Origin of the sequence: Sphingomonas sp. LT1P40 (assembly GCF_036663835.1) — a bacterium.
Lineage (GTDB): Bacteria > Pseudomonadota > Alphaproteobacteria > Sphingomonadales > Sphingomonadaceae > Sphingomonas.
On sequence record NZ_JAXOJT010000001.1, the window covers coordinates 1,417,253 to 1,529,665 of the forward strand.

116 protein-coding genes and 3 tRNA genes (2 of these 119 only partly in view) are annotated in these 112,413 nt (G+C 64.6%); 43 read left to right on the forward strand and 76 right to left on the reverse strand.

Annotation, left to right across the window (positions count from 1 at the left end; translation table 11 throughout):
- From U1702_RS06980 to U1702_RS07000, 5 genes are all read right to left on the reverse strand, one after another.
- On the reverse strand, positions 1–440 hold the 5' portion of the coding sequence (locus U1702_RS06980; RefSeq protein WP_332723280.1) for an RluA family pseudouridine synthase. Its footprint begins 250 nt before the window's first position; 440 of the gene's 690 nt are visible here — the first part of the coding sequence; its start codon is at positions 438–440; its stop codon lies beyond the left edge, outside the window.
- Between the two features lie 38 nt (positions 441–478).
- Entirely contained in the window at positions 479–1,132 is a 654-nt protein-coding gene (locus U1702_RS06985) for a mannan-binding protein (protein WP_332723282.1), read from the reverse strand.
- A gap of 65 nt (positions 1,133–1,197) precedes the next feature.
- The gene (locus U1702_RS06990) at positions 1,198–2,001 is read right to left on the reverse strand and encodes a dioxygenase family protein (protein WP_332723284.1); all 804 of its coding nucleotides are present in this window, start codon (positions 1,999–2,001) and stop codon (positions 1,198–1,200) included.
- Positions 2,002–2,014: 13 nt separating this feature from the next.
- Positions 2,015–2,617: an NAD(P)H:quinone oxidoreductase gene (wrbA, locus tag U1702_RS06995; protein WP_332723286.1), complete on the reverse strand. Its 603-nt coding sequence runs from the start codon at positions 2,615–2,617 to the stop codon at positions 2,015–2,017.
- Positions 2,618–2,696: 79 nt separating this feature from the next.
- Positions 2,697–3,395: a pirin family protein gene (locus tag U1702_RS07000; protein ID WP_332723288.1), complete on the reverse strand. Its 699-nt coding sequence runs from the start codon at positions 3,393–3,395 to the stop codon at positions 2,697–2,699.
- Between the two features lie 86 nt (positions 3,396–3,481).
- On the opposite strand from U1702_RS07000, the gene U1702_RS07005 reads away from it, so the two are divergent.
- The gene (locus U1702_RS07005; RefSeq protein WP_332723290.1) at positions 3,482–4,411 is read left to right on the forward strand and encodes a LysR family transcriptional regulator; all 930 of its coding nucleotides are present in this window, start codon (positions 3,482–3,484) and stop codon (positions 4,409–4,411) included.
- A 55-nt stretch (positions 4,412–4,466) separates the two neighbouring features.
- Here U1702_RS07005 and U1702_RS07010 read toward each other — a convergent pair whose 3' ends face one another.
- Positions 4,467–7,502, reverse strand: coding sequence for a TonB-dependent receptor domain-containing protein (locus U1702_RS07010; protein WP_332723292.1), 3,036 nt, complete (start codon positions 7,500–7,502; stop codon positions 4,467–4,469).
- Positions 7,503–7,832: 330 nt separating this feature from the next.
- Between U1702_RS07010 and ctrA the strand changes: the two genes are divergently transcribed.
- Positions 7,833–8,540 (forward strand): response regulator transcription factor CtrA, encoded by a 708-nt coding sequence (gene ctrA / locus U1702_RS07015; RefSeq protein WP_332723294.1) that lies wholly within the window; start codon positions 7,833–7,835, stop codon positions 8,538–8,540.
- A gap of 86 nt (positions 8,541–8,626) precedes the next feature.
- Here ctrA and U1702_RS07020 read toward each other — a convergent pair whose 3' ends face one another.
- Both U1702_RS07020 and U1702_RS07025 read right to left on the reverse strand, forming a co-directional pair.
- Positions 8,627–9,031 carry a type II toxin-antitoxin system HicB family antitoxin gene (locus U1702_RS07020; RefSeq protein WP_332723296.1) on the reverse strand — a complete coding sequence of 135 codons (405 nt, stop codon included), beginning with the start codon at positions 9,029–9,031 and terminating at the stop codon, positions 8,627–8,629.
- 11 nt (positions 9,032–9,042) lie between these two features.
- Positions 9,043–9,225, reverse strand: a complete 183-nt coding sequence (locus tag U1702_RS07025) for a type II toxin-antitoxin system HicA family toxin (protein ID WP_332723298.1) — start codon at positions 9,223–9,225, stop codon at positions 9,043–9,045.
- A 255-nt stretch (positions 9,226–9,480) separates the two neighbouring features.
- Here U1702_RS07025 and U1702_RS07030 point away from each other — a divergent pair, with 255 nt between their 5' ends.
- The gene (locus U1702_RS07030; RefSeq protein ID WP_332723299.1) at positions 9,481–10,263 is read left to right on the forward strand and encodes a hypothetical protein; all 783 of its coding nucleotides are present in this window, start codon (positions 9,481–9,483) and stop codon (positions 10,261–10,263) included.
- 350 nt (positions 10,264–10,613) lie between these two features.
- On the opposite strand, the gene U1702_RS07035 is transcribed toward U1702_RS07030, so the two are convergent.
- Positions 10,614–12,293: an amidohydrolase gene (locus tag U1702_RS07035; RefSeq protein ID WP_332723301.1), complete on the reverse strand. Its 1,680-nt coding sequence runs from the start codon at positions 12,291–12,293 to the stop codon at positions 10,614–10,616.
- A gap of 96 nt (positions 12,294–12,389) precedes the next feature.
- On the opposite strand from U1702_RS07035, the gene U1702_RS07040 reads away from it, so the two are divergent.
- Positions 12,390–13,634: a threonine ammonia-lyase gene (locus tag U1702_RS07040; protein ID WP_332723303.1), complete on the forward strand. Its 1,245-nt coding sequence runs from the start codon at positions 12,390–12,392 to the stop codon at positions 13,632–13,634.
- Between the two features lie 250 nt (positions 13,635–13,884).
- A complete protein-coding gene (locus U1702_RS07045) occupies positions 13,885–14,658 on the forward strand; it encodes an arginyltransferase (RefSeq protein WP_332723305.1) in 774 nt (257 codons plus the stop codon).
- Between the two features lie 4 nt (positions 14,659–14,662).
- Here U1702_RS07045 and U1702_RS07050 read toward each other — a convergent pair whose 3' ends face one another.
- The 5 genes from U1702_RS07050 to U1702_RS07070 form a co-directional block, all read right to left on the reverse strand.
- Positions 14,663–15,478: a transglutaminase family protein gene (locus tag U1702_RS07050; RefSeq protein ID WP_332723307.1), complete on the reverse strand. Its 816-nt coding sequence runs from the start codon at positions 15,476–15,478 to the stop codon at positions 14,663–14,665.
- Positions 15,475–16,410 carry an alpha-E domain-containing protein gene (locus tag U1702_RS07055; protein ID WP_332724625.1) on the reverse strand — a complete coding sequence of 312 codons (936 nt, stop codon included), beginning with the start codon at positions 16,408–16,410 and terminating at the stop codon, positions 15,475–15,477. The genes U1702_RS07050 and U1702_RS07055 overlap by 4 nt, the downstream gene beginning before the upstream one ends.
- Before the next feature lie 5 nt (positions 16,411–16,415).
- A complete protein-coding gene (locus tag U1702_RS07060; protein WP_332723309.1) occupies positions 16,416–17,906 on the reverse strand; it encodes a circularly permuted type 2 ATP-grasp protein in 1,491 nt (496 codons plus the stop codon).
- A gap of 156 nt (positions 17,907–18,062) precedes the next feature.
- Positions 18,063–18,671 carry a redoxin domain-containing protein gene (locus U1702_RS07065; RefSeq protein ID WP_332723311.1) on the reverse strand — a complete coding sequence of 203 codons (609 nt, stop codon included), beginning with the start codon at positions 18,669–18,671 and terminating at the stop codon, positions 18,063–18,065.
- Between the two features lie 11 nt (positions 18,672–18,682).
- Positions 18,683–20,716, reverse strand: a complete 2,034-nt coding sequence (locus U1702_RS07070; protein ID WP_332723313.1) for a protein-disulfide reductase DsbD family protein — start codon at positions 20,714–20,716, stop codon at positions 18,683–18,685.
- A 69-nt stretch (positions 20,717–20,785) separates the two neighbouring features.
- Here U1702_RS07070 and U1702_RS07075 point away from each other — a divergent pair, with 69 nt between their 5' ends.
- The gene (locus tag U1702_RS07075; RefSeq protein WP_332723315.1) at positions 20,786–22,417 is read left to right on the forward strand and encodes an alkaline phosphatase family protein; all 1,632 of its coding nucleotides are present in this window, start codon (positions 20,786–20,788) and stop codon (positions 22,415–22,417) included.
- A 108-nt stretch (positions 22,418–22,525) separates the two neighbouring features.
- On the opposite strand, the gene mmsB is transcribed toward U1702_RS07075, so the two are convergent.
- The 4 genes from mmsB to U1702_RS07095 form a co-directional block, all read right to left on the reverse strand.
- Positions 22,526–23,410, reverse strand: coding sequence for a 3-hydroxyisobutyrate dehydrogenase (gene mmsB, locus U1702_RS07080; RefSeq protein ID WP_332723317.1), 885 nt, complete (start codon positions 23,408–23,410; stop codon positions 22,526–22,528).
- Positions 23,411–23,525: 115 nt separating this feature from the next.
- Positions 23,526–24,302: an enoyl-CoA hydratase gene (locus U1702_RS07085; protein WP_332723319.1), complete on the reverse strand. Its 777-nt coding sequence runs from the start codon at positions 24,300–24,302 to the stop codon at positions 23,526–23,528.
- Between the two features lie 107 nt (positions 24,303–24,409).
- Entirely contained in the window at positions 24,410–25,465 is a 1,056-nt protein-coding gene (locus U1702_RS07090; RefSeq protein ID WP_332723321.1) for an enoyl-CoA hydratase/isomerase family protein, read from the reverse strand.
- Positions 25,462–26,607 carry an acyl-CoA dehydrogenase family protein gene (locus U1702_RS07095; protein ID WP_332723323.1) on the reverse strand — a complete coding sequence of 382 codons (1,146 nt, stop codon included), beginning with the start codon at positions 26,605–26,607 and terminating at the stop codon, positions 25,462–25,464. Before U1702_RS07095 ends, U1702_RS07090 begins: the two co-directional genes overlap by 4 nt.
- A 203-nt stretch (positions 26,608–26,810) precedes the next feature.
- Between U1702_RS07095 and U1702_RS07100 the strand changes: the two genes are divergently transcribed.
- Entirely contained in the window at positions 26,811–27,482 is a 672-nt protein-coding gene (locus tag U1702_RS07100) for a hypothetical protein (RefSeq protein WP_332723325.1), read from the forward strand.
- Positions 27,483–27,532: 50 nt separating this feature from the next.
- Here the strand turns inward: U1702_RS07100 and U1702_RS07105 are convergent, their stop codons facing one another.
- The 3 genes from U1702_RS07105 to U1702_RS07115 form a co-directional block, all read right to left on the reverse strand.
- The gene (locus U1702_RS07105; protein ID WP_332723326.1) at positions 27,533–28,459 is read right to left on the reverse strand and encodes a polysaccharide deacetylase family protein; all 927 of its coding nucleotides are present in this window, start codon (positions 28,457–28,459) and stop codon (positions 27,533–27,535) included.
- Positions 28,456–29,418, reverse strand: a complete 963-nt coding sequence (locus tag U1702_RS07110) for a polysaccharide deacetylase family protein (protein ID WP_332723327.1) — start codon at positions 29,416–29,418, stop codon at positions 28,456–28,458. The genes U1702_RS07105 and U1702_RS07110 overlap by 4 nt, the downstream gene beginning before the upstream one ends.
- Before the next feature lie 73 nt (positions 29,419–29,491).
- Positions 29,492–30,991 (reverse strand): CoA-acylating methylmalonate-semialdehyde dehydrogenase, encoded by a 1,500-nt coding sequence (locus tag U1702_RS07115; protein ID WP_332724627.1) that lies wholly within the window; start codon positions 30,989–30,991, stop codon positions 29,492–29,494.
- 103 nt (positions 30,992–31,094) lie between these two features.
- On the opposite strand from U1702_RS07115, the gene U1702_RS07120 reads away from it, so the two are divergent.
- Entirely contained in the window at positions 31,095–31,973 is an 879-nt protein-coding gene (locus U1702_RS07120; protein WP_332723328.1) for a LysR family transcriptional regulator, read from the forward strand.
- On the opposite strand, the gene U1702_RS07125 is transcribed toward U1702_RS07120, so the two are convergent.
- The 4 genes from U1702_RS07125 to U1702_RS07140 are packed head-to-tail and all read right to left on the reverse strand — an operon-like array spanning position 31,962 to position 35,738.
- Positions 31,962–33,206, reverse strand: a complete 1,245-nt coding sequence (locus U1702_RS07125; RefSeq protein WP_332723329.1) for an adenosylmethionine--8-amino-7-oxononanoate transaminase — start codon at positions 33,204–33,206, stop codon at positions 31,962–31,964. The two genes, U1702_RS07120 and U1702_RS07125, sit on opposite strands and share 12 nt — an antisense overlap.
- Positions 33,203–33,799, reverse strand: a complete 597-nt coding sequence (gene bioD, locus U1702_RS07130) for a dethiobiotin synthase (RefSeq protein ID WP_332723330.1) — start codon at positions 33,797–33,799, stop codon at positions 33,203–33,205. Before bioD ends, U1702_RS07125 begins: the two co-directional genes overlap by 4 nt.
- Complete coding sequence (locus tag U1702_RS07135; RefSeq protein WP_443026807.1) at positions 33,796–34,905, reverse strand: 8-amino-7-oxononanoate synthase; 1,110 nt, start codon at positions 34,903–34,905, stop codon at positions 33,796–33,798. Before U1702_RS07135 ends, bioD begins: the two co-directional genes overlap by 4 nt.
- Positions 34,902–35,738: an HpcH/HpaI aldolase/citrate lyase family protein gene (locus U1702_RS07140; RefSeq protein ID WP_332723331.1), complete on the reverse strand. Its 837-nt coding sequence runs from the start codon at positions 35,736–35,738 to the stop codon at positions 34,902–34,904. The genes U1702_RS07135 and U1702_RS07140 overlap by 4 nt, the downstream gene beginning before the upstream one ends.
- Before the next feature lie 102 nt (positions 35,739–35,840).
- On the opposite strand from U1702_RS07140, the gene U1702_RS07145 reads away from it, so the two are divergent.
- Positions 35,841–35,914, forward strand: a tRNA-Gly gene (locus U1702_RS07145).
- Between the two features lie 9 nt (positions 35,915–35,923).
- Here U1702_RS07145 and U1702_RS07150 read toward each other — a convergent pair.
- From U1702_RS07150 to glmU, 12 genes are all read right to left on the reverse strand, one after another.
- Positions 35,924–36,529 carry an ATP-binding cassette domain-containing protein gene (locus U1702_RS07150; RefSeq protein ID WP_332723332.1) on the reverse strand — a complete coding sequence of 202 codons (606 nt, stop codon included), beginning with the start codon at positions 36,527–36,529 and terminating at the stop codon, positions 35,924–35,926.
- Complete coding sequence (gene modB, locus U1702_RS07155; RefSeq protein WP_332723333.1) at positions 36,519–37,208, reverse strand: molybdate ABC transporter permease subunit; 690 nt, start codon at positions 37,206–37,208, stop codon at positions 36,519–36,521. Before modB ends, U1702_RS07150 begins: the two co-directional genes overlap by 11 nt.
- Positions 37,208–37,981, reverse strand: coding sequence for a molybdate ABC transporter substrate-binding protein (gene modA, locus U1702_RS07160; protein ID WP_443026808.1), 774 nt, complete (start codon positions 37,979–37,981; stop codon positions 37,208–37,210). Before modA ends, modB begins: the two co-directional genes overlap by 1 nt.
- Complete coding sequence (locus U1702_RS07165; RefSeq protein ID WP_332723334.1) at positions 37,978–39,786, reverse strand: hypothetical protein; 1,809 nt, start codon at positions 39,784–39,786, stop codon at positions 37,978–37,980. Before U1702_RS07165 ends, modA begins: the two co-directional genes overlap by 4 nt.
- Positions 39,783–40,565 carry a PP2C family serine/threonine-protein phosphatase gene (locus tag U1702_RS07170; RefSeq protein ID WP_332723335.1) on the reverse strand — a complete coding sequence of 261 codons (783 nt, stop codon included), beginning with the start codon at positions 40,563–40,565 and terminating at the stop codon, positions 39,783–39,785. Before U1702_RS07170 ends, U1702_RS07165 begins: the two co-directional genes overlap by 4 nt.
- Positions 40,566–40,572: 7 nt before the next feature.
- Positions 40,573–41,250: a vWA domain-containing protein gene (locus U1702_RS07175; RefSeq protein WP_332723336.1), complete on the reverse strand. Its 678-nt coding sequence runs from the start codon at positions 41,248–41,250 to the stop codon at positions 40,573–40,575.
- A 76-nt stretch (positions 41,251–41,326) separates the two neighbouring features.
- Complete coding sequence (locus U1702_RS07180) at positions 41,327–41,758, reverse strand: hypothetical protein (protein WP_332723337.1); 432 nt, start codon at positions 41,756–41,758, stop codon at positions 41,327–41,329.
- A gap of 28 nt (positions 41,759–41,786) precedes the next feature.
- On the reverse strand, positions 41,787–43,610 hold the full coding sequence (glmS, locus tag U1702_RS07185) for a glutamine--fructose-6-phosphate transaminase (isomerizing) (RefSeq protein ID WP_332723338.1): 1,824 nt from the start codon (positions 43,608–43,610) through the stop codon (positions 41,787–41,789).
- 10 nt (positions 43,611–43,620) lie between these two features.
- The gene (locus U1702_RS07190) at positions 43,621–43,995 is read right to left on the reverse strand and encodes a type II toxin-antitoxin system VapC family toxin (RefSeq protein ID WP_332723339.1); all 375 of its coding nucleotides are present in this window, start codon (positions 43,993–43,995) and stop codon (positions 43,621–43,623) included.
- On the reverse strand, positions 43,992–44,366 hold the full coding sequence (locus U1702_RS07195) for a ribbon-helix-helix protein, CopG family (protein ID WP_332723340.1): 375 nt from the start codon (positions 44,364–44,366) through the stop codon (positions 43,992–43,994). Before U1702_RS07195 ends, U1702_RS07190 begins: the two co-directional genes overlap by 4 nt.
- 20 nt (positions 44,367–44,386) lie before the next feature.
- The gene (locus U1702_RS07200; protein WP_332723341.1) at positions 44,387–44,710 is read right to left on the reverse strand and encodes a hypothetical protein; all 324 of its coding nucleotides are present in this window, start codon (positions 44,708–44,710) and stop codon (positions 44,387–44,389) included.
- Positions 44,707–46,062, reverse strand: a complete 1,356-nt coding sequence (gene glmU / locus U1702_RS07205) for a bifunctional UDP-N-acetylglucosamine diphosphorylase/glucosamine-1-phosphate N-acetyltransferase GlmU (RefSeq protein WP_332723342.1) — start codon at positions 46,060–46,062, stop codon at positions 44,707–44,709. Before glmU ends, U1702_RS07200 begins: the two co-directional genes overlap by 4 nt.
- Positions 46,063–46,135: 73 nt before the next feature.
- Here glmU and U1702_RS07210 point away from each other — a divergent pair, with 73 nt between their 5' ends.
- Complete coding sequence (locus tag U1702_RS07210; RefSeq protein ID WP_332723343.1) at positions 46,136–46,849, forward strand: HAD-IA family hydrolase; 714 nt, start codon at positions 46,136–46,138, stop codon at positions 46,847–46,849.
- On the opposite strand, the gene U1702_RS07215 is transcribed toward U1702_RS07210, so the two are convergent.
- From U1702_RS07215 to U1702_RS07230, 4 genes are read right to left on the reverse strand one after another with little or no spacing between them, the layout of a single operon-like run.
- Complete coding sequence (locus U1702_RS07215; RefSeq protein ID WP_332723344.1) at positions 46,794–47,795, reverse strand: nucleotidyltransferase domain-containing protein; 1,002 nt, start codon at positions 47,793–47,795, stop codon at positions 46,794–46,796. The two genes, U1702_RS07210 and U1702_RS07215, sit on opposite strands and share 56 nt — an antisense overlap.
- Complete coding sequence (locus U1702_RS07220) at positions 47,792–48,655, reverse strand: HprK-related kinase A (RefSeq protein WP_332723345.1); 864 nt, start codon at positions 48,653–48,655, stop codon at positions 47,792–47,794. Before U1702_RS07220 ends, U1702_RS07215 begins: the two co-directional genes overlap by 4 nt.
- Positions 48,655–48,921, reverse strand: coding sequence for an HPr-rel-A system PqqD family peptide chaperone (locus U1702_RS07225; RefSeq protein ID WP_332723346.1), 267 nt, complete (start codon positions 48,919–48,921; stop codon positions 48,655–48,657). The genes U1702_RS07220 and U1702_RS07225 overlap by 1 nt, the downstream gene beginning before the upstream one ends.
- Before the next feature lie 5 nt (positions 48,922–48,926).
- Positions 48,927–49,316 carry a hypothetical protein gene (locus U1702_RS07230; protein WP_332723347.1) on the reverse strand — a complete coding sequence of 130 codons (390 nt, stop codon included), beginning with the start codon at positions 49,314–49,316 and terminating at the stop codon, positions 48,927–48,929.
- Positions 49,317–49,413: 97 nt separating this feature from the next.
- On the opposite strand from U1702_RS07230, the gene U1702_RS07235 reads away from it, so the two are divergent.
- The 7 genes from U1702_RS07235 to phoB all read left to right on the forward strand — a co-directional run bounded on the left by U1702_RS07235 (position 49,414) and on the right by phoB (position 56,600).
- Complete coding sequence (locus tag U1702_RS07235; RefSeq protein ID WP_332723348.1) at positions 49,414–50,625, forward strand: sensor histidine kinase; 1,212 nt, start codon at positions 49,414–49,416, stop codon at positions 50,623–50,625.
- Between the two features lie 83 nt (positions 50,626–50,708).
- Positions 50,709–51,737, forward strand: coding sequence for a substrate-binding domain-containing protein (locus U1702_RS07240; RefSeq protein ID WP_332723349.1), 1,029 nt, complete (start codon positions 50,709–50,711; stop codon positions 51,735–51,737).
- A 16-nt stretch (positions 51,738–51,753) separates the two neighbouring features.
- Positions 51,754–53,127 (forward strand): phosphate ABC transporter permease subunit PstC, encoded by a 1,374-nt coding sequence (gene pstC, locus U1702_RS07245; protein WP_332723350.1) that lies wholly within the window; start codon positions 51,754–51,756, stop codon positions 53,125–53,127.
- A complete protein-coding gene (gene pstA / locus U1702_RS07250) occupies positions 53,120–54,373 on the forward strand; it encodes a phosphate ABC transporter permease PstA (RefSeq protein ID WP_332723351.1) in 1,254 nt (417 codons plus the stop codon). Before pstC ends, pstA begins: the two co-directional genes overlap by 8 nt.
- Before the next feature lie 74 nt (positions 54,374–54,447).
- Positions 54,448–55,194, forward strand: a complete 747-nt coding sequence (pstB, locus tag U1702_RS07255; RefSeq protein WP_332724633.1) for a phosphate ABC transporter ATP-binding protein PstB — start codon at positions 54,448–54,450, stop codon at positions 55,192–55,194.
- A gap of 13 nt (positions 55,195–55,207) precedes the next feature.
- On the forward strand, positions 55,208–55,906 hold the full coding sequence (gene phoU, locus U1702_RS07260; protein WP_332723352.1) for a phosphate signaling complex protein PhoU: 699 nt from the start codon (positions 55,208–55,210) through the stop codon (positions 55,904–55,906).
- 1 nt (position 55,907) lies between these two features.
- Positions 55,908–56,600 carry a phosphate regulon transcriptional regulator PhoB gene (gene phoB / locus U1702_RS07265; protein WP_332723353.1) on the forward strand — a complete coding sequence of 231 codons (693 nt, stop codon included), beginning with the start codon at positions 55,908–55,910 and terminating at the stop codon, positions 56,598–56,600.
- 211 nt (positions 56,601–56,811) lie between these two features.
- Here phoB and U1702_RS07270 read toward each other — a convergent pair whose 3' ends face one another.
- Positions 56,812–56,949 (reverse strand): hypothetical protein, encoded by a 138-nt coding sequence (locus U1702_RS07270; RefSeq protein ID WP_332723354.1) that lies wholly within the window; start codon positions 56,947–56,949, stop codon positions 56,812–56,814.
- Positions 56,950–57,601: 652 nt separating this feature from the next.
- On the opposite strand from U1702_RS07270, the gene U1702_RS07275 reads away from it, so the two are divergent.
- Positions 57,602–58,498: an SDR family NAD(P)-dependent oxidoreductase gene (locus U1702_RS07275; RefSeq protein ID WP_332723355.1), complete on the forward strand. Its 897-nt coding sequence runs from the start codon at positions 57,602–57,604 to the stop codon at positions 58,496–58,498.
- Between the two features lie 59 nt (positions 58,499–58,557).
- A complete protein-coding gene (locus U1702_RS07280; RefSeq protein ID WP_332723356.1) occupies positions 58,558–59,622 on the forward strand; it encodes a hypothetical protein in 1,065 nt (354 codons plus the stop codon).
- Here U1702_RS07280 and U1702_RS07285 read toward each other — a convergent pair.
- Positions 59,613–60,020 carry a DoxX family protein gene (locus tag U1702_RS07285; protein ID WP_332723357.1) on the reverse strand — a complete coding sequence of 136 codons (408 nt, stop codon included), beginning with the start codon at positions 60,018–60,020 and terminating at the stop codon, positions 59,613–59,615. The genes U1702_RS07280 and U1702_RS07285 overlap by 10 nt on opposite strands.
- A gap of 196 nt (positions 60,021–60,216) precedes the next feature.
- Between U1702_RS07285 and U1702_RS07290 the strand changes: the two genes are divergently transcribed.
- The 7 genes from U1702_RS07290 (at position 60,217) to U1702_RS07320 (ending at position 66,728) form a co-directional block, all read left to right on the forward strand.
- Positions 60,217–61,095, forward strand: a complete 879-nt coding sequence (locus U1702_RS07290; protein ID WP_332723358.1) for a hypothetical protein — start codon at positions 60,217–60,219, stop codon at positions 61,093–61,095.
- A gap of 79 nt (positions 61,096–61,174) precedes the next feature.
- On the forward strand, positions 61,175–61,666 hold the full coding sequence (locus U1702_RS07295; protein ID WP_332723359.1) for a pyridoxamine 5'-phosphate oxidase family protein: 492 nt from the start codon (positions 61,175–61,177) through the stop codon (positions 61,664–61,666).
- Between the two features lie 10 nt (positions 61,667–61,676).
- The gene (locus U1702_RS07300) at positions 61,677–62,579 is read left to right on the forward strand and encodes an alpha/beta fold hydrolase (protein WP_332723360.1); all 903 of its coding nucleotides are present in this window, start codon (positions 61,677–61,679) and stop codon (positions 62,577–62,579) included.
- 39 nt (positions 62,580–62,618) lie between these two features.
- The gene (locus U1702_RS07305) at positions 62,619–63,944 is read left to right on the forward strand and encodes an MFS transporter (protein ID WP_332723361.1); all 1,326 of its coding nucleotides are present in this window, start codon (positions 62,619–62,621) and stop codon (positions 63,942–63,944) included.
- Positions 63,941–64,861 (forward strand): cysteine synthase A, encoded by a 921-nt coding sequence (cysK, locus tag U1702_RS07310; protein ID WP_332723362.1) that lies wholly within the window; start codon positions 63,941–63,943, stop codon positions 64,859–64,861. Before U1702_RS07305 ends, cysK begins: the two co-directional genes overlap by 4 nt.
- Before the next feature lie 22 nt (positions 64,862–64,883).
- Positions 64,884–65,258 (forward strand): hypothetical protein, encoded by a 375-nt coding sequence (locus U1702_RS07315; RefSeq protein ID WP_332723363.1) that lies wholly within the window; start codon positions 64,884–64,886, stop codon positions 65,256–65,258.
- A 126-nt stretch (positions 65,259–65,384) separates the two neighbouring features.
- Entirely contained in the window at positions 65,385–66,728 is a 1,344-nt protein-coding gene (locus U1702_RS07320) for a cell wall hydrolase (RefSeq protein WP_332723364.1), read from the forward strand.
- Here the strand turns inward: U1702_RS07320 and U1702_RS07325 are convergent.
- The 11 genes from U1702_RS07325 to katG form a co-directional block, all read right to left on the reverse strand.
- Positions 66,725–68,179: a PH domain-containing protein gene (locus tag U1702_RS07325; protein ID WP_332723365.1), complete on the reverse strand. Its 1,455-nt coding sequence runs from the start codon at positions 68,177–68,179 to the stop codon at positions 66,725–66,727. The two genes, U1702_RS07320 and U1702_RS07325, sit on opposite strands and share 4 nt — an antisense overlap.
- Positions 68,176–68,661 carry a PH domain-containing protein gene (locus U1702_RS07330; protein WP_332723366.1) on the reverse strand — a complete coding sequence of 162 codons (486 nt, stop codon included), beginning with the start codon at positions 68,659–68,661 and terminating at the stop codon, positions 68,176–68,178. The genes U1702_RS07325 and U1702_RS07330 overlap by 4 nt, the downstream gene beginning before the upstream one ends.
- A 7-nt stretch (positions 68,662–68,668) precedes the next feature.
- Positions 68,669–69,133 carry a hypothetical protein gene (locus tag U1702_RS07335; protein WP_332723367.1) on the reverse strand — a complete coding sequence of 155 codons (465 nt, stop codon included), beginning with the start codon at positions 69,131–69,133 and terminating at the stop codon, positions 68,669–68,671.
- A gap of 101 nt (positions 69,134–69,234) precedes the next feature.
- The gene (locus tag U1702_RS07340; protein ID WP_332723368.1) at positions 69,235–69,549 is read right to left on the reverse strand and encodes a hypothetical protein; all 315 of its coding nucleotides are present in this window, start codon (positions 69,547–69,549) and stop codon (positions 69,235–69,237) included.
- A 28-nt stretch (positions 69,550–69,577) separates the two neighbouring features.
- Positions 69,578–71,299, reverse strand: a complete 1,722-nt coding sequence (locus tag U1702_RS07345) for a DUF262 domain-containing protein (protein WP_332723369.1) — start codon at positions 71,297–71,299, stop codon at positions 69,578–69,580.
- 108 nt (positions 71,300–71,407) lie between these two features.
- Positions 71,408–73,210, reverse strand: a complete 1,803-nt coding sequence (locus U1702_RS07350) for an acyl-CoA dehydrogenase C-terminal domain-containing protein (RefSeq protein ID WP_332723370.1) — start codon at positions 73,208–73,210, stop codon at positions 71,408–71,410.
- A gap of 10 nt (positions 73,211–73,220) precedes the next feature.
- Positions 73,221–73,649 carry a MerR family transcriptional regulator gene (locus U1702_RS07355; RefSeq protein WP_332723371.1) on the reverse strand — a complete coding sequence of 143 codons (429 nt, stop codon included), beginning with the start codon at positions 73,647–73,649 and terminating at the stop codon, positions 73,221–73,223.
- A gap of 31 nt (positions 73,650–73,680) precedes the next feature.
- Entirely contained in the window at positions 73,681–74,178 is a 498-nt protein-coding gene (locus U1702_RS07360) for a hypothetical protein (protein ID WP_332723372.1), read from the reverse strand.
- A gap of 143 nt (positions 74,179–74,321) precedes the next feature.
- On the reverse strand, positions 74,322–74,681 hold the full coding sequence (gene hisI, locus U1702_RS07365; protein ID WP_332723373.1) for a phosphoribosyl-AMP cyclohydrolase: 360 nt from the start codon (positions 74,679–74,681) through the stop codon (positions 74,322–74,324).
- Positions 74,682–74,749: 68 nt separating this feature from the next.
- Positions 74,750–76,336 (reverse strand): FAD-dependent oxidoreductase, encoded by a 1,587-nt coding sequence (locus U1702_RS07370; RefSeq protein WP_332723374.1) that lies wholly within the window; start codon positions 76,334–76,336, stop codon positions 74,750–74,752.
- 321 nt (positions 76,337–76,657) lie between these two features.
- The gene (katG, locus tag U1702_RS07375) at positions 76,658–78,841 is read right to left on the reverse strand and encodes a catalase/peroxidase HPI (RefSeq protein ID WP_332723375.1); all 2,184 of its coding nucleotides are present in this window, start codon (positions 78,839–78,841) and stop codon (positions 76,658–76,660) included.
- A gap of 218 nt (positions 78,842–79,059) precedes the next feature.
- Between katG and purF the strand changes: the two genes are divergently transcribed.
- Positions 79,060–80,511, forward strand: a complete 1,452-nt coding sequence (gene purF, locus U1702_RS07380) for an amidophosphoribosyltransferase (protein WP_332723376.1) — start codon at positions 79,060–79,062, stop codon at positions 80,509–80,511.
- Positions 80,512–80,516: 5 nt separating this feature from the next.
- Entirely contained in the window at positions 80,517–81,227 is a 711-nt protein-coding gene (locus U1702_RS07385; protein WP_332723377.1) for an SDR family NAD(P)-dependent oxidoreductase, read from the forward strand.
- Between the two features lie 408 nt (positions 81,228–81,635).
- Here the strand turns inward: U1702_RS07385 and U1702_RS07390 are convergent, their stop codons facing one another.
- The 4 genes from U1702_RS07390 to U1702_RS07405 are packed head-to-tail and all read right to left on the reverse strand — an operon-like array spanning position 81,636 to position 85,419.
- Positions 81,636–82,526: an alpha/beta fold hydrolase gene (locus U1702_RS07390; protein WP_332723378.1), complete on the reverse strand. Its 891-nt coding sequence runs from the start codon at positions 82,524–82,526 to the stop codon at positions 81,636–81,638.
- Between the two features lie 27 nt (positions 82,527–82,553).
- A complete protein-coding gene (locus U1702_RS07395; RefSeq protein WP_332723379.1) occupies positions 82,554–82,985 on the reverse strand; it encodes a hypothetical protein in 432 nt (143 codons plus the stop codon).
- The gene (locus U1702_RS07400) at positions 82,982–83,440 is read right to left on the reverse strand and encodes a YybH family protein (protein WP_332723380.1); all 459 of its coding nucleotides are present in this window, start codon (positions 83,438–83,440) and stop codon (positions 82,982–82,984) included. The genes U1702_RS07395 and U1702_RS07400 overlap by 4 nt, the downstream gene beginning before the upstream one ends.
- Positions 83,437–85,419, reverse strand: coding sequence for a putative bifunctional diguanylate cyclase/phosphodiesterase (locus U1702_RS07405; protein WP_332723381.1), 1,983 nt, complete (start codon positions 85,417–85,419; stop codon positions 83,437–83,439). The genes U1702_RS07400 and U1702_RS07405 overlap by 4 nt, the downstream gene beginning before the upstream one ends.
- Before the next feature lie 60 nt (positions 85,420–85,479).
- Here U1702_RS07405 and moaA point away from each other — a divergent pair, with 60 nt between their 5' ends.
- The 5 genes from moaA (at position 85,480) to U1702_RS07430 (ending at position 90,041) form a co-directional block, all read left to right on the forward strand.
- The gene (gene moaA, locus U1702_RS07410; protein WP_332723382.1) at positions 85,480–86,478 is read left to right on the forward strand and encodes a GTP 3',8-cyclase MoaA; all 999 of its coding nucleotides are present in this window, start codon (positions 85,480–85,482) and stop codon (positions 86,476–86,478) included.
- A complete protein-coding gene (locus U1702_RS07415) occupies positions 86,475–87,248 on the forward strand; it encodes an NAD kinase (protein ID WP_332723383.1) in 774 nt (257 codons plus the stop codon). The genes moaA and U1702_RS07415 overlap by 4 nt, the downstream gene beginning before the upstream one ends.
- Positions 87,249–87,329: 81 nt before the next feature.
- Positions 87,330–87,404: transfer RNA gene (locus tag U1702_RS07420), tRNA-Asn, on the forward strand.
- Between the two features lie 28 nt (positions 87,405–87,432).
- Positions 87,433–89,355: an asparagine synthetase B family protein gene (locus U1702_RS07425; RefSeq protein ID WP_332723384.1), complete on the forward strand. Its 1,923-nt coding sequence runs from the start codon at positions 87,433–87,435 to the stop codon at positions 89,353–89,355.
- A 101-nt stretch (positions 89,356–89,456) separates the two neighbouring features.
- Positions 89,457–90,041 carry a CC0125/CC1285 family lipoprotein gene (locus U1702_RS07430; RefSeq protein WP_332723385.1) on the forward strand — a complete coding sequence of 195 codons (585 nt, stop codon included), beginning with the start codon at positions 89,457–89,459 and terminating at the stop codon, positions 90,039–90,041.
- 165 nt (positions 90,042–90,206) lie between these two features.
- Here the strand turns inward: U1702_RS07430 and secA are convergent, their stop codons facing one another.
- The 6 genes from secA to folE all read right to left on the reverse strand — a co-directional run bounded on the left by secA (position 90,207) and on the right by folE (position 95,694).
- Complete coding sequence (gene secA / locus U1702_RS07435) at positions 90,207–92,942, reverse strand: preprotein translocase subunit SecA (protein ID WP_332723386.1); 2,736 nt, start codon at positions 92,940–92,942, stop codon at positions 90,207–90,209.
- Between the two features lie 105 nt (positions 92,943–93,047).
- Entirely contained in the window at positions 93,048–93,314 is a 267-nt protein-coding gene (locus tag U1702_RS07440) for a hypothetical protein (protein ID WP_332723387.1), read from the reverse strand.
- Positions 93,315–93,423: 109 nt separating this feature from the next.
- Entirely contained in the window at positions 93,424–93,957 is a 534-nt protein-coding gene (locus U1702_RS07445; protein ID WP_332723388.1) for an energy transducer TonB, read from the reverse strand.
- On the reverse strand, positions 93,958–94,317 hold the full coding sequence (locus U1702_RS07450; protein ID WP_332723389.1) for a dihydroneopterin aldolase: 360 nt from the start codon (positions 94,315–94,317) through the stop codon (positions 93,958–93,960).
- A complete protein-coding gene (locus U1702_RS07455; RefSeq protein WP_332723390.1) occupies positions 94,310–95,059 on the reverse strand; it encodes an SDR family oxidoreductase in 750 nt (249 codons plus the stop codon). Before U1702_RS07455 ends, U1702_RS07450 begins: the two co-directional genes overlap by 8 nt.
- A complete protein-coding gene (gene folE, locus U1702_RS07460; protein ID WP_332723391.1) occupies positions 95,059–95,694 on the reverse strand; it encodes a GTP cyclohydrolase I FolE in 636 nt (211 codons plus the stop codon). The genes U1702_RS07455 and folE overlap by 1 nt, the downstream gene beginning before the upstream one ends.
- Before the next feature lie 224 nt (positions 95,695–95,918).
- On the opposite strand from folE, the gene U1702_RS07465 reads away from it, so the two are divergent.
- The 4 genes from U1702_RS07465 (at position 95,919) to U1702_RS07480 (ending at position 100,214) form a co-directional block, all read left to right on the forward strand.
- Positions 95,919–98,459: a TonB-dependent receptor gene (locus U1702_RS07465; RefSeq protein ID WP_332723392.1), complete on the forward strand. Its 2,541-nt coding sequence runs from the start codon at positions 95,919–95,921 to the stop codon at positions 98,457–98,459.
- Between the two features lie 92 nt (positions 98,460–98,551).
- A complete protein-coding gene (locus tag U1702_RS07470; protein WP_332723393.1) occupies positions 98,552–98,758 on the forward strand; it encodes a hypervirulence associated TUDOR domain-containing protein in 207 nt (68 codons plus the stop codon).
- A gap of 39 nt (positions 98,759–98,797) precedes the next feature.
- Positions 98,798–99,067 carry an SWIB/MDM2 domain-containing protein gene (locus U1702_RS07475; RefSeq protein WP_332723394.1) on the forward strand — a complete coding sequence of 90 codons (270 nt, stop codon included), beginning with the start codon at positions 98,798–98,800 and terminating at the stop codon, positions 99,065–99,067.
- Between the two features lie 130 nt (positions 99,068–99,197).
- A complete protein-coding gene (locus U1702_RS07480; protein ID WP_332723395.1) occupies positions 99,198–100,214 on the forward strand; it encodes a sensor histidine kinase in 1,017 nt (338 codons plus the stop codon).
- Between the two features lie 21 nt (positions 100,215–100,235).
- Here the strand turns inward: U1702_RS07480 and U1702_RS07485 are convergent.
- The 5 genes from U1702_RS07485 to U1702_RS07505 all read right to left on the reverse strand — a co-directional run bounded on the left by U1702_RS07485 (position 100,236) and on the right by U1702_RS07505 (position 102,864).
- Positions 100,236–100,312: transfer RNA gene (locus tag U1702_RS07485), tRNA-Arg, on the reverse strand.
- A 200-nt stretch (positions 100,313–100,512) separates the two neighbouring features.
- Entirely contained in the window at positions 100,513–100,950 is a 438-nt protein-coding gene (locus tag U1702_RS07490) for a DUF1178 family protein (protein WP_332723396.1), read from the reverse strand.
- Positions 100,947–101,771, reverse strand: a complete 825-nt coding sequence (locus U1702_RS07495) for a carbon-nitrogen hydrolase family protein (protein WP_332723397.1) — start codon at positions 101,769–101,771, stop codon at positions 100,947–100,949. Before U1702_RS07495 ends, U1702_RS07490 begins: the two co-directional genes overlap by 4 nt.
- The gene (gene grxC / locus U1702_RS07500; protein ID WP_332723398.1) at positions 101,768–102,025 is read right to left on the reverse strand and encodes a glutaredoxin 3; all 258 of its coding nucleotides are present in this window, start codon (positions 102,023–102,025) and stop codon (positions 101,768–101,770) included. The genes U1702_RS07495 and grxC overlap by 4 nt, the downstream gene beginning before the upstream one ends.
- Positions 102,026–102,060: 35 nt before the next feature.
- Entirely contained in the window at positions 102,061–102,864 is an 804-nt protein-coding gene (locus tag U1702_RS07505) for a ComF family protein (protein WP_332723399.1), read from the reverse strand.
- Here U1702_RS07505 and U1702_RS07510 point away from each other — a divergent pair.
- A complete protein-coding gene (locus U1702_RS07510) occupies positions 102,824–103,660 on the forward strand; it encodes a methyltransferase domain-containing protein (RefSeq protein WP_332723400.1) in 837 nt (278 codons plus the stop codon). The genes U1702_RS07505 and U1702_RS07510 overlap by 41 nt on opposite strands.
- On the opposite strand, the gene U1702_RS07515 is transcribed toward U1702_RS07510, so the two are convergent.
- Complete coding sequence (locus U1702_RS07515) at positions 103,657–104,079, reverse strand: (deoxy)nucleoside triphosphate pyrophosphohydrolase (protein WP_332723401.1); 423 nt, start codon at positions 104,077–104,079, stop codon at positions 103,657–103,659. The genes U1702_RS07510 and U1702_RS07515 overlap by 4 nt on opposite strands.
- 61 nt (positions 104,080–104,140) lie before the next feature.
- Here U1702_RS07515 and U1702_RS07520 point away from each other — a divergent pair, with 61 nt between their 5' ends.
- From U1702_RS07520 to U1702_RS07530, 3 genes are all read left to right on the forward strand, one after another.
- Positions 104,141–104,323, forward strand: coding sequence for a Flp family type IVb pilin (locus U1702_RS07520; RefSeq protein ID WP_332723402.1), 183 nt, complete (start codon positions 104,141–104,143; stop codon positions 104,321–104,323).
- Positions 104,324–104,451: 128 nt separating this feature from the next.
- Complete coding sequence (locus U1702_RS07525) at positions 104,452–104,619, forward strand: Flp family type IVb pilin (RefSeq protein ID WP_066665303.1); 168 nt, start codon at positions 104,452–104,454, stop codon at positions 104,617–104,619.
- A 79-nt stretch (positions 104,620–104,698) separates the two neighbouring features.
- A complete protein-coding gene (locus tag U1702_RS07530) occupies positions 104,699–104,869 on the forward strand; it encodes a Flp family type IVb pilin (RefSeq protein WP_332723403.1) in 171 nt (56 codons plus the stop codon).
- Between the two features lie 43 nt (positions 104,870–104,912).
- On the opposite strand, the gene U1702_RS07535 is transcribed toward U1702_RS07530, so the two are convergent.
- From U1702_RS07535 to U1702_RS07550, 4 genes are read right to left on the reverse strand one after another with little or no spacing between them, the layout of a single operon-like run.
- A complete protein-coding gene (locus U1702_RS07535; RefSeq protein WP_332723404.1) occupies positions 104,913–105,860 on the reverse strand; it encodes an acetyl-CoA carboxylase carboxyltransferase subunit alpha in 948 nt (315 codons plus the stop codon).
- Between the two features lie 9 nt (positions 105,861–105,869).
- Entirely contained in the window at positions 105,870–106,823 is a 954-nt protein-coding gene (locus tag U1702_RS07540) for a tyrosine recombinase (protein ID WP_332723405.1), read from the reverse strand.
- Positions 106,820–108,616 (reverse strand): hypothetical protein, encoded by a 1,797-nt coding sequence (locus U1702_RS07545; RefSeq protein WP_332723406.1) that lies wholly within the window; start codon positions 108,614–108,616, stop codon positions 106,820–106,822. The genes U1702_RS07540 and U1702_RS07545 overlap by 4 nt, the downstream gene beginning before the upstream one ends.
- Positions 108,597–108,734 (reverse strand): hypothetical protein, encoded by a 138-nt coding sequence (locus U1702_RS07550; protein ID WP_332723407.1) that lies wholly within the window; start codon positions 108,732–108,734, stop codon positions 108,597–108,599. The genes U1702_RS07545 and U1702_RS07550 overlap by 20 nt, the downstream gene beginning before the upstream one ends.
- 80 nt (positions 108,735–108,814) lie before the next feature.
- Between U1702_RS07550 and U1702_RS07555 the strand changes: the two genes are divergently transcribed.
- Together U1702_RS07555 and aroB are read left to right on the forward strand one after the other, a co-directional pair.
- A complete protein-coding gene (locus U1702_RS07555) occupies positions 108,815–109,366 on the forward strand; it encodes a shikimate kinase (RefSeq protein ID WP_332723408.1) in 552 nt (183 codons plus the stop codon).
- On the forward strand, positions 109,363–110,463 hold the full coding sequence (aroB, locus tag U1702_RS07560; protein WP_332723409.1) for a 3-dehydroquinate synthase: 1,101 nt from the start codon (positions 109,363–109,365) through the stop codon (positions 110,461–110,463). The genes U1702_RS07555 and aroB overlap by 4 nt, the downstream gene beginning before the upstream one ends.
- 85 nt (positions 110,464–110,548) lie before the next feature.
- Here aroB and dnaA read toward each other — a convergent pair whose 3' ends face one another.
- Both dnaA and rpsT read right to left on the reverse strand, forming a co-directional pair.
- The gene (dnaA, locus tag U1702_RS07565; protein WP_332723410.1) at positions 110,549–111,892 is read right to left on the reverse strand and encodes a chromosomal replication initiator protein DnaA; all 1,344 of its coding nucleotides are present in this window, start codon (positions 111,890–111,892) and stop codon (positions 110,549–110,551) included.
- A gap of 411 nt (positions 111,893–112,303) precedes the next feature.
- A protein-coding gene (rpsT, locus tag U1702_RS07570) for a 30S ribosomal protein S20 (RefSeq protein ID WP_332723411.1) crosses the window boundary here: on the reverse strand, positions 112,304–112,413 show its 3' portion. The gene runs 154 nt beyond the window's last position; 110 of the gene's 264 nt are visible here — the last part of the coding sequence; its start codon lies off the right edge, out of view; its stop codon occupies positions 112,304–112,306.

Genomic DNA, 112,413 nt, shown 5'->3' on the forward strand with positions numbered 1-112,413 from the left:
AACGCCCGCCCCTCATGCGTCGCCATCACCCGCCAGCGTGTGCGTGACGCCTTGCCGCCCGCCTTGTCCGCGCCCTCGCCCGTCATCCGCCAGCCATCCTCGACGCTCGATATCTTGATGAGCGGCATGTCGATCAGGCCCGACTCTTCTGCCGGAATCCCGTCGATCACGGCGACGTAACGCTTGGTCACGCTGCCATTCTCGAACGCCTGCTGGAACCGTGCATGTGCCTTGGGATGCCGCGCCAGCAACAGGCAGCCGCTCGTATCGCGGTCAAGCCGATGCACCGCCGTCGGGATCCGCTGAAACCCGAAGGTCAGCCCCATGATGTGGTTTTCGAGGCTGAGCGAGCCGTCACGCGGACGATCGACCGGCAAACCCTGTGGCTTGTCGATGACGATCGCCTCACCGTCGATAAAAAGTACCTGATCCTGAATCATCGCCGCGCCCTATCACCGCGGGCGCAACGATAACAGTGTCACCTTCCCAGGCGGATCTGGCAGAACGACGTGCGCCCCTGCACCAATGTCGCCCATTGGCCGTTCCAGCTGCCCCCGGCGCGGTAGGCCAGCGCGGGACATTTCTGCTCGGCGTCGCGCTGGTTCCAGATCGGACCGGCCAGGATGTCGAACGTCTCGCCACGCGGGCCACCGCCACCGGGACCCCGCCCGCCGCGATCGCTGCGGTCGTCATCGCGGTCGTACCGGTCGTCGTCGCGGCGGGGCGGATCGAGGCGGCGCGGCGCGGTCCAGGGATCCGCGCTGCGGCTGGCATTGGTCATCGGGTACAGGTCACGGCGCGGGCGGTTGCCCTCGACGATCAGGATCATCTTGCGGAACACGTCGATCTGGATCTCGACCGGCCGCCCATCGCTGCTCAGATACACCGACCATTGATCGCGCCGGTTCTCACGAAAGGTAAAGGCGACCCGCCCGCGTGCGTCCAGTTCGACCCAGCGGCCATTGCCCTGCATGACAAAGCGGCCCTGCGCATAGCCGGCGGAACGGATATTCTCGCCCGTCGTGCCGGGTTCGATCTCCTGCGCGGCGGCGGGGACGGCTACGACGACACCCCCAACTGCGGTCAAATGCGCCAATGCGAGTGCGGCAAGCCGCGCGTGTGTCCGTACCATGCCTCGACTCCCCCAGATGACGGGCGGAGGGTAAATCAGCATCACCCGCACCCCAAGCGGAATCGTCACGTCACCGAAACGGCGTTACCCGGATCGGAGAAGGCATAGGCATCCATTGCCAGCACGCCATAGGTGAAGCTGTGGTGCAGCCGTTCGGCGCGCGCACCGCCCGCGCCCATCGCGGCGAACAGCGGCAGGATATGGTCCATCGTCGGGTGGTTCTGCCGCCCGTGCGGCGCACGTTCCACGGAATGCAGCACGGCATCGATGTCGCCCGCGTCAAAGCGCTCCTTGACCCAATCGGCAAAAGCGGCCGCCCAGTCGGCGATTTCGGCATCATGGTCCCGCCCTTCACCGAAGATCGCACGCAGATTATGCGTCAGGCTGCCCGACCCGACGATCAGCACGTTGCGCTCGCGCAAGGGCGCCAGCGCCTGTCCCACGCGATAATGCCATTCGGGCGGATGCGCCGAACTGATGGACAGCTGCACTACCGGCACATCCGCGTCCGGCCAGCCGAGCATCAGCGGCACCCACGCACCGTGATCCAGCCCGCGCTTGGGGTCCAGAAACACCGCGAAACCCGCCGCGTCGATCAGCGCCGCGACCTCGCTCGCCAGCGCCGGATCGCCCTTCGCCGGATACTCCAGGTCGAACAAGGCCTGTGGAAACCCGCCAAAATCATGGATCGTCGCCGGATTGTCCACCGACGTCACCACCGCCTCGGCCATGTCGTGATGTGCGGAAATAACGACGATCGCATCAGGCCGCTGAACCAGCGAACCCAGCCCGGACAGGAAATCCCGCGCCGGACCGGGCTCGATCATAATCATCGGCGAGCCATGCGATACGAATAGCGAAGGTTGCACGGCTCACGTCTCCTTATGCGATCAGTTTCGCCGCGACTTCGGCGATCCGGCGGCCCTGATAGCGCGCACCGGCCAGATCGACTTCGCTCGGCTGACGGCTGCCATCGCCGCCCGCAATCGTGGTCGCGCCATAGGGCGCACCGCCGCGAACCTCGTCCACGCCCATCTGGTCGGCATGGCCATAATCCAGCCCGACAATGGTCAGCCCGAAATGCAGCAAATTGGTGATGACACTGAACAGCGTCGTCTCGTTGCCGCCATGCTGGGTCGCGCTCGACGTGAACGCCCCGCCGACCTTGCCGTGCAGCGCGCCCTGATACCACACGCCACCAGCGGTATCCCAGAACGACGCCATCTGGCTCGACATGCGACCGAAACGCGTCGGCGTGCCGACGATGATCGCGTCATAATCCTTGAGCACGTCCGGCCCCGAAATCACCGGATGCGCGGTGTCGGTCTTGAAATGCGACGCCTCGACCACGGCCTGTGGCGCGGTTTCCGGCACGCGCAAAATATCGACCTCGGCACCCGCACCGCGGGCACCCTCGGCAACGGCCTCAGCCATCTGCTGGATATGGCCGTAAGACGAATAATAAAGAACCAGAACCTTCGCCATTGCATGTCTCCTCGTTCGCAAAAAATAGGTTGGAGCGGCCCGCCTTCAGGGAGGGGGAAGCGGACCGCTCCGGGGGGGGTCAGTCGGCGTCGACCAGCACGATCTCCGCATCCTCGATCGCGGTAATCGTCACGGTCTGACCACCGGTCAGCGCCGCACCGTCACGCGCGTCGAAGGGCTTCCCGTCGATCTCGATTCTGCCGACGGCGGGGACGAGATAGGCGTAACGCCCCTCCCCCACGCTGTGCGTCAGGCTCTCGCCCGCTTTCAGCGTCGCGCCCAGCACGCGCGCATCGGCACGGATCGGCAGCGCGTCGTCGTCACCGTCGAACCCGCTGGCCAGCGTCACGAACTTGCCGGAACGCTCGCCCTTTGGGAAAGGCTTGGCGCCCCAGCTCGGTGCACCGCCATTGGCACGCGGCATGATCCAGATCTGGAACAGCGTGGTCGTCTCGCTCTCCAGATTATATTCGGCATGTCGCACCCCGGTCCCGGCGCTCATCACCTGAACGTCGCCAGCACCCGTGCGGCCCTTGTTGCCCATCGAATCCTGATGCGTGATCGCGCCTTTGCGGACATAGGTGATGATCTCCATGTCCTTGTGCGGATGCGCCGGAAAACCGCTGTTCGGGGCGATCTCGTCGTCGTTCCACACCCGGATCGCGCCCCAGCCCATGCGGCTCGGATCATAGTAATCGGCAAAGCTGAAGTGATGACGGGCATTGAGCCATCCGTGATCGGCATGGCCCAGGCTGTCGAAAGAACGTTTCTCGATCATATTGGCCTCCTTGGTTGACGCCCAAGATAGGCTCTGCGATCACGACGTAAATGGAAACGTCCGAAACTGATCGTTTCAGAAAGCGCATGACCATGGCGGTACGGTTACCCGATTTTGAGGCTTGGGCGATGTTCGCCTGCGTCGTCGAGCACCGCTCGTTCAGCGGCGCTGCCGAAGCCATCGGCGTCAGCAAGGCAACCGTGTCAAAAGCGATTTCCCGCCTCGAAGCCCATCTCGGCACCTCGCTATTCCACCGCACCTCACGCCGCCTGACCCTCACCGACAGCGGCAACGCGCTCGCCGAACGCGCAGGCCGCATCCTGGCGGAGGCACAGGCGGCGGAGGAAGCTGCGCTCGATGCCTCCAGCGCCCCTGCCGGACTCGTCCGCATCGCGGCCCCGATTACGTTCGGCATCCGCTTCGTCGCCGATGCCGTCGCGGAATTGCTCGCGGCCAATCCAGGACTGGAAATCGATCTGCGCCTGTCCGACGCCAAGGTCGATATCGTCGCCGACGGCTTCGACATCGCGCTGCGCATTGCCGATCTACCGGACTCTTCGCTACGTGCCCGCCGCCTGGCCCCGATCACCGCGCGCGTGGTCGCCGCGCCATCCTATCTGGAAAAGCACGGCACCCCGAAGCATCCGGCAGACCTCGCCCATCACGCCTGTTTCCAGTACGCCAATGCGATCGGCGCGTGGCATTTCCGCCACCCCAATGGCGAGGAGGCCGCCGTCCGCCCCGCCGGCCCGCTGGTCACCGACAATGGCGATGCGATGCTCCCGGCACTCCGCGCCGGTCTCGGCATCGCGCGCCTGCCCGATTTCATCATCGACCGCGAACTGGCGGAGGGCAGTCTGGTCGAAATCCTCACCGGCTGGTCGCCGATGAATATCGCGCTGCACCTGCTCACCCCGCCCAGCGCGCTGCGTCCGGCACGGGTCGAGCTGGTGATCGACTTTCTCGCCCTCCGCTTCCGCAACATCTGCGCCCGGGTCGAAGCGGGCGGCGCATAGCGAAAGGGCCGGCTCTTGCGAACCGGCCCCCCACATTTCCCCCTCTTAACCTCGTTTAGAACTTTGCCTCGACCGCGAAGGTAAAGGAACGGCCACGCGGATCGGCGACACGCGGTTCCCATGAACTGCCCGCACCGGTGTTCGAATCATAGGTGATCGCAAATGGCGGATCGGTGTTCAGGATGTTGCGAACGCCGAACGTCGCCGTGAACCCCTTCTGCACCCGCGCCGTCACCGCGAAATTGTACAGCGTGTAGCTGTTCACCAGCGGATTATAGTCGGGCCGCGTTGCCGATGCCGGCAGCGCGTTGTTCTTGTAGCCATCGCGATAGATTTGCGAGAGGCTCAGGGTCATGTCTTCGTTGGCCCAGGTGATGAATGCATTGTGCTTCCACTTCAGCCCCAGATCGCCAGCATAGGTGAACCGCCCGATCAGGCTGGGGCCATAGGGTGAGCTCTCGATGAAACGCTCACGCTTCTTGAGCAAGCGCGTGCCATCCAGACCCGCAGTGAACACGCCACCCGCCAGTTCCGTGCCGCCGCGCAGCGACACTTCCAGGCCCTGCGTGCGCCGCGAACCGATATTGTCGGCGCGCAGGTCCAGCCCGGTGATCACCCCGCCGGTGCGGATCACACGCTCCGGGAACAACGACTGGTTGAACAGCAATTGGTCGATCGTCAGCGACCCGATCGTGTTGTCGACCGCGATGTTCCAGAAGTCGAACGACGCGCTGAAACGCGCGGCAGGACGCAACACCACGCCGACGCTATATTGCTCGGACGTTTCCGGACCCAGATTCAAATTGCCGCCGGTGGCCGTTTCCGGCGTGATCGCGGCACAACCCGGGATCGTCGAACTCACGACACCACCGGCACAAGTCGTCGGATCGAAACGCGAGTTGCCCGGATTGGGTGAGATGGTGACGCCGTTGAAGATCTGGTTGAACGTCGGCACGCGGAATCCGGTGTTGTACGAACCGCGGAACATCAACCAGTCGAACGGCATGAACTTGGCCGCAACCTTCGGGTTCGTTGTGGTACCGAAACCGGTATAGTCGTCGATCCGTGCCGCTGCCGTGATCTCGAACATCTCGTGCAGCGGGATCAGGATTTCCGCATAGGCAGCCTTCACGTCGCGGTTTCGCGGCGTCAGCGAGTTGGCATTGTCGAATGCCGCATTGAAGATCGCGGGCTGTCCCAAAGCCGCCGCCGGCGAGCCGTTGAAGCTATAGGTCTCGCGGCGATAATCGACGCCCGCCGCCATCTGCACGTCACCGCCCCAGATCGCGAACAGCGGGCCGGAAACCGACGCATCGACCTGCTTCACCTCGTATTTGCCGCCGTACAGCGCCACCCCGCGCGCCGAAATGGCGTCGAGTGCGGCGAGTGCAGCCGGGGTCTGGTTCAGCGAGAACGGGTTGAGGATACCGCTGTTGAACAGGCCGACGATGCCCGGCGCCGACGCACCGGGTGCCGTAGGCGCGCGGGAATCGGCGTTGCCGATGACCGCACCCGGAATTCCCGAAGTGCTGCCCGAGCTTGTGGCGCTCGTGCTGTTATAGACGCCGAGATAGTGATAGCCGCCACCCAGCACCGAAGAGGCCTCGCTCTTCGCATAGGACCCGCCGATCCGGTAATCGAAGCCGGCACCGATCGGCCCTTCCGCACCGAACGCTGCGCGGAACGTCGTCGCCTCGGTCGTATAGTCGCGGCGGCCGCAGTCGATGCAACGATAGCGGAACGTGATCGGCTTGCCGTAATTGCCGACCGCGTCGACGGTGCGGTCGCCCGGCGCGCCGATTGCAGGAAACACCGCCGCGATCTGGTCATAGACGCTGTTATAGGTCGCCGCCGTCAGCCCATTGAGCGGATAAGCAATGGGCAGCGACGTGTTGTTCGACGTGTACTGGTTTTCCGAGAAGCGCTTCGCCGAATTCGCCTTCGAGCCCGTCACTTCCGCGAAGATCTGATGATCGCCCAGCCTTACCGTACCACGTCCGTAATAGGTCAGCGTATCGATCGGCTGCTGCAGCACCGCCGCGCGACCGGTATCATAAGCGCAGGCGAAACGCGCCCCCGGTACGGCCCACAGCACTTCGTCATAGGCCATGCCGCCATCGAACGTGTCGCAACCGCCACCGCCGGGCAGGTCGAGGACGTTGATGCCGCCATCGGCGCGCACCGCTGTGCCCGGAAACACCAGCCCGGGCAGATAGAAGCCGCCGCCCGCCGCCGTGCTCGCCGCCGATCCCAGCAGCGTGCCGCCCTGCGTGATGCCGATGCCGGCTGCCGTGGGGTTGATCGGGAACGCAGTGGCGATCGGCGTACCGCGCGTATCGATCGACAGGCCGCGATTGGGCTGATTGCCATTCACGAAGTCGCGGTCACGGCCGTACAGCACGCCGCTCCAGCTCTTGCTGACGGCGGCCATCACGTTGAAGCCCTGCTCTTGCAGATCGCCATAGCCGGCCGTAGCCGAGAGGCGATAAACCGGTGCATCGCCCTCTTCGGTAATGTCGGTGAAGCCGTTCAGCGCAAGACCCTGGAAATTGGTCTTGGTGATGAAGTTGATGACGCCGCCGATCGCGTCGGTGCCATAGATTGCCGACGCACCGTCCTTCAGGATTTCGACGCGCTCGATCGCGGCGAACGGGATCTGGTTCACATCGACCGCCGATCCGGTCAGGCCGTGTGCAGCCACACGACGCCCGTTGAGCAGCACCAGCGTCGCCGCCGATCCCTGACCGCGCAAGTTCGCCGCCGACAGGCCGTTGGTCCCACGCTGCGCGCCACTGGTGACATCGCCGTTCGACGACAGATTGTCGGCACCGTTGCCGTTGGTGCTCAGGAACGAGATCAGCTGCTCGGGGCTGTTGATCCCCTCACGCGAAAAATCCTCGTTGGTGATAATCTGGAGCGGCAATGCGCTTCGCGTCGGGTCCTGCTTGATGCGCGAGCCCGTGACGAGCACTTCCCTGCTTTCGGGTTCCTCCTCGGCGACCTGTGCCGTGGTCGGCGCGGGGGCGTCCTGTGCGAACACCGGATGCGCCAGACTGCAAGCGGTGACGAATAGCGCAGCTTTGAATTTCATTGAGACCCCCATGTAGTTTCCGGCGCGCGTTTATCGCGTCACTGCCCCCGGAAAACGAGCAAACTAATCATGCATCACGCTTGTTAGCAAACGCAAAAAAATGATGAATCCCATAAATCAGGGTTATGGGCACCAGCATAAGAAATTAATCGCGTCGATGGTGTAACAGTCGCCACCTCGATCCTTATCGCGCCCCGATGAATCGCCGCGACTCGTGGAGTCAGGCCGGTTAGCACTAAATTAACCTTTTGCCTTCAGACCTGTTTAGGTTAATGAATCAGTCGTGTTTCGGATCACAGGGGTTCCGAACCGGCACAGGGGAAACAGCCGATGCGCGTGCTGCTGATCGAAGACGAGCCAACGACTGCCAAGGCGATCGAGCTGATGCTCACGACCGAGGGGTTCAACGTCTACACGACCGATCTGGGCGAGGAAGGCCTCGATCTGGCGAAGCTCTATGATTACGACATCATCCTGCTCGACCTCAACCTGCCCGACATGCATGGTTACGACGTGCTGAAAAAGGTGCGCGTCGCCCGGGTACAGACCCCGGTCCTGATCCTGTCCGGCATCAACGAAATGGACAGCAAGGTGCGCTCATTCGGCTTCGGTGCCGACGATTACGTGACCAAGCCGTTCCACCGCGAAGAACTCGTCGCCCGCATCCACGCCGTGGTGCGCCGCAGCAAGGGGCACAGCCAGTCGGTCATCCGCACCGGCAAACTCGCCGTCAACCTGGACGCCAAGACCGTCGAAGTCGAAGGGTCGCGCGTCCACCTGACCGGCAAGGAATATGCGATGCTTGAGCTGCTCTCGCTGCGCAAGGGCACCACGCTGACCAAGGAAATGTTCCTCAACCACCTCTATGGCGGCATGGACGAACCCGAACTCAAGATCATCGACGTCTTCATCTGCAAGCTGCGCAAGAAATTGAGCGGCGCATGCGACGGCGAAAACTATATCGAAACCGTCTGGGGCCGCGGCTATGTGCTGCGCGAGCCCGACGAAGTGGCGGCACCGATCGCCGAAGTCGCCTGATTTAAGAGAACACACGCGGGGGCGTGATGGCCGCGGGTCGGAAACGACCTGCGGCCATTTCTTTTGTGTGGCGCTGACCGCCTAGATCAGGACCGCGTCGTCCGCCGTGTCATTTCCCGATGGGCCGCGCCGACCAGAAACGCACTGCGTGACAAATTGCGCCGCTTTGCCGCAGCATCGATCGCCGCCAGCGTCGCGGCATCAACGGTGAAGTTCACCCGAACCGTCCGCCCGCCCGCCCGAACGAACGGCACGGCCATCAGCATCGCCTCACGATCGTCCTCGGACAGGCCCGCGCGAACGACGGTCATATCGCTTGAAGGAAACTGATCCAGCGCCTCCCCATCCAGAAACAGGTCGATCGCCTCGATCGCATTGCGCTCCAGCTCCGCCAGATCCTCACCCGCCGAAAAACAGCCCGGAAGATCGGGAAAAGAAATGCCGTAACTGCTGTCCTCGTCCTTGTGAACGATACCGATATAATGGGTCATTCGATCTTCCTTCAAATCCATCCCGCCAGTTTCGCGATGCTTCGCGCGGTGCCGATCGGCAGATTTTTCTTTGGGTGCGGGACAATGATCGTGACGACGCCTTTGCGGAATTTGTGATGTGATCCTCTGGTACCGACCAGCTCATACCCCTCCTCCCGCAGGCGTTTGACGATATTCCTGCTGTCCAGCTCCATGCGTATGATGATACGCACTATTTGCGTGATATCAAGGTGCGGGTAGCATAATGCGCGCGGGTCGATGGAAACGACCTGCGGCTATCCTTTGGCCCTTTCCCGCGTTCGCGGGAGAGGTGGTGAGGGTCTTCTTCTTTTAGACCGGGTGTGTTGGTTCAAACCACCCACATGCAGGCGATGACGATGCACGCGACAACGGAAGAGGCACTTCTCCAGAACAAAAATCTACTTTAGGCCAATCAGCGGAGGACATGAATGGCGACACTAACCGACCCCGCGCGTGAACTTGCCGACCTAGCCGAGAGGATCAAAGCGACCAGCAAGAAGCGCGGCGATGCCTATCTGGCTGAGATGTTCGATGTGGATACGCACGACGCCAACTTTGCCCGCATCATCACTTGTATCCTTGAGAGGACGGAGTTGGTGGAGAGCATCGTGGAAAAATCCACGATGGATAGCGATCATCAAGAAACTGTGCTGGCCGAACTCGTGCGCTTCCGACAGTTTTTCACACCGGCTCAGCTTGCAAACCATTGGCTCCAGGGATCACAAGGTGAGTTCACCGGCTGCATTCGAGCGCTGCAATTGCTCTCACCTATGGTCCGAAACCATACGAGCTACCCGCGACTAAGCGCTGCCGAGGTTTCGGAGTTTATCGGACTGATCGACGCCTATCTTGGTGAAATTCGAGAAAACCAAGATTTGCCTAACCTTGTGCGCCAATCAATTAGCGATGGCATGTACGCATTCCGCTTTCAGTTACAAGAAATCGGTTGGCTCGGCTCAGGTTATGCCTTGGCGGCGTTTCGCCAAATCATGATGTCCTGCGAACTGATTCAGCGGGATATTCAGGGACAGCACAACCCTGACGCCGAGGCTGCACTGCGAGGCCTCGCTACGATTCTCAAGCAGTTCAAGGCGAAGGTTGACGAAGCGACTGGATGGACCGACACGGGGCAAAGCGTGTTCAGCGCCTATCAGCTCACTACCACGCTCGCTACGCCTTTATTGATTGGGCAGGCTCTCATATCGCGGTAGCATAATCGCTCGCAGAGGATGCTGGTGCGTAGCAGCGCCTCGCCGTCAGCGCGAGGCTCAACCCCTTCCAATGTTGGATTTCATCTGATCTACCCTGATCGATGAAGCACCGGACACCCCCGACCGAGCACCCCTCACCCGGCCATCGTCGCGTCAGCGTCGCGCCTCAGTCGCATCGCAGTCACTCACCCGTCGCGTCCTCGTCGCCCGTTCGTCGCACCGGTGTCGCCCAACTGTCGCCCACATGTCGCATCGGCGTCGAAAACCCGTCGCAACCCTGTCGCGACGCGGTCGCTTCCGCCTGCAAACCCCGTCAATGTGTCAAGCAGCCGTCAATCGTCGCCCCAGCCCTACCGCCCCGCCTCCACCTTCACCGCCGCTTGCCCGCGCCGGTACACCCGCTCGCCGCCAACCCATGTCTCGATCACCACCGTCCCGCGCAACTCGGTTGGCGACACCAGCAACGGGTCGCGGTCCACTACCACGAAATCGGCGCGCAGGCCCGGTGCCAGATGACCGAATTTCTTCTCCGCAAATCCGGCATAGGCGGCATCGACAGTGAACGCCTTCCACGCCTGTTCGCGGCTCACCGCTTCCTCGGGTCGCCAGCCGCCGAACGGCTGCCCAGCCCCGTCCTGCCGCGTGAACCCGACGGCCCAGCCGACCCACGGGTTCGGACTCTCGACCGGATAGTCGGACCCGAACGCCAGCCGCGACTTGTTCGTCAGCATCGATTTCCACGCATACGCCCCGCCAAGCCGCGCCGGACCCAACCTAGCTTCCGCCATCACCCGGTCGCTTGTCTGGTGCGTCGGCTGCATCGACGCGATGATGCCATGCTTGCCGAACCGTGGCAGGTCCGCCGGATCGACGATCTGCGCATGCTCGATCCGCCAGCGCCGGTCGCCCTTGTAGGTGTCCGAAACCTCATCGATCGCGTCCAGAATTTGCTGGTTGGCGCGGTCGCCGATCGCGTGAACGGCGATCTGGAAATTATCCATCGACCCGCGCACGATCGAATTGAGCAGTTGCGCGTCGGTCATCATCGGCAGCCCACTATTGCCCGGCGCGTCGCTATACGGCGCCTTCAGCCAAGCCCCGCGCGACCCCAGCGCGCCGTCCAGCATCAGCTTGATGCCGCCCATCCGCAATTTGTCGTCGTACAGCCACGGCGTCGGCCCGGTCCCGCCCAGCAGCAGCGCCGTCTCGACCCCCTTGCCATAGCTCATGATCCGCATCCGCAGCGCGCCCAGATCGCCCATCCGGCGATAGGTCATCCAGTCCTCGATCGTCGTGCCCATGTCGGCGCTGGCGGTCACGCCCATGCTCAGCAGGATCTCCTGCGCCTTCAGGAATGCGGCGTTGCGGTCGCGCGGCGTGGGTTGCGGCACGACCCGTTCGATCAGCGCCATCGCCGCATCGACGAACACCCCGCCGGGCTTGCCAGCGACGATCTCGATCCGCCCCCCGCTGGGCGATTTACTCGCCGCCGTGATCCCCGCCGCCTTCATCGCCGCGCTGTTCGCCCACCCGGCATGCCCATCGGCGCGCGTGAACCAGGCGGGCCGGTCGCCGGTGGCCGCGTCCAGTTCGGCCGCAGTCGGAAAACGGCCCAGCCCCCACACTTCCTGATTCCATCCGCCCCCGGTGAGCCACGGTCGCGTGTCGTTCGACGTCGCATAACGTCGCACCGCCTCCTGCGCCTCGGCCAGCGACTTCGTACCCGACAGGTCGAGCGACAGCGCCTGAAACCCCAGATCCATGACATGCCCATGCGCGTCGATCATGCCGGGCACGACGGTGCGGCCCTTCATATCCTCGCGCCAGTCCAGCTTCTCGGGCCGCTTGTCGCCACGCTTGAGCAGCTTCACGACTTTGCCATCCGGCGAGATCACGATGCCATTGAACCGGACAATGTCACCGCGCTCGTCCAGCGTCACGCCGTCGACATTCTCGACCAGCGCGTCGGCCAGCGCCGGGTTGACGGCAAACAACGCCGCGATCAGGGACAGCGAAAGGGAAAGACGCACATGGTTCTCCGGCAGGCGGCATTGATAGCCGCGCTTCATATACGCCAGCGAATAGGCGGTGTTCCTTCGCCGCGCCAGATGGTCTAGGGGCCGCCGATGGCAACGCTCGCAGCACCCGCACCGCACGACCTTCCGGTCTCCCTCGCTGACGTTCAGGCGGCTGCGATGCGGATTAGCGGCTCGATCGTGCGCACGCCCACGCTGCATAGCAAAACGCTGTCGGACCTGACCGGTGCGACCGTCTATCTGAAATTCGAAAATCTCCAGTTCACCGCAGCTTACAAGGAACGCGGCGCGCTCAACACGTTGCTGCAACTCGACGATGCGGCCCGTGCAAAGGGCGTGATCGCCGCGTCCGCCGGCAACCATGCGCAGGGTCTGGCCTATCACGGCCATCGCCTCGGCATCCCCGTGACCATCGTCATGCCGAAACCGACTCCGACGGTGAAGATCACCCAGACCGAGGGGCATCACGCATCCGTCATCCTCGAAGGCGAGACGTTCGACGAGGCTTACGCCCACGCGCGTCAGCTTGAGGCGACGAACGGCTACACCTTCGTCCACCCGTTCGACGACCCCCGCATCATCGCGGGTCAGGGGACGGTCGGACTGGAAATGCTTGTCGAAGTCCCCGCGATCGACACTTTGGTCATCCCGATCGGCGGCGGCGGCCTGATCTCCGGCATCGCAACGGTGGCCAAGGCGGCCGACCGTCCGATCGAAGTCATCGGTGTGCAGGCCGAACTGTTCCCGTCGATGTACAACAAGATCAAGGGGCTGCACGAACCGATCGGCGGCGATACCTTGGCTGAGGGGATCGCGGTGCGCGAGCCCGGCGGCATCACCTCGCTGATTGTCGACGCGCTGGTCGACGACATCATGCTGGTGAGCGAGCGCAAGCTGGAAGAATGCGTCAGCCTGTTGCTTCAGATCGAAAAGACCGTGGTTGAGGGTGCCGGTGCCGCCGGTCTCGCCGCGCTGATGACCGATCCAGAGCGCTTCCATGGCAAGACCGTCGGCATCGTGTTGTGCGGCGGCAATATCGACACGCGACTGCTGGCGAACGTGCTGCTGCGCGACCTCGCCCGTTCGGGCCGCCTCGCGCGGCTGCGCATCCGCCTTCAGGATCGCCCCGGTGCGTTGTTCCACGTCGCCCGCATTTTCCACGAACAGGCGGTCAACATCATCGAGGTGTATCACCAGCGCGTGTTCACCACCCTGCCCGCCAAGGGCCTCATCACCGACATTGAGTGCGAAACCCGCGACCGCGCGCATCTCGACCGGCTGATGACCGCCCTGCGCGACGCCGGCTACGAAGCGAGTCCGGTCGAACTCGCTTAGGGTCAAGTTATCCACAGCTTGTGGATGAATTGAATCGCGCGCGCGACGAGCCGAGTCGCAGCCCCTTTCCTACAGATTCCCCGCTGCGCTATGGTGCCGCCAGCGCCCGTCTTTCGCTGGCGCAATCCCATGAAAATGCCGAAAACCGCGTTAACTCTCTTTCATGGTGAATCACCTTTTCATCATGGATTCACCGCTTCATAAGGCGGTCAGACCAACGCGGTTTCGCAGGTGACAGGGGGCAATTTGGGTGACGGCACTTACGCGGTTTCCACGTTTTTTCGTGACCAGCCCGTCGCCCTGCCCCTATCTTCCGGGGAAGCAGGAACGGAAGATCTTCACCGAACTCACCGGCCCGCATGCCGGTGAGCTGAACGATGCGCTCGGCCGCATCGGCTTCCGCCGCAGCCAGTCGGTGGCCTATCGCCCCAGCTGTGTCGGCTGCAACGCCTGCCTTTCGGTGCGCGTCGTCACCGGCGAGTTCCGCCCCAACGCCACCCAGCGCAAGCTGATCCGCCGTCATTCGGACCTCGAGGTCACCGCCTGCCGCCCCTGGGCGACCGAGGAGCAATATGACCTGCTCCGCCGCTACCTCTCCACCCGTCACCCCGGCGGCGGCATGACTGCGATGGACGAAATCGACTATGCCGACATGGTCGAACAGTCCCCGGTCGGCACCTATGTCATCGAATATCGTGAGCCTGCGGAACGCGGCGGCGCGCTGGTCGGTGCATGCATCACCGATCATCAGGCCGATGGTTTGTCGATGATCTACAGTTTCTTCGACCCGGACGCCGGACGTCCCGGCCTCGGCAACCTCATCATCATGGATCACATCGTCCGCGCCCGGAACGCAGGCCTCGCCTATGTCTATCTCGGCTATTGGGTAAAGGGCAGTCAGCGGATGGAGTATAAGACCCGCTATCGCCCGATGGAAGTGCTCGGCCCGAACGGCTGGTCACGGCTGGCGGTCGACGAGCAACCGGGTGTTATGGCGCGGATGCCGGTGCGCGAAATGGCGTAACGGCTTACGCGTCGTTCCCCAATTGATCGACATGCAGGTCGACCTCCAGTTCCTCTTTCCCCTGCCCCAGCCGCGATCCCGCGATCGTCGCGGCGCCCGGTGCGTCCAGCCCGACAGCGACCCGCACATATTGTTCGTCAGGACTGCGCCCGGCCGAGGGGTCGAAGCCGACCCAGCCCAGCCGCTCGACCCAGGCTTCGGCCCAGCCGTGCGGCGCGCAGGCGTCACCCTCGCCCTGCCGATATCCCGATACATAGCGAGCCGGTACGTCGATCGCGCGGGCACCGGCGATGAAGATATGTGCCAGATCGCGTGAACTAGGTTCGGCCGCAGCCAGCGCCTGTGCCGCCGACAGGCCGGTATCGGGTAGGTCCGGCGCTCCGCGAAATCGCTTTGCCAGCGCTGCATTCCAGCGATGCAGGCAATCGAGCGACCCACTGCACCCGTGTTGCGCTTCCCCGACAAACGCCGTGAGCGCCTCGTTTCCTTCGGTCCGTGGCGTCGCACGACGGAACACGTCCGACGGCAACGGCTCGAAACTCCCACGCACCACGCCACTGGATTCGGTGGTCAGCACTTGTCCCGCGACGGTAATCTCGATCGCCTCGATTGGGCCGTCGGCGTAAAGCATCGTCACCTTGTTGCCGAACCCGTCGAGCGAATCCCGCAGCCGCACGTCGCAATCGACGTCGATCCGCCACGACAGCACGGTCTGATCGACCGTATCGGCGGGCGTCAGCCGCAGCATCTGCACCAGCCGCGCCTGTGGCTTGGAGAAGCGGTAAATCGTGTGATGTTCGATCGCCAGGCGCATCGTCATATAAACCTGAACTGGCGCGCGATGGCGGCGTGGAGCATCGCGTTCTCGCGGATGAAGGCCTCCAGATATTCGTGCAGGCCGCTGACGATGACTTCGCTGGCGCGGGTTTTTTGCATCCGCGCGATCCGCGCCCGCGCCATCCGGTCGGCCTCGCCCTGCAACCCGGTCCGCTTGGCCAGCCCGTTCAGTTGCTCGACGACCTCCTCGACACAAGCTGCGAGGCTGCGGGGCAGTTCGGTGCGGCAAATCAGCAAATCGGTGACATTGGTCGGTGCCAGCCCGTCGCTGTACATCCAGCGATAGGCGGTGACGGCAGACACGGTTTGGAGGATCGTCGTCCACTGATCGCGGTCGACCACGCCGCCGACTTTCTCACCCTGCGGTAATAGCAAATGATATTTTACGTCGAGCAACCGCGCGGTATTGTCCGCACGCTCGATCGCCGCGCCCAGTTGGATCAACAGCGTCGCCTCGTTGCGCATCATCCGGTGGACCGCGCCCTCGAACCCGCGCGCCTCGGCCATCACGCCCTCGACCAGATTCAGCGTCGCCGCCGCCCCGCCGGGGCTGGAGCGATTGGCGAACAGCAACCACAACCGGTTGACCGCCGTCCAAGCCTCCCGCGTCAGCGCAGTGCGTACAGCCCGCGCATTGTTACGCGCCTGCTCCAGATATCGAACGATCGACCCCGGATGCGTCATATCCAGCGTCAGGAAACGCGACACCGGCTGCTGGCTCAGCGCGTCGCCGGTCGCCTTGAACGCCTTGTCATTATAGGTGACGCTCAATGCGCTGGCCCATGCCGCCTCGCCCGCCGGGCTTGCCGACAGCGCGTCGAGCCGCACCGTCGCCTCGACCAGCCGCGCGGTGAAATCCGCCCGCTCGACATAGCGACCGAGCCAGTAAAGCGCCGATGCGGTGCGCGACAACATCCGCATCAGATCTGCACCTGCGTCTGGGATTGCCCCTGAGACTGCGATTGCGACTTGCGTTTGGTATCGGGCAACAGCACGAAACTGTCCTTCGTCCCGCCGCCCTGGCTGGAATTCACCACCAGCGACCCTTCCTTCAGCGCCACGCGCGTCAGCCCGCCCGGTACCACCTTCACCCCGTCCGATCCGGTTAGCACGAACGGCCGGAAATCGACATGGCGCGGAGCCAGCCCCTTTTCCGTCACGGTCGGCACGGTCGACAGCGCCAGCGTCGGTTGCGCGATATAGCGCTGCGGTTCGGCGATCAGCGCGGCGCGGAAACTCTCTATCTCCGCCTTGCTCGCGGTCGGGCCGACTAGCATGCCGTAACCGCCCGACCCGTCGACCAGCTTCACCACCACCTCGTCCAGATGCTCGAGCACATATTTCAACGCCTGTGGCTCACGGCAGCGCCACGTTTCGACGTTGGGCAGCTTGGCCTCCGCGCCCGAATAGAATTTAACGATCTCCGGCATATAGCTGTAGATCGCCTTGTCGTCGGCGATGCCGTTGCCAGGCGCATTCATGATAGCGACGTTGCCCGCGCGATACGCCGCGATCAGCCCCGGCACGCCCAGCATCGAATCCGAGCGGAACACCAGCGGGTCGAGATAGTCATCGTCGATCCGGCGATAGACCACATCGACCTTCACCCGCCCCGCAATCGTCTGCATGTAAACGATATCGTCGTCGACAATCAGATCGGCGGGTTCGACCAGTTCGATTCCCATCGTGTCGGCGAGAAAGCTGTGCTCATAATAGGCCGAGTTGAAGTGCCCCGGCGTCAGCACGACGCACACCGGCTGACCCGCGCGGCGATCCGGCGCGACCGATCGCATCGTCTCCCGCAGCATGTCGCTGTAACTGTCCACCGCCGCGACCCGGAAACTGCGGAACAGCTCGGGGCACAGCCGGATCATCGCCTCGCGGTTTTCAAGCATATACGAGACGCCCGAAGGTGTGCGTGCATTATCCTCCAGCACGAAGAATTCGTCCGGCCCGGTCCGCACCAGATCGATGCCGCAGATATGCGCCCAGATGCCGTGGGGTGGTTTGATGCCCGCAACCTCGGGACGGAACTGCGCATTGTTGAGCACCAGCTCGGACGGCAACACGCCTTCCTTCAGAATGCGGCGCTCGCCATAGATGTCGTCCAAAAAGGCATTGATCGCCTCGACCCGCTGGATCAACCCTTCGGACAGCCTTTGCCATTCATCATGAAGGAAGATGCGCGGCACGATATCGAACGGAATGATACGCTCCGATGCATCGGTATCGCCATAGACTGCAAAGGTAATGCCCAGCTGTCGAAACGTGGCTTCGGCGGCCTGTTGTCGCCGGTCCATCTCGGCCTGCGGCGTATCCCGTATCCATTGCGAAAGGGCCGAGAATTCGGCGCGCGGCTTGCCCGGCCCGCCATGCCCCCAGATTTCATCGAACGCGCGGCTTGTCCCCATTCAGCCTCCAAAGCGCCGGAACCCCGGCTGGTTCCATGCTGCAACGCTTTGCTGCGTTGCACAAGGGGGCTGCACGCGATTCCCCAAGCAACGAAAAAGGCCGGGGTTTCCCCCGGCCTTCTCCCCTCATCCGCCCCCTATAACGGAGAGGAAAGCTCATTCGGCATATTTGACCGAACATCCATAAGCCTGGGTCTGCGCCACCGACACGGTTTTGCCAGCCTTGATCTCGTTCAACGCGGCCACCGCATGATTACGTGCTGCGGGCATCTCATCGATCCGCGCAGCGGGCTTGTCGTCGATCGCGCCCTGATACCGCAACGTGCCCTGCCCATCGATGATGTAGATGTGTGGAGTCGTCTTGGCGGCATAGCCCTTGCCGACGATGCCCTTGGGATCGAGCAGATAATGCGCGGCGGCGGACTTGCTGTCGCCCACCCATTTGCGCGCAGCGGGGGCCTCCATATAGCCCTGCTTGCCGGGTGCGCCCGAATTGATCGTCAACCATACCGCGCCGCCAGCCTTGGCCGCAGTCTGCGTTTTCTGCATATTGCCGCTCTCGTAATGCCGCTGGACAAAGGGGCAGCCGGGGTTGTTCCACTCCAGCACCACGGTCTTGCCGCGATAGTCGCTGAGCTGCACGGTCTTGCCGCTGGCATCGGTCAGCTTGAAGTCGGTCGCCTTCTGGCCATTGGCCTGTTCGGCGGCGGCAGGGATGGCCATAGCCGCGATCATCGCCACGCCAAACGCAATCACTCTATTCATCACAACCTCCGTTATCCCCCCGGAAGTGCAGTCAACATGCCCTGTGTCAGCACCTGCGGCAAGACCCTCGGTTCGCCGCCCTTCGGATACCACAGATAAAGCGGCACCCCCGCGCGGTTATGCTGCTCGATAAATCGCCCCAGCGCCGGATCGCCGTCGGTCCAGTCACCCACCAGCACCGCGACATTGCCGTCCTTGAAGGCACTGGCAACAGCGTCGGTCTCGATTGCGGTCTTCTCGTTGACCTTGCACGTCACGCACCAGTCGGCGGTGAAATAGGCAAAGACCGGGCGTCCCTCAGCCCTGAGCGCCGCAAGCCGAGTCTCGCTGAAGGGCTCGGCACCTTTCGCCGCCGTCGCCGCCGCTGCTGCTGGCTTCTCTATCCCGCTCACCAGCCAAACACCCGCCGCCGTCACCAGCACCGCCACAGCCCAAGCAGCGCCATTTCCAGCACCCCGAACCTGCCGCCGCCCAAGCACCCACAGCACCACAGCCAGCGCCAGCGCCAGGGTCAGCCCCAGCGCCATGCCGTTCACACCCGTCAGGCCGCCCAGCACCCATGCGAGCGCGATTGCAGTCAGGAACATCGGCACCGACAGTATTTTGCGGAAGGTGTCCATCCACGCCCCGGGCTTCGGCAGCATCCGCCGCAGCGCGGGCACGAACCCCAGCAACAGGAACGGCAATGCCAGCCCCAGTCCCAGCCCCAGGAAGATCAGGATCGCCACATACCAGGGCAGCACCAAAGCCGCCCCCAATGCCGCGCCCATGAACGGCCCGGTACACGGCGTTGCGATGAATGCCGCGAGCGCCCCCGTCATGAACGCGCCACCGCTCCCGCCGCTCGCCAGTCGCCCCGCAAAACGCGGCGTCATCATCTCGAACAGCCCGGCCAGATTGAGTGCAATGCCCAACACCAGCAGCAGCAGCAGCAGGATCACGCGCGGATCGGTCAGCTGGAACGCCCAGCCCACGCTCGCCCCGCCCGCGCGCAGCCCCAGCATCAGCCCGCCCAACGCTAGCACCACCAGCACCACGCCCGCCGTATAGGCCAACGCCTCGCCCCGCGCCTGCCCCTCGCTCGCGCCGCTCTTGGCCAGGCTCAGCGCCTTCAGGCTCAGGATCGGAAACACGCACGGCATGACATTCAGGATCAGCCCGCCCAGCAGCGCGCCACCGAACGCGATCAGCGCGGCGGACCAGTCGATCCCGGCCTCGCCCGTCGCGGCCACCGCTACCGCGCCCGACACTGCCGTCACCGAAAACCCCTGCCCTGCGCCGACTGCCAGCACGCCCTCGATCCGTTGCGGCGTTCCCCCCGCCTTCGTTTCGATGACCAGCAGATCGCCGTCACGCGTAACTTTTTGCGGTGCCGCGTAATTCAGCGCCCCGGTCGTCAGCGGATAGAAATAGGTCTCGTCCGAAATCGCCGCGCTGGCCGGATAGGGGATCGCGATCCGCGCGACGCCATCGGCAATCGAGAACTTCGCCTCGCTGCCCAAGGGTTTCGGAAATACGCGTCGCCACGCATCGAACCGCGCGCGCCGCTCACCCGAAATCACGCCGTCGCCCACGGTCAGGCGGATCGCCAGATTCTCGGTCTCCGGCACGCATACCTCGTCGGTGCAGACCAGATAATCGGCGCGAACCGTGATGGGGAGCGCAGTTCCCGTCGCCAGTCCGGCGGGAATCTTCAGCGTCGCCAGCTGCGTATAGCTGCCCTTGTAAACATAGTTCATGATCCCGGAGATCAGCAGCCGCGTCGGCACCGGATAGCGCAACTCGCCCGCTGTCAGCCCCGCCGGCAATTTCCAGTCCAGCCGCGTATCCAGCCCGGCATCCCCGGGATTCTTCCAATAGCCGTGCCAGCCCGGATCGGGCGTGGCGACGAACGCGATCGTCACCTCGCTCCCGGCGGCGGGGCTGTCGGTTTCCGCGACCAGCTCGACCGTCAGATTGTCCTGCCCCGCCTGCTGCGCTGCTCCCGGCATTGCTGCGGCGAACCCCACCAGCAGCGTCATCAACACGAAACCAAACTTACTCATTACGCATCCTTGCCGTGCCGCGACGAACCGAACATAGCGGGTGCGGGTGCATTTGCCACCGGAGGAAAGATGTTTCGTTCGCTCGCCGCCTCGCTGCTGCTCGCCGCACCTGCCCTCGCTCAGGAAGCCACGCCACCATCGCCGCCAAAGCCGCCCAAGCTGATCGTCGCCATCGCGGTGGATCAACTCTCCGCCGATGTGTTCGCCGAATATCGCCAGCATTTCACCGGTGGCCTCGCCCGGCTCGCCAACGGTGTCGTCTTCCCCTCGGGCTATCAAAGCCATGCCGCGACCGAGACCTGCCCCGGCCACTCGACGATCCTCACCGGCGCCCGCCCGTCGCGCAGCGGGATCATCGCCAATGACTGGGTCGATCTGAAGGCGGGGCGTGAGGACAAGACGATTTATTGCGCTGAAGACCCCACCTTCCCCGGAAGTAGCTCCGACAATTACACCGTCTCCCCGCTCCACCTAAAGGTGCCGACGCTGGGCGAGCGCATGAAAAAAGTCACCCCCGCCACCCGCGTCGTCGCGGTCGCGGGCAAGGATCGCGCGGCGGTGATGATGTCCGGCCACAACCCCGATCAGGCTTGGTGGTGGGGCGGCAAGGGCTTTGTCAGCTATGCCGGACGCGCCGAACCCGGTGCCGTCACCCGCGCCAATATCGCGGTGGCCACGCGCATCGCCGAGGCGCAGCCAGCACTCGATCTGCCCGCTTTGTGTGCCTCCCGCGATGTCGCGGTGCCCGTGGGCAGCGCGGGCAAGACGGTCGGGACCGGCCGCTTCGCCCGGGGCGCGGGCGAGACCGGCCGCTTCCGTGCCTCGCCCGAGTTCGATGCCGCGATCGTCGGCCTTGCCGCCGATGTTCGTGCCGAGCTGAAATTGGGTGAGGGCAAGGCGACCGACCTGCTCATCGTCGGCGCGTCGGCCAGCGACTATGTCGGCCACACTTACGGTACCGAGGGTACCGAAATGTGCCTCCAGCTGCTCGGTCTCGACCGCACGCTCGGCAAATTCTTCGACATTCTCGACAAGACCGGCATCGATTATCAGGTCGTGCTGACCGCGGATCATGGCGGGCATGACCTGCCGGAGCGGCATGTCATGCACGGCATTGCCGAGGCGGCCCGCGTCGATCCTGCTTTCAGCGCGAAGAAGATCGGCACCCCGATCGCGCAGAAGCTGGGCATATCAGGGCAACTGCTTTGGGGCGGTAATTTCGGCGACATGTACGTCGATCCCACCATCGACCCCGGCAAGCGCGAGCCTGCGCTGAAGGAACTTTATCTCGCGCTCAGCACGCATCCACAGGTTCAGGCGGTGCTGACCCGCGACCAGATCATGGCAACCCCGAGCCCGTCCGGGCCGCCGGAAACCTGGACGCTTCTCCAGCGTGCCCGCGCCGCCTATTTCCCGGCACGTTCGGGCGATTTCGTCGTCGCGCTGAAACCGCGGATCACGCCGATTGCGGACGGCTCAAAGGGTTCGACCGCCACGCATGGCAGCTTCTGGGACTATGACCGTCGCGTGCCGATCCTGTTCTGGCGCAAGGGGATGACCGGGTTCGAGCAGCCGATGTCGGTGGAGACGGTGGATATTCTGCCGACGCTTGCCGGAGTGCTGGGCTTGTCGGTGCCCAAGGACGAGATCGACGGGCGATGCCTGGATCTGGACGCCGGGCCGGGGACGACGTGTCCCTAGCCGTCACTGCGGCCCGTACCCGTCACTCCAGCGAAAGCGGGAATCTTTCTCCGCGAGCCAACGGCTTGTGGCCCAAGACCCCAGCTTTCGCTGGCGTGACGGATCGGATTACTCCTTCGAATCTAGCATCTTGATGATTCCCGAAAAATCCATCCCCGCATTTCCAGCGTCCGCAAACTTCGCGTAAAGCTCGGCCGCGCGCGCACCCATCGGCGTCTCCGCCCCGGCGCTCTCAGCTGCTTCCATCGCCAGTTTCAGATCTTTCAGCATCAACCCAACCGCGAATCCGCCCTGATAATCGTTATCGGCGGGCGTCTTTGGCCCGACGCCGGGCAGCGGGGCATAGCTCGTCATCGACCAGCTCTGCCCCGACGACACCGAAGAAATGTCGAAAAAGGTCTGGGGGTCCAGCCCCAGCTTCTGTGCCAGCAGGAACGCCTCGCACGTCGCCACCATCGTCGCGCCCAGCAGCATGTTGTTACAGACCTTTGCTGCCTGACCGGCACCATTGGCCCCGGCGCGGATTACCGCCTTGCCCATTTGCGCCAGGAACACCTCGGCCCGCTCGAACGCCACATCGCTGCCACCGACCATGAAGGTCAGCGTGCCGCCCGCCGCCGCAGCTATACCGCCCGACACGGGCGCATCGACCGCCGCCAGTCCCTTCGCTTGCGCCGCTTCAGCCACGCGTTTGGCGGTCGCCACGTCGATGGTCGAACAGTCGATCAGGATTGCCCCTGTGTCCGCCGCATCGAACACGCTGTCTTCATAGACCTGTTTGACATGCTTGCCCGCGGGAAGCATCGTGACGACCGCCTCGGCACCGTCGGCGGCAGCCGCGGCGCTCTCGACCGGCAGGCACCCCGCCGCCTTGGCCCGCTCCAGTGCCTCGGCACTCAGGTCGAACGCGCGAACGTCGTGGCCCGCCTTCGCCAGATTCGCGGCCATCCCGCCGCCCATATTGCCCAGCCCAATAAACCCGACGCGCGCCATTATCTTCTCCCTAAACCTTCTCCAGAGGGAGAAGGATACCGCAGCTTGGCAGCTTGCTGCCTAGCGGAGGTTGGATGAGGGGACGCGCTCACGATGGCGCGACCCCTCACCAAATTTACTTCCCCGTCCACTTCCCCGGCCGCTTCTCGACGAACGCGGCCATGCCTTCACTCTGGTCCTGCGTCCCGAACAGCCCGTGGAACAGTCGCCGCTCGAACTGCACGCCTTGCGTCAGCGTCGTCTCATAAGCCGCGTTGACCATTTCCTTGTTCGCCAGCACCGACAGCGGCGCCATCGCGGCGATCGACGCGGCGACCTTCAGCGCTTCCTCGATCAGATCGGCGGCGGGGATGATCCGCGATACCAGCCCGGCGCGCTCAGCCTCCTCGGCCCCCATCATTCGCCCGGTCAGGCACATTTCCATTGCCTTGGCTTTTCCAACGGCGCGCGTGAGCCGCTGCGATCCGCCCATGCCGGGCGCCACCGCCAGCTTGATCTCGGGCTGCCCAAACTTGGCAGTATCGGCGGCGAGGATGAAGTCGCACATCATCGCCAACTCGCACCCACCGCCGAGTGCGAAGCCCGCGACCGCCGCGATGATCGGCTTGCGCGTGCGGGTGAACTGATCCCAGCCAGCAAAGAAATTGCTGCCGTACATCTCTGCAAAGCCCTGCGACGACATCTCCTTGATGTCCGCCCCCGCCGCGAACGCCTTTTCGCTGCCGGTCAGCACCGCGCAGCCCTGCGACGGATCGGCGTCGAACGCAGCCATTGCCTCAAGCAACTCGGCCAGAATCTGGCTGTTCAGCGCATTCAGCGCCTGTGGCCGGTTGAGAGTCACGATGGTCACGGCGTCGCGCTTTTCGACGAGGATGGTTTCGTAGTCAGACATTTATGCTCTCCAATTCCGTCATCCCGGGCTCGACCCGGGATCCCGCTGTTCCGACCGGCCGAAGAAGCGGGACCCCGGGTCAAGCCCGGGGTGACGGTGGGTGTGGGTCAACTCGGCGTCCACGCCTGATCGTCCGGCAATGGCGCAAAAATCTGATCGATCAGGTGATCGCTGATCCCCTCTATCGTCGCCGGGTTCCAGCGCGGCGCATTGTCCTTGTCCACAATCAGCGCGCGCACGCCTTCGATAAAGTCGTGGCGCTGAACGATATGGCTCGCAACCGCGAACTCCTGCCGCATCTCGTCCTCGAACGTCGGCATGGTCGCGCCATCGAGCAGCAGTTTCAGGCTGACCTTCATCGCTTGCGGCGATTTGGTGGCGATGATGGCCCGCTGGGCGGTCGCCCAATCGCCGCCATCGGCCTCCAGCGCGGCCACGATCTCCTCCAGCGTGTCGGATGCAAGCAGGCGGTCGATATCTTCACGATGGGCGAGAAGGCGCGCTTCCGGTGGCGTTTCCGACAGATCATCCAGGACCGCCGCGACGCGTTGTGGATCAGCCGCAATCCGGGCCTTCGCCTCATCCAATACCGCCGACGGAAGGTAATGGCTCGCCAGCCCCAGCGCGACGCATTCCGACCCGTCGATCCGGTGTCCGGTCACAGCCAGATACTGACCGATCCGTCCCGGCAACCGCGACAGATACCAGCCGCCGCCGACATCCGGAAACAGCCCGATCCCCGTCTCCGGCATGGCAAACTTCGTATTTTCGGTCGCCACGCGATACTTCGCAGGCTGGGAAATCCCGACGCCGCCACCCATCGTGATCCCGTCCATGAACGCGACGATCGGCTTGGCATAAGTGAACAGCCGGTGGTTCATGCGGTATTCCTGGCGGAAGAACTCGCGCGCCGCACTGCCGTCGCCCGCACCGCTCTCGGCGATCACGCGGATATCGCCGCCCGCGCAAAAGCCGCGACCTTCGGCATGGTCAATCATCACGACCTCGACCGCCGCATCCTCGCGCCACGCCTCAAGCGCCGTCAGCACCGCCACGCACATGCCGGTATTCAGCGCATGGATCGCTTTTGGCCGGTTCAGCCGGATGCAACCTGCCTTGCCTTCCTTGAAGATCAGGACATCGTTGTTCGGTTCGGGGCTCATTGCCGTGTCAGCTCCCGTCCGACGATCATCCGCATCACCTGATTGGTACCCTCGAGGATCGAATGCACGCGCAGGTCGCGCCAGAAGCGTTCGATCGGGTAATCCATCAGATAGCCGTAGCCGCCGTGCAGTTGCAGTGCGCGATCCACTACCGACGATCCGGTATCGGTGGCAAACCGCTTTGCCATCGCCGCGAACTTGGTCTTGTCCGGCGCATTCGCCGTCACCTTCGCCGCCGCCAGATAGAGCAGCGCCCGCGCCGCCTCCAGCTCGGTCGCCATGTCCGCCAGCGTGAATTGCGTGTTCTGGAACTCAGCGATGGCGGTGCCGAACTGCTTGCGATCCTTGGTGTACGTGATCGCCTCGTCCAGACACCGCTGCGCCCCACCCAGCGAGCATGCACCGATATTCAGCCGCCCGCCGTCCAGCCCCATCATCGCAATGCGGAACCCCTCGCCCTCGCCGCCGATCAAATTCTCCACCGGCACCCGGACATTGTCGAACGTCACCTGCCGCGTCGGTTGCGCATGCCAGCCCAGCTTGCGCTCGTTCGCGCCGAAGCTGACGCCCGCCATGTCCTTTTCGATCGCCAGGCACGAAATGCCCTTTGGCCCGTCCACCCCGGTTCGCACCATCGTGACGTACAGCTCATTCTCGCCCGCGCCGGAAATAAACTGCTTCGATCCGTTGACCACGAACACGTCGCCGTCACGTTTCGCTGTGGTCTTGAGTGCCGCCGCATCCGATCCCGATGACGGCTCGGTCAGGCAATAGCTCGCCAGCCAGTCTGCGGTCACCAACTTCGGCAGATACTTGTCCTTCACCCCCTGCGACCCGAACCGGTCGATCATCCACCCCGCCATATTGTGGATCGAGATGAACGCGCTGGTCGCGGGACAGCCATAGGCCATCGCCTCCATGATGAGCGCCGACTCCAGCCGCCCGAGGCCAATGCCGCCCGATTCCTCCGACACATAGATTGCGCCGAACCCCAGCTCGGCAGCGGCTTTCACCGTCGCGCGCGGGAAAATGTGCTTCTCGTCCCACTCCGCCGCGTGCGGGGTGATCGCGTCGGCGGTAAAGCGCTGCGCCATCTCCTGGATCGCGCGCTGGTCTTCGGTCAGGTCGAACTGGTCGGTCATTACTGGATCCCTGAAGCAATCTTCTGGTGGGCGTGGCGGCTGCGCAATGCCGATAGCGAAACGCACGACGCGACGCATCGCGCCCTATTGCGTTTTTCAAAACTTCGGCGCAGACGGATGACACCGGTATCAGTTGTCCTACAACTTCGGACGACGGGCATAAGCCCATTCAATCGAATACCGGATTTGAGGAGTGGAATCGCATGAAAGATGCCAAGCAAACCCGTGTATTCCGTCGTAAACACATCGCCACCGCCGCCGCCCTGATCGCGCTCGGCGGGACGGCGGCATACGCTTACACCACCGATGTCGATGCCGGCGGCCAGATCCAGAATATCAGCGGCGGCAAACGCTTCATCGTCAATCAGCGCACCGACAGCACCCCCGGTCGCGCTGAGCTGCGCGGCACCTCGCGCACCAGCAGCGTAACCGCCACCGGCCGCTTCAAGTTCGTCAGCGGCGGCAAATGGCTTAGCGTCATGCAGGTGCTGAACGTCGTCGCATCCGGCCAGACCTCCGGCCCGTCCGAGCCGGTCACCCAGCTCGCCACCCGGCCGAAATCGGGGACCAGCCAGCTGGAATTCTACATCGTCCAAGGCGGTCAGGTATGCAGCGGCGCGCCCGCAGTGACGCTGGGCAACAGCTACACGATCAGCGTGTCGGTCAGTTCGGGTCAAACCCCGCAATATCGAATCAACGGCGTCGTCTGCGCCAAATCCAACCCCGATGGCGACCGCGCCGGCAGGGTGTACATCAATGGCTCGCTCCAATCGGGGCGGCATTTCTATGCCAAGATGGGCGCCTACTCCACGACCAGCAACCAGACCAACCGCGGCGGTGGATCGACCGTCGAGGTAACCGAACTCAGCATCTGACCGGGCTGGCGCGGCTGCGGGCATCGCAGCCGCGCCACTTAACTGTGGAGTCACTCCACCTCCCCCAACACCCGCTGGCGGAACAGCGCATCGGCGATCCTGGTATCGTTACGCGAATACCAGCGCGGCGCGGGCAAACCTTTCTCCCAGGCCAATGCTTCGGTCAGCGACCCTTGCGCGAACGGCGTCTCGGGCATCGCATTGCGGAGCGGATCGGCATAGGCCTCATCAGCGGTGACGATCTCCCATCCCTTTGCGCGTAATGCGCTGACCAGATCGTCGACATACATCGCCGCGATATCAGTCTCGTGCAGCAGCATGACGTGCGCAGGCGAACGGCCCAGCACTTTCACCGCCAGCGCATCGTAAAACTCCGCCGCCTCCACATGGCTCTCGACATAGAAATCGCGCAGCGCCTTCATATCGATGCGCTTGCCCGCCTTCTTCGCGTTGCCCGCCAGCGTCTCGATATTCCAGTCGGACGATTCCGCCGTAACATGGCCGTTCGACAGCCCACGCGCCTTCAGTCCGGTGCGCAGCGCATCGCGCTTGACCTTGTCCTTGCCGCCTTCGTCCAGGAACGGAAAGCGGAACCACGGGCGGTATCCGGGCCGCCACTTCAGCCACGCCTCCGCCCGGTCGATATCCGCCAGATAAGCGTCGGCACTCATTCCGCTCAGCCGCTTGTGCGCAAAGCTGTGATTGGCAATGACATGCCCCGCCGCGACATAGCGTACGATATTCGCCTCGCCATCGCCGGTGCCGGGCTGGCCGATATTGCCGACCGTTACGAAGAACGCCGCCTGCTTGACCTTCGCTCGCTTCAACGCCTTGACCAGCATCTTCGCCCGCGCGTCCGGGTCCATGAATTCACCCGCATGACGCGGCGTATCGTCGAACGTCAGCGCGATTCGCTTCTGCGCGACGGCGGGTGCCAGCGTCATCAGCAGCCCGCACAGCGCGGCAATCCACCTCATTGCGTCGTTGCCTTCATCACCCGCGCCTCGAACAGCCGGTCGGCGACCGCGCCATCGGTGCGGTCATACCAGCGCGTCCCCTCGATGCCCTTTTCCCACGCCAGCATCTGCACCCGCGTGCCATTGGCGAACGCTACCTGCGGCTGACGGTCGGCGATGGGGTCGTCGAACGCCTCGTCCGCCGTCACGATCGTCCACCCAGCCTTGCGCAGTCCGGCCACCATGTCAGGCAGGAACAACGCCGCCAGATCGGTTTCGTGAAGCAACAGCACTTGTGCCACCCGTCGCCCGGTCGCGCGCCGCGCCAGCTGGTCGGCGAATTCCGCCGCGCCGACATGGCTCTCGACATACAGGTCGCGCAGCGCCGCCATATCCATCACGCGACCCGAACGCTTGGCCGCAATCGTCAGCCGCTCCATGTTCCAGTCATAGCCGTCGGCAGTGACATAGCCGTTGGAAAGGCCCCGCGCCTCCAATCCTGCCCGCACCGCCCCCGCCTTGGCGACATCATAGCCGCCCTCGTCCAGGAACGGATAACGGAACCACGGGCGATAGGTCGGCCGCGTGCGCAACCAGGCTTGCGACTTGTCGATGTCCGCGAGGTAGAAATCCGCGCTCACCCGCGACAGACCGGGATGGCTGCAAGTGTGATCGGCCATCACATGCCCTGCCGTTTCATAAGCGCGGACCAGCGCGCCGTCGCGCTCGCTATGCATCCGGCACGGGTTTATGAAAAACGCCGCCTGCTTGACGCCAGCCGCCTCCAGCGCAGCGATCAGGCGCGGACCGCGTTCCTCCAGCGTCAGGAACGCCCCCGCCCCGCGCGGGGTATCGTCGAACGTGATGGCGATGCGCTTTTCCACGCGCTCAGGCTCCGATGCCGTCAACGCGAGCGGTGCCGCCCGCGCGATGAACGCGAGCGCGGCAACCGCCATCAGCACCCGGAACAGGATCAACAAGCCGCTTCCCCCACAGTCGCGCGGACGTGGTTAGCACGGTGTTAAGCGATTCTGGAATGCGGCGACGCACGCCCTATCCCATCGTGGGAATGACGAACGCGTTCCCGCCATCCACCGACCCGTCCGGCCAGCGTTGTGTGATGGTCTTGACCTTGGTGAAGAACTTCACCCCCTCCATGCCGTGCTGGTTGGTGTCGCCGAACGCTGAGCGCTTCCACCCGCCGAACGAGTGGTAGGCGACCGGCACCGGGATCGGCACGTTGATGCCGACCATCCCGACATTGACGCGCGCCGCGAACTCGCGCGCGGCATGGCCGTTGCGGGTGAAGATCGCGACGCCATTGCCGTACTGGTGATCGCTGGCGAGCTTCAGTGCATCCTCGAACCCGTCGGCCCGCACCATCTGCAGCACCGGGCCGAAGATTTCCTCCTGATAGGACTGCATCTGCGGCGTCACGCGATCGAACAACGTCGGACCGACGAAAAAGCCGTTCTCATGCCCCTGAAGCGTAAAGCCGCGCCCGTCGACGACCAGCTCCGCGCCCTCATCGACGCCCATCTGGATGTAGCTTTCGATCTTCGCCTTGTGCGCAGCGGTGACGACCGGCCCGTAATGCGCCTCGGCATCGGTCGAGACACCGATCCGCAGCGCGTCGATCGCAGGCAGCAGCTTCTCGCGCAAAGCGATCGCGGTCTTTTCCCCGACCGGGACGACCACCGGGAGCGCCATACAGCGCTCGCCCGCCGACCCGAACGCCGCGCCCGCCAGATCGTTGACCACCTGATCCAGATCGGCGTCGGGCATCACGATACCGTGGTTCTTGGCACCGCCCATCGCCTGCACGCGCTTTCCGGCATCGACGCCGCGTCGATAGACATAATGCGCGATGTCGGACGACCCGACGAAGCTCACCGCCTTGATCTCGGGATGGTCGAGGATCGCATCGACCATTTCCTTGTCGCCATGGACGACCTGCAGCACGCCCTCGGGCAACCCGGCCTCCAGCATCAGTTCGGCCAGCCGCACCGGGACGCTTGGGTCACGCTCGGACGGCTTCAGGATGAAGGCATTGCCGCAAGCAATGGCGACACCGAACATCCACATCGGGATCATCGCCGGGAAGTTGAACGGGGTGATGCCCGCCACCACGCCCAAAGGCTGGCGCATCGAATAGACGTCGATCCCCGGCCCGGCACCTTGGGTGTACTCCCCCTTCAGCACATGAGGGATGCCACAGGCAAACTCGATCACCTCAAGCCCGCGCTGAATATCGCCCTTCGAATCCGCGATCACCTTGCCATGTTCCGAGGACAGCAGATGCGCCAGCTCGTCCATGTTCGCCTCGATCAGCGTCTTGAACCGGAACATCACGCGCGCGCGCCGCTGCGGGTTGGTTGCCGCCCAGCCGATTTGCGCTGCGACCGCCTTGGCCATCGCCGCATCCAAATCGGCAGCAGTGCCCAAGCGCACCCGCGCCTGCACAGCACCGGTGTTCGGGTCGAAGATGTCGGACGTACGCGTGCCGACGCCCGTTGCGGAAGAACCGCCGATCAGATGCGAAATCTCGCGCAGCGCGGTGGTGGCCATGAAACCTCTCCTTTTTTTCCTGATGCACCTCCACGTATCGCCACGGCAACCCATCGACATGCAGCCATAAGCTGCATATTTGCAGGTAATGGACTGGAGCGACCTCCCCATTTTCCTCGCCATCGCGCGCACCGGGCAGTTGGTGAAGGCCGCCCAATCGCTTGAAATCGATGCCACCACCGCCGGACGCCGCCTGCGCCGCCTCGAACAATCACTCGGCGAGCGCTTGTTCGAGCAAGGCCCGGACGGCCAGTCGTTGACGCCCGCCGGCGAACGCCTGCTGACCCACGCTCGTGCGATGGAGCGCACGGCTGCCGCGATCGGTCGCGGCGATCCCGACGGCCCGGTGCGCGGCACGATTCGCGTCAGCGTGTCCGAAGGCTTCGGCACCTGGTTCGTCAGCCGTCATCTGGGCTCATTGGCCGACGCGCATCCGGGCATGTCGATCGACCTCGTTGCCAATAGCGGCTTCCTCAATCCCACGCGACGCGAGACCGATGTCGCGGTCCTGCTCGCCCGCCCCCGACGTGGCCCGCTGCTCACCCGCAAGCTCGCCGACTATAGCTTGCGCCTCTATGCATCGCGCGATTATCTCGCCGCTGCGGCACCGCTGACGATCACCGACCATCTCAAAAACCACCGCCTGATCGGCTATGTCCCCGACATCCTCTACGCCCCCGAACTGCGCTATCTCGACGAAATCCCCGGCGCGCACGAACCACAACTGCGTTCCTCCAGCATCAATGCCCAGTATCGCATGACGGTGGCGGGCGCAGGCGTCGCGGTCCTCCCCTGCTTCATCGGCGATGCCGACCCCACGCTCGAACGGGTGCTGCCGGACGTTCATATCAAACGCAGCTTCTGGCTCGTTACCCACGAGGAAACCCGGCATTTCGGCCAGGTCGCAGCGTTCGTCGACTGGCTCACCAGCCTCGCCACCCGCCACCGCTCAGATCTACAGGGCTAACGCCTCGCCGATGACCGCATAGACGCGAGCGAGATCGTCGTCGGAAATGCAATAAGGCGGCATAATGTAAACCGTGTTGCCCAGCGGTCGCAGCAATACGTCCCGCTCGCGGAAAAAGGTCATCAGCTTCGGCCCCAGCGCGGACAGATACGCCCCCTCGGGTGCCTCGAACTCCATAGCGACAATCGTCCCTAACTGACGGAGGTTATTGACCTTATCCCGCAACGCTGAGGAATGCGCCGTCTGGCGCAACGCCAGATCTTCCACCCGCTCCAGCACCGGCTCGTCGCGCCAGATGCCCAAATTCGCCACCGCCGCCGCGCATGCGATGGGGTTCGCCGTGTAACTCGACGAATGAAAGAACATCTTTGCCCGATCGTCCGACCGGTGGCTCTCGAAAATCTCGGGCGTCGCCATCGTCACCGCCAACGGCAGCGACCCGCCAGTCAGCCCTTTCGACAGACAGAGCAAGTCCGGCACGATCTTGGCCCATTCGCATGCCAGCAACGCGCCGGTGCGGCCCCATCCGGTCATCACCTCGTCCGCGATGAACAGCACGCCATGCGCCGCGCACATTTCCCGCATCGCGCGGAGCACGCCGGGCAGATAGATGCGCATGCCCCCCGCCCCCAGGATCATCGGCTCGACGATCAGCGCGGCGGGTGCCGGGCGCGCCGTGCAGGCCCGCTCCAGCGCATCCACCGTCAGGAATTCCCGGCCGGGTTCGGGGAACGGGATAACGTCCACGTCGAACAACAGCGGGGCATAGCTGTTGTTGAACACCCCGCGCGCGCCGATCGACATGCCGCCGATCGTGTCGCCGTGATAGCTGCCCTCAATTACCACGATGCGGCTGCGATCCTCACCGCGATTGGCGAAATGACCGAGCGCCATCTTCAGCGCGACTTCCACGCTCGTCGAGCCACTATCGGAATAGAACACGTGGTTCAGCGGGCGCGGCATCATCGCCACCAGTTCGCGCGCCAGCGTCTCGGCGGGTTCGTGCGTCCAGCCCGCAAAGATCAACTGGTCGAGCTTCTCGCTCTGCGCCCGGATCGCCGCCATGATCCGTGGATGACAATGCCCGTGCGTCGTCACCCACCAGGACGAAATCGCGTCGATCACCCGCCGTCCGTCCGCCGTATAGAGCGCCGCCCCCTCGGCATGCGTTACCAGCGGCACCGGCTCGTTCAGCCCATGCTGCGTAAAGGGATGCCAGATGGGCGAGGTCATAGTCCCTCCACCTCAAGCGTCGCGGCGGCGGCCCGCAATGTCTCCGGCGTCAGGGGATCGAGTTGCGGCAGCCGTCCCAGCGATCGCACGCTACCCATCGCACAGATCGTCGCCTGACTGTCCGCCACTTCGTCGCCGCAAAACAGGATGCCCGCGATGGTGACACGCCTTGCCCGCAACGCCTCGATCGTCATCAAGCTATGGTTGATCGTCCCCAAGCCGGTGCGCGCCACGATCACCACCGGCAGCCCCCAACGTGCGAACAAATCGGCGAATAGCATGTCGCGGGTTAGTGGCACCAGTGCGCCCCCCGCCCCCTCGATCACCACCCGACCAGCAGGCGGGTTAAGGCGATCGGGGTCGATCGTCACGCCGTCGATCTCGGCCGCACGATGCGGCGAGCACGGCGTCGTCAACCGATACGCCTCGGGCAGCACTTCAACCCCCGCCAGCCGTGCGACCACCGCGCTGTCGGACTCGTCGTCCAGCCCCGCCTGCACCGGCTTCCAGTAAGCCGCGCCCAACCGCCACGCCAGCGCCGCCGCCGCGACCGTCTTGCCCACGCCGGTATCGGTGCCGGTGACGATGATCACGAGAGCGCCTCCGCCAATGCATCGACATCCGCCTCGGTCACGTTCAGCGTCAGTGAAATGCGCAGCCGCGCCGTGCCGAAGGGGACCGTCGGCGGGCGAATGCCGCGCACGTCAAACCCCCTCGCCTGCACCGCCGCTGCACGCGCCATCGTCTCGACATCGCCCCCGACAATCAACGGCAATATCTGCGATCCCGTCGCTGTGACGCCCAGCGGAACCAGCACGCGCTCGGCATGCGCGATCAATTTATGCAGTCGTGTCCGCCGCTCCGGTTCGTCCAGCGCGATCCGCAATGCCTCCCAAACGGCGGCAGCCATCAGCGGCGACGGCGCGGTCGAGAAGATGAACGGCCGCCCACGATTGACCAGAAAATCGATAAACACGCGCGGCCCCAGCACCAGCGCCCCCTCGCACCCCAGCGCTTTGCCGCAGGTGCGCAGCGTAATCACGTTGGGCCGCCCTTCCAGCCATCCGGCCAGCCCCAGCCCTCCTTCACCCCACACGCCCGTCGCATGCGCCTCGTCGATCAGCAGCATCGCATCGTGGCGCTCGGCGATCTCCACCAGTTCCGCCAGCGGCGCGCGGTCGCCGTCCATCGAATACAGGCTCTCCACCGCGATCCACGGCGTCCCCTTCCCGCCCCGTGCGCGCCAGTCACGGATCGCATCCTCGAATGCCTGCGCATCGTTATGCTCCGCCGCGACTGAAGCGGCGCGCGCCAGTTTCAGCCCGTCATGCATGCTCGCATGCACCAGCGCGTCATAGACAATCAGATCACCCCGTTGCGGCAGCGCCGCGAGCAACGCCGTGTTTGCCGCAAAGCCCGACGAGAAGAACAACGCCGCCTCGCTGCCAAAGGTCGCCGCCGCCATCGCTTCCAGTGCCTCGATCTGGGGATCGTTACCGCGCAGCAGCCGCGACCCGCCCGAACCCACCGCCACACCGCGCGCCAGCGCGTCCGCCACTGCCGCGCGCAGCCGGGGATCGTTCGCCAGCCCCAGATAGTCGTTCGACGCGAAATCCACGCCGGTGCGCGGCGTCAGCGACCGATACCGCCCGGCAACGCGCAACCGCTCCAGATCGGCTCGATGGAAGTACCCGATCACGCCGCCCCCGCGCGCTTCAGTAACGCCTGCGCCTGTTTCAGATGCGGCGCATCGATCATCCTGCCGTCCAGCTGCAATGCACCCGCGCCCGGATTCGCCGCAAACGCCGTCACGACGGCGCGGGCGTGGGCCACCGCCGCCTCGCTCGGCGTAAAGGCCGCGTTGATGACCGCCACCTGCGCCGGATGAATTGCCATCATCCCCGTAAACCCGTCACGCATTGCCCGCGCGCAATAGGCCTCCAGTCCCTCAAGATCGCGGAAATCGGGATAGACCGTTTCGATCGCCGCCACCCCCGCCGCATGCGCGCCGAACAGGGTGAGTGCGCGGATCACCTCATAGGGCGGTGTATAACCGCCATCCGCCTCCCGCGACGACACCGCGCCGATCGCGGCGGGCAGATCCTCCGCCCCCCAGGTGATTCCAGCCAGTCGCGGCGAACAACCGGCATAGCTGCCTAGCCCGAATATCGCCGCCGGCGTCTCGGTCGCTATCGGCAGGATTTGTGCGCTGACCCCGTCCAGCATCGCATCCAGCCCCGCGACATCCGCGCCCGACGCGGATTTGGGCAGCACGATGCCGTCCGCCCCCGTAGCCGCCGCCAGATCGTCCCCCGTCATTCCCGAATCGAGCGGATTGATGCGAACCCAGCGGCCGACACCGGGATGCGGTCGAGCCAGAAATGCGGCGATTGCCGCCCGCGCCTCGTCCTTCTTCGCCGGAACGACCGAATCCTCGAGATCCAAGATCAGCGCATCCGCACCGCATGCCAGCGCCTTGTCCATCCGATCGGGCCGGTCGCCGGGTACGAACAACAATGAGCGCAGCTTCATTTGGCAATCCCTCCGTGACAACGCCCATGCAGCTTGAACGGCCGCAAGTTCAAGAAGGGACTTGAACCGCGCACGATCCACGTCATATGGCGGCGACGGAATGCGGGTGTAGCTCAATGGCAGAGCAGGAGCTTCCCAAGCTCACGACGAGGGTTCGATTCCCTTCACCCGCTCCAACGCCCCATCTAAATCTCGATGATCCGATCCCCCAGCCGCTCGGCCTCCCCGCTGTCGTGTGTGACCAGCAGGATCGGGAGCGCGGCGTCGTCGCGCAAATGCTCGATCACGCCCATGATCTCCTCGCGCCGCGGGCGATCGAGCGACGATAGCGGCTCGTCGAGCAACAGGAAGCGCGGCTTGGCGAGCAGTGCGCGACCGATGGCTACCCGTCGCGCTTCCCCACCCGACAAGCTGCGCGGCCAGCGGTCGAGCAGATGATCGATGCCCAACACATGCGTCAGCCGCGCGAACGCCGTGACATCGCCGTCGCTTCCATAGGCAAGGTTGGCACGGACCCGCAGATGCGGAAACAAGCGCGAATTCTGAAAGACATAGCCCGCACCGCGCCGTTCGGGTGGTAGGTTCACGCCGGTGGCGGCATCGAACAGCGTCTCGTCCGCAACCCGCACATGTCCGGCATCGGGCAGCAACAGTCCCGCCACCATGTTGAGGACGCTGGTCTTGCCCGCCCCGGATGGGCCGAACAACACGGTAATCCGGTCGCCGCTCTCGATCCGGCAGGCGATATCGGTGTCGCCCAGCCGCTTCTCGACTGCGATGTCAAAGGACATGGAGCCCCCGTCCCGCCCGCCGCACGAGCAGTTCGGACGCGATCAACGCAGCGAGCGACAGCGCGACCGCGATCAGCGACAGCCACAGCACCTGTCGCTCTCCGTCGGGCATCTGCAACGCGGCATAGATTGCCAGCGGCAGCGTCTGCGTCTCGCCCGGCACGTTGGAAACGAAGGTGATCGTCGCGCCGAATTCGCCCAGCGCGCGCGCGAACCCCAGCACGGCGGCGGCAAGAATGCCGGGCAGGCTGAGCGGCAGCGTGATCGTCCAGAACACGCGGCGTCGATCGGCACCCAGCGTTCGCGCCGCGCTTTCCAGCCGCCGGTCGACCGCCTCGATCGACAGCCGCATTGCGCGCACCATCAGCGGCAGCGCCATCACGCCCGCCGCAATCGCGGCCCCGGTCCAGCTGAACATAACGCTCACCCCGAACCAGCGATCGAGCCATCCGCCAACCGGCCCTGCGGGTGCGAAAGCGAGCAGCAACAGCCAGCCGGTGACGACCGGCGGCACGACCAGCGGCAAATGCACGACCGCGTCCAGAACGACCTTGCCCGGGAACCGTCCGCGCGCGAGCAGATAGGCGAGCGCAAAGGCCAGCGGCAACGTCGCGGCGGTGGCGACAAGGCCGACCCGCAGCGACAGCCCTACCACCGCCCATAGCCCCGCCTCCGGCATCAGCGGCGGGAAAAGCCGTGGCGCGTGAAGATCGCGCGGCCTGCGCGTGAAAGCAGGAACCGGCGAAACGGCTCGGCATCGGGATGGCTGGATGCCTTCAGGCGCGCGAGCGGGTAGACGATCGGTGGATGGCTCGACGCCGGAAACACGCCCGCGACGCGCACCCGCCGCGATGCGCGCGCGTCGGTGGCATAGACGATGCCGGTAGGAGCCGCGCCACGCTCGACCAGCGCCAGCGCGGCGCGGACATTCTCCGCCCGCACCAGCAGCGGCGACGCGGCGCGCCACAGCTTCAGTTGTTCGAGCGCCGCCTGCGCATAGCGTCCCGCCGGGACCGACGCAGGATCGGCGACCGCGATCCGTCCGCGCAGCATCGCCGCAAGCGGGCGCGGCGCGACGGGCAACCCGGCCCGCACGACCAGCACCAGCCGGTTCCCCAAAAACGCGGTGCGCGTACCACTGACGATCAGGCCGCTTCTCTCCAGCACGTCCATCCATTTCTCATCGGCAGAGATAAACAAATCCGCCCGCGCCCCCGCCGCCGCCTGACGCGCCAGTGACGATGACGATGCGAACGAAAGCACCGGCCGGGCATGGCCCCGGCGCGCCCATACATCAGCGGCAACGGTCATCGATTCCTGCAAACTCGCCGCCGCTAGGATCAGCGGACCGTCCCGGCGCTGCGCCTGCGCACTCCCGATCGATACGCCCGGCAGCAGCAAAAGCGCCAGAATCAGCCCCAGAATCAGCCGACGCCACGGTAAAATGATCACGCGCCTTCCAGCGCGGCGATGTCCGCCATCCGCCCGCTGTAACTTTGCGACAGGCAGCTGTCCGGCTTTACCGCCAGCACGCATCGTCCGCGCGCGTCGAGCCAGCGTTGCTGCCCGTCGGCCAGCAAGCGGCGGGTGTCGCCGGTGCTGTGCGTCAGCAACAGCTGGTAACGCTCGCTGACGGTTTCATGCGCTGCGGCGAGTTCGGGACGTTCGCACAGCCTTCGTTCGATCCAGCCATTGCGGTGCTCGCACGCGAATCGGGCATCGGCGTCCCGATCCGCGAGGCTCGCGGCGCGCGCGGACAACTCCGGAACACGACCTCGCTGCCCGCCCGGCCATGACAGGTCCTGCGGCCCCTTTATCGTCGGCGGGGTCGGTTCAACGGTCGCGCGGGGTGTCGATGCGATCGACAAGGCCGATGGTGGCGCTCCCGTGGTCCGCTGTGCGCCGACAAAACGCACCGGCACAGCCTCGGGCTCGCTTTCCATCGCGGCGACGCGGTTCTGATCCATTTCTTCGCCCGACAAAGACGATTGCCAAGGCGAAGCGGCCGCCACCGCGAGCAGGCCGCACAAGATTGCGACAGGCGCGGCCGCTTTCCAGAAACGCGGATTGCCGCCCCGTTTCCGACGGATCGGGCTTGCGGTCAGCGCGGTGCTTACGGGCGAGCGACTGCCACGCCGGGGCGGCGCGATGTGCGGCACGGTGGCGGTGGGGGCGGCCGGAGCCCCGAGCGGCACGCCGCGCGGCCGTCGGTCTGCCTTCTTCGCCCTGGCAATTGCCGCCGACAGCAACCGCGCCTCATGCGCGCAAAAGCCGCATCCGGTGCCGAAATGGGCATGCTCCAGTGGCTTTGCCTCGCACGGCACCAGCATACCGACCAGCGCATCGAGATGATCGCGCCACATCGCCGCATTCGGCCGGTCGGCGGGGTTCAGGAACGCGCGATCGAACAGTTTGCGCGTCGAGCGGCGGAAGGTCTTGTGAATGCTTGCCGCCCCCGGCGACGCCCCGGCCACCGGGTGCAGCGCATAGGAATAAAGGCCCTCCAGAATCCGGCCCTGCAAATCGGTGGCCTGCCCCGCCCCCTTGGCCGCCCCGGCAAAAGGGTGGAGGCCGTTGTTCAGCAGCTGAAAGATGATGACGGCCAGACCGAACAGATCTTGCTCCTCACCCAGCTCGGCGGGCTTTTTCTGCCAGCTTTCGGGCGCGATATATTCGTCGCTGACCTGTTCCGCCGCGATCCGCTTGCGCTTGCCCGCGATGCTGAAGCCATCGGCATCCACCACCGCCATCCAGCTCACCGCCGGATAGAAGCGCAGGTTCGCGGGCTTCATGTCGATCATATGATGTCCGGCGCGGTGCAGTTCGGCAAACACCGACGCCAGGTTGCGCGCGACCAGCACGCGATAGCCGTAATAGTCCGAAATCCCCTCGGCCCGACGGCTCGATTTCTGGAGCAGATTGACCAGACTCGTAGAGCGCGAAAAGTCGATTTCCGGCATCAGGAAACCGGCGAAATCGCCCTTCGCATCGTACAGCTTCGCCTCGGGCCAGGCGACTTGCGGATAGTCCATCCCTTCATGCTCGGCGTGCGGCAGTTGCGGCGGTCGCGCGAGCATCGCGTCGATCTTGGCCTCGTCGGTCTTGCGGGTCTTGTCGTCGTGATACAGTTTGGCGGCGCTGCCCGGACGCCCCGGCAGCGCATAGACCTTGCCCGCTGCGCCCTCGCCCAGCAGCCGTCCCAGCTCCAGCCGTTCGGCACCCCGATCGCGCCCGGTATAGACCCATGCCTTGCTCATGGCGCCACCGCGCTGGCCCAGACCAGCGTCTTGTCGTCGCTCGTCCGCTCCCGCATCGTCGGGCTGTCCAGCGTGGCATGCAGCGCGCGCTCCCCCTCTTCCCGGCTGGCACCGGTGAGGAACCGCGCGATCGGATCGAAGAACGGCATATGCGGCTCGCTGCGCGCACCCTGTTTCGACAGCGCCAGATCGGTCACGCCATCGGTCATCACGAACACAGTTTCAAAGCCGGGTTCGATCCGGCGAAAGCGCAAGCGGCTGCGCCAGCCGGGTTCGGTGTAGAAATAGGTCGTGTCGGCATATTCGCCGTTCGCGGGCGGCGACAATTGCCAGCGCGAATCCGCCGCGACCGCAAGCGCCGCGCCGTCGCCGATATGAAAGGAAATGCCGCCGCGTCCGGGCAGCAGCGCGACCCCCACCAACGTCGCGTGAAAATCGCCGATCGCCGCACCGCGCTCCGTTGCCAGCGCAGTCAGGTTTGCTCGCGCATCGACCACGGCATCGCGCACGCCGCGGCACGCGCCGGCCAGCATCGCACGTGAACAGTTGCGCGCAAATCCCCAGTCCAGCGCAACCTGCAAGCGTGCGGCGACCCGATCGCAGATCAGCGCCGCACCCTCCGCACCAAACGCCGCCGATCCGGCACCATCGGACACCACCGCGATCAGCGCGCCGCTATCGGTGACCTTTACGACATGGCTGTCCTGGCACGGCTCACCCGCTTCGGCGTGCCGGGGACCGGCCACCGACGTCGCGGCAAAGCGCCAGGATGCCGTCATCGCGCCGTCAGCTCCGGCCGGGGATCACGGCCCAGTCGGACGGTGCCGCCATCTGGATCGCATCCGACGGGCCAGCTTGCGATCCGGCCCGCGCGCTGCGGCTGAGCCACAGGAAGAACTCGCGGAACGCCAGTCCTTTCAACATCAGCGGCTGACGCGGTGAGAATTTGGCGAGCTTGCCGACATTCGCCTCACCCACGCCGACGCAAAAAATGCTGACATGCCCGGCCTCTTCCGCCGCCTTGCACTCCTTCGCCGCCGTTTCCCAGTCGAGGTCGGTCGGCTCGCCATCGGTCAGCACGAACATCCATGGCCGGTTGTACGGGATGCCGTTGTCGCGGTAGCGTTCTTTCTCGATCTCGATCTCTTCCAGCGCGCGCCGCACGCCCGCGCCCAGCGGCGTCGTCCCGTTTGCCTCGATCTCCGGCGCCTCGAACTCTATCGCATCGACCCAGTCGCTGACCACCTCGACATCGTTGGGCGCGCCGATCCGCAGCACAAGTATGCGCACCCTCTGCCGCGCGACATCGTCGGCCTTCAGATCGGCCTCCAGCAGACGCAGCCCCTCGTTCAGCGCGTCGATCGCGCCGCCCTCGGCCATCGAGGTCGACCCGTCGAGCACGACGACACAGGGCAGTCGCTGGCTGGTATTTTCGGCGAGTGCGACGTCGGGAATCAAGTTCACAAGAGTCTCCGCTTGGCGTCGTGAGGGGATATGCCGCGATCGGCGCAGGGGCAAGCCGCATGCGCGCATTGCGCGTTCAGGTATCGCGGCCCCAGTTGACCGTGACCTTCGTCTTTTTCCCCGCGGTCTCGGTCAGCACCATGAAATTGCGCTTCGTGCCGTCCTTGGCCGAATACATCGGTGCGGGGGCGTCGGCGACCAGCGCATCCTGCAGCTCGAACGCCTTCGCCTGCTCGCGGTACCAGGCGGTGACATCCGCCGCCTTGTCCGCGGTCAGATAAACTATGGTCCCGCTTTCACGTCGCGGCGATGGCCCCTTGCCCGATGCGCAGTCCTGAAGCACCGCATCCGGCCGCAGCACCACGAAATCGGGCCGCGCGTCGCATTTCAGATGTGCCGGATCGACCGCAACGGCTTCGTTCGCAACCACCGGCGTTTCGGCCGGCGCAGGTGCCTTGTCCCCGCACCCCGCCAGCATCGCCACAGACCCCATCAACAACCACCGCATCCCATTCCCCCCGGAAATTTGCGCCAGCCTATTCGACCGTGACCGATTTGGCGAGGTTGCGCGGCTGATCCACATCGGTGCCTTTGGCCACGGCAACATGATAGGCCAGCAACTGCACCGGCACCGCATAGACGATCGGCGTAATCAGCGGGTGGACCCGCGGCATCTCGATCGTCGCCAAGCAATTTTCGCCCGCCGCTGCGATCCCTTCCGCGTCGGAGATCAGCACCACCTTGCCGCCGCGCGCCTGCACTTCCTGCATGTTGCTGACGGTTTTCTCGAACAGCGGGCCGGACGGCGCGATCACGATCACCGGCACATTCTCGTCGATCAAGGCGATGGGGCCATGCTTCATCTCGCCCGCCGCATAACCTTCGGCATGGATATAGCTGATTTCCTTGAGCTTCAGCGCCCCTTCCAGCGCCAGCGGATAATCGGTGCCACGCCCCAGATACAGCACGTCACGCGCCCCCGCGACCGCCCCCGCCATCGCCTCGATCGCCTCGTCGCGGCTCAGCGCGTCGTTCAGCGCCGCCGGTGCCTCCGCCAGATGCTTGACGATTTCCTTTTCCTCGTCCGACGTCATCCGCCCCTTGGCCTTGGCGAGATTGGCGGCGAGCGCGGCGAGCACGGCCAGCTGGCACGTAAACGCCTTGGTCGATGCCACACCGATTTCCGGCCCGGCATGGGTCGGCAGCAACAGATCGGCCTCGCGCGCCATCGTGCTGGTCGGCACGTTGACGACGGCGGCGATCTTTTGCCCCTCCGCCTTGGCATGGCGCAACGCGGCCAGCGTGTCCGCCGTCTCGCCCGACTGGCTGATGACGATCATCAGACCGCCATCCTCCATCACCGGCGCGCGATAGCGAAACTCCGATGCGACATCGATATCGACCGCGACCCGCGCGAACTGCTCGAACCAGTATTTGGCGACCATCCCGGCATAATAGCTGGTGCCGCACGCCACGATCGTCACGCGCCGAATCGACGACAGGTCGAAATCCGGGATCGGCAGCGTGACCTTTTCCTCCAGCCGCTGGAGATAGCCGCTCAGCGTCTGCGCCACCACGATCGGCTGCTCGTAGATTTCCTTGGCCATAAAGTGGCGATGGTTGCCCTTGTCGATGAGCTGCCCCGAAGCGCCCGAATTGACGATCGGACGGTCAACGGCATTGTTCTCGACGTCATAAACCTGCGCGCCCTCGCGCGTCAGCACGACCCAGTCGCCCTCTTCCAGATAGGAAATGCGCTGCGTCAGCGGTGCCAGTGCCAGCGCGTCGGACCCCAGATAGGTCTCCCCGTCGCCGTACCCGACCACCAAAGGCGACCCCAGTCGCGCGCCGATCAGCATGTCGGGATGCTGGCGGAACAGGATCGCCAGCGCGAACGCGCCGTGCAGCCGCGGCAGCACCGCCTTGACCGCCGCGACCGGGTCCAGCCCGGCCTCGACCTGTTCGCTCACCAAATGTGCCACGATCTCGGTGTCGGTTTCGCTTTCAAGGCGACGACCCCGCGCCAGCAACTCCTGACGCAGCGGCTTGAAATTCTCGATGATGCCATTGTGGACCAGCGCGACTTCGCCGGTGGCGTGCGGGTGCGCGTTATTGGTCGTCGGCCCGCCGTGCGTCGCCCAGCGCGTGTGCGCGATGCCGACCGTCCCCGCCAGCGGGTTCGCAGCCAGCTCCCGCCCCAGATTGACCAGCTTGCCCGACGCGCGCCGCCGCTCGATCGCGCCATCGACGATGGTCGCGATTCCCGCCGAGTCATAGCCGCGATATTCCAGCCGCTTCAGCCCGTCGAGCAAGCGATCGGCAACCTCGTCATTGCCCAATATGCCAACGATTCCACACATTTGTCGGTCTCTATCCTTGGTGAAATTGGGGGACACGGACGCCCGGCATATTGGCAGGGAAATCCTTCGTATTGTTTGTTACCAGAATGCGATGGTTGACCTGTGCCGATGCGAGCACGACCGAATCCGCCAGTTTCAGGCGGGGACGTTCACGCCGCAATGCTGCGGCATGTTCAGCAATCCGCGAATCAAGCTCGTCGATCGAAAATCCGCCAAGGAACATGTTGATGTTGCGCAGCGTTGCGCCGCGTTCCTTCGACAGCACTTCGATCCACGTAACGCGGCTGATCCATGGGCGATCGACCCGCGCGATCTCGGCATGTGCCACCGGATCGCCAATCAGGGAATAGATCAGGATATTGCTGTCAAAGGAATAGCCGCTCACTTGTCGGGCACGGTCCACTGGCCGCCGTTACGCGCGACCATGTTCAGATATATCTGCCGCTGCCGATCATCCTCGGCATCGAACAGATCGGGAAATTCGGCCTTCACTTCCTCATAATCATCGTCCCACGGTCGCGTCCACGACGCCCGCTCGCGCCGCTGCCATTCGACAGCATTTCCGATATCGGTACGGTCTTTCCAGATGCCGAAAGCCTGATCCAGCCAGTCCTTGTCATTCGGGCCTTTCGACTGCGCCTTATAGCTTGTTACCGCCTCCCGCAGCACGGAGGCGCGCGACTTGCCCTGCTCGGCAGCCTGGCTGTCGAGCCATTTGATGTCCTCATCGGGCAGATCGGCAAGGATACGAGTCATAATGATATACTGATATCATATCACGATATCATGTCAATGCGGGAAGTTGGTGTCCACGAAGTTGCGCGTGAACTCGACCGGGTCGGGTTCATGCCTTGCGCCGCAATGAACTTCGCGCGCCCCTTCACCCACACTTCGCGGATCGCGCCGGCCATCCCGTCGGGAAACTGCATCCGCTGTGCCACGATCGTGCGCCAGTCGCCGGTTGCGCCGAATATCTCACGGAACTTTGGCTCCATTGCAGTCAGCGTAGCGTCGCTTTTCGCGTCCAGCACGCCGATCGCGTCCAGGACATAGCTGTCGAGCAAGCGCAGAAACGGCTTGCCGGCGTAGATATCGCTCATTTCGCCGCCTTCCGCGCCAATGCCGCCGCACGAAAGCGCTTCGCCCAGCCCGCAAGTGATGTCTGTTCGGGTCGAACCAGCGCCAGCGCATCCGCCTCGACAGCCTTGGTAATTACCGATCCGGCGGCGACAATGGCGCCGTCGCCGATCTTCACCGGCGCGACCAAAGCGCTGTTCGATCCAATGAACGCACCCTCGCCAATCTCCGTGCGGTATTTGAAGTACCCATCATAGTTACAGGTGATCGTGCCCGCGCCGATATTCGCACGCGCGCCGATTTCGGCATCGCCCAGATAGCTCAGATGGTTGGCCTTCGCCCCCTTGCCGAGCACGGCCTTCTTGGTCTCGACGAAATTGCCGACGCGCGCTGCCTCGCCCACCACAGTGCCGAGCCGCAGCCGGGCATAGGGGCCGATCGACGCGCCGGAGGCGATCGTCGCGCCCTCGATATGGCAGAATGCGTGGATCGACGCGTTATCCGCAATCGTCACGCCGGGACCGAACACCACGTTCGGCTCGATCGTCACATCACGTCCGATCACCGTGTCATGCGCGAACCACACGGTTTGCGGTGCGATCAGCGTCGCGCCCTCCGCCATCACCTGCTCGCGCCTTGCGACCTGCCAGCGTTCCTCGGCATACGCCAGTTCGGCGCGGCTGTTGATTCCGATCACTTCGTCGGCATACGTCTCGACCACGACCGCACGGTCACCATCGGCGAGCGCCAGCATGACGATATCAGGAAGGTAATATTCACCCGCCGCATTGTCGTTCCCCACCCGGTCGAGCAGCGGCCACAGGTCCGCCGCACGCACTGCGGTCACGCCGGAATTGCACAGATCGACCGCGCGCTCGGTATCGCTGGCGTCCTTATACTCGACCATCTTCGAGATCGCGCCGTCGCCGTCCGCGATGATCCGGCCATAAGCCTTGGCATCGTCAGGACGGAAACCCAGCACGGCGATGCGCGGTGCGTCGGCAGCGTCCAGCCGTGCCGCCATCGCCGCGATGGTCTCCGCCTTAAGGAACGGCGTATCCCCGAAACACACGATCGCAATGCCATTAAACCCGGCCAATGCCTCGCGCGCCATCAGGGCGGCGTGCGCCGTACCCAATTGCTCGGCTTGATGCGCGATCCGCACGCCCAGCGGCGCGACTGCTGCCTCGACCTGTTCACGGCGGACGCCGACGACCACGACCTTCTCCGCCGCGCCGGCCTTGTCGAACGCGTCCGCCAGATGCAGCAGCATCGGCTGTCCCGCGATCGGGTGCAGCACCTTGTGCAGATCGGACTTCATCCGCGTGCCGCTGCCCGCAGCCAATATGATCGCGGCGATTGGTGGCGTCGTCATGAAGTCCCTCCGTGGCGCGGCCCTGCCACGATTATGTTGCTATTTCCATAGCATCGCGGGCATCGGCGACGGCATGGCTGATTTCCCCTTCGACATTGTCGGCTTCGACCTCGACGGCACCTTGCTCGACACCAGCGCTGACCTGCTCGCCGCGACCAACCATGCGCTCGCACTGGTCGGACGGCCCCTGCTTGTAGCGGACCGGATCAGGACGATGATCGGCGGGGGCGCGAAGAACATGCTGAAACAGGGGCTGATCGAATCGGGTGGGGATGACGATGCGGCGATGGCGCGCGCCTACCCCGCCCTGCTCGAATTTTATGGCAACAATCTCACCAACGGCACCCTGCCCTTTCCAGGCATGATCGCAGCGCTCGACGACCTCACAGCGCGCGGGGTCAAACCCGCCGTCGTCACCAACAAGTTCGAGCGCTTCGCGGTGAAGCTGCTCGCCGAACTCGGCCTCGACCACCGCTTCGCCTGCATCATCGGCGGCGACACGATGGGCAAGGGCAATGCGAAACCGTCCGCCGCACCGATCCACGAGATGATCCGGCGTTGCGGCGGCGGTCGCTCGGCGTTCGTCGGCGATTCGATCTACGACATCATGGCCGCAAAGAATGCGGGGATTCCGTCGATCGCGGTCAGCTTCGGCTTCCTGATGCAGCCGGTCGAGGAACTCGGCGCTGACGCCGTGATCGACGGGTTCGACGAACTCGTCCCCGCCCTGCTCAGGCTGACGAATGCCCCATCCGCCACTTCGTCCACAAATGCCGCGCCAGCATGAGCGGCGGCATGCGCAGCCAGTGGCCGCGCAGGTAGAAGGCGAACTCGGTTCCCTTGCGCGTCCGCCGTCCCCAGCCGTCGCGGGATAGCAGGCGACGCACGAACAGCCGGTCGGTCAACGTCAACGCCGCGCCGTCTCCAAACAACGCCGCCGACAGCCGAAGCGACCGCTCGACCTCGTGCGATAGGCCATGATGCGCGGAACAGACGGCCAGCTTCAACGCAAAATCCTCACCGCCAAACTCGTCGATCAAGCAGCGGATATCCCACAGGTTGCGCAAGCCGCCGGCCAGATCGCCATCCGCGAACAGATGCGCCGCCGCATGGACGATCATCCCCTCCGGCGGCAGCACCAGCAGCCCGTTCTTCAGCGATACGCCGCTCGCGATCAGCGCCGCCGCATCGGGCGTGATCCGCGCGGTCAGCGGCAGGATCGTGTGATGCACATCGATCATCCGGTCGCGGTCGCGATGGATCAGCGGCGGCAGCTCGTGCATCCAGCGTCGGTAATAGGCATCGTCATAGGGATCGGGCTTCACCCACTCCCACCCCGCCGCCAGCAACAGCGCCTCCGCCTCCTCGATCCGCTCGCGCAGCACCAGGATGTCGAGGTCACCGATCTGCCGCCCGACCCCCGCCGACAGACCTGCGGCAACAAACGCGGTCCCTTTGAGCAACACCACCGGCATGCCCGTCGCGGCCAGCGCGCGCCGCGCCATCTCCGCTTCCCACAAAGCCGCGACACGGCCCTGCTCGGCCACCGCCCGCGCATCGCCCAAAACGCGCCGCGCACTTTCCGGCATCGCCAACCCGTCCAGCCGGTGCGCCAGGGTCCCAAGCAATACCTCCGCCCGCGCCGCCGCCAGCAACCCGGTCCAGTCGCCAGCGTCCAGCACCAGCACAGTCTGCGGATCGCGCAGCGCGGCGACGAGCAACGCGGCGCTCATGCGAATTCCTCCCACAGCCGCTCGACCATGGCGATTGCCGACTCGGTATCCGGATAATCGATCGCCCGCGCCGGCACCTCGCGCACGAACCGCGTCAGCGCATCGAACCCCGTCTCGCCCATCGTCACATAATTGGTCGATGCCTGGGTCAGCCGCACGAAACACTCGCTGCGCAACACTTCCCGCTCCGCCGCAGCAAATCCGAATCCAGGGAACAGCAGCAGGGTCGGAACGGCGGGCATATCCATCGCGGCAATCGCTCGGGCATCCGGCACCAGATGCCGGATCGTGCCCTTCGGCGTCCCCTCCAGCAGCGGCCCCCAGCGCGCATCCGGCAGCACGCCCCGCATTACCCCGATCGCTTCATTCTTAAGGCTGATGAGGCGCGGAAACGCATGCACCCTCCCCGTCGTCGCATCGACCAGCGCAAACTCGTCCCCCATCAACCGCCACCCGCGCGCCATCAGCAGCGCCGCCAGCGTCGACTTCCCCGATCCGGACTCGCCGGTCATCAACAGCGCCTTGCCGTCCTTCTCAACGGTCGATGCGTGCAACAACAGATAGCGCTGCTGCCCCAGCGCCATTTGCAAATTCATCGCCATTTCGGCCGCGAGCAACCCCTGTGCCAGCGGCAGCGGCGCGGCGTCGGGCAGCACGAAGTCGCCGCCGATATGCACCGAAGGGCGCACGCACCGCCGCCACGGTCGCGCCGCGAACAGGCAGACGTTGAAATCGGGGATACCGTCCTGCGGCTGCGGATAGTCGCGGTAGAGATCGTCCAGCGCCGCAATCGGCGCGCGCCAGTCGCTTCCTACGCGAAACCCAACCGGCCCAATCCGCAGCATTGTCGAGTGGCGCATCAGATGCGCTCGACCAGGCCCGCCAGGACCAGCTCGTCCAGCCGGGCCGCCAGCGCCCCCGCATCGGGGTCAACCAGATCATGCGCCGCCGCCAGCGCCGCCAGCGTCTCCTCCAGCGTCAGAGCCTCGGCCAGCACCGCGATCAGCTCCGGAACGGGTGAATCCACGACATGGGTTATTCCCGACGCACGATGATAGATCAGGGTCAGGTCGTCGAGCGCTTCGACCCGCAGCGTCGCGGGCGATGCCGCGCGATAGCGTGTCACAGGCTTCAGCGACGCCCTGCGATCGACGCGAAACAGGTGAACCCGCTGGTCCCCCGCTGCAGCTTGCCGATATAGTTGGTATAGGCACGGCTCTGTTCATAGCTCGTGCCCGGCAGCGTGCCGCCGTTCAGCGCCTGCTTCACTTCCTCACCGCGAAAAGCACGTCCGGCGGGCGGAAACGCGCCGACCGTCCCCGGCGGCACCAGCGATCCGTCGGCGGCGATATAATTGCCCGCCCGACCCGCATCCGGCACCGGGATCTCGCAATTCAGCACCGACCCGGTGGTCTGCGCCAGCGCAGGCTTGATCGACACGATCGCCGACGCGCTCGCCGCGCCCAGCATCAGTGCGCGGCGGTTCGGACCCTTGCCCGTCGGAGGGGTGCTGTCGCTCATGATTTCCTTCCTGCCACCCTTGCCTTTCACAAAGGTGAATCGCGCGCAAGCATTCAAGCGCTATCGCCATCCGTCACGTCTCGGCTAGATTATGCGAATGTCCCGCCTTGCCACGCCCCGCACGCTGTTCGCCATCGCCGCGATACTCGTCACTGCGCTCACCGCCTGGTTCGCGGTCAATGCCGAGGCTGCCGGAATCGCGCTCGTCGGTGCCGCCGTCGCCGCGCTGATCGCCGCGGCTCCGATCGAGGAGGACATGCCGGCGGCGCCGTCCGACCCCGCCAGCGCGCCCGACGGGATCGCCGACGCGATCGAGGCGATTTTCGAGCCGGTGCTGCTGGTCGCGGCCAATCGCGTGGTCGCCGCCAACCGCGCCGCGCGCGCCGCGCTGGGCGATCACATTTTGGGGGAGGATGTCCGTGTGGCGATCCGCCATCCCGCCGCTGCCGAACGGCTGCTCAATCCGGAGGAAACCGCCCCCGGCGCGCCCATCCATCTGGTCGGCCTGGGCACGCGCGACCAGCGCTGGGAAATGCGCGTCCGCGCGCTCCCCGGCGGTCAGCGCATCGTTCACCTGAGCGATCGCACCGGCGACTATGCCGCCGATCGCATCCGCGTCGATTTTGTGGCCAATGCCAGCCACGAATTGCGCACACCGCTCGCCTCGATCCTGGGCTTTATCGAAACGCTGGAACACGCCGCCGACGATCCCGAAACCCGCACCCGATTTCTGAAGGTGATGGATACCGAAGCGCGGCGGATGCAGCGGCTGATCGACGATCTGATGTCGCTGTCGCGGATCGAAGCAGAGAAGTACCGCGCGCCTGACGACTCGGTCGATCTCGCGGCACTGACGGCGGAAGTGCGCGACGAGCTCGCCTCGCTGTCGCCGAAGCGCGCGGGCGATATCGCTATCCGTATCGCCGATATACCGGCCGTACGCGGCGACAAGGTGCAGCTGTCGCAGCTCCTCCACAACATCGTCGGCAACGCGATGAAATATGGCCGCGACGGCACGCCGGTCACGGTCGCGTTGTCCGCCGTCGATGGTTCGATGATTCGCCTCGCCGTGTCGGACGAGAGCGAAGGGATCGCCCCCGACCATCTGCCCCGCCTGACCGAACGCTTCTACCGCGTCGATTCGAGCCGCAGCCGTGCGGCGGGCGGCACCGGTCTGGGCCTCGCCATCGTCAAGCATATTGTCGAGCGGCATCGCGGTCGGCTCGACATCAGCAGTATCGTCGGCACCGGCACGACAGTGACGATATTGCTCCCGGCGACGCCCGCGCCGGATACTGTGTCATCATAACGTAACGCTACTGCAACACAGGCCCGGCGGCGGGGTCGGCCACCCGCCAAAAAGCGACTCGCACTTGGCCGAGGGGACTTCACATGCGCAGCCTTACCTTGATCGCCATCAGCGTGATGGCACTCGCCGGTTGCGGCCAGCAGGCCAGCCGGGATCAGATCAAGGTGGTGGGATCGTCCACCGTCTATCCGTTCACCACCGCCGTTGCCGAAGCGTTCGTCAACAAGAGCACGCAGGCCAAGGCACCGGTGATTGAACAGGGCGGCACGGGTGCCGGCATGAAGCTGTTTTGCGGCGGCATCGGCGTCGCGCATCCCGACGTGGTCAACGCATCGCGCCGGATGAAGAAGTCCGAACAGGAGATCTGCGCCAAGAACGGCGTCACCGACATTATCGAGGTTCAGATCGGCAGCGACGGCATCGCGCTGGCCGAATCGGTCTCCGGACCGAAACTCGCTTTGACCCGCAAGGACCTCTACCTCGCCCTCGCCGCTAATCCGATGGGCAAACCCAACACGGCGAAGACATGGGCCGACGTAAACCCCGCTTTGCCCGCCATTCCGATCAAGGTGCTCGGCCCGCCCTCGACCAGCGGCACGCGCGACGCCTTTGCCGAACTGATTCTGGAAAAGGGCTGCGAAGCCGCCAATCCGGAGGCCAAGGCGCTGAAGGAGTCGGACAAGACCAAGTTCGACAATCTGTGCCTGCTGATCCGCAGCGACGCCGCCTATGTCGATTCGGGTGAGAACGACAATCTGATCGTCCAGAAGCTCTCGACCGACCCCAACGCGATCGGCATCTTCGGCTACTCCTATCTCGAAGAGAATGCCCAGCGGTTGAAGGGTATTCCGATCGAGGGCGTGTCGCCCAGCTATGAGACGATCGCCGGATCGACCTATCCCGGTGCGCGCGCGCTCTATATCTATATCAAGAAGCAGCATCTGAAGGCCGTTCCCGGACTGAAGGAATTCGCCCGCCAATATTCGGAAATGTGGAACCCCGATGGTCCGCTGACCAAGCGCGGCCTGATCGCCAGCCCACAGGCGGCGCGCGACGCATCGTCGAAGGCGATCGAGATGGAAACGCCGCTCGACCCGGCATCGCTGAAGTAAGGCTGGGCAAACCTAAGTGAACCTCTACGCGCTTCTCTTTCTGGTCGCAGGGCTGGGCGCCATCGCCTGGCTCACCGGTCGTGCGCGCGCCGCGCGGTTCGGCGCAGTCAGCAGCCGTCGTCTGCACTCGCTGCCGGGTCAGCATGGCCTGTATGTGGCGATGTGGACGGTCATCCCGACGCTGATCTTCGTCATCGTCTGGCTGGTGTTAACCCCGTCGCTGGCGACCGAGGCAGTGTTGCGCGCACCGCAGGCGGTCGAGATACCCACCTTCGGCTATGAGCGCGAAGCGGTGCTCAACGAGATCCGCGCGCGCGCGGCGGGCAGCGAATATGGCTTCTACCCCGTCGCCGAACAATTGGCCCCGGTCTACGCGCAGGCCAGCCGCTTTTACGCCTGGATCGGCACGGGGATTGCGATCCTGCTCGCCTTTGCCGGCGGTGCCTATGCCTATACCCGCGTTCGCGCCGACTTTCGTGCACGCACCCGGGTCGAGCGGATGGTTATGCTGACATTGTTGGTCGCATCGCTGATCGCGATCCTCACAACGCTTGGCATCTTCCTGTCGCTTCTGTTTGAATCAATACGCTTTTTCTCGATGGTGCCGATCACTGACTTTCTGCTGGGGACGCTGTGGAGCCCGCAGGTGATCGATCCCGCCGATCCCGGCGCGACGCTGGGCGCGGTGCCGTTGTTCTGGGGCACTTTCTTCATCGGCGCGGTGATTGCGATGTTCGTCGCCATTCCGTTCGGGCTGATGAGCGCGATCTATCTGACGCAATATGCCAAGCCGGTCGTGCGGCAGTGGATGAAGCCGCTGCTCGAGATTCTCGCGGGCGTGCCGACCGTTGTTTACGGCTATTTCGCGGCGCTCACGGTCGGTCCGGCGATCCGCGATATCGCGGTGTCGATGGGCTATACCTATGCCAGTTCGGAAAGCGCGCTCGCCGCCGGTCTGGTGATGGGCGTGATGATTATTCCGTTCGTGTCCTCGATGGCGGACGATAGCATCGCCGCCGTCCCCAGCGCGATGCGCGACGGCAGTCTGGCAATGGGCGCGACGTCGAGCGAAACGATCCGCAAGGTGCTGCTCCCTGCCGCGCTTCCCGGCGTGGTCGCGGGCGTGTTGCTCGCCGTCAGCCGCGCGATCGGCGAGACGATGATCGTGGTGATGGCTGCCAGCGGTGCCGCCAATATCACGCTCAATCCGCTCGACAGCGCAACCACCGTCACGAAGCAGATCGTCGACCTGCTGACCGGCGAATCCGAATTCGACAGTCCCAAGACACTGGCAGCCTTCGCGCTGGGCCTGACGCTGTTCATGATTACCTTCCTGCTCAACATCGTCGCCCTGCGCGTTGTCAAGAAGTATCGCGAAGCTTATGACTGAGCGCGAACCCACCGACTGGAAAACCAGCGCGATGCAGCGTCGCATTCGCAGCCGTTATCGCGCCGAACGCCGGTTTCGCGCGATCGGGTTGGCGGCGGTGGTCATTTCGGCCTCCTTCCTGTTCTTCCTGCTCGCGGTGATGCTGGGCAACGGGGCCGCCGGGTTCATGCGCACCGAAGTCGCGCTCCCGATCGATTTCAAGGCGGCGCCGCTTGAGGTCGATCGCGCGCAACTGTCCACGCGCGGGGCCGATTTGGCACTCGCCGGGGCCGGATTGCAGGACCGTGTCGCAACTGCCGCGACCGCCGCGTTCGGGGACAAGGGCGAGGAACTGATTGCGGACAACGCATGGACCGCCGTGCGCGACGCGATCAAGGACGATCCCAATTTGCTCAGCCAGAGCGAACATATCTGGGTCCCCGCCTCCAGCGATCTCGACTCCGCGGCGGACGGCGGCAGCACACCGGAATTGCGCGCCGAGGTCCAGAAATTGCGCGAACGTCAGGCGATGCGCAGCGGCTTCAACGCCGGGTTCCTGAGCGGCGCGGATTCGACCGATCCGACCGCCGTCGGCATCTGGGGCGCGCTCAAGGGGTCGCTGCTGACGATGGCGATCACGCTGCTAATTGCCTTTCCGATCGGCGTATTCTCGGCCGTCTATCTCGAAGAATATGCCCCGCGTAACCGCTGGACCGACCTGATCGAGGTGTCGATCAACAACCTCGCTGCCGTCCCCTCGATCATCTTCGGCCTGCTCGGCCTGGCGGTGTTCCTCGGCACGTTCGGCCTGCCCCGTTCGGCGCCTCTGGTGGGTGGCCTCACGCTCGCGCTGATGATCATGCCCGTCATCGTCATCGCCGGGCGCAATGCGATCAAGGCGGTGCCGCCGTCGATCCGCGATGCAGCCCTGGGCGTCGGTGCCAGCCGCATCCAGGTCGTGTTCCACCACGTCCTGCCGCTCGCCCTTCCCGGTATCCTGACCGGCACGATCATCGGCATGGCGCGCGCGCTGGGCGAGACCGCACCGCTGCTGCTGATCGGCATGCGCGCGTTCATCGTTACCCCGCCCGGCGGCGTGTTCGATCCCGCGACCGTGCTGCCGGTCCAGATCTTCCTCTGGTCCGATGAAGTCAGCCGCGGCTTCATCGAAAAGACCAGCGCCGCGATCATCGTGCTATTGGTGTTCCTGCTGGCGATGAACGCCGTCGCCATCTATCTCCGCAACAAATTCGAGACCCGCTGGTGATGACCCAAGTCGATTTTGCAGAAACCGCTCACGACACCGGCGCGCCCGCAGCGCATGTCGGCCAGCATCCCAAGATGCAGGCCAAGGGCGTCAACGTCTTCTATGGCGAGAAGCAGGCGATCCGCGATGTCTCGATCGACGTCGACATGGACAATGTTACCGCGTTCATCGGCCCGTCGGGCTGTGGCAAATCGACGTTCCTGCGCACGCTCAACCGCATGAACGACACCGTCGCCAGCGCGCGGGTCGAGGGTGATATCACGCTCGATGGCGAAGACATTTATGGCAAGGCGATGGACGTGGTGCAGTTGCGCGCGCGCGTCGGCATGGTGTTTCAGAAACCGAACCCGTTCCCCAAATCGATCTACGAAAACGTCGCTTATGGCCCGCGCATCCACGGGCTGGCGCGGTCGAAGAGCGACATGGACCAGATCGTCGAGCGTTCGCTGCGGCGTGCCGGCCTGTGGGAAGAGGTCAAGGATCGCCTGCCGGAAAGCGGTACCGCATTGTCTGGCGGTCAGCAGCAGCGTCTATGCATCGCCCGCGCCATCGCGGTCGATCCCGAAGTGATCCTGATGGACGAACCCTGCTCCGCGCTCGACCCGATCGCCACCGCCAAGATCGAGGAACTGATTCACGAACTGCGCGGACGCTATGCGATCGTGATCGTCACGCACAATATGCAACAGGCCGCACGCGTCTCTCAGCGCACCGCCTTCTTCCACCTGGGCACGCTTGTGGAATATGGCGAGACCGACCAGATCTTTACCGCGCCGCGTCAGGAGCGGACCAAGGACTATATTACCGGCCGATACGGTTGAGGAGTTACGGATAATGGCGACCGGCCACGAACATACCGTCAAGGCGTTTGACGAGGATATCAAGCATCTGCGCGCGCTGATCTCGCAGATGGGCGGGCTGGCGGAACAGGCGATTTCCGATGCCATGACCGCGCTTCAGAGGGGCGATACCAGCCTGGCGAAGGTGGTTCGCGCCAAGGACAAGGAGATCGACGCGATCGAGGCCGAGGTCGAGAAGCTCGCGGTCCGCGTCATTGCGCTGCGCGCACCGATGGCCGACGATCTGCGCGAAGTGGTCGCCGCGCTGAAGATCGCCGCCGTGGTGGAACGGATTGGCGATTATGCCAAGAACATCGCAAAGCGCGTGCCGCTGGTCCACACGCCCGGTGCCGGTCGGATCGAGGCGATTTCGCTGCTCCCTGCCATGGCGCAGATGGCGAGCGAAATGGTCCACGACGTGCTCGACGCCTTTTCCGCACGCGATGCCGAAGCCGCGATCCGTGTGTCCGAACGCGACAACCGGCTCGACGATTTCTACGACAGCATCTTCCGCACCCTGGTGACCTATATGGTCGAGAATCCGCGCACCGTCAGTGAAGTCGCCCACCTGCTGTTCGTCGCCAAGAATATCGAGCGGATCGGCGATCACGCCACCAATGTCGCCGAAATGGTCTATTTCGCCGCGACCGGCAATTATCTCGCCGACCGCGACACAGAGACGGCGGAGAATTGAAATGAGCCGGGTGCGCATGCTGCTGGTCGAGGATGACGCGGCGCTCGCCGAACTCCTCATCTATAATTTCAAGCGCGAGGATTTCGAGATCCGCCACACGCCGGATGGCGAAGAGGCGCTGTTGCTCGCCAAGGAATCACCGCCGGACATTGTCCTGCTCGACTGGATGGTCGAAAGCCTGTCCGGGATTGAGGTCTGCCGCCGCCTGCGCCGGATGAGCGAGACGGCGAACGTGCCGATCATCATGCTGACCGCGCGCGGCGAGGAAGAGGACCGCGTTCGCGGGCTTGAAACCGGTGCCGACGATTATGTCACCAAGCCGTTTTCCCCACGCGAACTCGTCGCCCGCGTCGGTGCGGTGCTGCGCCGCGTGCGTCCTGCTCTTGCGGGTGAAGCGCTGAGCTATTCCGACATTGAAATGGACACGGTCGGGCACAAGGTCCGCCGCGGCGGCGACGTCGTCCCGCTCGGCCCGACCGAATTCCGCCTGCTCAAGCATTTCCTGGAGCATCCCGGCTGGGTGTTCTCACGCGAGCGGTTGCTCGACGCGGTGTGGGGCCATGACAGCGACATCGAAAGCCGTACCGTCGACGTCCATATCCGGCGGCTGCGCAAGGCGATCAACACCGGCAACCGGCCCGATATCATCCGCACCGTTCGCTCGGCCGGATACGCGCTCGACGTCGGACACTGAGGCCCTTCACGGACAGAGCGCCCCGGTTCGGCTGCGAAACGAGGAAAGATTGGGCACCTGATGCGTTGCGGGGACGAGCGAATTTGCTCTGACCCGAAACAGTCAGGAGAAGATCTCATGAAGCTGATCGCACTTGCGGCAGCGCTTGCCATGACCGGCACCGTCGCGGTGGCACAGGATATGGCTCCGCCCGCACCACCGACTCAGGAGGCTACGCCGCCTGTAGAACCGGCCCCGCCTCCGCCGCCGCCTGCCCCTGCGCCACCACCGGCACCAGAGTCAGCGCCGCCTCCACCGCCACCGCCTCCACCGCCGGCCGCACCGGGTACGGCATCGGCGGATGAGCCAACCGGCGGCTATCAGCCCGCGACACCACCGCTTTCGGGCCCGCTTCAGCCAGGACAGACGGTCGTCGTCCAGGCGTCGAAATCCCCGGCGGAAGCCTATCCGGCTCCCGCATCGCTCGACAAATATCCGGTCTGCAAAAAGGGTCAGTACGACAATTGCCGTCAACGCGGAGGCTGATCTTTTGGCGGGTGCGGCGGTTCGCCGCGCCCGCTACCGCCTGGGGTCAGGACTCAATACCGGCAATGCCCGTGATCGTGCCGGGAAGTCTGCTGGCGAGGCGGACTGTGAAGTGCGTTGAGGCGCTACACGCGAGAGATCCAGCTCGATCCCGACCCTAGCGTGGTTTCACGATCCATTTTCGTTTCGACAGGCGCAACATCGGCTTTCCACAAAAGCGGCAATTGCTCTCATATGTGTCGCCGGCCACGCGAACGGCGTCGAACGATCTTTCATGTTTACCGATTACGCACCTTAACCGGCCTCTCAGCCACCCGATCATCCAAGGCTCCACAGTTGATCCCGGTCAGCTTGGTTGAGAAACACGCGGGCGTCGAGAGGCATTCTCCCCCTTTTGGGGGATTTCCTGGGGATAGCGTCGCTTGCGCAACGCTCCACCCGCCTTCACTAGGGTTCACGAATAACTGGAGGGTGCCGTGTCCATTCGCTTCGACGACCGTGTTGCCATTGTTACCGGGGCCGGCGGCGGCCTGGGCCGTGCCTATGCACTCGAACTGGCCCGGCGCGGGGCGAAGGTGGTCGTCAACGACCTTGGCGGTACGCGCGACGGTTCGGGCCATTCCGATGCCGCGCTGAAGGTGGTCGAAGCGATCGAGGCGGCGGGCGGCACGGCGATGTCGAACGGCGGCAGCGTCACCGACTATGCCCAGATGCAGGAAATGGTCGCCCGCACGGTCGAGAAATGGGGCGGCGTCCATATCCTCATCAACAATGCCGGCGTGCTGCGCGACAAGAGCTTCGCCAAGATGGAGCCGGAGGATTTCCGCTTCGTCGTCGACGTCCATTTGAACGGCTCGGCCAATGTGACCAAGGCGGTGTGGGACGGGATGCGCGAGCAGAATTACGGCCGAATCCTGATGACGGCATCCTCGACCGGGCTGTACGGCAATTTCGGCCAGGCCAATTACGGTGCCGCCAAGCTGGGCCTCGCGGGTCTGACCAAGACGCTGTATCTGGAGGGCGCGAAGTATAATATTCGCGTCAACACCCTCGCCCCCACCGCTGGCACGCGAATGACCGAAGACATTTTCCCCGAAGCCGCATTCAAGGCATTCACGCCGGAGAGCGTCGCCCCCGCCGCGCTGTTTCTGGTCAGCGAGGATGCGCCAACCAACATGATCGTCGGTGCGGGTGCGGGCGTGTTCCAGGCCGCCTATGTCACGTTGACCAACGGCGTCCGCTTACAGGGCGACGATCTTTCGCCCGAAGGCATTGCGGCGAACTGGAGCGCGATCACGGATCGCACCGGGGAGATCGTGCCGAAGTCCGGTGGCGAACAGGCGATGACAATCATGACGAAGCTTCAGGGCTGACACGGCGTATTGCATCACTAACACACTAATGGTAGCCTTTCCGAACAGGAGGGACCGAAATGTATAGCGAAAGCGATCTCAACAGCGCGGTGGAGGCGGGGGTACTGACACCGGATTCCGCCGCCGCATTCCGCGACCATGTCGCCACCACGCACGCCGCGCCGATCGTCGATGAGGAGCATTTCCGGCTGCTCACCGGCTTCAACGACATTTTCGTCGCCATCGCCGCCGCGCTGATGCTGGCCGCCGCCGCCTGGATCGGGGCGGAGATCAAGCCGTGGCTTGGCGGCATTGCGGCCGCTGGACTCGCCTGGGGGCTGGCCGAGTATTTCACGCGTGTTCGGCGCATGGCGCTGCCCAGCATCCTGCTATTGCTGGCGTTCATCGCGGGCGTCGCGGGCGCGCTGGTCGGCGTCGTTGCCGACAATCTCGACACGCTCGAACGCCTGATCGGCCGCGACAACGATACGCTGGCCAAGCAGGTCGCCAGCGGCATTGCCGCAGTCATCTGTCTGGCCACCGCCGGTGCGGCATGGCTGCACTGGCGCCGCTTCACCGTGCCGATAACCGTTGCCGCTGGGGCGGTCGCGGTCGTCGGCGTGCTGTTCGCACTCATCATGACCAGCTTCGCCGGGGCGGAACGCTGGGCAATGCCGATCGTGCTGGCGGGCGGTGTACTGGTATTCTTGTTCGCCATGCGCTGGGACATGTCGGACAGGGAGCGCACGACGCGCCGTTCCGATGTAGCTTTCTGGCTTCACCTTGCCGCCGCGCCGATGATTGCGCATCCGATCTTCCACATGCTGGGCGTGTTCGACGGCAATGTCGCACCCGGCATCGCGGGCATCGTGCTGTTGCTTTATGTCGGCTTCGCCGCGCTGGCGCTGGCGATCGACCGGCGCGCGCTGCTGGTCTCCAGCCTCGCTTATGTCCTTTATGCGATGTACGCGCTGTTCACGAGCGCCGGGGCGGTCGAGCTGGGCGCGGCGTTGACGGCGTTGGTGATCGGATCGGCGTTACTGACGCTATCGGCCTTCTGGCAGCCGATGCGCCGCCTCGTCGTGGGGCCGCTGGGCGGCATTGCCGGACGGCTCCCGCCCGTCCAGCCGCCCGCCTACGCTTGATCGGATCGGGGCGTGGCCGGTCGGCTGCGCCCCGGCCACACCTCTCCCACCCACAAAGCCCATAGCACGATCAGCGGCTGGGCCAGCAGGCGTGGGCCGTGATACCAGATCGACAGACCCGTACCGGACTCCAAATCGATCATCGCGTGCTTGATGTTCGCCGGGAAAACGCACACCGCATAGAGCGCAAGCAACATCCCCGCCCACCAGCGGAACCGCCGCTTCACCAGCCCCAGCGCGCCTGCAATCTCGCAAATACCCGTAACCAGCACCATTTCGCGCGGCAACATCACCCAGTCCGGCATCACTTTGAGAAAGACGTCCGGCGCCGCCAGATGGACCACGCCCGCAGCGAGATAGATCAGCGCCAACAGCCAGCGCGATGCGGCACGAACCATCCCGCTTCCGATCAATCGCACCGAAAATTACCCAAAATGAAGATACTCCCGATAGTATTCGCGCAAAATGAGTAGCTGCCGCGTTGCACAAATGATGAATTCCGCCTTCACCTTGCGGTCGAATTAGGGGAATTCAAGGCGTTGGTGCGTAATAGCGTCATTACCGTATATCCGTCATGTGATGGTGGTTGAGCCGATGCAACAGCATCAGACCGCCGCCCCGCTTCAGGGTCATCGTTTCGACGCGCTGCTCAGCGAGTTCGCGGCCTCTGCGATGTCTGCCGGAATCGCCGCGCTGGGGTCGCCCAATCGCACGCTCATCTTCGCCGCTACTGCGCGCGCCTGCGGGCCATTTGACACCGGGATGGGCCGATCGCGGCCGGTCAGCGTCAACGCGCTCGCAGCCTCGCTGGAACGCCCGTTCGAGACGATCCGGCGTCAGGCCAACATGCTGATCGAGACCGGCCTGGTCGTGCGGAACGACGCCGGCCTGTCCGTGCCGCTGCACGCAATCGCCGATCCGCGTGCGGCGCGGATGACCGATCGCTGCCACGACCTGCTCGTCCGGCTGGTCGAGGATGCGCGCGCCGCGAACCTGATGCTCCCCGAAGCGCGCCCGAGCGTCGCCTATGATCCGCGTGCCGGTGTCGGCATCGCGCTCGACCTGCTCCTCGCCACGGTCGAATGTCACAGTGAACGTCACGAAAACTGGACGCGCCTCGCACTGCTCTTCGCCATCGAGTGGGCAAGTCATCGCTTCGCCCACCCGCCTGCACCGGATGCGCCGACCGCTGGAGTAAAGCCGAGCATGGTCGCGCGCATTGTCGGCCTGCCCTATGCGACGGTGTCGCGGAATATCGAAATGCTCGTCGCGGACGGCAAGCTGCGCCGCCTTCCCGATGGCCTGGTGATCGCGCCCAAACTGCTGGCTGCACCCGCCGCCGCCGAGGCGCGAATCGCGCTCGCCAACCGCGCGCGCCAGTTGCTGGGCCGCCTTGCCCAGCTGGGGTTCCCGCTAGAGCAGCCCGCGCTGGCCTATATCGAACGTCGGCCACCGCTTCCCGCGCTCGGCTAGGAGGGCCGGCGCGGTATCGTACCGGAACCGACTGCCCACCCACCCGTTCCCGCTGCATCCCCGAAACAGGAGCAGCCCCATGCCCACCCCACAGGAACTCAAGGATAAATTCTGGAAAGCGCTCGACGACGATCGCACGCTTTTCCTCGGTCTGGACGGCGTCGATGACGGCCATGCGCAGCCGATGACCGCGCTGCGCGATACCGACAGCGATGGCGGCCCGATCTGGTTCTTCACGACGAAGGACAATGGCATCGTCCAGTCGTTGCAGGAAGGCAGCCGCGCGATGGCGCATTTCGTCACGAGGGGTCATGATCTGTGGGCAACGCTCCACGGCAATCTGTCCGTCGACACTGACCGCGCGGTGATCGACCGGTTGTGGAATCCCTTCGTCGCCGCCTGGTACGAAGGTGGAAAGGACGATCCGAAATTACAGCTGCTGCGCCTCGATGCCGAAAGTGCGCAAATCTGGCTCAACGAGAACAGCCTGTTCGCAGGCATCAAGATGTTGCTCGGTGCCGATCCCAAGCAGGAATATCGCGACAAGGTCGCCGAAGTTTCGCTCAATTGAGGAAAACGCCATGTCTTACGTAAAGACCCGCGACGGGACCGATATCTACGTCAAGGATTGGGACGGCGGTGGCCGTCCCGTCGTCCTGCTGCATGGCTGGCCGCTATCGTCGGACAGCTGGGACCCGCAGGCGATGGCGCTGGCCGAGGCCGGGTTTCACGTCATTGCCTATGACCGGCGCGGCTTTGGTCGCTCGGCACAACCGTGGAACGGCTATGATTACGACACGCTGAGCGACGATCTGGCCGACGTAATGGAGGGCACTGACGCAACTGACGACGTCACGCTCATCGGCTTCTCGATGGGTGGCGGCGAAGTGGCGCGCTATATGTCCCGTCACGGCGGCAAGGGTGTTACCGCCGCTGCACTCATCAGCTCGGTCGTGCCGTACATGCTCAATACCAACGACAATCCCGATGGCGTGCCACAGGAGAAGCTCGAAGAAATCGCCGCCGGGATCAAGGAAGACCGGGCGAAATTCTTCGCTGGCTTCTTCAAGGACTTTTTCGGAGTCGGCATGCTCTCGCACCCGGTGTCGGACGAGACGCTGAACTGGGCATGGCGGCTGGCAATGCAGGCCAGCCTACGCTCGACGCTGGAATGCGCCAAATCGTTCGGCTTTACCGACTTCCGGTCCGACCTGGCCGCGTTCAAGGTGCCGACGCTCGTTCTGCACGGGACTGCGGACGCCACGGTCCCGATCGACGCAACCGGGCGTGCGGCGGCTGTGGGCATCGCCAATGCCCAGCTGGTCGAATATGACGGTGCGCCGCATGGCCTGTTCGCCAGCGAAAGCGACCGGCTGACCCGCGATTTGCTGATCTTCCTCGGCGATTCCACCAAACGCTTAAACACCCCGCGCAATGAATCCTTCGTTGCGCAACCGGGCGCGGAAACACTAGAGGCCCGTTAAGCCGCTACCGCTTCGGGTGGGTGCTTTTGACAGGATTGCATGGCCCCCCACCCGTTTACCATCCATAATTACCGCGCCTATTGGATCGCCCGGCTCGCCTCCACGCTGGCCGGGCTTTCGATGGTCGTGGTGATCGGCTGGCAGGTTTACGACATCGCGCGCGAAACGATGGGCGTGCGGGAGGCTGCGTTGCAGTTGGGCTTTATCGGGCTTGCCCAATTCCTGCCCCTTCTCGCGCTGTCTCTAGTGACCGGCTGGATAGCTGATCGTCTCGACCGCCGCTGGATTATTCGCGGGGCGATCGCGCTAGAGACGCTCTGCGCCGCGATCCTCGCCTGGCTGACCTGGACCGATACCGTCACGATACCGGCCTTGTTCGGGGTCGCCGCACTGCTGGGTGTCGGGCGGGCATTTGCCGGCCCGGCGCTGAGTGCGCTGGCCCCGAACCTCGTCCCCACCGCCTCGCTCCCCACCGCCATCGCACTCAGCGCGCTGGCGTGGCAGGTCGGGTCGATCGGCGGTCCCGCGATGGGCGGCTATCTCTATGCGGCAAACCCGGCTTTGCCCTATATCGTGTCGGGCGGGCTGTTTCTGTTGTCGTTCGTGATGATGATGCTGGTGTCCCACATTCCGCGCTCGCGCATCGAAGCGGGCGGCAGCCCGTGGGCGCAGATGGTCGATGGCCTGCGCTATGTGCGCCGCAACCGCCTGATCCTCGGCGCGATCTCGCTCGACATGTTCGCGGTGCTGCTGGGTGGTGCGACCGCTATGTTGCCGATTTATGCGCGCGATATCCTGATGATCGGCGCCGACGGCCTAGGCCACCTCCGCGCCGCCCCCGCCATTGGCGCGGTGGCAGTCGCACTGATCCTGTCATGGCGACCGCTCAAGACCAATGTCGGGGTCAAGATGCTGTGGTCCGTCATCGGCTTTGGCGTGGCGACGGTGGTATTTGGCTGGGCCGGACCGTTGATGGTCGGCTGGTTTGGACCGGACATGGTCGGCAGCGATTTCGCGCCCGCCGTGCTGGTTTCGCTAGGCGCGCTGGTCGCGCTCGGAGCGTTCGACATGATTTCGGTCTATGTCCGCTCGTCGCTGATCCAGCTCTACACCCCCGATGCGATGCGCGGACGGGTCGGTTCGGTGTCCACGCTCTTCATTTCCAGCTCGAACGAGCTCGGCGAGGCGCGCTCGGGCTTTCTCGCCGCGCTGATCGGGCCACTGGTCGCAGTTGTCGGCGGCGGATTCGCTGCCATCTTGGTAACTGCGCTGTGGGCGCGTATCTTTCCGGAATTGCGCCGGGCACGAACGTTCGACCCGCCGGTGAACCTTGCGGAGCCTATCCCAGAGGAGACGAAAATATGAAGGCCACCACCGTCTTGGAGACAATCGGCAATACCCCGCACATTCGCGTCAAGCGGCTGTTCCCCGACGCCGAGGTGTGGATCAAGTCGGAGCGTTCCAACCCCGGCGGATCGATCAAGGACCGCATCGCGCTGGCGATGGTCGAAGCGGCGGAAGCGTCGGGCGATCTGAAACCCGGCGGCACGATCGTCGAGCCGACCAGCGGTAACACCGGCGTCGGTCTGGCAATGGTTGCCGCCGTCAAAGGCTACAAACTGATCCTTGTCATGCCCGAAAGCATGAGCATCGAGCGTCGCCGACTGATGCTGGCCTATGGTGCCAGCTTCGACCTGACCCCGCGGGAGAAGGGCATGAAGGGCGCGATCGAACGCGCGATCGAAATCGTCGAGTCGACCGACGGGGCATGGATGCCGCAGCAGTTCGAGAATCCGGCGAATATCGACGTTCACATCCGCACCACTGCGCAGGAAATCCTCGCCGATTTCGCCGACGCGCCGCTCGACGTGCTCATCACCGGCGTCGGCACCGGTGGCCACATCACCGGTGTCGCGGAAACGCTCAAGAAGAGCTGGCCGAACCTGAAGGTCTTTGCGGTCGAGCCTGAGCTCTCCCCGGTCATCTCCGGCGGTCAGCCGGGACCGCACCCGATCCAGGGCATCGGCGCCGGCTTCGTGCCCAAAAACCTTCATACCGACGCGATCGACGGCGCAATTCAGGTCGATGCGGGCGATGCCAAGGAATTTGCGCGTCGTTCGGCGCGCGAGGAAGGGCTGCTCGTCGGCATCAGTTCGGGTGCGACTCTCGCGGCGATTGCGAAGAAATTGCCGGACCTTCCGGCGGCTTCGCGGGTGTTAGGGTTCAATTATGATACAGGTGAGCGCTATTTGAGCGTTCCTGACTTCCTTCCGGAGAGTTGAAGGACTCGCTTTCGCCTCCGTAATGAGTAAGCTGTCCGAGTCGGGGAATCACGGCTTCCGGGGGGAAAACGTGCGAAATGCAATGATCTGCGTCAGCGTGATGCTGGCGATGTTTCTGGCTTGGCCGATGGTCTTCGGCAGTGAGAAATCGTCTGCGGTGAGGGCCGCGGCGGTGCCTGTGGCGGTTGCCGCAGTACCCGCCGTCGCCACCGGCGCAGACGCCAAACTCGTCAAGACTGCGGTGCGAACGGCGCGGCCGCCCGTCGCCAAGGTGCTGGAAAGCTGTTTCAAACGCTACGAGCGCGAATATGCCAGCTGTGGTTCGACCAACAGCAGCTGTCGCATGAAAGTCGCCGATAGCTGGGATTTGTGCGAGGCGACCGGGTTCTGGCCGTAGATATTTCGGCCTGATCCTGCGGCGAACTGTATCGTATCGGGCGGCACGAGGTCGCCCGATGGTTCCAACGGCGTCACGATTGCGTTATGGGCGTCGGCCCGTTGCCCGACAGGATAGCCCACGCCCGTGACCAGCCCCGTTCTTTCCGCCGATCCGGCGCGCCGGATCGCGCCCGGCCTGTGGATCGCGCTCGCGCTGATCGCGCTGGCGGCGGTCGTCGGCCCGTTGCTGTACGTGCTGAACACCCCGCGTGTGCCTGTCAGCGACCCGACGCTCGCTGAAATCGCCAGACCCAAGCGAATCGTGCCCAAAGCGGAGTTGCCGCCGGTAGAACCCGTTCGCCTTGCCGCGCTGCCGAAGGACGAGGCGCGCGAGTTCAATGCCACGATCCCGTTCTCCACTGGCCCCAACCCGGCTGCGCGCCCGTTCATCGTCTCCGGCAGCGCGCCGGATCAGGCACGCGCCATCGACTGCCTCGCCGCCGCGACATGGTATGAAGCGGGCGACGATGTGGTGGGGCAGCGTGCGGTGGCGCAGGTCATCCTCAACCGCATGCGCCACCCGGCGTTTCCGAAATCGGTATGTGGCGTGGTGTTCCAGGGGCAGGAGCGGCGCACCGGTTGCCAGTTCACCTTCACCTGCGACGGCGCGATGACGCGCACGCCCTCCGCCGTGGCATGGATCCGGGCCCAGGAAATCGCACGGATGGCGCTCAGCGGCTATGTCGTGGCCAAGGTGGGGCACTCGACGCATTATCATACCGACTGGGTGGTGCCGTACTGGAGCTCGAGCCTCGACAAGGTGGCCGAGGTAAACACGCATCTGTTCTTCCGCTGGACCGGCTGGTGGGGGACGCCGCCTGCGTTTCGCCGGGCCTATGCCGGGGCGGAGCCGAACATCCCGAAGATGGCGCGGCTGTCGCCGTTTCATATCGGCGGCGCGACGGAGGCGACGGCGATCGTGACCGAGGGTGCGATCGTCGATCCGGCGACCATTCCTGATTCGGCGCTGCCTCAGCCAGCCGTCGGGGGAAATTCCGACACATTCTATGTCGCGCTGGATCGCGGCATGGGTGCCGACGCGTTTGCGGCGCTGGCGATTCGTACCTGTGGCGAGCGCCCATTCTGCAAGTTCATGGGGTGGACCGATCCCCGGAAAGTGCCACCGGCGGGTGCGGCGCTGAGCGGGGCGGCGTTGGACAGCATGTCGTTCAGCTATCTGCGGGACGCGGCGCAGGGATTTGGCAAGGCGCTGTGGAATTGCGGGGAGTTTCGGCGGCCCAGCCCGGTTCAGTGCATGCGGCGGACGCCTGCTGCCGTTGCGGCGCCGGTGCCGGACATTGCCCCGATCCGGCTCGATCCGACACCGAAGCGATCGCCGGTCCCCGAACTGGGCGGCGTGCGGCGGAAGAGTGAGGTCGCACCGCCGGTGGTGACCGTTCCAGCGGCGCAGCCAACGCCGGCACCCTAATCGATCCTCGCCACCAAGCCGGTGGCGAGGTCGCGGGCTTCGGGCAGGGCGATGTCAACCACGTCGGGGGATCCCCCGCCGCCTGCTCCGGCGGTGTCGACGAGCACGCTGGCCAGGCCGAGTCGGCGTTGTAGCCAGCTGGCCTGTAGCGTCACCACTTGAACATTCTCGACCGGGACGATCCAGTCGCGCTGGACTAGGACGCCGCGCATCACCTGTAGGCTGGTGTGGCGCAGGGCAAAGCGGTGGTAGCGGCGGTGGAGCAGCGCGGCGATGACGAGCGGGATCAGGAGAAGCAGCGCCAGCCACGCCAGCGGGGTGACGAAGATGGCGACGGCAAGGATGGCGACGGGCCAAGGCAAGGCATGGATCAGCGAGCGGACGACATGGCCGGCGGCGACAGGGCGGAGTTGCAAGCGCTCGAACGGAGGCAGCCCGGCGGTTTCGACGATCCAGGCGGCTTCGTGGTCGCGGGCTAGCGGAGCCATGACTTGCCGACCGCTGGGGTCATTGCTGCCCCCTAGCGTCTGAAAGCTCAGGCCATTCCAGCCCAATAGCCCACGCAGCGGGCCGCGCTGGGCGACGGCGAGCTGGATGCGGCGCATCGCGACGACCACTTCGCTGCGGGTCAGCAGGCCACGGGTGCGGCGGAAGCGACCCTCCCCTGCCTTCAGCGTGAAGCCCCAGTCGCGCAGCACGGTGCGGACCACGCCAGTGACGATGCCCAGCGACACGGCCACCCCGGCCACGAGCAGCGCGGCGGCGATGCTGAACCTTGCCCGCACTTCATCCTGCGCCACATCGGCCCAGTCGCGGGCTTCGTCCCAGCCGAAGCCCAATGCGTCGCCGAAGAACTGGATGATACCGGCCAGCGCGGCGATCCAGACCAGCGAGAAGCTGAACATGCCGAGCAGCACGACGCGGCCCGGCGACATCTGGAACACGACGTGCAGCGGGTCCGACATTGCCACTTCGTCGCCCTCCGGCACGGTCGTCGCCGCCAGTTTGCCACCGCGCAACGCGGCGCGCAGCCTTTGCGCTTCGGCGACCGAGACGCTGTCGAGGACTGCTTCATCCTTTTCGCCGCCACCGGTTTCGACGCGGACTTCGGCGAGGCCGAACAAGCGGGCGAGCGGTTTGCGCTCGATCGAAACGTCCTGAATCCGCTCCAGCGGGATCGAGCGGCGGGTGCGGGTCAGCACGCCGCGTTCGATGATCAGTTCATGTTCGGCGATCGTATAGGTGAAGCGCCGCCAGCCGAGCCAGGTGAAGAACAGCACGATGACCGCGACCACCGCCGCCGCCAGCAAGATCCAGCCGATGCCGCGACCGGAGGTGAAGGCGAACAAGGCGGGCAGACCCAGGACGTTCTGTGGTGCCTTGCGCAGGAAGCCGATGGCGATCGAGCCGGGATGGACGCGGCGGGCCGGATAAGCCTCCGCTTCGTTCACCACGGGTCGCTCGACAATTGTTCGCGGATCGCATCGCGGATTTCCTCCGCCGTCTCGCGGGTGATGCCGGGGAGCCCAACCTGGCTGCCCGCCGTTCCCGCCGTGTGGAGGACGAGCGAGGCGACGCCGAACATGCGGTCGATCGGCCCCTGTGCCACGTCGATATGCTGAACGCGCGACGCGGGGACGATGGTGTGAGTCTGAGTCAGCCAGCCCGAGGCGACGTGCAGCTCCCGCCCGGTCCAGGCCCAGCCCCAGCGTGCCCAGCGGCGCGGGGTGGCGACCAGCACGTGCCACAGGCCGATCAGCGCGATGACGCACGGCGCGGCCCAGATCGGCAACCACTCGACCGCATGGCCCAGCCCCCAGCTGGGGATGGCTGAGACTAGCGAGGCCACCGCGAAGAAGACTGCGCCGGTGAGGCGCATCGCGTTGAGCTGACCGCGTTCGAGCGGCTGGAGGGGGATGTCGGGGAGCAGCATGGCCGCACTATGGCGTGTGTGCGGGGCGACCAAAAGGGGTTTCGGTCGGGCGGGCATCGGATGATGCATCGCCAAAGGTCTCAAAGGTCACACCGTATCGCGTGGGGGCGGATGGCGGCGTGGCGGTTGACAGACTTGACGTTTTGACACGGTTTTCAACCGGGCTGTCAACTTCGTCGGCGCAGCGCGCGGCGTAGAGGCGAAGTGCCGCCTGCCAGCACAGCGCGAACGGCGCGTCGGGTGCGCCGCGCAGCTTTTGATAGGCCGATTGCCGCGACAAGCCGACCAACGCGCAGGCGCGGGTGACACTGACGCCACGTGAGAGGGCGATGAGGAAGCGTGCCTGTCTGTCCGGGGTCCAGCCGTCGTAGCGCTGGTTGTGCGCCACGGTCGGCTCGACGTCATGGAAGCGGGGCCGGTTGAAGGCGGCGGGGTCCCAGGGGGCGGAATTGGTGGCGGTTTGGGCGTTCATGGGGTGCGGTCCTTTGCGGATGTGTTGCAGAGGACCGGTTAGGTATGCGGGTACGGGGTCTGTAGGAAAGTTCTTTTTCTGTTCTGGGCTGGTTCATTCGCTTACCAGCGGAAGCCCTTGGCGGCGGCGAGCTTGTTGATTTCGGCGAGCAGCGCTTTCTTGCTTTCGGTGCGGCGGGTGCCGTTATTGCGCGCGACGGTGAACGGCTCGCCGGTTTCCGCTTCGATCGCGGCGCGACGGCGCGCGAGATCGCAACCGAAGGCGGCCATGTCGATGGCCGGGCCGTAGTCTTCGCCGTCAATCGCGGAGGGAGTCGACATCGCGATCGCCCAAAGTTTCCGTTCGAATACGTGTTGATAATAATCGAGGTCGAGCCCGGGGGAAAGGATAGAGTTCGTGTACGAACAGACAGACACAACCTTCCCCCGGAAAGCGGCTAGAAGATCAATCGAATTGAGCTAAACGCCATATACCGGTAGCTACACGAGCCATAGCGGCTTGACGCAGCGCGAGTTGCTCAATTGTCCACACTGGATGCGCTTCCGGTATTTGGGATGTAATTTCGAAATCACTGTCCAGATACACCGGCTTCTTAGCTTCATACGACGTATTGTCTAAATCCCTGTTTGCCCCCGCATTGAGCAAAGTCATATTTCCCAAACGATAGATCGACGCCTGCGCTTCGGGGTCGCTAAATGGCCACCCATCTCCGGGAGCTTGCGGAAGTATATGCTCAATGTTGAAAGTTTCGGCGTCTAAGTCGTGTTCGTTGCCACTCGCGTTGCGCTCGAGTTTCGTCAAAATATACCTGACAATACGCCGGTTACGGGTTTGACGCGTAGTGATTTCCATCTCGGAAAACGCAGCGCTAAATGCACGATCTGTAAGATAGATCGGGCGCAGCCCCTCCAATATTGCCTGCAAATTTACTACATCCCCACGCGAAATTCTTTGAGCTACGCTTGAGTAAACTCGCTCTTGCTCGGATGCCTGTTGACGTCCAATCACATTATATCGAAATGCGATGACAACGATGGCTTTGATCAGTGTCGCAAAGTCGCCATCATTCAATATTTTTCGGGCTGCAATTAATACAGAAAATTGCTGTCGAACACTAAACATTCGAAGTCGGGACGCAGCAATTTTGGTTTCGCCTGTCCAACCAGAAGTCTCAGGCGATATTAGCGAGAGATAGCTATCCATATCCTCATCTAGCCCGTTGAGAAGGCGAAAAACCGCCGCTCGATCAGGGACTTGAGCGCGAATTGTCTTAAACAAATCAGATTGGCGAACTAGCGCGTGCCGTGTTATCCAGTGGACCCGGAGATAGTCTGGGAAATTTTCCTCTCCCAGCCTACCGACAAACGACTCCCACCGAGCATCCATAGCTTCTAAATCGTGCTCGTGCTGGCCATCCCTATGCAACACGGAAAACAGATAATTTTTAAGTAGGTCAGTTGCAGACAAGCGGACGCCACGAGAATTCAGAGTTTCGAACACTTTATAAGCATTCAGTTCGTCGGTTACTGTAATCACAGTGAAAAAAAGCTTATCGCTGATGTCCTCTATAAGTTGAGCAATTTTAACGCCAGAATCTTCGTCGCCTTCACCATTGTTACGAGAAAATTCCTGTATCCGGCGCTCAAACCAATCAGACGCCTTACGCATCGCATGCTCTGAGGCCCGAAATCCACGGCTTGGTAGCTCTCTTAAAGGTACCAAATAGCTTTGGTAATAATTATCGTTGTTTCTATTCAGTGTCAGCTTAGATCTTGGAACCAAAGTTACAGGGTCCAAATAGCCAATATAGCTCTGCCGCAATTGATCCATGCGACGTTTATTGCGCTCTGCATTGATGCCGTCGCGTACTAATTTTCCGAGAACGCGAAGTGCCGCTAAAACAACAATAGATATCGTCGTCAGGCGCTGCTGACCATCAATTACATCAAAAGTCTTTTCATCTTTTGATTGAAGGACAAGGTACCCCATATAGTGAGCGGTCTCGCCTGCTCCTCCCGTTATCTCTTCGATGTCGGCCCACAGGTCCTCCCACTCTTCCATCGTCCAGCTATAATCGCGCTGAAATCTTGGGATGCGATATGAGAGGCCATTACCGAGAAGCTTCCGGTAGGTATTGTTCTCAGTCTTGAAATTTGTCGACGCCATTTGGGTCCGGTCCTACCGCCGTAAATGTAAGCGTTTTGCGACGAACTCGCCGTTCGCACAAGCATGGCTTCGCCTATCACAGCATACGGACGGCTGGGGCCGAAGTTCTCACCCCGCCCGGAACATCTCAGGCGGCAGCGCCATGATCGTCTCCGCCCCACTCTCGATCTTCCGCCGCAACGCCCCTGCATTGGGCATGATGCGGTCGGCGTAGAAGCGGGCGGTGACCAGTTTGGCCTCCATGAAAGGCTTGTCCTCCGTCCCCTCGGCAAGCGCGGTCGCTGCGGCGTCAGCCATGCGGAGCCACATCAGGCCGATGGCGACGATGCCGGTCAGCTCCATGTACGAGTACGCCCCGGCGCCGACCTGATTGGGGTCCTTCATGCCGTTCTGCATGAACCACATGGTCGTGGCCTGAAGCTGGCCATTGGCCTTTTCCAGTGCGGTGGCGAAGTCGGTGAGTTCGGGTTTGGCCTTGGCCGCGGCGACTTCCTCAGCGACGACGCGAAACAGGGCCTGGACGGCGCGACCGCCATTTTGCGCGAGCTTGCGGCCGACCAGGTCCATCGCCTGCACGCCATTGGTGCCTTCATAGATCATGGCGATGCGGGCATCGCGGACATATTGTTCCATGCCCCATTCGGCGATGTAGCCATGGCCGCCATAGACCTGTTGCGCGTCGGTCGCGATCTTGTAGCCCGCGTCGGTTCCGACGCCTTTGATGACGGGCGTGAGCAGGCCGACCAGATCGTCGGCGAGCTGACGCTCCTCCTCGGTCGCGGCGGCGTGAGCGAGATCGACCTGAAGGCCGGCCCACAGGCAGAGGGCGCGCAGACCCTCGGTCATCGCCTTGGCCTCCATCAGCATGCGGCGGACATCGGGGTGGACGAAGAGGGTGTCGGCCTTTTCATTGGGCTCGGCGGCGCCGGTCAGCGCGCGGCCCTGTCGACGGTCGCCGGCGTACTGGACGGCGTTCTGGTACGCGACTTCGCCGATGCCGAGGCCCTGAAGACCGACGCCGAGCCGGGCGGCGTTCATCATGATGAACATGGCGGCGAGGCCTTTCATCTCGTCACCCACCAGCCAGCCGGTCGCGCCATCATAGTTCATGACGCAGGTGGAGTTGGCGTGGATGCCCATCTTGTGCTCGATCGAGCCACAGGTGACGGGGTTGCGGTCGCCCAGCGAACCGTCGTCATTGACGATGAATTTGGGGACGACGAACAGCGAAATGCCCTTGCTGCTTTCCGGCGCGCCGGGGGTCTTGGCGAGGACAAGGTGGATGATGTTGCTGGTGAGGTCATGCTCACCGGAAGAGATGAAGATCTTGGTACCGGTGATCGCCCAGCTGCCGTCCGCGTTCGGTTCGGCGCGGGTCTTGATGAGGCCGAGGTCGGTGCCGCAATGCGGCTCCGTCAGGTTCATGGTGCCGCCCCATTCGCCGGAGACCATTTTCGGGACGTATTTCGCCTGTTGCTCCGGGCTGCCCTTGACCAGCAGCGACGCGATCGCGCCGTGAGTGAGGCCGGGGTACATGGCGAAGGCCATGTTGGAGGAGATCATATACTCCTGAAACGCGGTCGAGACGACGTGGGGCATGCCCTGTCCGCCGAATTCTTCGGGTGCGCTGAGCGTGCCCCAGCCGGACTCGACGAACTGGGTGTAGGCTTCCTTGAAGCCGTCGGGCGTGGTGACGCTGCCGTCCGGATGGCGCGTGCAGCCCTGTTGATCGCCGCTGTGGTTGATCGGGAAGAGGACTTCGGCGACGAACTTGCCACCCTCCTCCAGCACCGCGCTGACCATATCGGGCGTCGCGTTGGCGAAACCGGGGAGGTTGGCGTAGCGGTCGAGCTTCAGCACATGGTCGAGGATGAAGCGCGTGTCGCGCACGGGCGGCGTGTATTGCGGCATGGGAGCTTCCTTATTTGGTGGGGGCGGCGCGGCCTTCGAGGACGGCGACGAAGTCTTCGAGTTCGGCGATGGCGGCGTCGAGATCGACCTTCTGGCGCTCAAGCAAGTCGATGCGGGCGCGGCAATTGTCGAGCGTGACCTGATGCTGCGTGCGGCGGTCGTCGCCGACATCGTAGAGGTCGATCATCTCACGGATTTCAGAGAGGCTGAAGCCGACGCGCTTGCCGCGCAGGATCCAGGCGAGGCGGGCGCGGTCGCGGTGCGAGTAGATGCGCTGAAGGCCGCGGCGCTCGGGGGCGATCAGCCCTTCGTCCTCGTAGAAGCGCAGGGCGCGTGCGGTGACCTCGAACTCGGCGCACAGGTCCGAGATCGAGAAGCTCTCCTTGTCCGGCCGCGGCTCGATCGCCGCAAAGCTCGCCTGTCTTACGGTCGTAGCCATAAGGGGAGATTACGCCCGCCTTACGTTAACGTCAATCGCCGCAGAGACGGGTGCCTTCGGCGCTGCGCAGGGCGCCCGCTTCGGCGGCGGATTCGCTGAGGCGTTCGACTTCGAGCGCGGCGAAGGAGGCGCGCGGGCCGCATAATTTGGTGCAAGCGTCGGGGACGTTGGCGGGGAAGGTGATGCGGTCGCCGTCGAATTTTGCATCGAACGAGCAGGTTGAGCCGTTCTTGCCCTTCAGCTCGACCGACAGGGTTTCCCCGGCGCGGGCGGCGGTGCCGGTGCCGGTGCAGCTGAGGTTGTCGCCGTAATCGACGAACGCGCCGATCTTGTAGGCATTGCCCTGTGGCACGACGCACACGCGGTCGGTGTCGCGGGCGTAGAGGCCGGTGACGTCGGTGTTCTCAGGGTCGCGGACGAGGCCGCGCTCGACTGCGGCGGTTTCGAGGTCTGGCGGGGTGGTTGTGGTGTTGCCGGTGGGGGTGGCGCCGGAGCAGGCGGCGAGGAGGATCGCGGCGGTTAAGAACATCCTCCCCCGCCAGGGGGAGGTGGCAGCCGCAGGCTGACGGAGGGGGAGGATGCCCGAACGAGCGTTGGGGGTTCCGCCCCCTCCGTCACGCTGCGCGTGCCACCTCCCCCTTGCGGGGGAGGATTTTGGGATGTTTGCGCCCATCAATCCCGCACCAGCTCACCACCCTCGATCCGGCGGAAGAAGCAGCTGCGTTCGCCGGTGTGGCAGGCGGGGCCTACCGCTTCGACCTTCAGCCATAAAGCGTCCTGATCGCAGTCGATGCGGGCCTCGACCACGCGCAGGACGTTGCCGGAGCTTTCGCCTTTCTTCCACAGGCGGTTCTTGCTGCGCGACCAGAACCAGGCTTCGCCCGTTTCGAGGGTTTTGGCGAGAGCGGCGGCGTTCATATGGGCGAGCATGAGGAGTTCGCCTGTGGCGACGTCGGTGGCGACGGCGGTGATGAGACCGCTGGAGTCGTATTTTGGGTCAAGGGTCAGCGTGGAATCGCGGGAGTCGGGCATGGCTGCCTGTTAGCGTGTGCGCCGCCACGATGGGAAGGGACGGCAGCGTGAATGATGCGACAGCCCCCTCACCCGCCGATTCCAACCGATCCGGGTGGCGGGGCGTTCACGTGGCTCCAGATCGCACTGACGACGACCGAGCCTTCACCGACACTGCTCGCCACACGCTTGACCGAGCCCGAGCGGACGTCGCCGACCGCGAAGATGCCCGGGCATGAAGTCGCGAAGGTCGAGGATGCGCCGACTTCGGCTCCGGTGCGAACGAAGCCGTGATGGTCGAGTTCGACCAGTCCCGAAAGCCAGTCGGTGTTGGGTGCGGCCCCGATCATGATGAACAGCGCGCGGCAATCGACTGCAATGCTGCCCGAAGCCTTGGTGAATATGACACGCTCAAGATGAGCGTCACCGTCAAGCCGTTCGAGCCGGGCACCGGTGTGGATGACGATGCGCGGGTCAGCTTCGAGCCGGTCGCGGAGATATGCGCTCATCGTTTCGGCAAGGCTCGCACCGCGCACGATGACATGGACACGGCTGGCGACGCGCGAGAGATACATCGCCGCCTGACCCGCGCTATTGCCGCCGCCGACGACCACCGCCTCGGTCTGCGAACAAAGGCGCGCCTCCATCTCGGTCGCGGCGTAATAGACACCCGCGCCTTCGAGTGCTTCGAGCCGGTCGAGTGGCAGACGGCGATACTGGACGCCGGTAGCGACGAGCACCGCGCGGGCGCACAGTTCCTCATTGCCATCAAGCGTGACGCAGAAACCGTCATCGCGGCTGGACAAGGCCTCGACCCGGCGCGGCATCGCAAAGCAGGTGCCGAACTTCATCGCCTGAACCTGTCCCCGGAAGGTAAGATCCGCGCCGGAGATACCGGTGGGGAAACCCATGTAATTCTCGATCCGTGAGCTGGTCCCCGCCTGTCCCCCGATCGCGCAATCCTCGATCACCAGCGCGCGCAGCCCTTCCGATCCGGCATAGACGGCAGCGGCGACGCCCGCCGGGCCTGCGCCGACGATCAGCAGGTCGAACAGCTCGGTCGAGCCGGCCTTGAGATCGAGGCCGAGATGGCGGGCGACGGCGCGGGGCGTCGGATCGGGGATCGGATTGCCCGACCAGAGGACCTGGGGCTCGCCATCGGGTTCCTCATGGAAAGGGATGCGATTGCGGTTGAGAAAGCTGGCGACGCGCGCGACCGCGGGGTCGCGCTCGGCGCCGCGCACCACGAGGCTGCTGTCGCCCGATTCGAAGATGCGGCGGCGGCGCGCGGAGAAGACGGTGAGGATATGGTCGCCGATCTCGGGGACGGCGCTCATCAGGCGGAGCATGTCGGGGCGCGGCGCCTCAAGCGTGCGGGTTGGGGCGCAGGCGCGCATGCTGAGGGTGAGCGGGCCGCCGTTGAGGAAGGACAATTCGCCCATGAACTGGCCCGGGCCGATGGTGCCGGGGGTCAGGCGCTCGCCGGTCACCGGGTCGGCGACCTCGATCTCGCCCGCCTCGACCAGCACGAAGCGGTCCTGCGGCGCGCCCGCTTCGAGGACGATGTCGCCGGGTCGGTATTCGCGCTGGGTGGAAATGGCGCGGATCGCAGCCAGCTGGGGCTCCGGGAATGGCCGGGGGGCCATGGTGTTGAGGTCGCCGCCGATCGATTCCATGGGCGGGAGCTTAGGGGCAGGTTTCGGGGAAGCCAACGGGGTCGAGTTAGCCCGGCGAATGGAGATCCTCCCCGTTCCGGGGAGGTGGCAGGGCGAAGCGCTGACGGAGGGGGCCCGAAGCACCGGACTCCATTGCCTCGAGCCCCCTCCACCATGCTGCGCCCACGGCTTGCTTTGCAAGCCGGCTCCGCTGCTACGATGTGCCCCCGGCACATCGCTGCTCGCAGCTACGCCCCCTCCCCGTTCCTGGGAGGATTTCTGCCGGAACGGCCTTCTCCCAGCCCCTCCCGCAAGCGGGAGGGGGGATGAAGGTGGCTGCCGTTACGCCTTCAGGTCGAAGCGGTCGGCGTTCATCACCTTGGTCCACGCCTTCACGAAGTCCTTCACGAACTTCTCCTCATGCCCGCTTTCGGCATAGACTTCGGCGACAGCGCGCAGTTCGGAGTTGGAGCCGAAGATCAGGTCGGCACGGGTCGCGCGCCAGGTTTCGTGGCCGCCGGCGCGGTCGGTGGCGACATATTCCTGATCGTCCGATCCCTCGACCGCTTTCCAGACGTTGGTCATTTCCAGCAGATTAACGAAGAAGTCGTTGGTCAGCTGGCCCGAACGCTTGGTGAAATGGCCGTGGCCGCGCTCGCCGTGATTGGCACCCAGCACGCGCAGGCCACCGATCAGCACGGTCATTTCCGGCACGGACAGACCAAGCAGCGATGCGCGGTCGAGCATCATTTCCTCGGTCTTGATCGCCAGCTTCTTCTTGCCGAGATAGTTGCGGAAGGCGTCGGCTTCCGGCTCCATCACGTCGAAGCTTTCGGCGTCGGTTTGCGCGTCGGTGGCGTCGCCACGACCGCCGGTGAAGGGGACGTTGGTTGCGCCTGCTTTCTCAAGCCCGACCACGCCGCCGAGGACGATGGCATCGGCGAGGCTCATCGAACCACGCAGACCGTTCAGCGTGTCGATTACCTTGGCGAGCATTTCCGGCTCGTTGACCTCCCAATCCTTTTGCGGGGCCAGCGCGACGCGCGCGCCATTGGCACCGCCGCGATGGTCCGACTTGCGATAGGTGCTGGCGGAGGCCCAGGCGGTCTTGACGAGCTGGCTGACGGTCAGGCCGCTGCCCGCGATCGCCGCCTTCACCGATGCGACATCGGCATCCGAAGGCGTGGTGCCAGCCGGAACCGGATCCTGCCAGATCAGGTCTTCGGCGGGAACCTCCGGGCCGAGGTAGCGGACCTTCGGACCCATGTCCCGGTGGCACAGTTTGAACCAGGCGCGGGCGAAGGCGTCCTTGAACGCTTCATGGTCGTTGCGGAATTTCTCCGAAATCACACGGAATTCGGGGTCCATCTTCAGCGCCATGTCGGCGGTCGTCATCATGGTCGGAACCTTGACGTTCGGATCCCAGGCGGCGGGGGCCATATCCTCCGGCTTCTGGTCGATCGGCTGCCACTGCTGCGCACCGGCGGGCGAGTGGACGATCTCGTAATCGTAGTCGAGCAACAGGCGGAAATAGTTCTCGGTCCATTCGGTCGGCGTGTTGACCCATGATCCCTCAATGCCGCTGGTCACGCTATGCTCGCCGATGCCGCCGCTTTCGTGGCTGCTGACCCAGCCGAACCCCTGTGCGACCAGATCGCCGCCCGAGGGAGCCTTGCCGAGCAGCGAGGCGTCGCCATTGCCGTGCGCCTTGCCGAAGGTGTGGCCACCGGCGGTGAGCGCGACGGTCTCCTCATGGTTCATCGCCATGCGCTCGAACGTCGCCTTCATGTCGCGCGCCGACAGCAACGGGTCGGGATTACCGCCCGGCCCTTCCGGATTGACGTAGATGAGTCCCATCTGGATTGCGGCGAGCGGGCCTTCGAGTGCTTCCATGCCCTTGTCGGGATCAATGCGGGTCTGGACGCCTTCATTCACCCATTTGTCTTCCGACCCCCAATAGATGTCGCGTTCCGGCTCGAACACGTCGGCACGCCCGCCGCCAAAACCGAACACGGGTCCGCCCATCGATTCGATGGCGACGTTGCCGGTCAGGATGAACAGATCGGCCCAGCTGATCGCCTTACCATATTTGCGCTTGATCGGCCACAGCAAGCGGCGTGCCTTGTCGAGATTGCCATTGTCGGGCCAGCTGTCGAGCGGGGCGAAACGCTGTTGCCCGCTGCTCGCGCCACCGCGACCGTCGGCGGTGCGATAGGTGCCGGCGGCGTGCCATGCCATGCGGATGAAGAACGGGCCGTAGTGGCCGTAATCGGCCGGCCACCATGGCTGGCTGTCGGTCATCAATGCGGTCAGGTCGGCCTTAAGCGCCGCGTAATCGAGGCCCCTGAACGCCGTGGCGTAATCGAAATCGTCGCCCATCGGGTTGGACGGGCCATTGGGGTTGAGGACTTCGGTCGCCAGCATTTCCGGCCACCAATCCTTGTTGGTGCGGCCGAGCAGCGAGCGCACCCCGCCATGATTTACCGGGCAGCCGCCGCCGTCGATCGATCCAGTTTTTGCGTCCATGACCCTCATCCTTTTCTTTTTGATCTGACGCCAACCTACCCCACGCGCGGCCATCGCCAAAACGGGATAACTCGGTCAGCACGAACGGAGAAATCGATCAGTGGCCCCATTTCATGCGGACCGATCGATCAGCATCAATGGATGTGACAAACAGGCGACAAGCGCGGATCGACTCCCTATATGCGCGGCCATCGACCACCGAACCCCCCGAAGGGCCGATGCTGACCACGAATCCTTTTGACGATGACAAGCTGCGCGAAGAGTGCGGCGTGTTCGGCGTTTCCGGTGCTGACGGTGCTGCGGCATTGGTCGCATTAGGCCTCCATGCGCTCCAGCACCGGGGGCAGGAAGCCGCCGGGATCACCAGCTGGGACGGCCACAACTTCCACACGCACCGCGCGATGGGTCATGTCGCGGGCAATTTCGACCGCGACGAGATCATCCGCGCGCTGCCGGGCACCGTCGCGTGCGGGCATGTCCGTTACTCGACGACGGGCGAGACGGCGCTGCGCAACGTCCAGCCGCTCTATGCCGAACTGGCGAGTGGCGGATTCGCGGTCGCGCATAACGGCAACATCTCCAACGCCATGCATTTGCGGCATGAGCTGGTGCAGCGCGGATCGATCTTTCAGTCCACGTCGGACACCGAGACGATCATCCATCTGGTCGCTACGTCCGGCTATCGCGACCTGCTCGACCGGTTCATCGACGCGTTGAAACAGGTCGAGGGGGCGTATTCGCTGATCTGCATGACCCCGGTGGGCATGATCGCGTGCCGAGACCCGCTGGGCATTCGTCCGCTGGTGATGGGGAAACTGGGCGACAGCTTCATCTTTGCGTCGGAGACCGTTGGGCTCGACGTCGTCGGTGCGGAGTATGTGCGCGATGTCGAGCCGGGCGAACTGGTCATCGTGCGCGACGGCGAGTTGCGGTCGTTGCGCCCGTTCACCGCGATCGCGCCGCGCCCGTGCATCTTTGAGTGGGTGTATTTCAGCCGCCCGGACTCGATTGCGGAGGATCGCTCGGTCTATTCGGTGCGCAAGAATATCGGCGCGGAGATCGCGATCGAGTCGCCGGTCGATGCCGATCTGGTGATCCCGGTCCCGGATTCGGGCGTGCCCGCCGCGATTGGCTATGCGCAGCAATCGGGCATTCCGTTCGAGCTGGGCATCATCCGGTCGCATTATGTCGGGCGCACCTTCATCCAGCCAAGCGCAGAGGTTCGCCGACTGGGCGTGAAGCTGAAACACAATGCCAATCGCGCGCTGATTCAGGGCAAGCGCGTCATTCTGGTCGACGATTCGATCGTGCGCGGCACCACCAGCCTGAAGATCGTCGAGATGATGCGCGAGGCCGGGGCGGCGGAGGTGCATATGCGCATCGCCAGCCCGCCGACGACGCATAGCTGCTTCTATGGCGTCGATACGCCCGAGCGGTCGAAGCTGCTCGCCGCGCAACACGACGTTGCGGGCATGGCGAAGTTCATCAAGGCCGACAGCCTGGCGTTCGTCTCGATCGATGGTCTGTACCGCGCGCTGGGCCAGCCGGGTCGCGCGGATGTGCTGCCCAAATATTGCGATGCCTGTTTCTCCGGCCAGTATCCGACGCCGCTGACCGATTTCGGTGACCAGGAATCGGACCAGCTTGCCCTCCTTCACGAACCGGTCTGAACCTCATGTCTAATCTGATTTTGTCCGGGCGCACGGCGCTCGTCACCGGTGCGAGCCGTGGCATCGGGGCCGCGACCGCCATCGCTTTGGCGGCGCAGGGCGCGCATGTGATCCTGACGGCGCGCACGGCGGGTGGGTTGGAAGAGGTCGAGGAGGCGATCGACGCGGCGGGCGGCACCGCCACGATCGCGCCAATGGACTTGTTGGAAAGCGATGCGATTCCGCGTTTGGCCGCCGCGGTGACCGAGCGTTGGGGTTCGCTGGACATTCTGGTGCTCAATGCAGCAGCACTCGGTTCGCTGGCGGCGATTGCGGCGTTCGATCCCAAGGAAGTGGCCAAGACGCTGGCGCTCAACATCAGCGCACAGGCGGCGCTGATCGGGGCGTTCGACCCGTTGCTGCGCAAGGCCGAAGCGGCGCGGGTGATCGGGATTACGTCCGGCGTGGCGCGGCAGCCGCGTGCATATTGGGGGCTCTATGGCGCGTCGAAGGCAGCGTTCGAGAATCTGGTGCTGAGCTATGGCGAGGAAGTGCGCAATTTGACCAAGGTTCGCGTGGCTTTGCTCGATCCGGGCGCGACGCGAACCAAGATGCGGGCGCGCGCCTATCCGGGGGAGGCACCCGAGAGCGTCAAGCCGCCGGAAGTGGTGGCGGATCGCATCGCCGCGCTGGTCAGCGAGGATTTCGAGACGGGCAAGTACGAGCGGGTGGGGTAATTTGTGCCGAATATTTAACACCCGCTCTGAATGTCTCGGCCTTGCCAAAGGCCGCGCGCTGAGACGGAATTTGCAGACGGAAGGGTATGTCCTGCTTCAGCTGCTTTAGCAAAAAAGCGGACTTCGACGGCGCTGTTATCTAGCCATCGCAAATCGAGGCGGCAGACTCGGTTCCCGATGAAAATGCGATCAGCGAAACGCGGGAACTTGCCCGGAGCAACCACATACACAAAAGACAAAGGGCCAACTGTCGCCCCGCCTCCTAAATCTACGACGTGGACTGCCTCTCTATGAGCGTCCGGTGACTTTATTCTCGCCAGTATCCGCGATTCTCCCGGTTCTGGATCGCAACTTGACAGCAATGATGCACTGACGAGGCAATATACCAAGGCGCCCACGCTGCGCACGTCACCCCGCCAGAAACGTCTTCACGTCCGCCTGAAACACCGGGGCGTTGTCCCACATGATGAAGTGCGCCGAGTCGGGGACGCGCTTCAGCTTTGCGCCCTTCAGATTGGCGTAGGATGCGGTGTAGAAACCATCCATCTGCGCATCGGTTACGGGCGCGCCCTTTGGCGTGACGTAGAGGATCATGGTCGGCGCGGCGATCTTTGCCAGTTCGGGGCGCAGGTCGGTGACGATCAGTTCACGATAGGAGCGGGCCGATACGTCGCGGTCCGATTTCATCGCATCGTCCAATGCACCGCCCCGCATCGCCTCGGTCGCCACCATGCTGGTGATCGTGCCGGTGAGCTGCTTTTCATACGCCTCCGGTGCGGCCGACTTCATGCCGGTCATGATCTGGTCGGCGATCGGCTTCAGCGTTTCCGGCGTCGCCTGCGGTCCGCCGAACATCGCGCCCATGAAGGGCAGCATGTCGACGATCATCAGCTTCGAAACGCTGGCCGGGTGGCGCGCGGCGAGCATCATGCCCATCGATCCGCCCATCGAATGGCCGATCACCGCGACCGGGCCGAGTTTCTTCTCGGCGATGTAGCGGGCGATTTCCTCGGCAACGGGCGCGGCGACGTCGCCCGCATTGTTGCCGCCTGCGGGGACACCAGCGAAGCCTGACACCTGAACCTTGTGATAGCGATAGCCGGGGACCGCCGCGATCATCTCTTTCCACACGCGTGGCGATGAGGACAGGCCGGGGATCAGGATGACGTCCTTGCCCTTCCCCTCCACCGTGACGCTGATCCGCGTCGAGGCGAACTCCTTTGCTGCGGCAGGCACGGGCAGCAAGGCCGCCGCCATCAGCATCGTGAACAGTGCGAACAGGCCACGCCGGTGAATCATTGATTTCCCTCCCAATTTCAGCGGAAACTATCGGGACGTGATAGGCTCGTCCATCACGATCACGATATCCTCGTCGACCGCAGCTTCCTCTTCCAATTCCTCGGCGCGGAAGGCTTCGCGGTTCATCACGAAGCTGCCGTGATAGCCGGAGAAATGCCATTCGCCGGTGACTTCGGTGCCATCGTCGCTGACCGTGCCCGCATAGGTCACCGAATGCGCCAGCGCGCCGGCCGGGTCATACTGCTTGGTGAAGCGCAGCCGGGCGGCGTTGCGGTCGCCATCGACAAAGGCGCGGCGGACATCTTCGAGACCCGTGGTGTCGGGTTCGGTGATGGTGCCGGTTACCGCACTGCCCGATTCTTCCAGATTGGCGATGAAGCTGTTCTCTTCGACCTCCATCGAAGCTGCGAAATAGCGGCCGTACCACACGCCGCTCATGTCGCGCGGGTCGCCGGTCAAGAGCTGTGATCCGCGATGATCTTCCAGCCTTTCGCCTCGCGCCGGAACAGCAGCGACGTCATGCCGGTCATTGCCGTGCCGCCCGCTGCCGGGGTGAGCGTCCAACGTGCGATCAGGTGAGCGTGAGTCTTGCCGATCAGCTGGAAATCCTCGAACTGAAAGGTCAGCGCGGTGCGTTTGGGGCGGTCGCCGGGGCCGAACTGGTCGACATATTTGGCGGCATAGCGTGCGCGGATCGGGGCGAGGCCGCGTTCGATGCCCTTGGCGCCGGTGAAGCTGGTACCCGGATCGTCGGCATAGACGGCGAGGAAGGCGTCGAGATTGCCGGCGTTCCAGCCCTCCGCGCTGTCCTCCATCGCCGCCTGAATCTGAATGCGCGGATCGGGGCGGTCCTTCGCCACGGCCGACAGCGCAGAGAACATCAGCAGCAGCAGCATCGCCAGCCAGCGCATCATCCGCGTGTCTCCATCAATTCGGCCAGCGCCGCGACGGCCAGCGGTTCGGCGCAGAGGAAGCCCTGATAATATTGGCACCCCTCCTTGGCGAGCAATTCCAGTTGCTCTTCGGTCTCGACCCCTTCGGCGATGACGGTCAGGCCAAGCGAGCGCGCCATGTCGATGACACCGCGCACGACGACTCGATCGCGGGGCGACCCGGCAATGTCCTGAGTCAGCTTGCGGTCGATCTTGAGGTAATCGAGCGGGAGTGCCTTGAGGTAAGCGAGGCTGGAATAGCCGGTGCCGAAATCGTCGATCGCCACGCGGCACCCGGCAGTGCGCAGTTCGGCAAGGAGGCGAGCAGCTTCGCTCAAATCGCCGATCAGACCACCCTCGGTGATTTCCACGGTCAGCCTTCCGCGCGGGAAGCCGCTGGCATCGACCCAGTCGAGGAACAGGTCGGCGAACCCGATGCGTGCGACGTCCGCCGAGGTGACGTTGATCGACAGCCGTAAGTCACTTAGCGATGCGGGCCAGCGCGCGGCCTGTGCCAGCGCCAGCCGCTGGACATGTTCGGACAGCGCAAGTTCCAGACCGGCACGCTCGGCGGCGGCGAACAGCGGTTCCGCGCCGACCTCGCCTCGCTCGGGATGCTGCCACCGCGCCAGCGCCTCGACCCCGGCGATCTCGCCGGTGGAAACCGCGACCTGCGGCTGAAAGCGCAGGTCGATCTCACCCGCATCCATCGCGCGGCGCAGATCGACCGCCAGCGCATCGACCGATAGCTGCGAGCTCGGCCCGCCATCGCCCGCCAGTGCCTCGCTCGCGTGCTTCAATAGCGTCGCAACGCTGTCGCCCGGTTCCGATGTCACCACCGCGACGCGCGCGCCCATCGGTGCAATCGCGTCGCCAATCACGAAGGGGCGCGCCAGTACATTCTCGACGCGCGCCGCCGCATGCGCCAGCGCCGCTGCCTCGGCATCGTCCGCCGCAACCAGAAACTCAGCACCACCCATTCGCGCGACGATGGCGCGCCGCCCGCCGACCTCACGCGCCACCTCAGTCAGGCGCGCCGAGGCCGAACGCAGCACGGCGTCGCCGGCATCGCGGCCATAGGCGGTGTTGACGACATCGAAGCGATTGAGCGCGGCGAGCACGACCGTCACCGGCCGCCGATCCGCCAAGCGCCGCTCGATCCAGCGCCGCGCGCCAGCGGCGTCGCGGACTTTGGTCAAGGCATCGCGCACCGCCGCACTGGCATCGACCTGTCCCAGCCGTTCGATCAGGCCGTGGATGCGCCCGGTGCGGTCGTCGCGCTGGAGGTGTTCGACGACCCGGCCGGCGCCGGTCAGTTCATGCGCGAACGCCGTCGCCTGAAGCCCCTGTCGCAACCGCGCCAGTGCCGACCGCAGCGCACCGCGATCGGTGGCTTCAACGCGGCGCAGCAAAGTCCGCACCGATGGCTGTTCGGACAACCCCAGCATCGCCGCCAGCGCAGGCGTCACCTGCATCGAATCGAGCGCTGGGTCATAACGCCAGCCCAGTGGCTCGGCGGCGGCGGGCTGCACCGCGCCGTCCCCGCCTACGCGACGTGCATGACGCGCGGCGAAGCGCAGGGCTTGCACGAACTCCGCTTCCCGCATCGGGCTGGCGAGGAACTGGGTGGCGCCGGCATCGTAGAATTCGCCGAGCCGCGCTGCATCGCCACGCGACACCAGCACCATCAGCGCCCCGCCATTGGCACCCACCGCCCCGGCCAGCGCGCGCACCGCCGCCAGCCCTTCATCGACCGCGCCGCGTGCGTCGACCACGGCGACCGCTGCGCCGCTGGCGAGCAAGCGCCGCTCCGCACCGTCCGCGCGTCGCGCGGCGACGACGCGCCATCCGGCCTTGGCCGCCAGCGCCGCCAGTTCGTCGCGCTGCCGAAAGGACAGCAGGAACAGCGGTCGGTCGCGCCCCGTTACAGGTGGTGCAGTCAGGGGCGCGGGTTCGGTCATCTGCATCCTTCCTAACCCAAGGGTTGCTGCGAAGCCATGAACGGCTTAGCTCCGGTTACGATGGTCGCAACACCCGCCCTGATCGATCGGCACGGCCGCACGATCCGTTACCTGCGGGTTTCGGTCACCGATCGCTGCGACCTGCGCTGTCGTTATTGCATGGCGGAGAAGATGATTTTTCTGCCGCGCAGCGAGTTGCTGGCGCTGGAGGAGATCGCGTTGATTGCCGAGCGCTTTGTCGCGCGTGGGGTTAGCAAGATCCGGCTGACCGGCGGCGAGCCGCTGGTGCGGCGCGATGCGATCGATCTGGTGCGGCGGCTGGGGCGCAGCGTGGGGCATGGTCTGGACGAGCTCACCATGACGACCAATGCGACGCGGTTGACCCAATATGCGGACATGCTGGCCGATGCCGGGGTGCGGCGGATCAATGTAAGCCTGGACAGCCGAAATCCTGAGACGTTCCGCCATATCACGCGCCATGGCGATGTTACCGAGGTTCTGGCGGGGATCGACGCGGCGCTCGCCGCCGGGATTGCGGTGAAGATCAACATGGTGGCGCTCAAAGGGCTGAACGACGGCGAAATTCCGGACATGCTGGCCTGGGCCGGTGCGCAGCGCATGGATCTGACGTTGATCGAGACGATGCCGCTGGGAGTGATCGACGAGGATCGCGCCGACCGGTTCGTGCCGCTGACGGCGGTGATGGACGATCTGTCGGCGCGGTTCACGCTGACGCCGGATTCGCACAATAGCGGGGGTCCGGCGCGGTATTGGCGCGTGGCGGAGACCGGCGCGCGCCTGGGGCTGATCTCGCCGCTGACCGGCAATTTCTGTGCGACGTGCAATCGCGTGCGGCTGACGACCGAGGGCAAGCTTTACACCTGTCTGGGGCATGAGGATCAGGTCGATCTGAAAGCTGCGATCCGTGAAGGCGGGCTGGACGCCGTCGATGCGGCGATCGACGCCGCGCTGGCGACCAAGCCCGAGCGACATGATTTCGACGTTACGCGTGGTGTCGCGCCCGCCGTGGGCCGCCATATGAGCGTTACCGGCGGATGAGCAATCTGCGCCGGGCGCTCGTCGCCTCCCCCACCAACCCGGCGGAAACCGCCGCGCATGAGCTGTTGGCGGCGCACGACTGGGCAGAGCCGGAGGATGCCGATCTGCTCGTCGCGCTGGGCGGGGACGGGTTCATGTTGCAGACGCTGCACACGATGCTCGAGCGGCACCGGACGATCCCGGTGTTTGGCATGAATTTGGGAACCGTCGGCTTTCTGATGAACGAGTGGCGGCCCGACGGGCTGGAGGAACGGCTGAAGCGTGCCAAGTCGTTCAAGGTCAGCCCGCTGGTGATGACCGCGACGACGGTGGAGGGCGAGACGCATGTCCTGCCCGCGATCAACGAAGTGTCGTTGCTGCGCGAAACGCGGCAGACGGCGAAGCTGGAGGTGACGGTCAATGATCGGATCGTGCTGGACGAGCTGGTGTGCGACGGCATCCTGATCGCCACGCCCGCCGGATCGACGGCCTATAATCTGTCGGCGCATGGGCCGATATTGCCGCTGGGATCGCAAATGCTGGCGTTGACCCCAATCAGCCCGTTTCGTCCGCGCCGCTGGCGTGGTGCGATATTGCCGGAAAAGACCCGGATCACGCTGAAGGTGCTCGATCCCGCCAAGCGCCCGGTCAGCGCGGTCGCGGACCAGCGCGAAGTGCGCGACGTCGCGCAAGTGGACGTGGTGATCGACCATAACCGTGACCTGACGCTGTTGTTCGATCCCGAACACGCGCTCGACGACCGCATCACGATGGAGCAGTTTGTCGCGTGAAGGGGGTGGGCCGCGAACAATCCCCCTTTACCCGCTTGCAATGCCGGAAACCCCTTCGTATAGGCGCGCCCTCGCTGGTGTTCCTCGATAGCTCAGCGGTAGAGCTCCCGACTGTTAATCGGATGGTCGTAGGTTCGAATCCTACTCGGGGAGCCAGCGAGATTTTCCCTTTATTGGGGTCCGGATGAGCGCGATTTGCGGCGTCTGGCAGCGTGACGGACAGCCCGACGCGCGCGCCGTCGTGGCGCGGATGCAGCGGGCGCTGATGCCCTATGGCATCGACCGCGAAGGGGCATGGGATGGGGGCGAGATCGCGCTCGGTGCCCGCCTCACCCGCCGCTTGCCCGAAGACCGTCACGATAGGCAGCCGTTGAGCGGTGCGAGCGGGCGTTATGCGATGGTCGCCGACCTGCGGCTCGACAATCGTCCCGAACTCGCCGAATCGCTGGGGATCGCCGCTGAACGGTTGAAGTCGATGGCAGACAGCGATGTGGCGCTGGCGGCGTGGGAGCGCTGGGGCAGCGAGGCGATTCCCCGGCTGGTGGGCGATTTTGCAATTGTGGTGTGGGACCGCGATGCGCGTGTGCTGCACCTGGCGCGCGATCCCGCCGGGTTTCGGCCGATCTTCTTTCACGGCACGCGCGACCGCTTCGCCTTTGCGACGATGGGCAAAGGGTTGCACGCGCTGCCCGACGTGCCGATCGCGGCGGATCCCGGGACGGCACAGCGCTTTCTCGCCGTCGCACCTTTGCCGAAAGGGCGCAGCTTCTTCGCCGGGATCGAGCGGGTGGGGCAAGGCGAGCACGTCACGGTTCGCGCCGACGGGTCGCTGGTTCGCCGCGACTGGTATGACTGGGCCGCAGGGCGCGAGACGCGGTTTGCGCGGCCGGACGACTATGCCGAGGCAATGCGCGAATTGTTCGACCGGGCGGTGCGTGACCGGCTGCGCGCGACGACGCCGGTCGCCACGCATCTGAGCGGTGGGCTCGACAGCGGCGCGGTGACGGCATCCGCCGCGATGCAGAGCGACGCGCTGACATCCTATACCCATGTCCCCCTGCCCGGCGTGACGCTGGACGCGCCGGAGGGTCGCAACCCGAATGAATGGGCGCTCGCAGCCGCTTTGGCCGCGCGTTACCCGAACATCAGTCACCGAGCGATCGATGCCGCCGAGCGCGAGATTGGCGACGACCTCGACGCGCATTTCCTGTCGCACGAGATTCCGGCGTTGAACCTGTGCAACCTGGTCTGGGTCAACGCGATCAACCGCGCGGCGCGGGCGGACGGTGCGGGCGTGCTGCTGGGCGGGTTCATGGGCAATATGACGGTCAGCCATGCCGGTGAAGGCGTGTTGCACGGTATGCTGGCGCGGGGTGCGATGGGCGATTGGGTCGGCGAGGTCGGCGCGCTGGTCCGCAACCGGCAGCGCAGCCTGCGCGGTGCGCTGGTCGAGAGTGGTAGCCCGTTTCTGCCCGACACCCTCGTCGCCGCGCTGCGCCGCATGTTGGGGCGCTACCAGCCACGCCTTGAGGATTATTCGGCGGTTCGGCCCGATCCGGCGCTGCTCGACGTGCTGGCGGCGGATGGGCATCGCACCGATCCCGGCATCGCCACTGCGCGCGCCGCATCGATCCGGCGCGTGATGACGTCGCACGATACGATGGGGGTGATGGTTAAGGGCGACCTTGCCCGGTTCGGGATCGAGCCGCGCGACCCGACATCGGACCGCCGCCTGCTCGATTTCTGCCTCTCGATCCCGGATTCGCTGTTTCTGCGCGAGGGACAGCCGCGCTGGATCTTTCACCGCGCGTTCGGGACACGCTTTCCGCCGGAGACGCTGGCGGCGCGGGCAAAGGGGCTTCAGGGGGCCGATTGGCCATATCGCCTGCGGCAGGCCGCACCGGCCATCGCCAGCGAACTGCAACGTGCGCATGCCAGTCCAGCTGCGGACAGCCTGATCGACTTGCCCGGACTGGAAGATCTTGCCGCGACGCCGCCACAAGATACTGAAATCAGCCGTGAAACGACGCTCAGGTGGCGCACCAAGCTGTTGCGCGGCGTATCGGTCGCGCATTTTCTGCGCAAGATCGAGGGCGGGAACGCGTGATGAACGGCCGCTGTTCAGCCAAGGGACATTTGCTACGGCTAGAACGTTACAGTCTGATTCCGGCACGAGTCGCCGCAAATCATATGCTTAGGAGGAATATCATGCGCATCAGCCAGCCCCGCCGGTCGCGGGTCGCGGCGGTTGCCTTCGCCCTGGCGTCGGCCTCCGTGCTCGCGTCCTGTGCCACGCCAACAGCCTATCAGCCCGCCGCCGGTATCGGCATGTCCCGCACAGGTTACTGGGACGAACAAATCGAAGCGGATCGCTTTCGCGTCACCTTCGCGGGCAACAGCCTCACTTCGCGTGAGACGGTCGAGCGTTACCTGTTGTTCCGTGCCGCGCAGCTGACGGTGGAGCGCGGATTCGATTATTTCATCCTGTCCGACCGGGATACCGAGAAGAAAACCCGCACCTATGTCGACCGCCCGTTCAGCGCGGGCGCATGGGGTGGATGGGGTCCATCGTGGCGCTATTACCGCCCGCGTTACGGCTGGCGCGGCTGGAGCCCGTTTTATGGCGACCCGTTCTGGGATAACGATATCGATGTTCGCACGGTCGATCGTTACGAAGCGAGCGCCGAGTTGGTCGTCGGTCGTGGCCGCAAGCCGGACAATGTTCGCGCATTTACGGCGCGCGAGGTGATCCAGAATCTGGGGCCGTCGATCGTGGCGCCGACACCGCGCTGATCGGTTTGGCATCGTAAAGAAAGGCCGCCCGGAGCGATCCGGGCGGCCTTTTTTTATAGCCGTCGCCCCAGCGAAAGCTGGGGTCTCAAGCCGCACACGAAACGCTTGTGGCACAAGGTCCCAGCGTTGGCTTGCGCCGCCCTTCGGGTCGCTGGGGCGACGACGTCACAGCGCCCCGTGGCAATGCTTGTATTTGCGGCCCGACCCGCATGGGCATGGCGCATTGCGGCTGACCTGACCCGCCCATTGCGAGGGATCGTCGCCGAACTCCTCGCCGCTGGGACGCGGTATCTGCATCGGGGGAAGTTCATTCGAGATCAGCCCCGCCGACCCGGCATCCCAGTCGGCGCTGTTGTCGTATCCGGTCAGCGGATCGATATGCGTCGTCAGGAAATCGGGCAATTCGGGCAGTTCGGGCTGCTGATAGCCGAATTCGGCCCAGGCGATGGTGCGGGTCACATCCTCACGGATGCTGGCCAGCATGCGCTCGAACATGGCAAACGCTTCCTGCTTATACTCGTTGATCGGCGTTTTCTGCGCATAGGCGCGCAGGTGAACGACCTGACGCAGCGCATCGAGCATCGCCAGATGCTCTTTCCAGTGGTGGTCGAGATTCTGGAGCAGGATCGACTTCTCAATCTGCATCCAGGTTTCGGGATCCAGTTCGTCGGACTTGCCGGTCACTTTCGCATCGGCGAGCTCGCGCACGCGATTCTCGACGTCCTCGGGCTCGATGCCGTCCTGTTCGGCGACCCACTGCTCGATCGGCACCGCGATGCCCAGCGTCTGCTCGGCGCGTTCCTTCAGCCCAGCGATATCCCATTGCTCGGGATAGGTCTCGGGCGGGCATGAGCGGCCGACGATGTCGTTGACCGTCTCGGCGCGCATATCCTCGACCACGTCGCCGACGGTGTCGGCATCCATGATGTCGGCGCGCTGTTCGTACACGACCTTGCGCTGGTCGTTCATCACGTCATCATACTCGACGACCTGCTTGCGGATGTCGTAGTTGCGCGCTTCGACCTTTTTCTGCGCCGTCTCGATCGCCTTGCTCAGCCATTTCGATCCGATCGCCTCGCCATCGGCGATGTTGTTGCGCATCATCTTGGCGAACAGCGTATCGGGGCCGAAGATGCGCAGCAGATCGTCGTCGAGGCTGAGGTAGAAGCGCGACAGGCCGGGATCGCCCTGACGGCCCGAACGGCCGCGCAGCTGGTTGTCGATGCGGCGGCTTTCGTGCCGTTCAGTGCCCAGCACGAACAGGCCGCCCGCTTCCAGCACCTTGGCCTTTTCGGCGGCGACTTCGGCCTTGATCTGCGCCTCGGCGGCTTCGCGCTCCGGCCCCTCGGGCATGTCGCGCAATTCGTCATTGGTGCGGAATTCGACGTTGCCGCCCAGCTGAATGTCAGTGCCGCGACCGGCCATGTTGGTGGCGATCGTCACCGCGCCCAGCCGCCCGGCCTGCGCCACGATATGCGCCTCATTCTCGTGCTGGCGCGCGTTCAGGACCGAATGGTCGACGCCTTCCTTGGTGAGGTAATCCGACAGCAGCTCGGACTTCTCGATCGACACCGTGCCGACCAATACCGGCTGTCCCTTCAGCGCATGTTCCTTGATCGTGCGCGCGATGGCGATAAACTTGTCTTGCTGAGTCTTGTAGAATTCGTCGTCCTGATCGATCCGCTTGACGTCGACATTGGTCGGGATGGTGACGACGTTGATCTTGTAGATGTCGAAGAATTCCGGTGCCTCGGTCGCCGCCGTGCCGGTCATGCCCGCAAGCTTTGGATACATGCGGAAGTAATTCTGGAAGGTGACGCTGGCGAGCGTCTGGTTTTCCGGCTCGATCGTCACGCCTTCCTTTGCCTCGACCGCCTGGTGCAGGCCGTCCGACCAGCGGCGGCCGTCCATCATGCGCCCGGTGAACTCGTCGATGATGACGACCTTCTCGTCCTTGACGATATAGTCGATGTCGCGCTTGCGCATGACGTTGGCCTGCAGCGCCTGATTGAGGTGATGGACGACCTGGGTGTTCTCGAAGTCGTAGAGATTGTCGCCCTGAAGCAGTCCCGCCGCCTCCAGCATCCGCTCGACGGTTTCGGTGCCATCCTCGGTCAGGATGACGCTCTTCTGCTTCTCGTCCTTTTCGTAGGTGCCCTCGTCGAGCTGCTTCACGATCGCGTCGACCTGCAGGTACAGTTCGGACTTGTCGTCGGTCGGGCCGGAGATGATGAGCGGGGTGCGCGCTTCGTCGATCAGCACGGAATCGACTTCATCGACGATCGCCATGGCGAAGGGACGCTGCACCATCGATGCGCGGTCATATTTCATGTTGTCGCGCAGATAGTCGAAGCCGAATTCGTTGTTGGTGCCATAGGTGATGTCGGCGCCATAGGCTTCGCGGCGCTGATGATCGGCCAGGTTCGGCACGATCACGCCGACGCTGAGGCCCAGGAACTTGTAGATCTGGCCCATCCATTCGGCATCGCGGCGGGCAAGGTAATCGTTGACGGTGATGACGTGGACGCCCTTGCCCGGGAGCGCGTTGAGGTAGGTGGCGAGCGTGGCGACCAGCGTCTTGCCCTCACCCGTGCGCATTTCGGCGATCTCGCCGCGATGGAGGACGATGCCGCCGATCATCTGCACGTCGAAATGGCGCATGCCGAGCACGCGGACCGATGCCTCACGCACCGTGGCGAACGCTTCGGGCAGGATCGAATCGATCTTCTCGCCACCGTCGAGCCGTTCCCGGAACTTGACGGTTTGTCCGGCGAGCTCTTCATCACTCAGCGCCTGAAGGGCTGGCTCGAAGGCGTTGATCTTGTTGACGATCGCCCCGAGGCTTTTGACGTACCGGTCGTTGGACGAGCCGAAGAATGTTTTGGCCAAACCGCCGAACATGATGGTTTCCAGTCGTATGAAATTGTGAGGCATGCGCCCGCATCACGGGCGCAAATGATTTGAATGCGAAAGGCATGCCGCCCGCGTCGGGGCTGCATGGGGCGGCTATTCCAGCCGGCGTTCGCTCGTCAGCCGTGCGGGGCGACCCGCAGGTGCGTCATGGATCGCAAAAGACGGTGCCGGACGCGCGTCATTGCCGGAGACCGGGATCGCCGCAGCGACCATCGCCACCGCGACAGCGGTTTCCGCAACCGATTCGGCGGCACGGGTGATCGCGGCGCCATTCTGCTGAGGAACCACGCGCACGCCGTCCCCGGTGATGACACCGGTCAGGCCCGCCAGAAGCGCGGAAAGGAACAGCAGTAATTGCACGTAGCGCCCTGTAACGACCCCGAATTGCCCGCCGCTGAACGGCAAGCAGGCCGGACATAGGGGTGGAGTCGCGTTCCTCCAACCCCAAAAGCTCATTCGCGTGCGTCTCTCATTCCTGGATCTGCCAGCGAAAGCGCAGCCGCGAGGTTTGATCGATCGCCCGCCCCTGTGCATCGACCGCCGGACTGTAGAGCGCGCGTTCGGTAATCAGCGCACAGGTCGTGCGGTCGAGCAGCGGCGAGCCGGAACTGTGCGCGATCCTGCAGTCGGCGACCCGCCCGTTGCGCTTTATGGTGAACTCGACGCCGACGGAACCCTGTTCCCCGTTGCGAAGCGCGGCGGGGGGATAGTCGTCATTCGTCACCCATGATGCCGGACTGACGATCGCCTGAGCGCGATCCCCGGCCGGTTCGGTTGCGGGGGCCGACAACGGCATGTTTCTTTCCGCCGCTCGTTCGACGTCCTGACGCTGCGGGATCGTCTTTGGCAGTTGCTGGTCCAATTGTTCAGTCTGAACGATCAGAAAAATGCCGGCACCCGCGACGGCGACGGCCAGCGCGATCAGGACCAATACAGGCGAACCGCCGCCGGGGCGCACCGGTGCGCCGGGTCCGCGGTCGGGAAGTCGCTCGTCGAGGCGCATCTACCCGTCCCGGCTCCGCGTTACTTCGCACCCGACGCGCGCATCCGGATAAACGTCGAGTTTCATCGAGCGAACCTTTACCGTGCGGACGCGCGGATCGGCGGACAGGGCCAGACTCGCGACATCCTCGCACAGCGTCTCCTGCAACTCGATATGCCGCGCTGCCGCCAGTTTCAGGATGCCGGTGCGCAGATAATCGTAATCGACCACCGCATCGATTCGGTCGTCCGGTGCCGTGTCATAGCCGCAGGTCAGCCATACGCTGACCGATACGCGCTGCGGCGCGGCGCGTTCATGGTCGTGGATGCCGAGGCCGATTTCGATCTCCAGCCCCTCCAGCAGAATGGTGTATTCAACCATCGGGGCGTGTCCGCGTGTCGAACATCACGTCGCCGTCGCGCTTGACGAAACGCTGGCCGCAATCGACGAAGATATTCTGCCCGGTGATGCTGCGTGCGGTGAGCAGATGCTCGACGGTACGCGCGATGTCGACCAGATCGACGCGGCGTTCGAGCAGGTTCGCCGAGCCGACTGCCGCGAACTCGGCTTCGCTCTGATCGAGGCTGGGGAGCGAGATGCCCGGCGACACGGCGTTCACGCGGATGCGCGGGGCGAGTGCCATCGCCAGCAGCGTCGTCGCCTCCGCTAGCGCGGCCTTGCTGAGGGTGTAGGTCAGGAAATCGGGGTTGGGGTTGGCGAGCTTCTGGTCGAGAAGATTGACGATCACCCCCTCCCCCAGCCCGGTCTGCGCCGCCAGTGCGGAGGCGAGGATCAGCGGCGCGCCGAGATTGACATGCATGTGCCGGTCGAGCGCGGCGTAATCGGCGATCGGCAGCGCGTCCCATGCGAACAGCGAGGCGTTGTTGACCAGCCCCTCGACCGGCGCGCCCAGCGCGGTTGCCGCCGCCCGGATCAGCCCGCGCGCTTCGGCGGGATCGGCAAGATCAGCGGTGACCAGCCTTACGTCCAGTTCCGCCGCCAGCGCCTCCGCCTCGTCATGCGAATCATGGTGATGCACCGCGACTCGGTGCCCGGCACCGACCAGATGCCGCACGATCGCCGCCCCGATCCGCCGCGCGCCGCCGGTTACCAATATCCGCATCAATAGCCCATCAGCTTCAGCACTTCCTGCCGGCTGCGTTCATCGTCGCGGAATACGCCCATCATGCGGCTGGTGACCATGCCGACGCCGGGGGTGCGCACCCCGCGCGCGGTCATGCAGGCATGGCTGGCATCGATCACGACGGCCACTCCGGCTGGCTTCAGATTGTCCCAGATGCAGTCGGCGACCTGCGCGGTCAGCCGTTCCTGCACCTGCAGCCGTCGCGCATAGGCGTGGAGCACGCGCGCGAGCTTCGAAATGCCGACAACGCGGTTCTGCGGCAGATACGCGATCGACGCCTTGCCGATGATCGGCGCCATGTGATGTTCGCAGTGCGACTGAAATGGAATGTCCTTCAGCAGCACGATATCGTCATAGCCACCGACTTCCTCGAACACGCGGCTCAGATGGTGGGCCGGGTCCTCGCCATAGCCCTGGCAATATTCCTTCCACGCGCGCGCGACGCGCTTGGGCGTGTCCAGCAGCCCTTCCCGACTCGGATCGTCGCCGGCCCAGCGCAGGATCGTGCGCACCGCGTCGGCGACGTCATCGGGCACCTCGATCTTTGGCGGGGACGCGACGACGTCACCATCCTCTGGGCCGTCATCGGGTTCTTCGTGATCGTTACAGCTCATAGGCGAACGGCCTTATCCTTGTCGTTGACGCTACGGCAAGCGTGCTCACCCTGTTGCCGTTGGGCAACAAGTGTTGCCGAACGGGAAATATCCAGCATTTCTGCGGGATTCCTAGCATCATTTGACGTTGACGTAAGGTTTGCAGCGGCGGTAGCTTCCGCGACAACATATCACACAGGCGATCCGGCACCAGATCGGCGCGCCGCCCAGAGAGGAGGCCCTTCATGCGGAAGTTCCAGCTATTCACTGTGTCCGCCATCGCCCTGATGGCCGCTGCCCCTGCCTTTGCGCAGGAAACCACCCAGTCCGACCCCGCCGCCGCCGAAACGGCGCCCACCGATGAAGGCGAAGTCGTCATCTCGGCGCAGGGTCGTACCCAGATCGCCCAGGACGTGCCGCTCGCGGTGTCCGTGGTCGATGCCGGGCTGATCGAAAAGGCCGGCATCAGCGACGTGCGCGGCCTGCGCCAGCTGACCCCCAGCCTTCAGACCACGACCGGCCAGTCGGCGGCGACCGGCGTCGTCATCTCGATCCGCGGTATCGGCACCGCCGGCGACAATCCCGGCTTCGAGCCCGCCGTCGGCGTGTTCATCGACGGCGTGTTCCGCGCGCGCGCCGGTCTGGCACTGTCCGACCTGCCCGAGCTGGATCGCGTCGAAGTGCTGCGTGGCCCACAGGGCACGCTGTTCGGGCGCAACACGTCGGCCGGTGCGCTCAACATCCTGACCGCGCGCCCCAAATTCACGCTCGGCGGCTATGCCGAGGCATCCTATGGCAATTACAACGAGATCGAGCTGAAGGCAGGGGTTAACATCCCGCTGAGCGAAACGTTCGCGGCCCGTGTCGATGGCGGCTATCACAAGCGTGACGGCTATGTTCAGGACGTCAACGCCGACCGCCAGTTCAACAATCTCGACCGCTTCTTCGTGCGCGGTCAGGCCCTGTATGAGGGTGCCGATTTCTCGGTCCGCGTGATCGGCGACTACAGCGAAACCGACGAGCAATGCTGCATCGCGATCCACACTGCGGGCGGCGTCACTGGCCCTGCAATCCAGTTCCTTGCCGGACTGGCCGGAAACACCGGCATCATCACCCCGGCTGACCCGTCGAAGCGCCGCGCCGCCATTTCGCCCAACCGCGATCTGGGCGAGCGCGTGAAAGACTGGGGCGTGTCGGCCGAAATCAACTATTCGCTGGGCGATGTCAGCCTGACGTCGATCACCGCCTATCGCGATTGGAAGGCGCGGCGGAACCAGGACATCGACTTCTCCGGCCTCGACCGCGCCTATCGTGAGAATTATCAGACCGGCCTGCGCGATTTCACGCAGGAAATCCGCCTGCAGGGCACCGCGATGGAGGGCAAGCTCGACTGGCTGGTCGGCGGCTTCTATCTGAACGAAAAGCTGACGCTGAACGATCGCATTCGCATCGGCACGCAAGGCGGGCAGTATGTGGACGCGCTGCTCAGCGCCAACACGGCGACGTTGTCGCCGGCCGCGCCGTTCGGCTTCTCGCTGTTCGGGTCGCTGCCGAACCGGCCGTTCCTGGGTGCCGCACTGGCCAGCAACCCGGCGCTGGCACCTTTCTTCGCGGCAAACCCGGGTGCGATTCCCCAGTTCGGGCCAGGCGCATTCCTGCCCAGCCCGGTCGGTGCGGGTCAGGTCAACGACGCCTATGAGGTCGATACCCAGGCCTTCGCGCTGTTCACCCATAACATCATCAATTTCAGCGATCAGCTTTCGCTGACGCTGGGCGCGCGCTGGAACCGCGAGACCAAGGATTTCAGCGCGAATTTGAACGCCGTGAACCCCAGCTGCTCGGCGATCCTGCCGGGGGGCAGTTCCGCCGCATTCGGGCAGATCTTCGCTACGCAGACCGCACTGAACGGCATCCGCCTGCTGGTGTGCAACCCGACCGTCAACCCGCAGTTCAACGGCAGCTATAGCGACGAGCGGACCGAGAACGAGATCACCGGCACCGCCCGGCTCGCGTTCAAGGCGAACGAGGACATCCTGTTCTTCGGCGCCTATAGCCGCGGCTATAAATCGGGTGGCTACAACCTCGATCGCGGTGGCTTCGACTCGACCTTCTTCGGCGGCAACGGCGCACAGGTCAGCGATCTGGATTTCGGCAAGGAAACGGTTGACGCCTATGAAGTCGGGATCAAGACCAACTTCACCCGCGCATTCCAGCTGAACGTCACCGGTTTCTACCAGGATTTCGCCGGCTATCAGAATCTGCGGTTCGAAGGATCGAGCTTCGTCACGCGCCAGTATGACGAAGTGATCTCAAAGGGCGTCGAAATCGAAGCGATCGTTCGCCCGCACCGCGACCTGACGTTCAATCTCGGTTATACCCGCCTGAGCGCGGTGGTGAACGATCCGATCAATGCCCCGGCCGACGACGGCAAACAGCTGACCAACCAGCCGAAGAATGTCGTCACGAGCTCACTGACCTGGACCCCGCGCCTCAGCACCGATGTCGGCCTGTTGTTCCATGTCGATGCGCGCATGAACAGCGATGCCAACACGATCAACGATCCGGGCGGCATCCCGTTCACCACCAATGACGGCTATGTGATGGTCAACGCCCGCGTCGGGCTGGATTTCATGGACGGCAAGTTCGGGCTTGAAGCCTATGTCGAGAATTTGACCAACACCTATTACAACATCACCGCGTTCCCCGTGCCGGAGCAGACCGGTGCCTATGCGGTCTATCCGTCGACCCCGCGCTTTTATGGCGTGAAGGCGAAGGTGCGCTTCTAAACGGGGCCAGCCGGTCCCAATCGGCGACTAACGGGCGCGTCCGGGAAACCGGGCGCGCCCTTTGCGTTTATGCTTGTTCAAGGAGAATCGGCATGGCTCAAGCGTTCAAACCCGGTGTTCGCGTGTCCTGGAAATCGCATGGGCACACCGCAAAAGGCGAAGTTCTCCACAAACAAACGTCGGATATGGTCTTGAAAGGCCATCAAGTACGTGCATCGCGCGAAGAACCGCAGTACATCGTCAAGAGCGACAATGGTGGCAAGGCATCGCACAAGCCGTCGGCGCTGAACCGAATTTGAGCACGGCGACACTCGTCGGCTCGCAAAGGAGAAACAGGAATGGCGGAAACAAAGGCAGCAGGCGGCGCACGTGGCGGTATCGCAAAGCCGGTAACCCCCTCGCCCGAACTGGCAGAAATCGTTGGCAAGGCAGATCTGCCGCGCAGCGAAATCGTCAGCAAGATGTGGACCTATATCAAGGCCAACAACCTGCAGAACCCTGAAAACAAGCGCGAGATTCTGGCCGATGCCAAGCTCGAGCCGATCTTTGGCGCGAAGAAGGTGACGATGTTCGAGATGAACAAGCACATCGCCAAGCACGTCAAGTAATCCAAGGCCGGCACCTCGCCGGTCCGGACAGCGGAAAGCCCCCGAAGCCACTGGTTTCGGGGGCTTTCTTTTGCCATGAGCGGATTGGCGCTGCTGACGGTAGCGCACGCTTCGCCGGAAAGGGCATGAATTGAACCTCGGCGAACGCCCTTTTCTGGAACGGCTTCCGCTCGCGCCGCGGCATATATGGCTCGGCTATCTGGCCGCCGCATTGCTCTCCGCCCTGGCGCTGTGGATACGCTGGGCGCTCGATCCGGCATTTCCGCCAGGCTTCCCCTATCTCACCTTCTTTCCGGCAGTGGTGGTGTCATCCTTCCTGTTCGGGCGCGGGCCGGGCATCTTTGCGGCGATAATCTGTGGTCTGCTCGCCTGGTATTTCTTTATCCCGCCGTTCAGCAGTTTCACGCTGGGTCGCGGCACCTCCATCGCGCTGGCCTTTTATATCGGCGTCGTCGCAGTCGATCTGCTGCTGATCGACTGGATGCAAAAGGGCAATGTGCGGCTTCGCGCCGAGCGGGAGCGCAGCCGCGAACTCGCCGATCACACCAAATTGTTGTTCAACGAACTTCAGCACCGCGTGTCCAACAACCTTCAGATGGTAGGCGCGGTGCTCTCGCTTCAGCGCCGCACCGTCGAGGATGTTGTGGCGCGACAGGCGCTGACCGATGCGGCCGCCAAGCTCCAGACGATCGGTCGCATCCAGCGCCAGCTTTACGACACCAGCGGCGCGCCGCTCACGCTCGATCGCTTCCTGCCCGATCTCACCCGCGATCTGATCGATGCGAGCGGGCGGCCTGATATCGTCTGGCACGTCGACGCAGAACCCGGCATCCAGTTGCCCGCCGACGCAGCGATCCCGGTTGCACTCATCATGGCGGAGGCAATCGCCAACGCGGTCGAGCACGGCTTTGCGGAACGCGAGAACGGCAAGCTCGATATCCATGTCACCCGTGATGGCGCGATCCTCGAACTCAGCGTCACCGATGACGGCGCGGGTCCGCCACCCGGCTTCGATGCCGCGACCGCGACCAGCCTGGGTCTGCGCATCGCCCGCACCCTTGCCGCACAGCTGGGCGGCAGCTTTAGCCTGTCCCCCGCGATTACCGGTGGTGCGGTTTCGCGACTCCAGATGCCGCTCCGCGCGTAAGCAGCACAGGCACGTGAAAAATGGTGACCCCGGCGCGATTCGAACGCGCGGCCCTCAGATTAGGAATCTGATGCTCTATCCGGCTGAGCTACGGGACCACTTCCTGCTCCCATAACCGCGATTGGGGGACGCCGCCAACCCCCTCGATCTACGGCACTGGCCCGCTCCCGCTTTCCGGATGACGAAAATGTCCGGGGGACATTTTCGCCGGAGAGGCGGCCGCCCATCAAGATACACTGAAGTGGGGGCCGGGTGGGGGCAGCGGGCTGATGCCGCTTCAGCCAAGCTGAAATGACAATCAGTTGCGCTGCGCGGGCGGCACCACCGGCATCGGCAGCGGCGCGACCGCCACGCCCTCGTCGATCAGCGCCTTTGCCTCCTCGACCGTCGCCTGACCGTGGATCGGCGCAGCCGTCTCCTCGCCCAGATGCATCGCCCGCGCCTTGTCGGCAAAGGCGACGCCAACCCATTTCGAACCCTCCAGCATCTTCGCCTGCGCTTCGGCCAGCGCGGCCATCAGCATCTTCGGGTCTGGCTTTGCACCAGCCGGAGCGGAGGTGCCACGATTGCCCTTGGCCGACACATTGGGTGCCATCACCGCCTTCACGATACCGGTATCGCCGCACATCGGACAGGCGATCAGCAGCCGTTCGCGCTGGTCGGCATAGTCGGCGCTCGACCCGAACCACGCCTCGAACACATGGCCGGTGGGGCAGCGCAGGTCGAACACGATCACAGCGTTTCCACCGGCGGAATCGGGCGGCGATGATCGATCGCAGGGACGCGCCCGCGCACTTCGGCAATTTGCGCGGCGTCGATCTCGGCGAAACCCAGTCCGGCCCCCTCCCCCATGTCGAGCAGCACTTCGCCCCATGGATCGACGGCCAGGCTGTGGCCGTATGTGGCGCGCCCGTCGGCATGCTCGCCGGTCTGCGCCGCCGCGATGACATGCACCCCGGCCTCGATCGCGCGGGCACGCAGCAGGACGTGCCAATGCGCTGCACCGGTCGGGCGGGTAAACGCCGCCGGCACCGCCAGCAACGTCACCCCGGCATCGGTCAGCGCGCGAAACAGGTCGGGGAAGCGCAGATCATAGCAAATCGACAGCCCCAGTACGCCGAGCGGCGTCTCCACCGTCACCGCGCGGGTGCCCGGCGCATAGGCATCGGATTCACGCCAGCGTTCGCCCGTGGGCAGATCGACGTCGAACAGGTGAATCTTGTCGTAGCGCGCGCGGATGCCGCCGCTATCGTCGATCACGAAGCCGCGATTGACGAAGCGCTGCCCGTCATCCCCCTTGAGCGCCAGCGATCCCAGATGTACCCAGATGCCTTGCTTCGCGGCCGCTTCGCGCACCGCCGCCAGCACATGATCGTCGTCCTCCACCACGATGTGCGCCGATCCGCGCGCGCGGTTGCGGTCAAGCAGTCCCGACATTTCCGGGGTGAACAGCATCGCCGCGCTTGCCGAGGCGGCGCTTGCGACCGCTTCGGTCAAAACCCGGGCATTTTCGAGCGGATCGATCCCGCTCGTCATCTGAAGGATCGCGGCCTTCATCGGCCCAGCAAAGCGTCCAGCCTGCCATCGCGGTCCAGTGCGCCGAGATCGTCCGAGCCACCGATATGCTCGCCGTCGATGAAGATTTGCGGGACCGTCGAACGCCCATTGGCGCGCGTCAGCATCTCCTGGCGTTTCGGTCCGCCCATCGTGATGTCGAACTCTTCATAGTCCGCGCCCTTGCTGTCGAGCAGCGACTTGGCCCGCGCGCAATAGCCGCAGAACGCCTTGGTATAGATTTCGATCTTCGCCATGATGGTCCTTCAGGTGAGGGGCGCGCGGCCGCTTGTCAATCGACGCCGTCCCCGCCAATCACGCGCGTCCAGCACAGGATCGTGACCGTGGCGGCACCGGCGCGTTTGAGTATCCGGACACAGGCATCGGTCGTCGCGCCGCTGGTATAGACATCGTCGACCAGAACAACCGACTGTCCTTTGATCCGTTCCTTCGCATCGGGGGCCAGCGCGAATGCCCCGGCCACCGCTTTCGCCCGCCCGCGCGCGCCGAGCCCGCGCAGCACCGGCGTTGCCTTCACGCGGCGCAGGGATTCCAGATCGGCTGGAACCCCGCTCAACCGCGACAATTCGCGCGCGATCAGCGCCGCCTGGTTATAACCCCGCCCCCAGATGCGCCAGCGGTGCAGCGGCACCGGGATCAGCAGGTGCGCGCCATCGGGCATCAGCCGCGCCATCAGCCGCGCGGCGGTGGCGGCATGCGCGGTGCGCCCGCCATATTTGAGCCGGAGCACCATCGCCCGCGCCGCCGGGCCATAGGCGACCGCCGCACGTACCCCGTCATGCTTTGGCGGTGACGCCAGACATTCGCCGCACAGCGCATCCGGGCCGCGGTCGAATTCGAAGGGCAAGTTGCAGCCTGCGCACCATGGCGGCGCGATCATCGTCAGACCGGTCCAGCACGGGCCGCAGAAGCGGTGGTCGTCGTCCACCACCTCCCCGCACGCCGGACAGCGTGGCGGCAAGGCAAGCCCGACAAGATCGCGTATCCCCACAGCAACCTTGTCGCGCAGGGATGAAATCGCCACAAGCCACCGCGTGACCGCGCCCGAAATCTTCGACCGCCACCGCCGCCGCATCCGCCGCGACCGAGCCGCGCCGCGCTTCGGCGACACTGCGTTTATTCGGGAGTGGATGCTGGAGGGGATTTCCGAGCGACTGGGCGTGGTGCGGCGCGAGTTCACCGATGTGCTCGATCTGGGCTGTTTCGACGGTGCGTTCGTCACTCCGGCGGGTGCGCGCATCACTCGCATCGATGCGGGCGCGCGTTTTGCGGCGATGGCGGGCGGGCAGCAGGGTGATGAGGATCAGCCGCATTTTCCCGACGCCAGTTTCGACCTGATCGTGTCGGCAGGTGTGCTGGACAGCGTCAACGACCTGCCTGGCGCGCTGGCTCTCGCCCGCCGCGCGTTGCGGCCGGACGGGTTGTTTCTGGGCGCGTTTCTGGGCGGGGCGACGCTATCGACGCTGCGTTCGGTATTGCTGGGTGCCGAAGCCGATCGTGCGGTGGCGCGCGTCCACCCGCAGGTCGACGTGCGATCGGCGGGCGATTTGCTTGTGCGCGCAGGGTTCGCGCTGCCGGTCGCCGATGTCGAGACGCTGAACGTGCGCTATGCCAGCCTGTTCGACCTGATCCGCGACCTGCGCGGGATGGGCGCAACCAGCCTGTTGCCCGGTGCGCCGCCATTAACCCGCAGCACGCTCGCTCGCGCCGCCGCGCTGTTTGCCGAGCGTGCGGATGCGGAGGGCAGGACGTCGGAGCGCTTCGACGCGATCTTCGTCACTGGATGGGCACCCGACGATTCGCAGCCGAAACCGGCACGGCGCGGATCGGCCAGGGCATCGCTGGCGGATGCGCTGAAGCCCCGGCCCTAGAGCAAGGCCTCAAGCAGCCCGATCAGCGGTCTGTCTGCTGGCGGCATGTCAAGCCCGTGCAACTCCGCCGGTCGCACCCATTTGAGCGCGGTGGCATGGCGAGGCTCCGGCACGCCGCTCCATTGCCGCAGCGCATAAAGGAGCAGCAGCAAATGCCGCTCGCCCAGCGATTCGCTGGCGAAGGCTGTCGGGACCAATTGCCCCGCCTCGACCGCGATTCCGAGTTCCTCCTCCAGCTCGCGGCACAGGGCCGCCTCGGGCAGCTCGCCGGGATCGATCTTGCCGCCCGGGAACTCCCACAAACCCGCCATCGGTTTGCCCGGCGGGCGTTGCTGCACCAGCACGCGCCCGTCGCCGTCCACCAAGGCGGCGGCCACGACGATCAATATCTCCGAATCGGACTTTGGGTTGGTTCGCATCGACATTTCGTTAATCTTGTTTCCGTAGTTTCCGGTAATCGATCAGGAGAAGGGCGCGCCGATGCGACCGCTGAAGTCATTGCCGGCCCGCCTCCAACGTTGCCAGCGCGCCGCGACGGCTGTCGAATATGGCTTCATCCTCGCGCTGATCGTGCTGGTCATGATCGCCGCATTGCAGGAACTCGCGGGCGCCACGACCGGCATGTGGAGCAATGTCAGCACCAAGGTTCAGAACGCCCGCTGATTATTTGCATGTCCGTTCCCGTCTAAGTCCTTTGTTAACCTCCGCCCGGTATTTTCAACCTTGCTGAACACGGGCCTACCCCGGGGACAGCCGGGTAACTGAAGCTTGTGAACAGGATGGAGACCGGTATGAACACGATCCGTAAGATTTTTGGCAACAAAAAGGGCGCAACCGCAATCGAGTACGGCCTGATCGCCGCGCTGATCGCCGTTGCCGCCATTGCCGCGATGCAGGGCCTGGGCAACCAGCTCAAGACGACCTTCACCAACGTTTCGTCGAACATGAAGGCTTCGTAAGAACCCTTCGTTTACGAATAACAGAATTTGGGCGGCGAGCCATGTGCTCGTCGCCCCTTTTCTTACCTGGAGAGCGACGATGGTTAAGACTTTCTTCACCAGGCTGCGCGAGACCCGCGCTGCAACCGCGATCGAATATGGCCTCATCGCTGCCTTGATTGCGGTCGCCGCAATTGCTGCGATGCAGGGACTGGGCAACCAGATGAAAAAGACGTTCACGAATGTGTCGTCGAACATGAAAGCGTCGTAAGGCGCAATTATCGGGGGGCGGGTGACACCCCGCCCTTTGATGTTCAGATCCGGCCCATCGCCAGAAACTTTGCGCGACGGCTCTGCCGCAGCGACTCGGCGCTTTGTCCGTGCATCTCGGCCAGCGCGGATTCGATTGCATCGCCCAGTCCGTCTATCGCGGCTTCATGGTCGCGCTGTGCCCCGCCCAGCGGTTCCGGCACGATGGCGTCAATCACGCCCAACTCTTTCAGATGCTGCGCGGTCACCTTCATCGCCTCGGCGGCGTCGGCCGCCTTGTCGGCGGTGCGCCACAGGATTGACGCGCAGCCCTCGGGCGAAATCACCGAATAGACCGCGTGCTCCATCATCAGCACCCGGTTGCCCGCCGCCAGCGCGACCGCGCCGCCCGAGCCGCCCTCACCCAGGATCGACGCCACCATCGGCACACCCAGATTGACGCACGCCTCGGTCGAGCGGGCAATTGCTTCGGCCTGCCCGCGCTCCTCGGCCTCCATGCCGGGAAACGCGCCTGAGGTATCGACCAGGGTCAGCACGGGGATGCCGAATTTGTCGGCCAGCTGCACCAGCCGGATCGCCTTGCGATACCCCTCCGGCTTGCCCATGCCGAAATTGTGGCGCAGGCGGCTGGCGGTATCGTCGCCCTTTTCATGGCCGATCACCATCACGCGACGTCCACGAAAGCGGCCAAGGCCACCCTGAATCGCCTGATCGTCGGCAAAGGCGCGGTCGCCGCCGAGCGGCATGAAATCGTCGATCAGCCGTGCGGCATAATGTTTGAAATGCGGGCGCTCGGGGTGCCGTGCCACCTGAGTCTTTTGCCACGGCGTCAGGCGCGAATAGGCGTCCTTCAGAAACTTGTCGGATTTGGCCTGAAGCCGGGCGACCTCCGCCTCGATATTGACCTCACCGCCGGACGCGGTCTCACGCAGCTCGTCGATGCGGGCTTGAAGCTCGGCGATGGGCTTCTCGAAATCAAGGAACGTTGCCATTGCGGGCACCTATGCCCCGTCGCGCTTCGCGTCAACGCGCGGCCGGGTTTTGGGGCGGCTTTTGGGCTTGTCGGCAAGCGGATGCCGTTCGTTGACCAGCGCCACCAGCCGGCTGCTGTCGACATGCGTATAGATTTCGGTCGTCGCGATATCGGCATGGCCCAGCATCGCCTGGAGCGCGCGCAAATCTGCCCCTCCCTCCAGCAGATGCGTGGCAAAGGCATGGCGCAGGACGTGCGGGCTGATCCGGTCAAGCGGGATGCCGGCCTCCGCCGCGATGGCGCGGATCATCTGGTAGAGGCGAATGCGGCTGAGATGCGCCTTGCCCGATGGAAACAACCAAGGCCGCTTTGCATCGACATGCGCGCGCCATTCCACCACGGCGGCGCGCGCGCGGTCGCTCAGCGGCACCAGCCGTTCGCGCCCGCCCTTGCCCTTCAGGATCAGATAAGGCCTGTCGGATTGCACGGCGTTACGCGGCAGCGACACCAGTTCGGTCGCGCGCAACCCCGATCCATAGAGGAGTTCAACCAGCGCGAGCAGCCGCAGGTCACGCGGATCCCTTGGCTCACGCTCGATGCGGGTCTGGATCGCCGCGAACAGCCGCTCGACATCGCCGCCGGACAGGGTTTTGGGCAATCCCCGCCCGGAGCCGGGTTTCGGCAGCGCCGTACCGGGATCGTCGGTGCGCAGCCCCTCATCGGCCAGAAACGCAAAGAAGCGCCGCAATGCCGCCGATTTGCGGGCCACGGTCGTGCGGGCCAGATCGCGCCATTGATGCGCCAGTTTTTCCAGATCGGCCCGGTTCGCCGCAGCCAGCCCGCCATCCAGCACCCCGGACGCCAGCCGCAAATCGGTGCTGTAGGCGGCGAGCGTGTTGGCGGAAGCGCCTGCCTCCGCCGCCATCATCTCCAGAAAACGCTCGATCAGCGCCGCATCGTCGCCGGGATCGCGTGCACTCAAAGCCGTGTGATCGACTCGACGGCGATCATCCGCGCATAGCCGTCCAGCCCGACCCGGCTGAGCGCGCGGGTGATGTGGAACATCGCCTCGGGCGAGACCCCTTCCCACACGCGCGTCTGCATGCCGACCGCCGCCAGCAGCACGACGGTGCCCGCCTGCCCGCGCTCACCCGCGCGGTCGATCGCGCGAGTCCAGGCGTTGCTCGCCTCGAAATCGATGCCCGCGCCGCGCATCAGCTGGTCGCCCTCGCCCTGTGGCACCCGGCCCATCCCCGCCATCGCCGCGATCAGCATCGCGCCATTGGTGTCGTCCGCACTGCTGCGATAGGCCTCGACATCCGCGACCGCAGCCGGACGGCCCGAAGGATCGGCAAGGAGCAACATGCCCCAGCCGTCGCTGCCGCGCGGCGCGATGCTGCGCCAGCGCAGCGCCGACCGGTCCAGCCCCGCGCTCAGCATCGACGCGATCAGCCGGTCGCTCTCGGCGACATGCACTGCATCCGGGTCCAGCCGGGCGGCGGCGCGTGCGGTCAGGATCAGGCGGCTGTATTTGGCGCGCGATCCCTGTGCCTCGTCCCACAGCTGCCGCATCTGCTCGACGCGTTCGGCCGCAGTTCCGGCGGTGAAGGTCGAGCGCAGGTCGCGCGCAACCGCGACTTCGGCGGTGGTCGCCTCTTCCTGTTCCTCGATCTCGCCGTATAAATTGGTCAGCGCCTGTGCCGAGAATATCCCCTGGCTCGCCGCCGCCTCGGCCGCCGCGACCCGCTCACGCAGACCGCCTGCGGGCGACGTCGCACGCCAGAATCGCAGTTGCGGTCCGGCGGTATCGTACAGCCGCTCGGGAATTTCGGTGCCCGATGCCACCGCCAGTCCCCAGCGCCACGCGCTCAGCCGATCGACCGCATCCCACTCGATCGTCACGGCACGGCGGCCGGACACGCCCATGCCGACGACCTTTTCAGACAGCAGCAGGTCGATCTCGTTGCCCATCCGTCGCCGCGCGCTGTCGATGAGCGGTCCGGCCTTGCTGGGATCGCCCTCCAGCCCCGCGCACATTGCCTGAGTCAGCCGCCAGTTGCGGTCGGGCGCGGCGCGCAAAGCAGGCGTGACCATCGGGCACAGGCCGCCCGGATCGGCGGTGGCCAGCATCGCCTGCATGCCCACCTGAAACATCTTGGGCGTGTAATTTTCGATATCGACTGACTGCACCATCGCACGGGCGGCCTCGGCCTCGCCCATGCGGATCAGCAACCATGCGCGCTCGGCAGCGAAATCCGCGCCGTTGAGGCCGGCGGGCGTGTTCACCTTCGACAGCAGCGCGCGGCGCAGCGCGATCGACAGCCAGCGCGACGCAACCGGCGCGCGGGTGCGGCGCATCAGGATTTGCAGAAACTGTCCGTTCGCCCCGCCGAATGCGGTGACCGGCAGGCCGTCGCTGTCCGGCGAGGATGCGCCGACCTGCGCCAGCGAGCGCTTGGCGAAATCGGGCAAATTATAGCGGGCGATCACCGCCTCATCGATCTCGCCCGATACCGGCGTCGCGCCGGGCGATGGGGTCGGACGCGGGGCATCCGGCGCACCGGATTCGGCACCCGCCGTCGCCGCCGGACGCGGGGTGTCGGATTGGCCGGGTGCGGCGGTGGGCGCAGGTGTGGGTGCAGGTGCTGGCACCGGATCGTCGAAGCCGGGCGGCAACAGCGATTCGGGCCGATCCTGACCCAGCGCGGGGATCCCGACGCCGGCCAGCACCGCGACGATCGCGGTGACCGCAGCGCTAGTTCGAGAGATTTTCAAGCGGCACGACCTTCTCGACACGCACCGGCTGCTTTTCGGTATCGCGTCCGGAGAGGAAAAACAGGCCGCCAATCAACAGGATAGCGACAATAATCAGGATCACGAGCAAACGGGACATCGACCCCCACAAATCGGTTTGGTGCACAGACGTCAGGCCTTTTGCCCGAGCGCGGCCCTCGCTGTATAGCCCCCGCGACCATGCTGCAAACACAGGCTCCCGATCCGGTTCCTCCGCCCCGCGCGACATCGCGTCCGATCGTGCTGATCGGGCTGATGGGCGTGGGCAAGACGACGGTCGGTCGCCGCCTGGCGCAGCGCCTGCATTTGCCGTTCGTCGATGCCGATGCGGAGATCGAGACGGCGGCGGGCATGACCGTTGCGGAGATTTTCGAGCGTTTCGGCGAACCGCATTTCCGCGACGGCGAACGCCGCGTGATCGCGCGGCTGATCGACGGCGTGCCCAAGGTGATCGCCACCGGCGGCGGTGCGTTCCTGAATGCCGATACCCGCGCACTGATCCTCGACCAGTCGATCGCGGTGTGGCTCGACGCGGCGCCGGAAGTGCTGGCCGAACGGGTATCCAAACGCGACCATCGTCCATTGTTGCGCGGCAAGGATCCGTTGAAAGTGCTCAGCGAACTCGCCGCCGTCCGCAACCCCGTCTATGCGCTCGCGCCGGTGCATGTCATCAGCAAGGTCGCGCCGCACGACGCGACCGTCAACGCCATCCTGGAAGCCCTGAACCTGTGACAATCGTGTCCGTCGCGCTCGGCGCGCGCAGTTATGACGTGCGAATCGAAAGCGGGCTGATCGGCCGCGCAGCCGAGCATATCGCCCCGCTCGCGCGCAAGCGGCCGTTCGTGATCGTCACCGACGCCAATGTCGCGCGGCATGCGGAGGTTTTGGCGAGCGTGCTGGCTGCTGCCGGTTTGCGTAGCGAGACGCTTGTTCTGCCCGCGGGGGAAGGCACCAAAAGCTGGGCGCAGCTCGAAGCTTTGCTCGACCGGCTGCTCGATCTGGGAATCGAACGCGGCGACCATGTCGTTGCGCTGGGCGGCGGCGTCATTGGCGATCTTGTCGGGTTCGCCACGGCGATCCTGAAGCGCGGCTGCAATTTCGTGCAGGTTCCAACGACCTTGCTGGCGCAGGTCGATTCGTCGGTCGGCGGCAAGACGGCGATCAACGCGAGGGCGGGCAAGAACCTGATCGGCGCGTTTCATCAGCCCGCATTGGTGCTGATCGACCCCGATCTGCTCGACACGCTCCCGCTGCGGCAGGTGCGCGCGGGCTATGCCGAAGTCGTCAAATACGGACTGATCGACGATCCGGATTTCTTTGCGTGGTGCGAGGACAATGCCGCCGCGCTGCTCGCAGGCGACCGCGACGCGCGCGCTTACGCCATCGCGCATTCGGTCGCAGCGAAGGCGCGGATCGTGGCGGAGGACGAGCGCGAGACCACCGGTGCGCGCGCGCTACTCAACCTTGGCCATACGTTCGGGCATGCGCTGGAAGCCGAGACCGGCTTTTCCGACGCTTTGCTCCATGGCGAGGGCGTCGCGGCGGGCATGGCGCTGGCCTTTGCCTTTTCCGCGCGCCAGGGGTTTTGTCCGCAGGCCGATGCCGACCGCGTCGCCGCGCATCTGAATACCGTGGGGCTGCCCCACGACCTCGCCAGCGCCGGTATCACGGCCAGCGGCGCGCGACTGGTCGAGCATATGCTGCATGACAAGAAGATGGATGCCGGCACCCTACCCTTCCTGCTCGCGCACGGGATCGGGCAGACGTATCTGGACAAGAATGTCAGTCTGGCGGACGTGGCGGCGTTTCTGGACGAATTGCCGCGTTGAGACCGCACCAAACGACTTGGGGTGGGAGCGCGTAGATCCGGGGGGAAACACCCCCACCCCGGCTCCCCCCTCAAGGGGAGCTGTCTCAGTTCTCGAGCTGCCGCATCAGGCTGCGGACAGCGCCGTCGATTTCGCTGTCGACGCCGCGCAGTTCCTCGATGCGGCGGACGGCGTGGATGACGGTCGAATGATCGCGGTTGCCGAACTTGCGGCCGATTTCAGGCAGCGAGCGCGTGGTTAGGCGCTTGGCGAGGTACATCGCGATCTGGCGCGGGCGGGCGATTGCAACGGCGCGGCGCTGTGACACCAGGTCGAGCTGCTTGACGTCGAAGTGGCTCGACACCGCCTTCTGGATCTCGTCGATCGTGACGCGGCGCTGGCTGCCGCGCAGGGCATCGCCCAGCACCGACTCGGCAAAAGCGATCGTCACCGGCTCGCCGTTCAGCTGCGAATAGGCGACGAGGCGGTTGAGCGCGCCTTCCAGCTCGCGGATGCTGCTGCTGATGCGTCCGGCGAGCAGGTCGAGCACGTCGGGTGGCACTGATGCTCCGGGCATATCCTCAAGCTTGCGGTCGAGGATCGTGCGGCGCAGGCCCAGCTCGGCGGGCTTGATATCGGCAGCGAGACCCGAACCCAGCCGCGATGCCAGCCGCGCTTCGATCCCTTCGAGTGCCTGCGGGCAGCGATCGGCGGCGATCACCAGCCTTTTGCCCTCACGCATGAACTCGTCGACGGTGTGGAAGAACTCTTCCTGCGTCGATTCCTTGCCCGCGATGAACTGGAGGTCGTCGATCATCAACAAGTCGACGCCGCGCAGCCGCGCCTTGAAGCTATAGGTGTCCCGCTCGCGCACCGCCTTCACGAACTCAAACATGAAACGCTCGGCGGGCATGTAGATCGCGCTGGCTTCGGGCATCGCGTCAAGGAATGCGTGGCCGATCGCGTGCATCAAATGGGTCTTGCCCTGCCCGGTCGCGCTATGGAGATAGAGCGGACTGAAGCGCGGCTTGCCCGGCTCGGCCAGCGCCTTGGCGGCGTTGAACGCCACGCGGTTGGAGGTATCGGTAACGAACCGGTCGAAGATGAAGCGCGAATCGAAACGCGGACGCTCGGTCGATACCGCCGCCGGGGCGGCCGCGACCGGCTCGGGTGCTTCCGCCGCCAGTTCACGCGCGGCGCGCGCGTCGCTGGTTTCGATCGAGACCGTGCGGACCTCGGGGATCAGCGCGCGGAACTCCATCAACAGGCGTTCGGCGTAGTGGCTCTTCACCCAATTGGTCATGAAGGCAGAAGGAAGGCCCAGGCGAATCGTGTCCAGCTCGCCGCCTTCGATCAGGACGATGGGCTTCAGCCACTGGTCGAACAGGCGCTGGCCTGCGGACATCCGCAGATTGCCTCTCACGCGTGTCCAGGCCTTGGCTTGATCCATCCCTTGTCGCCCCCTCCAAGGCCCGCGCACGGGCGCCAACTCTCTCAGGCAAAAGCATGCCACAGGCGGAATCGCATCCGTCCTGGCCCATGACCTTCAACTGAACCCGCGTGCGAGAATCGCGCGGCGGGGAGTTCGTTTTAGGGACGCTTTTTGGAGTCGGGCAAGAGGGCAGCGTGTAAAGAATCTGAAATAAGTAGGGTTGACTCGCATGCCGCCCGGAAAACCGTCGAAACGGCCTTAACAAATTGTTTCAAAACGATTTTTTTGGATCGTTACAAATGCGTGACGGCGCGACTCGTGCTCTTCTGCGGCTTACCGAATTTCACTTTAACCAAGCTACTGATTAAATACGAAAAACCCCGCCAGCAGTCGCCAGCGGGGCTTTCAAATACCCGAAATTGCGTTGATTCAGGCGATTGCGGCGAGCCGCTTCGTCAGACGCGAAAACTTGCGCGCGGCGGTGTTCTTGTGAACCACGCCCTTGGCCACACCACGTGCCAGCTCCGGCTGCATCGCCT

What these genes read in the sequence shown, in the direction of transcription:
- U1702_RS07075 (WP_332723315.1), top strand. Translation starts at nt 20,786, where the DNA reads ATGTTTCGTTCGCTCGCCGCCTCGCTGCTGCTCGCCGCACCTGCCCTC.
- U1702_RS07335 (WP_332723367.1), bottom strand. Translation starts at nt 69,133, where the DNA reads ATGAACGCCCAAACCGCCACCAATTCCGCCCCCTGGGACCCCGCCGCC.
- U1702_RS07000 (WP_332723288.1), bottom strand. Translation starts at nt 3,395, where the DNA reads ATGATCGAGAAACGTTCTTTCGACAGCCTGGGCCATGCCGATCACGGA.
- glmU (WP_332723342.1), bottom strand. Translation starts at nt 46,062, where the DNA reads ATGACGACGCCACCAATCGCCGCGATCATATTGGCTGCGGGCAGCGGC.
- U1702_RS07150 (WP_332723332.1), bottom strand. Translation starts at nt 36,529, where the DNA reads ATGTCCTTTGACATCGCAGTCGAGAAGCGGCTGGGCGACACCGATATC.
- U1702_RS07220 (WP_332723345.1), bottom strand. Translation starts at nt 48,655, where the DNA reads ATGCGCCACTCGACAATGCTGCGGATTGGGCCGGTTGGGTTTCGCGTA.
- folE (WP_332723391.1), bottom strand. Translation starts at nt 95,694, where the DNA reads ATGAGCTGTAACGATCACGAAGAACCCGATGACGGCCCAGAGGATGGT.
- glmS (WP_332723338.1), bottom strand. Translation starts at nt 43,610, where the DNA reads ATGTGTGGAATCGTTGGCATATTGGGCAATGACGAGGTTGCCGATCGC.
- U1702_RS07180 (WP_332723337.1), bottom strand. Translation starts at nt 41,758, where the DNA reads ATGCGGTGGTTGTTGATGGGGTCTGTGGCGATGCTGGCGGGGTGCGGG.
- U1702_RS07025 (WP_332723298.1), bottom strand. Translation starts at nt 9,225, where the DNA reads ATGGAGCTGGACAGCAGGAATATCGTCAAACGCCTGCGGGAGGAGGGG.
- U1702_RS07465 (WP_332723392.1), top strand. Translation starts at nt 95,919, where the DNA reads ATGCGGAAGTTCCAGCTATTCACTGTGTCCGCCATCGCCCTGATGGCC.
- U1702_RS07210 (WP_332723343.1), top strand. Translation starts at nt 46,136, where the DNA reads ATGGCTGATTTCCCCTTCGACATTGTCGGCTTCGACCTCGACGGCACC.
- U1702_RS07215 (WP_332723344.1), bottom strand. Translation starts at nt 47,795, where the DNA reads ATGAGCGCCGCGTTGCTCGTCGCCGCGCTGCGCGATCCGCAGACTGTG.
- dnaA (WP_332723410.1), bottom strand. Translation starts at nt 111,892, where the DNA reads ATGGATCAAGCCAAGGCCTGGACACGCGTGAGAGGCAATCTGCGGATG.
- pstA (WP_332723351.1), top strand. Translation starts at nt 53,120, where the DNA reads ATGACTGAGCGCGAACCCACCGACTGGAAAACCAGCGCGATGCAGCGT.
- cysK (WP_332723362.1), top strand. Translation starts at nt 63,941, where the DNA reads ATGAAGGCCACCACCGTCTTGGAGACAATCGGCAATACCCCGCACATT.
- U1702_RS07235 (WP_332723348.1), top strand. Translation starts at nt 49,414, where the DNA reads ATGTCCCGCCTTGCCACGCCCCGCACGCTGTTCGCCATCGCCGCGATA.
- U1702_RS07020 (WP_332723296.1), bottom strand. Translation starts at nt 9,031, where the DNA reads ATGACCCATTATATCGGTATCGTTCACAAGGACGAGGACAGCAGTTAC.
- U1702_RS07005 (WP_332723290.1), top strand. Translation starts at nt 3,482, where the DNA reads ATGACCATGGCGGTACGGTTACCCGATTTTGAGGCTTGGGCGATGTTC.
- U1702_RS07170 (WP_332723335.1), bottom strand. Translation starts at nt 40,565, where the DNA reads ATGACGGCATCCTGGCGCTTTGCCGCGACGTCGGTGGCCGGTCCCCGG.
- phoB (WP_332723353.1), top strand. Translation starts at nt 55,908, where the DNA reads ATGAGCCGGGTGCGCATGCTGCTGGTCGAGGATGACGCGGCGCTCGCC.
- U1702_RS07345 (WP_332723369.1), bottom strand. Translation starts at nt 71,299, where the DNA reads ATGGCGTCGACAAATTTCAAGACTGAGAACAATACCTACCGGAAGCTT.
- U1702_RS07195 (WP_332723340.1), bottom strand. Translation starts at nt 44,366, where the DNA reads ATGACTCGTATCCTTGCCGATCTGCCCGATGAGGACATCAAATGGCTC.
- U1702_RS07280 (WP_332723356.1), top strand. Translation starts at nt 58,558, where the DNA reads ATGTATAGCGAAAGCGATCTCAACAGCGCGGTGGAGGCGGGGGTACTG.
- U1702_RS07430 (WP_332723385.1), top strand. Translation starts at nt 89,457, where the DNA reads ATGCGCATCAGCCAGCCCCGCCGGTCGCGGGTCGCGGCGGTTGCCTTC.
- pstB (WP_332724633.1), top strand. Translation starts at nt 54,448, where the DNA reads ATGCAGGCCAAGGGCGTCAACGTCTTCTATGGCGAGAAGCAGGCGATC.
- katG (WP_332723375.1), bottom strand. Translation starts at nt 78,841, where the DNA reads ATGGACGCAAAAACTGGATCGATCGACGGCGGCGGCTGCCCGGTAAAT.
- U1702_RS07060 (WP_332723309.1), bottom strand. Translation starts at nt 17,906, where the DNA reads ATGGGGACAAGCCGCGCGTTCGATGAAATCTGGGGGCATGGCGGGCCG.
- ctrA (WP_332723294.1), top strand. Translation starts at nt 7,833, where the DNA reads ATGCGCGTGCTGCTGATCGAAGACGAGCCAACGACTGCCAAGGCGATC.
- U1702_RS07535 (WP_332723404.1), bottom strand. Translation starts at nt 105,860, where the DNA reads ATGGCAACGTTCCTTGATTTCGAGAAGCCCATCGCCGAGCTTCAAGCC.
- U1702_RS07360 (WP_332723372.1), bottom strand. Translation starts at nt 74,178, where the DNA reads ATGTTCTTAACCGCCGCGATCCTCCTCGCCGCCTGCTCCGGCGCCACC.
- U1702_RS07120 (WP_332723328.1), top strand. Translation starts at nt 31,095, where the DNA reads ATGGACTGGAGCGACCTCCCCATTTTCCTCGCCATCGCGCGCACCGGG.
- U1702_RS07495 (WP_332723397.1), bottom strand. Translation starts at nt 101,771, where the DNA reads ATGAAGGCCGCGATCCTTCAGATGACGAGCGGGATCGATCCGCTCGAA.
- U1702_RS07030 (WP_332723299.1), top strand. Translation starts at nt 9,481, where the DNA reads ATGGCGACACTAACCGACCCCGCGCGTGAACTTGCCGACCTAGCCGAG.
- U1702_RS07040 (WP_332723303.1), top strand. Translation starts at nt 12,390, where the DNA reads ATGGCAACGCTCGCAGCACCCGCACCGCACGACCTTCCGGTCTCCCTC.
- U1702_RS07370 (WP_332723374.1), bottom strand. Translation starts at nt 76,336, where the DNA reads ATGGAATCGATCGGCGGCGACCTCAACACCATGGCCCCCCGGCCATTC.
- U1702_RS07350 (WP_332723370.1), bottom strand. Translation starts at nt 73,210, where the DNA reads ATGCCGCAATACACGCCGCCCGTGCGCGACACGCGCTTCATCCTCGAC.
- U1702_RS07450 (WP_332723389.1), bottom strand. Translation starts at nt 94,317, where the DNA reads ATGGTTGAATACACCATTCTGCTGGAGGGGCTGGAGATCGAAATCGGC.
- mmsB (WP_332723317.1), bottom strand. Translation starts at nt 23,410, where the DNA reads ATGGCGCGCGTCGGGTTTATTGGGCTGGGCAATATGGGCGGCGGGATG.
- U1702_RS07445 (WP_332723388.1), bottom strand. Translation starts at nt 93,957, where the DNA reads ATGCGCCTCGACGAGCGACTTCCCGACCGCGGACCCGGCGCACCGGTG.
- U1702_RS07230 (WP_332723347.1), bottom strand. Translation starts at nt 49,316, where the DNA reads ATGAGCGACAGCACCCCTCCGACGGGCAAGGGTCCGAACCGCCGCGCA.
- U1702_RS07550 (WP_332723407.1), bottom strand. Translation starts at nt 108,734, where the DNA reads ATGTCCCGTTTGCTCGTGATCCTGATTATTGTCGCTATCCTGTTGATT.
- U1702_RS07285 (WP_332723357.1), bottom strand. Translation starts at nt 60,020, where the DNA reads ATGGTTCGTGCCGCATCGCGCTGGCTGTTGGCGCTGATCTATCTCGCT.
- U1702_RS07300 (WP_332723360.1), top strand. Translation starts at nt 61,677, where the DNA reads ATGTCTTACGTAAAGACCCGCGACGGGACCGATATCTACGTCAAGGAT.
- U1702_RS07085 (WP_332723319.1), bottom strand. Translation starts at nt 24,302, where the DNA reads ATGTCTGACTACGAAACCATCCTCGTCGAAAAGCGCGACGCCGTGACC.
- U1702_RS07505 (WP_332723399.1), bottom strand. Translation starts at nt 102,864, where the DNA reads ATGCGGCGGCGGTGGCGGTCGAAGATTTCGGGCGCGGTCACGCGGTGG.
- secA (WP_332723386.1), bottom strand. Translation starts at nt 92,942, where the DNA reads ATGTTCGGCGGTTTGGCCAAAACATTCTTCGGCTCGTCCAACGACCGG.
- U1702_RS07200 (WP_332723341.1), bottom strand. Translation starts at nt 44,710, where the DNA reads ATGAGCGATATCTACGCCGGCAAGCCGTTTCTGCGCTTGCTCGACAGC.
- U1702_RS07355 (WP_332723371.1), bottom strand. Translation starts at nt 73,649, where the DNA reads ATGGCTACGACCGTAAGACAGGCGAGCTTTGCGGCGATCGAGCCGCGG.
- U1702_RS07140 (WP_332723331.1), bottom strand. Translation starts at nt 35,738, where the DNA reads ATGAAGCTGCGCTCATTGTTGTTCGTACCCGGCGACCGGCCCGATCGG.
- phoU (WP_332723352.1), top strand. Translation starts at nt 55,208, where the DNA reads ATGGCGACCGGCCACGAACATACCGTCAAGGCGTTTGACGAGGATATC.
- U1702_RS07100 (WP_332723325.1), top strand. Translation starts at nt 26,811, where the DNA reads ATGAAAGATGCCAAGCAAACCCGTGTATTCCGTCGTAAACACATCGCC.
- U1702_RS07520 (WP_332723402.1), top strand. Translation starts at nt 104,141, where the DNA reads ATGCGACCGCTGAAGTCATTGCCGGCCCGCCTCCAACGTTGCCAGCGC.
- purF (WP_332723376.1), top strand. Translation starts at nt 79,060, where the DNA reads ATGCTGACCACGAATCCTTTTGACGATGACAAGCTGCGCGAAGAGTGC.
- U1702_RS07385 (WP_332723377.1), top strand. Translation starts at nt 80,517, where the DNA reads ATGTCTAATCTGATTTTGTCCGGGCGCACGGCGCTCGTCACCGGTGCG.
- U1702_RS07390 (WP_332723378.1), bottom strand. Translation starts at nt 82,526, where the DNA reads ATGATTCACCGGCGTGGCCTGTTCGCACTGTTCACGATGCTGATGGCG.
- U1702_RS07010 (WP_332723292.1), bottom strand. Translation starts at nt 7,502, where the DNA reads ATGAAATTCAAAGCTGCGCTATTCGTCACCGCTTGCAGTCTGGCGCAT.
- U1702_RS07330 (WP_332723366.1), bottom strand. Translation starts at nt 68,661, where the DNA reads ATGCTGCTCCCCGACATCCCCCTCCAGCCGCTCGAACGCGGTCAGCTC.
- U1702_RS07515 (WP_332723401.1), bottom strand. Translation starts at nt 104,079, where the DNA reads ATGCGAACCAACCCAAAGTCCGATTCGGAGATATTGATCGTCGTGGCC.
- U1702_RS07415 (WP_332723383.1), top strand. Translation starts at nt 86,475, where the DNA reads ATGAGCAATCTGCGCCGGGCGCTCGTCGCCTCCCCCACCAACCCGGCG.
- U1702_RS07305 (WP_332723361.1), top strand. Translation starts at nt 62,619, where the DNA reads ATGGCCCCCCACCCGTTTACCATCCATAATTACCGCGCCTATTGGATC.
- U1702_RS07165 (WP_332723334.1), bottom strand. Translation starts at nt 39,786, where the DNA reads ATGAGCAAGGCATGGGTCTATACCGGGCGCGATCGGGGTGCCGAACGG.
- moaA (WP_332723382.1), top strand. Translation starts at nt 85,480, where the DNA reads ATGGTCGCAACACCCGCCCTGATCGATCGGCACGGCCGCACGATCCGT.
- U1702_RS07315 (WP_332723363.1), top strand. Translation starts at nt 64,884, where the DNA reads ATGAGTAAGCTGTCCGAGTCGGGGAATCACGGCTTCCGGGGGGAAAAC.
- U1702_RS07055 (WP_332724625.1), bottom strand. Translation starts at nt 16,410, where the DNA reads ATGTTGTCGCGCACCGCATCGGCGCTTTACTGGCTCGGTCGCTATGTC.
- modB (WP_332723333.1), bottom strand. Translation starts at nt 37,208, where the DNA reads ATGCCGGAGGCGGGGCTATGGGCGGTGGTAGGGCTGTCGCTGCGGGTC.
- U1702_RS07470 (WP_332723393.1), top strand. Translation starts at nt 98,552, where the DNA reads ATGGCTCAAGCGTTCAAACCCGGTGTTCGCGTGTCCTGGAAATCGCAT.
- grxC (WP_332723398.1), bottom strand. Translation starts at nt 102,025, where the DNA reads ATGGCGAAGATCGAAATCTATACCAAGGCGTTCTGCGGCTATTGCGCG.
- U1702_RS07125 (WP_332723329.1), bottom strand. Translation starts at nt 33,206, where the DNA reads ATGACCTCGCCCATCTGGCATCCCTTTACGCAGCATGGGCTGAACGAG.
- U1702_RS07090 (WP_332723321.1), bottom strand. Translation starts at nt 25,465, where the DNA reads ATGAGCCCCGAACCGAACAACGATGTCCTGATCTTCAAGGAAGGCAAG.
- U1702_RS07525 (WP_066665303.1), top strand. Translation starts at nt 104,452, where the DNA reads ATGAACACGATCCGTAAGATTTTTGGCAACAAAAAGGGCGCAACCGCA.
- U1702_RS07050 (WP_332723307.1), bottom strand. Translation starts at nt 15,478, where the DNA reads ATGACGATGCGCCTGGCGATCGAACATCACACGATTTACCGCTTCTCC.
- U1702_RS07475 (WP_332723394.1), top strand. Translation starts at nt 98,798, where the DNA reads ATGGCGGAAACAAAGGCAGCAGGCGGCGCACGTGGCGGTATCGCAAAG.
- hisI (WP_332723373.1), bottom strand. Translation starts at nt 74,681, where the DNA reads ATGCCCGACTCCCGCGATTCCACGCTGACCCTTGACCCAAAATACGAC.
- U1702_RS07095 (WP_332723323.1), bottom strand. Translation starts at nt 26,607, where the DNA reads ATGACCGACCAGTTCGACCTGACCGAAGACCAGCGCGCGATCCAGGAG.
- U1702_RS07530 (WP_332723403.1), top strand. Translation starts at nt 104,699, where the DNA reads ATGGTTAAGACTTTCTTCACCAGGCTGCGCGAGACCCGCGCTGCAACC.
- U1702_RS07400 (WP_332723380.1), bottom strand. Translation starts at nt 83,440, where the DNA reads ATGATGCGCTGGCTGGCGATGCTGCTGCTGCTGATGTTCTCTGCGCTG.
- U1702_RS06985 (WP_332723282.1), bottom strand. Translation starts at nt 1,132, where the DNA reads ATGGTACGGACACACGCGCGGCTTGCCGCACTCGCATTGGCGCATTTG.
- U1702_RS07555 (WP_332723408.1), top strand. Translation starts at nt 108,815, where the DNA reads ATGCTGCAAACACAGGCTCCCGATCCGGTTCCTCCGCCCCGCGCGACA.
- U1702_RS07105 (WP_332723326.1), bottom strand. Translation starts at nt 28,459, where the DNA reads ATGAGGTGGATTGCCGCGCTGTGCGGGCTGCTGATGACGCTGGCACCC.
- U1702_RS07425 (WP_332723384.1), top strand. Translation starts at nt 87,433, where the DNA reads ATGAGCGCGATTTGCGGCGTCTGGCAGCGTGACGGACAGCCCGACGCG.
- U1702_RS07240 (WP_332723349.1), top strand. Translation starts at nt 50,709, where the DNA reads ATGCGCAGCCTTACCTTGATCGCCATCAGCGTGATGGCACTCGCCGGT.
- U1702_RS07065 (WP_332723311.1), bottom strand. Translation starts at nt 18,671, where the DNA reads ATGAATAGAGTGATTGCGTTTGGCGTGGCGATGATCGCGGCTATGGCC.
- U1702_RS07070 (WP_332723313.1), bottom strand. Translation starts at nt 20,716, where the DNA reads ATGAGTAAGTTTGGTTTCGTGTTGATGACGCTGCTGGTGGGGTTCGCC.
- U1702_RS07290 (WP_332723358.1), top strand. Translation starts at nt 60,217, where the DNA reads ATGCAACAGCATCAGACCGCCGCCCCGCTTCAGGGTCATCGTTTCGAC.
- U1702_RS07405 (WP_332723381.1), bottom strand. Translation starts at nt 85,419, where the DNA reads ATGACCGAACCCGCGCCCCTGACTGCACCACCTGTAACGGGGCGCGAC.
- wrbA (WP_332723286.1), bottom strand. Translation starts at nt 2,617, where the DNA reads ATGGCGAAGGTTCTGGTTCTTTATTATTCGTCTTACGGCCATATCCAG.
- U1702_RS07455 (WP_332723390.1), bottom strand. Translation starts at nt 95,059, where the DNA reads ATGCGGATATTGGTAACCGGCGGCGCGCGGCGGATCGGGGCGGCGATC.
- U1702_RS07295 (WP_332723359.1), top strand. Translation starts at nt 61,175, where the DNA reads ATGCCCACCCCACAGGAACTCAAGGATAAATTCTGGAAAGCGCTCGAC.